Annotated in this window: 121 protein-coding genes and 1 pseudogene (1 of these 122 running past the window's edge); 81 read left to right on the top strand and 41 right to left on the bottom strand. The window is 39.9% G+C overall.

Annotated features, from left to right (window positions below):
• Nucleotides 1-457, bottom strand: partial view of a GPO family capsid scaffolding protein gene (locus Q1K78_RS01740; RefSeq protein WP_300173773.1) — the 5' portion only. The gene continues 410 nt to the left of window position 1, outside the view; the window shows 457 of its 867 coding nt (coding positions 1-457); the start codon lies at nt 455-457; its stop codon lies off the left edge, out of view.
• A 159-nt stretch (nt 458-616) separates the two neighbouring features.
• Here Q1K78_RS01740 and Q1K78_RS01735 point away from each other — a divergent pair, with 159 nt between their 5' ends.
• Both Q1K78_RS01735 and Q1K78_RS01730 read left to right on the top strand, forming a co-directional pair.
• Entirely contained in the window at nt 617-2,383 is a 1,767-nt protein-coding gene (locus Q1K78_RS01735) for a terminase family protein (RefSeq protein ID WP_300173771.1), read from the top strand.
• Nucleotides 2,384-2,423: 40 nt separating this feature from the next.
• Nucleotides 2,424-3,362 (top strand): phage portal protein, encoded by a 939-nt coding sequence (locus Q1K78_RS01730; RefSeq protein ID WP_300174011.1) that lies wholly within the window; start codon nt 2,424-2,426, stop codon nt 3,360-3,362.
• Nucleotides 3,363-3,508: 146 nt separating this feature from the next.
• On the opposite strand, the gene Q1K78_RS01725 is transcribed toward Q1K78_RS01730, so the two are convergent.
• The 28 genes from Q1K78_RS01725 to Q1K78_RS01590 form a co-directional block, all read right to left on the bottom strand.
• A complete protein-coding gene (locus tag Q1K78_RS01725) occupies nt 3,509-3,907 on the bottom strand; it encodes a hypothetical protein (protein WP_300173769.1) in 399 nt (132 codons plus the stop codon).
• Entirely contained in the window at nt 3,897-4,115 is a 219-nt protein-coding gene (locus tag Q1K78_RS01720) for a hypothetical protein (protein ID WP_300173767.1), read from the bottom strand. The genes Q1K78_RS01725 and Q1K78_RS01720 overlap by 11 nt, the downstream gene beginning before the upstream one ends.
• The gene (locus tag Q1K78_RS01715; RefSeq protein ID WP_300173765.1) at nt 4,102-4,500 is read right to left on the bottom strand and encodes a M15 family peptidase; all 399 of its coding nucleotides are present in this window, start codon (nt 4,498-4,500) and stop codon (nt 4,102-4,104) included. Before Q1K78_RS01715 ends, Q1K78_RS01720 begins: the two co-directional genes overlap by 14 nt.
• Entirely contained in the window at nt 4,497-4,787 is a 291-nt protein-coding gene (locus Q1K78_RS01710; RefSeq protein ID WP_300173763.1) for a hypothetical protein, read from the bottom strand. Before Q1K78_RS01710 ends, Q1K78_RS01715 begins: the two co-directional genes overlap by 4 nt.
• A gap of 88 nt (nt 4,788-4,875) precedes the next feature.
• Nucleotides 4,876-5,754 carry a hypothetical protein gene (locus tag Q1K78_RS01705; protein ID WP_300173761.1) on the bottom strand — a complete coding sequence of 293 codons (879 nt, stop codon included), beginning with the start codon at nt 5,752-5,754 and terminating at the stop codon, nt 4,876-4,878.
• Entirely contained in the window at nt 5,754-6,824 is a 1,071-nt protein-coding gene (locus tag Q1K78_RS01700) for a phage tail protein (RefSeq protein ID WP_300173759.1), read from the bottom strand. The genes Q1K78_RS01705 and Q1K78_RS01700 overlap by 1 nt, the downstream gene beginning before the upstream one ends.
• On the bottom strand, nt 6,821-7,288 hold the full coding sequence (locus Q1K78_RS01695) for a hypothetical protein (protein ID WP_300173757.1): 468 nt from the start codon (nt 7,286-7,288) through the stop codon (nt 6,821-6,823). The genes Q1K78_RS01700 and Q1K78_RS01695 overlap by 4 nt, the downstream gene beginning before the upstream one ends.
• On the bottom strand, nt 7,270-8,322 hold the full coding sequence (locus Q1K78_RS01690; RefSeq protein WP_300173755.1) for a baseplate J/gp47 family protein: 1,053 nt from the start codon (nt 8,320-8,322) through the stop codon (nt 7,270-7,272). The genes Q1K78_RS01695 and Q1K78_RS01690 overlap by 19 nt, the downstream gene beginning before the upstream one ends.
• Nucleotides 8,319-8,705 (bottom strand): phage GP46 family protein, encoded by a 387-nt coding sequence (locus Q1K78_RS01685; protein WP_300173753.1) that lies wholly within the window; start codon nt 8,703-8,705, stop codon nt 8,319-8,321. The genes Q1K78_RS01690 and Q1K78_RS01685 overlap by 4 nt, the downstream gene beginning before the upstream one ends.
• Complete coding sequence (locus tag Q1K78_RS01680) at nt 8,702-8,899, bottom strand: hypothetical protein (RefSeq protein WP_300173751.1); 198 nt, start codon at nt 8,897-8,899, stop codon at nt 8,702-8,704. Before Q1K78_RS01680 ends, Q1K78_RS01685 begins: the two co-directional genes overlap by 4 nt.
• Complete coding sequence (locus tag Q1K78_RS01675) at nt 8,899-9,411, bottom strand: phage baseplate assembly protein V (RefSeq protein WP_300173749.1); 513 nt, start codon at nt 9,409-9,411, stop codon at nt 8,899-8,901. The genes Q1K78_RS01680 and Q1K78_RS01675 overlap by 1 nt, the downstream gene beginning before the upstream one ends.
• Nucleotides 9,404-10,348 carry a phage tail protein gene (locus Q1K78_RS01670; RefSeq protein ID WP_300173747.1) on the bottom strand — a complete coding sequence of 315 codons (945 nt, stop codon included), beginning with the start codon at nt 10,346-10,348 and terminating at the stop codon, nt 9,404-9,406. Before Q1K78_RS01670 ends, Q1K78_RS01675 begins: the two co-directional genes overlap by 8 nt.
• On the bottom strand, nt 10,345-11,580 hold the full coding sequence (locus Q1K78_RS01665) for a DNA circularization N-terminal domain-containing protein (protein ID WP_300173746.1): 1,236 nt from the start codon (nt 11,578-11,580) through the stop codon (nt 10,345-10,347). Before Q1K78_RS01665 ends, Q1K78_RS01670 begins: the two co-directional genes overlap by 4 nt.
• Nucleotides 11,581-11,879: 299 nt before the next feature.
• Nucleotides 11,880-12,224, bottom strand: a complete 345-nt coding sequence (locus tag Q1K78_RS01660) for a hypothetical protein (protein ID WP_300173744.1) — start codon at nt 12,222-12,224, stop codon at nt 11,880-11,882.
• Nucleotide 12,225: 1 nt separating this feature from the next.
• A complete protein-coding gene (locus Q1K78_RS01655) occupies nt 12,226-12,477 on the bottom strand; it encodes an ogr/Delta-like zinc finger family protein (protein ID WP_300173742.1) in 252 nt (83 codons plus the stop codon).
• A 220-nt stretch (nt 12,478-12,697) separates the two neighbouring features.
• On the bottom strand, nt 12,698-12,919 hold the full coding sequence (locus Q1K78_RS01650) for a hypothetical protein (protein WP_300173740.1): 222 nt from the start codon (nt 12,917-12,919) through the stop codon (nt 12,698-12,700).
• A 390-nt stretch (nt 12,920-13,309) separates the two neighbouring features.
• On the bottom strand, nt 13,310-13,720 hold the full coding sequence (locus tag Q1K78_RS01645; protein ID WP_300173738.1) for a hypothetical protein: 411 nt from the start codon (nt 13,718-13,720) through the stop codon (nt 13,310-13,312).
• A gap of 653 nt (nt 13,721-14,373) precedes the next feature.
• A complete protein-coding gene (locus tag Q1K78_RS01640) occupies nt 14,374-15,357 on the bottom strand; it encodes a replication initiation protein (RefSeq protein ID WP_300173736.1) in 984 nt (327 codons plus the stop codon).
• Between the two features lie 55 nt (nt 15,358-15,412).
• Nucleotides 15,413-15,682, bottom strand: a complete 270-nt coding sequence (locus tag Q1K78_RS01635) for a hypothetical protein (protein WP_300173734.1) — start codon at nt 15,680-15,682, stop codon at nt 15,413-15,415.
• Nucleotides 15,683-15,690: 8 nt separating this feature from the next.
• Nucleotides 15,691-15,957 (bottom strand): hypothetical protein, encoded by a 267-nt coding sequence (locus tag Q1K78_RS01630; RefSeq protein ID WP_300173733.1) that lies wholly within the window; start codon nt 15,955-15,957, stop codon nt 15,691-15,693.
• Nucleotides 15,954-16,337 (bottom strand): hypothetical protein, encoded by a 384-nt coding sequence (locus tag Q1K78_RS01625; protein WP_300173731.1) that lies wholly within the window; start codon nt 16,335-16,337, stop codon nt 15,954-15,956. Before Q1K78_RS01625 ends, Q1K78_RS01630 begins: the two co-directional genes overlap by 4 nt.
• Nucleotides 16,334-16,537: a hypothetical protein gene (locus tag Q1K78_RS01620; protein WP_300173729.1), complete on the bottom strand. Its 204-nt coding sequence runs from the start codon at nt 16,535-16,537 to the stop codon at nt 16,334-16,336. The genes Q1K78_RS01625 and Q1K78_RS01620 overlap by 4 nt, the downstream gene beginning before the upstream one ends.
• A 24-nt stretch (nt 16,538-16,561) precedes the next feature.
• Entirely contained in the window at nt 16,562-16,816 is a 255-nt protein-coding gene (locus tag Q1K78_RS01615; protein WP_300173727.1) for a hypothetical protein, read from the bottom strand.
• Nucleotides 16,817-17,027: 211 nt separating this feature from the next.
• Nucleotides 17,028-17,159 (bottom strand): hypothetical protein, encoded by a 132-nt coding sequence (locus Q1K78_RS01610; protein WP_300173725.1) that lies wholly within the window; start codon nt 17,157-17,159, stop codon nt 17,028-17,030.
• Nucleotides 17,156-17,287 (bottom strand): hypothetical protein, encoded by a 132-nt coding sequence (locus Q1K78_RS01605; RefSeq protein WP_300173723.1) that lies wholly within the window; start codon nt 17,285-17,287, stop codon nt 17,156-17,158. The genes Q1K78_RS01610 and Q1K78_RS01605 overlap by 4 nt, the downstream gene beginning before the upstream one ends.
• On the bottom strand, nt 17,287-18,210 hold the full coding sequence (locus Q1K78_RS01600) for a hypothetical protein (RefSeq protein WP_300173721.1): 924 nt from the start codon (nt 18,208-18,210) through the stop codon (nt 17,287-17,289). The genes Q1K78_RS01605 and Q1K78_RS01600 overlap by 1 nt, the downstream gene beginning before the upstream one ends.
• A gap of 14 nt (nt 18,211-18,224) precedes the next feature.
• Entirely contained in the window at nt 18,225-18,485 is a 261-nt protein-coding gene (locus Q1K78_RS01595; RefSeq protein WP_300173719.1) for a hypothetical protein, read from the bottom strand.
• Between the two features lie 216 nt (nt 18,486-18,701).
• Nucleotides 18,702-18,953: a hypothetical protein gene (locus tag Q1K78_RS01590; RefSeq protein WP_300173717.1), complete on the bottom strand. Its 252-nt coding sequence runs from the start codon at nt 18,951-18,953 to the stop codon at nt 18,702-18,704.
• A 101-nt stretch (nt 18,954-19,054) separates the two neighbouring features.
• Here Q1K78_RS01590 and Q1K78_RS01585 point away from each other — a divergent pair, with 101 nt between their 5' ends.
• The 8 genes from Q1K78_RS01585 (at nt 19,055) to gltX (ending at nt 28,774) form a co-directional block, all read left to right on the top strand.
• Nucleotides 19,055-19,351, top strand: coding sequence for a helix-turn-helix transcriptional regulator (locus tag Q1K78_RS01585; protein ID WP_300173715.1), 297 nt, complete (start codon nt 19,055-19,057; stop codon nt 19,349-19,351).
• A 42-nt stretch (nt 19,352-19,393) separates the two neighbouring features.
• Entirely contained in the window at nt 19,394-20,362 is a 969-nt protein-coding gene (locus tag Q1K78_RS01580) for a tyrosine-type recombinase/integrase (protein WP_300173713.1), read from the top strand.
• 153 nt (nt 20,363-20,515) lie between these two features.
• Nucleotides 20,516-22,522 carry an NAD-dependent DNA ligase LigA gene (gene ligA, locus Q1K78_RS01575; RefSeq protein ID WP_300173711.1) on the top strand — a complete coding sequence of 669 codons (2,007 nt, stop codon included), beginning with the start codon at nt 20,516-20,518 and terminating at the stop codon, nt 22,520-22,522.
• 526 nt (nt 22,523-23,048) lie between these two features.
• Entirely contained in the window at nt 23,049-24,203 is a 1,155-nt protein-coding gene (locus tag Q1K78_RS01570) for a porin (protein WP_300173709.1), read from the top strand.
• A 94-nt stretch (nt 24,204-24,297) separates the two neighbouring features.
• Complete coding sequence (locus Q1K78_RS01565) at nt 24,298-25,095, top strand: hypothetical protein (RefSeq protein ID WP_300173707.1); 798 nt, start codon at nt 24,298-24,300, stop codon at nt 25,093-25,095.
• A gap of 404 nt (nt 25,096-25,499) precedes the next feature.
• A complete protein-coding gene (locus Q1K78_RS01560) occupies nt 25,500-26,579 on the top strand; it encodes a porin (RefSeq protein ID WP_366899315.1) in 1,080 nt (359 codons plus the stop codon).
• Nucleotides 26,580-26,658: 79 nt separating this feature from the next.
• Nucleotides 26,659-27,231 carry a DUF2057 family protein gene (locus Q1K78_RS01555; RefSeq protein WP_300173705.1) on the top strand — a complete coding sequence of 191 codons (573 nt, stop codon included), beginning with the start codon at nt 26,659-26,661 and terminating at the stop codon, nt 27,229-27,231.
• 115 nt (nt 27,232-27,346) lie between these two features.
• Nucleotides 27,347-28,774 carry a glutamate--tRNA ligase gene (gene gltX, locus Q1K78_RS01550; RefSeq protein ID WP_300173703.1) on the top strand — a complete coding sequence of 476 codons (1,428 nt, stop codon included), beginning with the start codon at nt 27,347-27,349 and terminating at the stop codon, nt 28,772-28,774.
• A 77-nt stretch (nt 28,775-28,851) separates the two neighbouring features.
• Here gltX and Q1K78_RS01545 read toward each other — a convergent pair whose 3' ends face one another.
• Nucleotides 28,852-30,327, bottom strand: a complete 1,476-nt coding sequence (locus tag Q1K78_RS01545; RefSeq protein ID WP_300173701.1) for a tetratricopeptide repeat protein — start codon at nt 30,325-30,327, stop codon at nt 28,852-28,854.
• Between the two features lie 135 nt (nt 30,328-30,462).
• A complete protein-coding gene (locus Q1K78_RS01540; RefSeq protein ID WP_300173699.1) occupies nt 30,463-31,599 on the bottom strand; it encodes a flagellar assembly protein FlgT in 1,137 nt (378 codons plus the stop codon).
• Between the two features lie 166 nt (nt 31,600-31,765).
• Between Q1K78_RS01540 and Q1K78_RS01535 the strand changes: the two genes are divergently transcribed.
• Both Q1K78_RS01535 and Q1K78_RS01530 read left to right on the top strand, forming a co-directional pair.
• Nucleotides 31,766-32,401, top strand: a complete 636-nt coding sequence (locus Q1K78_RS01535; protein WP_300173697.1) for a FlgO family outer membrane protein — start codon at nt 31,766-31,768, stop codon at nt 32,399-32,401.
• Nucleotides 32,402-32,409: 8 nt separating this feature from the next.
• Complete coding sequence (locus Q1K78_RS01530) at nt 32,410-32,844, top strand: LPP20 family lipoprotein (protein WP_300173695.1); 435 nt, start codon at nt 32,410-32,412, stop codon at nt 32,842-32,844.
• A gap of 206 nt (nt 32,845-33,050) precedes the next feature.
• Here the strand turns inward: Q1K78_RS01530 and flgN are convergent, their stop codons facing one another.
• The 3 genes from flgN to flgA form a co-directional block, all read right to left on the bottom strand.
• Nucleotides 33,051-33,479: a flagellar export chaperone FlgN gene (gene flgN, locus Q1K78_RS01525; protein ID WP_300173693.1), complete on the bottom strand. Its 429-nt coding sequence runs from the start codon at nt 33,477-33,479 to the stop codon at nt 33,051-33,053.
• Nucleotides 33,480-33,527: 48 nt separating this feature from the next.
• Nucleotides 33,528-33,839, bottom strand: coding sequence for a flagellar biosynthesis anti-sigma factor FlgM (gene flgM, locus Q1K78_RS01520; RefSeq protein ID WP_300173691.1), 312 nt, complete (start codon nt 33,837-33,839; stop codon nt 33,528-33,530).
• A 218-nt stretch (nt 33,840-34,057) separates the two neighbouring features.
• The gene (flgA, locus tag Q1K78_RS01515; protein ID WP_300173689.1) at nt 34,058-34,699 is read right to left on the bottom strand and encodes a flagellar basal body P-ring formation chaperone FlgA; all 642 of its coding nucleotides are present in this window, start codon (nt 34,697-34,699) and stop codon (nt 34,058-34,060) included.
• A gap of 178 nt (nt 34,700-34,877) precedes the next feature.
• Here flgA and Q1K78_RS01510 point away from each other — a divergent pair, with 178 nt between their 5' ends.
• The 40 genes from Q1K78_RS01510 to flhB all read left to right on the top strand — a co-directional run bounded on the left by Q1K78_RS01510 (nt 34,878) and on the right by flhB (nt 76,325).
• Nucleotides 34,878-35,798 carry a chemotaxis protein CheV gene (locus Q1K78_RS01510; protein ID WP_300173687.1) on the top strand — a complete coding sequence of 307 codons (921 nt, stop codon included), beginning with the start codon at nt 34,878-34,880 and terminating at the stop codon, nt 35,796-35,798.
• A gap of 88 nt (nt 35,799-35,886) precedes the next feature.
• Nucleotides 35,887-36,714, top strand: a complete 828-nt coding sequence (locus Q1K78_RS01505) for a protein-glutamate O-methyltransferase CheR (RefSeq protein ID WP_300174007.1) — start codon at nt 35,887-35,889, stop codon at nt 36,712-36,714.
• Nucleotides 36,715-36,907: 193 nt separating this feature from the next.
• Nucleotides 36,908-37,303 carry a flagellar basal body rod protein FlgB gene (gene flgB, locus Q1K78_RS01500; RefSeq protein WP_300173685.1) on the top strand — a complete coding sequence of 132 codons (396 nt, stop codon included), beginning with the start codon at nt 36,908-36,910 and terminating at the stop codon, nt 37,301-37,303.
• Between the two features lie 2 nt (nt 37,304-37,305).
• On the top strand, nt 37,306-37,722 hold the full coding sequence (flgC, locus tag Q1K78_RS01495; RefSeq protein ID WP_005420405.1) for a flagellar basal body rod protein FlgC: 417 nt from the start codon (nt 37,306-37,308) through the stop codon (nt 37,720-37,722).
• 15 nt (nt 37,723-37,737) lie between these two features.
• Nucleotides 37,738-38,448, top strand: coding sequence for a flagellar hook assembly protein FlgD (flgD, locus tag Q1K78_RS01490; RefSeq protein WP_300173680.1), 711 nt, complete (start codon nt 37,738-37,740; stop codon nt 38,446-38,448).
• 165 nt (nt 38,449-38,613) lie between these two features.
• Nucleotides 38,614-39,912, top strand: a complete 1,299-nt coding sequence (gene flgE, locus Q1K78_RS01485) for a flagellar hook protein FlgE (RefSeq protein WP_300173678.1) — start codon at nt 38,614-38,616, stop codon at nt 39,910-39,912.
• A gap of 201 nt (nt 39,913-40,113) precedes the next feature.
• Nucleotides 40,114-40,863 (top strand): flagellar basal body rod protein FlgF, encoded by a 750-nt coding sequence (locus Q1K78_RS01480; protein WP_300173676.1) that lies wholly within the window; start codon nt 40,114-40,116, stop codon nt 40,861-40,863.
• A gap of 54 nt (nt 40,864-40,917) precedes the next feature.
• Nucleotides 40,918-41,706 carry a flagellar basal-body rod protein FlgG gene (gene flgG, locus Q1K78_RS01475; RefSeq protein ID WP_300173674.1) on the top strand — a complete coding sequence of 263 codons (789 nt, stop codon included), beginning with the start codon at nt 40,918-40,920 and terminating at the stop codon, nt 41,704-41,706.
• 12 nt (nt 41,707-41,718) lie between these two features.
• Nucleotides 41,719-42,510: a flagellar basal body L-ring protein FlgH gene (flgH, locus tag Q1K78_RS01470; RefSeq protein ID WP_300173672.1), complete on the top strand. Its 792-nt coding sequence runs from the start codon at nt 41,719-41,721 to the stop codon at nt 42,508-42,510.
• 2 nt (nt 42,511-42,512) lie between these two features.
• Nucleotides 42,513-43,634, top strand: coding sequence for a flagellar basal body P-ring protein FlgI (locus tag Q1K78_RS01465; RefSeq protein WP_300173670.1), 1,122 nt, complete (start codon nt 42,513-42,515; stop codon nt 43,632-43,634).
• A 143-nt stretch (nt 43,635-43,777) separates the two neighbouring features.
• Nucleotides 43,778-44,785, top strand: coding sequence for a flagellar assembly peptidoglycan hydrolase FlgJ (gene flgJ / locus Q1K78_RS01460; protein ID WP_300173667.1), 1,008 nt, complete (start codon nt 43,778-43,780; stop codon nt 44,783-44,785).
• A gap of 262 nt (nt 44,786-45,047) precedes the next feature.
• Nucleotides 45,048-46,928, top strand: a complete 1,881-nt coding sequence (gene flgK, locus Q1K78_RS01455; RefSeq protein WP_300173666.1) for a flagellar hook-associated protein FlgK — start codon at nt 45,048-45,050, stop codon at nt 46,926-46,928.
• Between the two features lie 16 nt (nt 46,929-46,944).
• Nucleotides 46,945-48,138, top strand: a complete 1,194-nt coding sequence (flgL, locus tag Q1K78_RS01450) for a flagellar hook-associated protein FlgL (RefSeq protein ID WP_300173664.1) — start codon at nt 46,945-46,947, stop codon at nt 48,136-48,138.
• A gap of 691 nt (nt 48,139-48,829) precedes the next feature.
• Nucleotides 48,830-49,969 (top strand): flagellin, encoded by a 1,140-nt coding sequence (locus tag Q1K78_RS01445; RefSeq protein ID WP_300173662.1) that lies wholly within the window; start codon nt 48,830-48,832, stop codon nt 49,967-49,969.
• A gap of 302 nt (nt 49,970-50,271) precedes the next feature.
• Nucleotides 50,272-51,405 carry a flagellin gene (locus Q1K78_RS01440; RefSeq protein ID WP_300173660.1) on the top strand — a complete coding sequence of 378 codons (1,134 nt, stop codon included), beginning with the start codon at nt 50,272-50,274 and terminating at the stop codon, nt 51,403-51,405.
• A 392-nt stretch (nt 51,406-51,797) separates the two neighbouring features.
• The gene (locus Q1K78_RS01435) at nt 51,798-52,931 is read left to right on the top strand and encodes a flagellin (protein ID WP_300173658.1); all 1,134 of its coding nucleotides are present in this window, start codon (nt 51,798-51,800) and stop codon (nt 52,929-52,931) included.
• A 449-nt stretch (nt 52,932-53,380) separates the two neighbouring features.
• Nucleotides 53,381-54,508 (top strand): flagellin, encoded by a 1,128-nt coding sequence (locus tag Q1K78_RS01430; RefSeq protein ID WP_300173656.1) that lies wholly within the window; start codon nt 53,381-53,383, stop codon nt 54,506-54,508.
• 247 nt (nt 54,509-54,755) lie between these two features.
• A complete protein-coding gene (locus Q1K78_RS01425; RefSeq protein WP_300173654.1) occupies nt 54,756-55,892 on the top strand; it encodes a flagellin in 1,137 nt (378 codons plus the stop codon).
• Between the two features lie 124 nt (nt 55,893-56,016).
• Complete coding sequence (locus tag Q1K78_RS01420; protein ID WP_300173652.1) at nt 56,017-56,436, top strand: flagellar protein FlaG; 420 nt, start codon at nt 56,017-56,019, stop codon at nt 56,434-56,436.
• 24 nt (nt 56,437-56,460) lie between these two features.
• Nucleotides 56,461-58,428: a flagellar filament capping protein FliD gene (gene fliD, locus Q1K78_RS01415; protein ID WP_300173650.1), complete on the top strand. Its 1,968-nt coding sequence runs from the start codon at nt 56,461-56,463 to the stop codon at nt 58,426-58,428.
• Nucleotides 58,429-58,460: 32 nt separating this feature from the next.
• Nucleotides 58,461-58,748, top strand: a complete 288-nt coding sequence (locus Q1K78_RS01410; protein WP_300173648.1) for a hypothetical protein — start codon at nt 58,461-58,463, stop codon at nt 58,746-58,748.
• A 15-nt stretch (nt 58,749-58,763) separates the two neighbouring features.
• Nucleotides 58,764-59,174 (top strand): flagellar export chaperone FliS, encoded by a 411-nt coding sequence (gene fliS / locus Q1K78_RS01405; protein ID WP_300173646.1) that lies wholly within the window; start codon nt 58,764-58,766, stop codon nt 59,172-59,174.
• A gap of 190 nt (nt 59,175-59,364) precedes the next feature.
• The gene (locus Q1K78_RS01400; protein WP_300173644.1) at nt 59,365-60,846 is read left to right on the top strand and encodes a sigma-54 dependent transcriptional regulator; all 1,482 of its coding nucleotides are present in this window, start codon (nt 59,365-59,367) and stop codon (nt 60,844-60,846) included.
• A 130-nt stretch (nt 60,847-60,976) separates the two neighbouring features.
• Nucleotides 60,977-62,038, top strand: a complete 1,062-nt coding sequence (locus tag Q1K78_RS01395; protein WP_300173642.1) for an ATP-binding protein — start codon at nt 60,977-60,979, stop codon at nt 62,036-62,038.
• A gap of 2 nt (nt 62,039-62,040) precedes the next feature.
• On the top strand, nt 62,041-63,474 hold the full coding sequence (locus Q1K78_RS01390) for a sigma-54 dependent transcriptional regulator (RefSeq protein WP_300173640.1): 1,434 nt from the start codon (nt 62,041-62,043) through the stop codon (nt 63,472-63,474).
• Nucleotides 63,475-63,574: 100 nt separating this feature from the next.
• Nucleotides 63,575-63,886 carry a flagellar hook-basal body complex protein FliE gene (fliE, locus tag Q1K78_RS01385; RefSeq protein WP_060991566.1) on the top strand — a complete coding sequence of 104 codons (312 nt, stop codon included), beginning with the start codon at nt 63,575-63,577 and terminating at the stop codon, nt 63,884-63,886.
• Between the two features lie 17 nt (nt 63,887-63,903).
• Nucleotides 63,904-65,637, top strand: coding sequence for a flagellar basal-body MS-ring/collar protein FliF (fliF, locus tag Q1K78_RS01380; RefSeq protein WP_300173632.1), 1,734 nt, complete (start codon nt 63,904-63,906; stop codon nt 65,635-65,637).
• The gene (gene fliG / locus Q1K78_RS01375; protein WP_300173630.1) at nt 65,630-66,682 is read left to right on the top strand and encodes a flagellar motor switch protein FliG; all 1,053 of its coding nucleotides are present in this window, start codon (nt 65,630-65,632) and stop codon (nt 66,680-66,682) included. The genes fliF and fliG overlap by 8 nt, the downstream gene beginning before the upstream one ends.
• A gap of 120 nt (nt 66,683-66,802) precedes the next feature.
• Nucleotides 66,803-67,600, top strand: coding sequence for a flagellar assembly protein FliH (fliH, locus tag Q1K78_RS01370; RefSeq protein ID WP_300173628.1), 798 nt, complete (start codon nt 66,803-66,805; stop codon nt 67,598-67,600).
• Nucleotides 67,601-68,920, top strand: a complete 1,320-nt coding sequence (gene fliI, locus Q1K78_RS01365; RefSeq protein WP_300173626.1) for a flagellar protein export ATPase FliI — start codon at nt 67,601-67,603, stop codon at nt 68,918-68,920.
• A gap of 28 nt (nt 68,921-68,948) precedes the next feature.
• A complete protein-coding gene (gene fliJ, locus Q1K78_RS01360; RefSeq protein WP_300173624.1) occupies nt 68,949-69,389 on the top strand; it encodes a flagellar export protein FliJ in 441 nt (146 codons plus the stop codon).
• Nucleotides 69,390-69,533: 144 nt separating this feature from the next.
• The gene (locus Q1K78_RS01355; RefSeq protein ID WP_300173622.1) at nt 69,534-70,760 is read left to right on the top strand and encodes a flagellar hook-length control protein FliK; all 1,227 of its coding nucleotides are present in this window, start codon (nt 69,534-69,536) and stop codon (nt 70,758-70,760) included.
• A 63-nt stretch (nt 70,761-70,823) separates the two neighbouring features.
• Entirely contained in the window at nt 70,824-71,309 is a 486-nt protein-coding gene (gene fliL / locus Q1K78_RS01350; protein ID WP_300173620.1) for a flagellar basal body-associated protein FliL, read from the top strand.
• A gap of 7 nt (nt 71,310-71,316) precedes the next feature.
• On the top strand, nt 71,317-72,348 hold the full coding sequence (fliM, locus tag Q1K78_RS01345) for a flagellar motor switch protein FliM (protein ID WP_300173618.1): 1,032 nt from the start codon (nt 71,317-71,319) through the stop codon (nt 72,346-72,348).
• Nucleotides 72,349-72,367: 19 nt separating this feature from the next.
• Nucleotides 72,368-72,754 (top strand): flagellar motor switch protein FliN, encoded by a 387-nt coding sequence (gene fliN, locus Q1K78_RS01340; RefSeq protein WP_300174005.1) that lies wholly within the window; start codon nt 72,368-72,370, stop codon nt 72,752-72,754.
• Between the two features lie 18 nt (nt 72,755-72,772).
• Nucleotides 72,773-73,159 carry a flagellar biosynthetic protein FliO gene (gene fliO, locus Q1K78_RS01335; protein ID WP_300173616.1) on the top strand — a complete coding sequence of 129 codons (387 nt, stop codon included), beginning with the start codon at nt 72,773-72,775 and terminating at the stop codon, nt 73,157-73,159.
• Nucleotides 73,146-74,015, top strand: a complete 870-nt coding sequence (gene fliP, locus Q1K78_RS01330; RefSeq protein WP_300173614.1) for a flagellar type III secretion system pore protein FliP — start codon at nt 73,146-73,148, stop codon at nt 74,013-74,015. Before fliO ends, fliP begins: the two co-directional genes overlap by 14 nt.
• 9 nt (nt 74,016-74,024) lie before the next feature.
• Nucleotides 74,025-74,294, top strand: coding sequence for a flagellar biosynthesis protein FliQ (gene fliQ / locus Q1K78_RS01325; RefSeq protein WP_300173612.1), 270 nt, complete (start codon nt 74,025-74,027; stop codon nt 74,292-74,294).
• Between the two features lie 87 nt (nt 74,295-74,381).
• Nucleotides 74,382-75,164: a flagellar biosynthetic protein FliR gene (gene fliR / locus Q1K78_RS01320; RefSeq protein ID WP_300173610.1), complete on the top strand. Its 783-nt coding sequence runs from the start codon at nt 74,382-74,384 to the stop codon at nt 75,162-75,164.
• 30 nt (nt 75,165-75,194) lie between these two features.
• Entirely contained in the window at nt 75,195-76,325 is a 1,131-nt protein-coding gene (flhB, locus tag Q1K78_RS01315; protein ID WP_300173608.1) for a flagellar biosynthesis protein FlhB, read from the top strand.
• Nucleotides 76,326-76,361: 36 nt separating this feature from the next.
• Here the strand turns inward: flhB and Q1K78_RS01310 are convergent, their stop codons facing one another.
• Nucleotides 76,362-77,036 (bottom strand): flagellar brake protein, encoded by a 675-nt coding sequence (locus Q1K78_RS01310; RefSeq protein WP_300173606.1) that lies wholly within the window; start codon nt 77,034-77,036, stop codon nt 76,362-76,364.
• Nucleotides 77,037-77,299: 263 nt separating this feature from the next.
• Between Q1K78_RS01310 and flhA the strand changes: the two genes are divergently transcribed.
• The 22 genes from flhA to Q1K78_RS01200 all read left to right on the top strand — a co-directional run bounded on the left by flhA (nt 77,300) and on the right by Q1K78_RS01200 (nt 97,954).
• Nucleotides 77,300-79,393 carry a flagellar biosynthesis protein FlhA gene (gene flhA / locus Q1K78_RS01305; RefSeq protein WP_300173604.1) on the top strand — a complete coding sequence of 698 codons (2,094 nt, stop codon included), beginning with the start codon at nt 77,300-77,302 and terminating at the stop codon, nt 79,391-79,393.
• 33 nt (nt 79,394-79,426) lie between these two features.
• Nucleotides 79,427-80,905 carry a flagellar biosynthesis protein FlhF gene (gene flhF / locus Q1K78_RS01300; protein ID WP_300173602.1) on the top strand — a complete coding sequence of 493 codons (1,479 nt, stop codon included), beginning with the start codon at nt 79,427-79,429 and terminating at the stop codon, nt 80,903-80,905.
• On the top strand, nt 80,902-81,792 hold the full coding sequence (locus Q1K78_RS01295; protein WP_300173600.1) for a MinD/ParA family protein: 891 nt from the start codon (nt 80,902-80,904) through the stop codon (nt 81,790-81,792). Before flhF ends, Q1K78_RS01295 begins: the two co-directional genes overlap by 4 nt.
• Complete coding sequence (locus tag Q1K78_RS01290; protein ID WP_300173598.1) at nt 81,785-82,516, top strand: RNA polymerase sigma factor FliA; 732 nt, start codon at nt 81,785-81,787, stop codon at nt 82,514-82,516. The genes Q1K78_RS01295 and Q1K78_RS01290 overlap by 8 nt, the downstream gene beginning before the upstream one ends.
• A 36-nt stretch (nt 82,517-82,552) precedes the next feature.
• Nucleotides 82,553-82,933, top strand: coding sequence for a chemotaxis response regulator CheY (cheY, locus tag Q1K78_RS01285; protein WP_300173596.1), 381 nt, complete (start codon nt 82,553-82,555; stop codon nt 82,931-82,933).
• Nucleotides 82,934-82,965: 32 nt separating this feature from the next.
• The gene (locus Q1K78_RS01280; protein WP_300173594.1) at nt 82,966-83,679 is read left to right on the top strand and encodes a protein phosphatase CheZ; all 714 of its coding nucleotides are present in this window, start codon (nt 82,966-82,968) and stop codon (nt 83,677-83,679) included.
• Between the two features lie 9 nt (nt 83,680-83,688).
• Nucleotides 83,689-85,827 (top strand): chemotaxis protein CheA, encoded by a 2,139-nt coding sequence (locus Q1K78_RS01275; RefSeq protein WP_300173592.1) that lies wholly within the window; start codon nt 83,689-83,691, stop codon nt 85,825-85,827.
• Nucleotides 85,828-85,842: 15 nt separating this feature from the next.
• On the top strand, nt 85,843-86,970 hold the full coding sequence (locus Q1K78_RS01270; protein WP_300173590.1) for a chemotaxis response regulator protein-glutamate methylesterase: 1,128 nt from the start codon (nt 85,843-85,845) through the stop codon (nt 86,968-86,970).
• Nucleotides 86,971-86,980: 10 nt separating this feature from the next.
• Entirely contained in the window at nt 86,981-87,748 is a 768-nt protein-coding gene (locus tag Q1K78_RS01265) for a ParA family protein (RefSeq protein WP_300173588.1), read from the top strand.
• Entirely contained in the window at nt 87,748-88,794 is a 1,047-nt protein-coding gene (locus tag Q1K78_RS01260) for a chemotaxis protein CheW (RefSeq protein ID WP_300173586.1), read from the top strand. Before Q1K78_RS01265 ends, Q1K78_RS01260 begins: the two co-directional genes overlap by 1 nt.
• Nucleotides 88,795-88,822: 28 nt before the next feature.
• On the top strand, nt 88,823-89,317 hold the full coding sequence (locus Q1K78_RS01255; protein ID WP_300173584.1) for a chemotaxis protein CheW: 495 nt from the start codon (nt 88,823-88,825) through the stop codon (nt 89,315-89,317).
• Entirely contained in the window at nt 89,317-89,778 is a 462-nt protein-coding gene (locus Q1K78_RS01250; protein WP_300173582.1) for a DUF2802 domain-containing protein, read from the top strand. Before Q1K78_RS01255 ends, Q1K78_RS01250 begins: the two co-directional genes overlap by 1 nt.
• A gap of 286 nt (nt 89,779-90,064) precedes the next feature.
• Entirely contained in the window at nt 90,065-90,679 is a 615-nt protein-coding gene (ccmA, locus tag Q1K78_RS01245; RefSeq protein WP_300173580.1) for a cytochrome c biogenesis heme-transporting ATPase CcmA, read from the top strand.
• Nucleotides 90,680-91,348 carry a heme exporter protein CcmB gene (gene ccmB / locus Q1K78_RS01240; RefSeq protein ID WP_300173578.1) on the top strand — a complete coding sequence of 223 codons (669 nt, stop codon included), beginning with the start codon at nt 90,680-90,682 and terminating at the stop codon, nt 91,346-91,348.
• Nucleotides 91,349-91,390: 42 nt separating this feature from the next.
• The gene (locus Q1K78_RS01235) at nt 91,391-92,137 is read left to right on the top strand and encodes a heme ABC transporter permease (RefSeq protein ID WP_300173576.1); all 747 of its coding nucleotides are present in this window, start codon (nt 91,391-91,393) and stop codon (nt 92,135-92,137) included.
• Nucleotides 92,137-92,343: a heme exporter protein CcmD gene (gene ccmD, locus Q1K78_RS01230; RefSeq protein WP_300173574.1), complete on the top strand. Its 207-nt coding sequence runs from the start codon at nt 92,137-92,139 to the stop codon at nt 92,341-92,343. Before Q1K78_RS01235 ends, ccmD begins: the two co-directional genes overlap by 1 nt.
• Nucleotides 92,340-92,825: a cytochrome c maturation protein CcmE gene (ccmE, locus tag Q1K78_RS01225; RefSeq protein ID WP_300173572.1), complete on the top strand. Its 486-nt coding sequence runs from the start codon at nt 92,340-92,342 to the stop codon at nt 92,823-92,825. The genes ccmD and ccmE overlap by 4 nt, the downstream gene beginning before the upstream one ends.
• Nucleotides 92,822-94,780, top strand: a complete 1,959-nt coding sequence (locus Q1K78_RS01220; protein ID WP_300173569.1) for a heme lyase CcmF/NrfE family subunit — start codon at nt 92,822-92,824, stop codon at nt 94,778-94,780. The genes ccmE and Q1K78_RS01220 overlap by 4 nt, the downstream gene beginning before the upstream one ends.
• A gap of 3 nt (nt 94,781-94,783) precedes the next feature.
• On the top strand, nt 94,784-95,335 hold the full coding sequence (locus Q1K78_RS01215) for a DsbE family thiol:disulfide interchange protein (RefSeq protein ID WP_300173567.1): 552 nt from the start codon (nt 94,784-94,786) through the stop codon (nt 95,333-95,335).
• A complete protein-coding gene (locus Q1K78_RS01210; protein WP_300173565.1) occupies nt 95,335-95,850 on the top strand; it encodes a cytochrome c-type biogenesis protein in 516 nt (171 codons plus the stop codon). Before Q1K78_RS01215 ends, Q1K78_RS01210 begins: the two co-directional genes overlap by 1 nt.
• Complete coding sequence (gene ccmI / locus Q1K78_RS01205) at nt 95,847-97,061, top strand: c-type cytochrome biogenesis protein CcmI (protein ID WP_300173563.1); 1,215 nt, start codon at nt 95,847-95,849, stop codon at nt 97,059-97,061. The genes Q1K78_RS01210 and ccmI overlap by 4 nt, the downstream gene beginning before the upstream one ends.
• 107 nt (nt 97,062-97,168) lie before the next feature.
• Nucleotides 97,169-97,954 (top strand): MlaA family lipoprotein, encoded by a 786-nt coding sequence (locus Q1K78_RS01200; protein WP_300173561.1) that lies wholly within the window; start codon nt 97,169-97,171, stop codon nt 97,952-97,954.
• An 80-nt stretch (nt 97,955-98,034) separates the two neighbouring features.
• Here the strand turns inward: Q1K78_RS01200 and Q1K78_RS01195 are convergent, their stop codons facing one another.
• Entirely contained in the window at nt 98,035-99,339 is a 1,305-nt protein-coding gene (locus Q1K78_RS01195) for an outer membrane protein transport protein (protein ID WP_300173559.1), read from the bottom strand.
• Nucleotides 99,340-99,802: 463 nt separating this feature from the next.
• Nucleotides 99,803-101,056 carry an outer membrane protein transport protein gene (locus Q1K78_RS01190; RefSeq protein WP_300173557.1) on the bottom strand — a complete coding sequence of 418 codons (1,254 nt, stop codon included), beginning with the start codon at nt 101,054-101,056 and terminating at the stop codon, nt 99,803-99,805.
• An 857-nt stretch (nt 101,057-101,913) separates the two neighbouring features.
• Here Q1K78_RS01190 and fadI point away from each other — a divergent pair.
• Both fadI and fadJ read left to right on the top strand, forming a co-directional pair.
• Complete coding sequence (fadI, locus tag Q1K78_RS01185; protein WP_300173555.1) at nt 101,914-103,242, top strand: acetyl-CoA C-acyltransferase FadI; 1,329 nt, start codon at nt 101,914-101,916, stop codon at nt 103,240-103,242.
• Nucleotides 103,242-105,341 (top strand): fatty acid oxidation complex subunit alpha FadJ, encoded by a 2,100-nt coding sequence (gene fadJ / locus Q1K78_RS01180; protein ID WP_300173553.1) that lies wholly within the window; start codon nt 103,242-103,244, stop codon nt 105,339-105,341. Before fadI ends, fadJ begins: the two co-directional genes overlap by 1 nt.
• A gap of 86 nt (nt 105,342-105,427) precedes the next feature.
• On the opposite strand, the gene Q1K78_RS01175 is transcribed toward fadJ, so the two are convergent.
• Nucleotides 105,428-108,205: an insulinase family protein gene (locus tag Q1K78_RS01175; protein ID WP_300173551.1), complete on the bottom strand. Its 2,778-nt coding sequence runs from the start codon at nt 108,203-108,205 to the stop codon at nt 105,428-105,430.
• A 165-nt stretch (nt 108,206-108,370) separates the two neighbouring features.
• Here Q1K78_RS01175 and sixA point away from each other — a divergent pair, with 165 nt between their 5' ends.
• Nucleotides 108,371-108,841 (top strand): phosphohistidine phosphatase SixA, encoded by a 471-nt coding sequence (gene sixA, locus Q1K78_RS01170; protein ID WP_300173549.1) that lies wholly within the window; start codon nt 108,371-108,373, stop codon nt 108,839-108,841.
• Between the two features lie 75 nt (nt 108,842-108,916).
• Here the strand turns inward: sixA and smrB are convergent, their stop codons facing one another.
• Nucleotides 108,917-109,450 carry an endonuclease SmrB gene (smrB, locus tag Q1K78_RS01165; protein WP_300173547.1) on the bottom strand — a complete coding sequence of 178 codons (534 nt, stop codon included), beginning with the start codon at nt 109,448-109,450 and terminating at the stop codon, nt 108,917-108,919.
• Between the two features lie 164 nt (nt 109,451-109,614).
• On the opposite strand from smrB, the pseudogene Q1K78_RS01160 reads away from it, so the two are divergent.
• Both Q1K78_RS01160 and aroC read left to right on the top strand, forming a co-directional pair.
• Nucleotides 109,615-109,800: pseudogene (locus Q1K78_RS01160) on the top strand (50S ribosomal protein L3 N(5)-glutamine methyltransferase); the annotation flags it as partial.
• A 616-nt stretch (nt 109,801-110,416) separates the two neighbouring features.
• On the top strand, nt 110,417-111,502 hold the full coding sequence (gene aroC, locus Q1K78_RS01155) for a chorismate synthase (protein WP_300173545.1): 1,086 nt from the start codon (nt 110,417-110,419) through the stop codon (nt 111,500-111,502).
• A gap of 116 nt (nt 111,503-111,618) precedes the next feature.
• On the opposite strand, the gene Q1K78_RS01150 is transcribed toward aroC, so the two are convergent.
• Nucleotides 111,619-112,260, bottom strand: a complete 642-nt coding sequence (locus Q1K78_RS01150) for a trimeric intracellular cation channel family protein (RefSeq protein ID WP_300173543.1) — start codon at nt 112,258-112,260, stop codon at nt 111,619-111,621.
• Nucleotides 112,261-112,468: 208 nt separating this feature from the next.
• Between Q1K78_RS01150 and Q1K78_RS01145 the strand changes: the two genes are divergently transcribed.
• Nucleotides 112,469-112,999 carry an elongation factor P hydroxylase gene (locus Q1K78_RS01145; protein WP_300173541.1) on the top strand — a complete coding sequence of 177 codons (531 nt, stop codon included), beginning with the start codon at nt 112,469-112,471 and terminating at the stop codon, nt 112,997-112,999.
• A gap of 7 nt (nt 113,000-113,006) precedes the next feature.
• On the top strand, nt 113,007-113,267 hold the full coding sequence (locus tag Q1K78_RS01140) for a YfcL family protein (protein WP_300173519.1): 261 nt from the start codon (nt 113,007-113,009) through the stop codon (nt 113,265-113,267).
• 85 nt (nt 113,268-113,352) lie between these two features.
• Here the strand turns inward: Q1K78_RS01140 and Q1K78_RS01135 are convergent, their stop codons facing one another.
• The gene (locus Q1K78_RS01135; protein WP_300173517.1) at nt 113,353-115,236 is read right to left on the bottom strand and encodes a methyl-accepting chemotaxis protein; all 1,884 of its coding nucleotides are present in this window, start codon (nt 115,234-115,236) and stop codon (nt 113,353-113,355) included.
• Between the last annotated feature and the right edge of the window lie 107 nt (nt 115,237-115,343).

The raw sequence follows: 115,343 nt of genomic DNA, 5'->3' as shown, positions 1-115,343 counted from the left end.
GATTGCTATGTTCTTTACCCGAAAGCAACTCAAGACTAACCGTGGCACCGCTTGATACACTTTCTTGACCCTTGTTCTTATCGCTAGAAAGATGCACTTGCGTCGTACCAAGTGAGGCGGGATCGTCCGTCATGGCCAAGCCTGTTAAATACGCTTTGCCTGTTTTTGCAAAATCAGCGATGTATTCACATGATGTATGTAGAAATTGATCGCGTTCAACATTACCCAGCAACCGTGAGTTGGGTTTAATTACTGCCCATAATTCATCACCACGCTTTTCTACTGACAATACAGAGCCTAATTTTTCACCCCATTGCCAGTGATCTTCATTGATGCGTGCCGTGTAGAGTTTTGGGTTGTAGGTATCAGCAATGTCGTCAATGACTTGTTGGTCAGTATGACGACCATCAATGGTCGGCCCTGCTTTTAAAATACAAATTGGCTCTGACTGAAACATGCACATTCTCTCCTGTGTTTTCTCATTTTAATTTAGCGAATGGACTCTCTTTTTAAAAGCACCTGTTTTTCTATATTCAGTAATAGAGAAAAACCGATTACTGAGTAATTGATTTATTTGTAGCACACTGCTTTTAGTGATGATTAACAGTGAAAATCCATGAGCGAGAAAACCAAAAAACTGGATGAAACTCCCATTTATAACCAAGAGCAAACTCATGCCCTTGGTTTGTATTTACGCCAGTACGAAACCAAAGAAATTGCTGACGAGCTGGGCGTTAATCCACGAACGGTTCAGCAATGGATATCTAAGTTTGGTTGGAAGAAGATGCGCGATGATTCGCCGGTTGAGCTAATGCTTCGTCAGCGCATTGCTTATTTACTGTGGATTGACAGAAAGCACGCTTCGCAATTAACTGAACTTGAGATGCTGCTTGAGCAAAAATACAAACGAGATAAAGCCGCTGAGCGCAAAAAAAAGAAAACCTGCCAGGGCGACAGTGGTAATGGTGTGCCTCGCGGTCGCCCGAACAACAAAGTTAAAAATGACATTTCAGGTATCACTGCCGAGATGCTTGCTGAGTTTCGTGAGAAAACCTTCTTTAAATACCAGAAGGACATACGCGATCATAAATGCAATGACGACATTAACGAGTTTCGCTTTTACTTAAAATCTCGCCAGATAGGGCTTACGTATTACTTTGCGTTTGAAGCTTTTGAGGATGCGGTTTTAAATGGTGATAACCAAGTATTCTTATCTGCCTCTCGTAAGCAGAGTGAGATATTTAAGAACTACATTCGCCGTTTTGCGTTAGAGATTGGAGATGTTGAACTCAAAGGCAAGGATGAGTTATGGCTCAGTAATGGCGCGTGCTTAAACTTCTTATCGACGAACTCGCGCACCAGCCAAGGCTTTAATGGTCACTTATATTTTGATGAAGTGTTCTGGATCCCAAAATTCCAAGAGTTAGATGATCTTGCTGGAGGGATGTCAATTCATGCGAAATATCGAACGACCTACCTGTCTACACCATCAACGACAGCGCACGAAGCGTATCCAAAATGGTCTGGGCCTAAAGAGCTCGGTATTGATATTAGCCACAAAGCACTGAGAAATGGCGCGATGGGGGCGGATGGCATTTTCCGTCAAATGATCACGGTTGATGATGCCATCAAGGGGGGCGCAAACTTCTTCAATATGGACAAGTTACGCCGAAAATACCCAATTAAAAGCATTTTTGACAACTTACTTCGCTGTGTGTTTTTGGATGATTCAGAGTCCTTTTTTAACATCACGGCATTACTTGCTTGTAAAACAAATACCTTGCAATGGAAAGATATTCACCTTGAGCGTGAGCGCCCTGCAGGGGATGCTGAAGCATTGGTTGGATACGATCCTCGAGGCGGTGGTCAAGGCGAGGGGGCAGATGATGCAGGTCTTGTTGTTAGCCTGAAACCGAAAAAGAAAGGTGGCGTATTTAGATTCTTAGAGCGCATTCGCTTAAAGGGATCGAGCTATGAAGAGCAAGCCCGCGCCATTAAAAAAATCACTGAGAAATACAACGTTGTGCATTTGGAAATGGATGTGGGCGGCGTAGGCTCGGCGGTGGCTGAATTGGTACGTAAGTTCTACCCAAGTTTGAAAGAGGTAGATTACAGCCCCGAAGTGAAGCGCATGATGGCGTATAAGGCACGAGAGATCATAAACGCAGGCCGCCTTCAGTTTGGTGATGATTGGGATGATGTGGTTCATTCCTTTTTAATGATACGACAGCACACTACCAAGGCAAGCAATCAGATCACAATGGTATCCAATCGAACCAAAAAAGGATCGCACGCCGATTTAGCGTGGGCCGCAATGCATGTTCTGCATTGGGAGCCGATTGATATTTTAAACGACAACACAACCACAATTTCATTCTCATAAGGAGCGTATTTTGATCACCTTTGATATACCAGAAAGCGTCATGAGCAGTGACATACTCAGCTATATGGAAGTAGCGCTTGTTAATGGCTTATATGAAACACCCATTCCACTTGATACGCTCGCAAAAGCGGTGCGAGCCAATCCCATGCATGGCTCTGCACTGTACGTAAAAGGTAATATGGCAAGTAGTTCAGTTACGCTACACCCATTACTTAAGAAGCGTGATTTTAAGCGGTTTGTGGCGGACTTCTTAACCTTTGGTAATGGTTACCTTCAGGTGGTTCGCAATGGGTTTCGTGAGATTGTTGCTATTAAGCATTTGCCTGCATTATTCATGCGTCGCAAAGAAAAGATAGACGAGTATTGTTATAAGCCTAAAGAGTTTAGTGATGAAGGGCAAATTGACTACCGTGTCGGTCAGATATTTCACTTAACTGAATACGATGTATCTCAAGAGCTGTATGGTTTACCGCAATACATCGGCGCATTAAGCTCTATTTGGTTAAATGAAGATGCAACCTTGTTCCGTCGTAAGTATTACATTAACGGCTCGCATGCAGGGTATATTCTTTATATGAATGACCCGAATCTTACTGGCGACCAAGAGAACGAAATCAAACAAAAACTCTCAAAGGGCGGAGCATTTAAAAACATCTACGTTAACGCAAAAGGCAAAGATGGCAAAAAGCCAGAACTAACCCCGATCGGTCAAGTAGAAGCAAAGGATGCCTTTAAAGATATTAAGAGCATGACGACCAATGACGTTCTGGCCAGTCATCGTATCCCGTTAGAGTTGATGAGCATTGTTCGAGAGGGATTTAGTTCAAGCAGTGATTTAAACAAAGTAGATCGTGTATTTCATAAAAACGAGCTAGTACCGTTATTGGAGTCAGTGTGTGAGCTGAATGATTTTGTTGGGATGGATATTATTACGATTAAAGAATATGAAGGGTTAGATAACCCCTCTAAGGCTGCATAGTTTCAAGGATCGCTCGATGCTTTGCGCGGCATTCCTGGTATAAAATAATGACCGCCTTCTTCCATTGAAAGTGGGCGGTTTTATCCACACTGTCAGGCATTGGAAGCTCTGCGCAGGGCAGAGATAATGCACTGTCAATTCGTCTATTAATGGGCGTTAGCGGCTCTTGTGAGACGCTGTAGCTCGTACAACTCGTCATCATCAATACCAACAATCCGCACAGCATTATTTGTTTCATGGTTGCTTTCTTCCTTAACAACAACCGCCACTGCTTTATGTGGTTTTTTATTAACTTTATCCTGAACACTCACAACCTCAACACTCTTGATAAATTCAGCTTGCGTGGTAATGAATTTATCAATGACTTTCTCATCATTCATCACCATGCCATTGGCCTTTTTAATCACCGTATCCACATGCTTTGCATTTTGGGTTTGTATTTGGCCTATAGCAGTCGTAAAGCCGTTGTCGTAACCTTCACGATAAACAAAAAACAAAGCCCCAAACAAACAGACCAGGATAAGTAGGATTATTTTAATCTGCATTGAGTCGTTTTCCTGTATCCATGTAGAACTTACAAAAGCCAATAAATACACCGGTGATTGCTGCATACTGAACGAGCGCAAACTCACTGTGTTCATTGATAGGGATGGAGAAAAAATAGTTATTAAACTCCACCCACATATAACCCACAAAGAGACTCATCAACCGCGGCCATGCACGCCATGCATCAAATTTCTTAGGCGTTATCATCAATGAGTTCAAAGTGCATTAAATCATCAAAGTTATTGTCTTTAAGATCAAAATCGCTATCCCAATCCCCGCCCCAACGAATAGCCACACCCATTGAAATACCAACTCCAATCACTACACCTGCAAAATAACTAAAGCGCTCACGATCCTTTTCGTCATAAGGATATGGAGTTGCATCAACAGCCTTGCTTGGTAATGAATTATGCTTGCTGTTTGGGTAGCGAACTTGGGTGTTGTTGCTTGGTAACGCATTTTGCTCTTTCTCTGTTCTGTGACCACAGAGAATGGAGCAGTCACAAACCTCAAGAACGCGAGTAAATACCTTTATTAAATCAGAGTGGCAAGTTGCCAATCGTGCTGCACTTGTTTTACTAAATCTATTCATTGCGTCACCTTAATTGCAGTAATAGTCGCAGCAATAAATGCAGCGAAGATTAATCGTACTAACCATGATTTATCAGACTCTAATTTCCCAATACGCTCGGAATGAGAGTCCAGCTGAGTACAAACGGCTGCCACTGTAGTTCGAGTATCAGTAAGAGTTTCAAGCATCTTGTGCAGAGTAATATTCTGCTCTTTTGTTAATTCCACCAAGTGCTTCATAGTAGTATCAATACGAGCGATATCTTTTTCAGACATAACAATCTCAAGTAATAAATTTACCTTGAGCATATCCCACGCGCGAAGTGAAATGAATGAGCGGTTTTTCTATATATGTCAATAAAGAAAAACCCAATCAAAGGATTGGGTTTTGGTGGCATTAAATTAACGGTTCAGGCCAAGGATGATCTGTTTGAATGCGCGTCCTTGCTGCTAATGTTTGAGTTTCCATATCAATAGCTTCTTGCTCACGTCCTTGCAACCGCTTGATATTCGCTTCTGCAATGAGCGGATCACAAGCGCGAGCATATAAGCCTCGACGAGTCTCATCTACTTGATTAAAATCCGCAATGTATTTATTGCTTTGATTAGTTACCCAAACGCCGTCAATCCACTCGTCATAGAAAGTACCTGGTTCATCACAAGTAAATCCCTGCTTGATACAGCCTATACTTTCCACAACTTCTGATTGAGTGCAATCATTACACTCATAAATGACCTTATCACGATGATCTTCAATCTGCTTCCACTTGTCATCAACTAAACGAACTACAAAGCCTTTTTCTGCCTTTGGTGGTTTAATGAAGCTGTGTTTCTCAGGTAGCGTGAAATTGTAATCAGAAATAATAAATTCGTTTGTTTCTCTATCCCAATACGATTTACCCAATTCAATCGCAAAAACTTTCCACGCATCATCTTTAAAAAGGACGGTTTGTGTTTCTTTATCATACTCTGGTGGTTCTTCTTTTATCACCCCTTCCGGATAATCCCCATCAGGCTCTCCAATAACAAACTCACGGCCATAAACATCAAAGAACAACTTCCATGTCATATCTTCAATTTCACCTAGCCACTGACTTAATCCTCGGTCATAACGAGCAATCATTCCATCCCTTGATGGAGTGTAGATATTTTGTGTAAAGTCAGAACCAAGAGCTGTTCCTTTAGCGACATGCTCAGTGCAGTTTCCTAGCCACCAACCCTCAAGAGAAAGTCGAGATACACTGACGCTTTGAGACATCTTAAAAAATTCATTCATTAGGCCATTCTCACTATCCAGTTAACTTTACGGTGGTCAATGGTGTTTTTTAACGCACCAAATAGAGCAATCATGACGGCGTGGGCATGAGAGCCAATTAGCACTGAATGCGCATGATTACCAGACGCTCCTGTTGTTGCTCCAACATTAATCGCATGTCTATTTACTCCGTTCCCTCCACCCGATACGCCAGATGATGTGTAAGGGTGGGTATGATTACCTGTTGTATTCGTTGTTTTTGTTCCTAAATCTATAGAACCTACCATTGAATCAGGGTGCCCATGCTCTTTAATTTGCCCTTCTTGAAATACCCCAACCGCTTCTCCATCTTCTTTACCAATAACACCACAACCTCGCATATCAGGGATAATGCCATTAGGCCAGATTTTGGCTAATTCAGGATTAGCCACTAAATCAAAGGCTTGGTTTTTCATAATACAAAACCCATCAGGAGCAATATCAGTGAACCAAGGAATGGCAGCGCCCACAGGAAAGATTTTCGCCGCGAGTTTCAACCATAGATTATTCACCAATTTATTAATTAGATAAGGTGCATCAAAAGCTCGTATTATCTTTTTAATGGTTAAAAATGCACTGTCATCTATTCCCGCATCCACCTGTTCATTAGTGATGATTTTGGCTATTCCGGCTATGCGCTCAGTGGCATTTGCAGCACCAATGATTTCAACGGTAATTGTGTCGATTTCAGTTCCAGAAAGAGTTAAATCAAATATCTCAGTAATGACCGTATCCGATCTTTTTATTGAGATAATGTCACCATCGCGACTATCAACCGCAAACAACGTCCCATCCTCTAGAAAATAGCCTATTTCACGCGCTTCATATTCGATATCACCATCAAATAACACTTCAAAGTGCAGTTGACCTAGCCCAGGCACAGAGCCTTGCGTGATAGGTCGACGCGCAGTTTCATCGCGCAGCGAGGTTTGATTATGGGTTGGTGTATATCCGGATGCACCCATTGCAATTTGAGTGATTTTGTAGCTCACACCAAGATTAGATGCTTGAATGGATGCAGCAATACCTGCATCGGTAATTAATAAACTCATAAAGTCGCCTTATGCGTATGGGAATTTCTAATGTATCGAGCATTACCAAGCTGCAGGTGCAGCTTGGTTGATGTGCTATATATCCACTGAATAGCCGTGTGGGGCAGGCGAACTTGCTCAAAATCATGCCATGCTTTTTCACTGCGCTCGTTTGATGCGAGCGAAACAAAAATCAGGTTAGGTTGATGAACGTCATCGTAAACAGCACCTTCAAGATTGCTTTGGATAAGCAAAGCTTGGTAGTCACTTAATTTCCAACCAAACAACGCACCATCAAACTCCGTAAGCAAAGCAAGCTGAACCTCGTCGTGAGTGACTTTAAATTCAGCACCCATACCTGAAATTAAGTTGATAAGCTCTGCATTGTCAGTATCTTGCCAGTACCTTCCTTTGGGTAAGAGTTGACGAATAGCGTGAGCAAAATCATCATCAGTGTATTTACTAATTAGATCAGAGGTGTCCATATGATCTCTCCAAGTGTATGTATTTCACTACTGGTAATAAACTGCTCTTCTGTTGGTTGTTTCACGATGTAATTGTTGGTAATAGGCGCGATGGCAAGCACGATCTCAGTAGGCGATATAGATACGGGTTTGGGTGGTATCACCGACTCATCACGCTTACCCATTTTATTTTTAAATAACTCTTCTAGAGCAAGGAGAATACTTGCTTGAATGTTTTCATCTTGTACGTTTTGAATTTCAACATTAATGGGTTTTGGTGTTGGTAAGCCAACGATAGGGTGACACCCTGCAAGGCGAACACTTTCAATGTACACTTGCACAGTATCGATCACACCCTGAGGTAGAGTCGGGTTATTTTCTCTTGCCCCGATAAACACTTGAACCATGCCGCGCTCAGGAGTGTTATCCAACGCCCAGGCATAATCCACATCAGCATGAGCAGATACAGCCCAGGCTTCATAATCTTCTCTACGGCCAACTAATACACCCTTGTTAAATGCAGTACAGACACGCTGACGCCAATGTTCAACGCTTTCAATGTCAGCACCACCATTAATCCCGAGGCATTGTACTTTGCTTGGGTTGATGCCGCTTATTGCCTTAGGTAATGTAAGGACGATCCCTTTATTAAGGTTACTTGATATACCTGAGTTTAATGCCATTACTGGTACGTCAGTATCACTATAACGCGCTTCGAGAGTAATAAATTCGAGCTTGAGATCGCTAACAACCAGAGTACTTTTCGGAATAAGAACAACGCCATCGAGTGATTCAAATCGCACAAAACCGCGCGCAAAACTTGGCAATAGCCGATCAACGTTGTAACGCTTGGCATGAAGATACAACCACGACTCTGAGGCGGTTTCTGGGGATAGCTCTCGAAAGAGCTGGTCTTGATACCCATATTGACCATAACTCACGCCCGCAATCGCACAGGCAATGGCGTCTATCGCAGGGTTGTTTTGGCCTGTTTTAGCAACAAGCGTAGACTTTGCTCGCTCAACTAAAGAAGAAAGACTGCGTTGCGCGCTCATAATGGAACCTCTAGTGACTCATTTTCATTAGTGATGATAATGACCTTTCGGCCTATGGTAGTACTTGTGAGCGTAACCGCATCTACATGCACAGATCGGACACAGCCCTCATCAACCAACCATGCCAGTGCGTCTTCATAAAATTGCCGCGTTCGGATAAGGGTTTGAGGGGTATTCTTTTCACGAGCAAGTGTCCAGTCACGCGAACCCATTGCACGTACATGAGCCTCATTCCAGCACCCCCCACGCTCATCACTTCCCATGCGTGCACGGTCATTCTGCGTTGACGCTGAATGATTCAACACACTTTGTAATACCGCATGAGTTAATCCATCCACACTGGTTAGCGGGGCAGTTAATGCGTTCAAATTAAAATAGCTCATGAGACTTTATAACTCCCCGCAGAGCTGCCCTTATCTATAACGACCATTGCATTTATCATGATCTCATCCACAACGGCATTGGCAATGGCTTCAGCTAAATCAGCGGCCTTGGCAAATTCCCCTTCGGTTACAATGCCTTTGCTGTTCATCTCTTTGGTGATTCTGGCCTTAAGCGAACTCTTATCTAATGGCATTAGACTTTCCCCGCAAAGACGACACTTGAGCCATCTGCATGAGGACCGCCCGTGAAATGACAAGTGCTTTCACAGGTAATAACACCGGTACCATCATTCAGTTTAATGTTCTTACCTTTAGCAATAATGTCACCGCCTGCGGTAACGCCAACGTCTTTCTTTGCATTCACTTCGACTTTCTCACTGGTGGTAATGACGATCCCATTCTTGGTGAAATGCACCAGATTGCCTTTATCATCAAGCATGGCTACTTCGCCTTTTTCTAATTCCATTTCATGGCGTTCGTCTTCAACACAGAACGATACGCCGCGACTGCGAACACCACCCAGAAATAATAAATATGAACGCGCGCCCACGTTAGGGCGACTCATGAAACCGTAGTTATGCAATCGCTTAATGCGATCATTCGTTCGACCTGTTGAGGTCTTTATCTGCAACACTTTAGTTTCAACGCCGGTCACTTCACCAATAGCAAAAAGGTTCTTAATGCGATTCATCACACGATTAAACATCGGCTTTCTCCTCGAATGGTCTAAACAGTTCAATCTTAGTTTCAGAGCTTGAGTCATTGACTGACAGTGTTAATGACTTGATGAGCATCTGCTCATTAAATTTTTGATGTGCATCAATCACGGGAATAATGCGATTAATCGCATCGCCAGTAAGCTCATTAAACAAATCCGGTATCGAGGTGGATACCGTTAGACCTTGAGCGATGGCTAAGTCACGCTCGTACTCTGCACGCGCTTTGCAAGAAGCTGCACTTTGCAATTGGTCGGATATAATCACCATTTTACGTTGCGTATTCGCCGGTGCATAAGTGACTACTGCATGCGCATCATTCCATTGCCCTTGCACTTCGATGTGATAGAACTGCTTGGTGAAGTTGCGATCGATGGTGATTGATTTAATGTTTTTTCCAACCTCAAGTCGCACACCCTGAAGGGCGGCGTGCGCAGGGTTTTCTATGGTTAGGGCACCGTTGCGCTCAATCAGTATTACCCCTTGCTCTTTAGCCAGTTGCGAAAAGTTATCGACAGGTGATTCTGCATTAATTTGAAACTCTTCAATCACGCCAAGCACAGAGGTATCGACAAGTGAAGTCACGGTTAAACCAAAATCACTAGCAACACTACTAACCAATGCGTCCAACGTTTGATCATAAACCGCATCCATTGTGATCTTAGAATCAATCATATTGGCACTCAAAGAGCGACCTGAAAGGCTCATAGCAAACTCGCTGCTTGCGGTGTTTGAGCTTGCAGTATCAATAGAGCCAATGAAGATGCGTTTATCATTGAGCTTAAACTCAACCGGTAAGGGTTTTATGATCACCATAGGCGCAATACTGCAGGTAAAGGTATGCGCGAGCTGTTCAATAGAAAAGCTAACATCCGCACTCAGAAAAGGAATACGTTGCCCATTAATAAACAAGGTCAAGCGGCTCATGACGCCACCTCTATCGCAACGACATCACGTAAGAACAGCGGATGTTGAGTTGGATTTAATGCCGCGACTAACTCTGCATTAGAGCGATGCTGGTACGAAAGCGCGAGTGCTGGCACTGGTCGTGGTAATGTTTTGTGTCGAGTTGGTACACTTCCTTTGGTTACTTTACCAATTTGCGTGTTAATACCATCTTTTAGTACCACTAGTGCATTGAATAACTCAAGGCTCTCGAGAGTAGATACCCGTGTTGCATCTTCTATGCGCACTTCCATTTCGGTAGTGATGCGCTTTAAATCATTGAGTATGAATAGGGGTTGCGTACTTGACTGCACGACATCAAAACTATCACGCTGCGTCAGCTCCGCGATATCCTTACTCATTAGTACAGCCGCAACCACTATCTGTACATTAAGGTGTGCACTAGGAGCGCTGAGATCGATTAACTCAAGCATGGATATTTGTGCCATGCGTGAATTGTCTACCGCATCACTAGCAAGCGGACTGCTTGAGCTTACTAATACGCTCGCAACCTTACCCTCTGAGCGCACCGCCTTAGCCACGCTTTTCACTGTCTTACTGAGTTGCTCCGCGAACTGTCCAGGTGCATTGGCAATACTTGAGATAGCAACAAGCGCACTGTTTAGTTCTTGGTTTAACTGCGAGAGCATTTGACTTGGGATAGATAGTCGACTGGCAATGCCTTGTAGATCCGTCACAAGACCAGTAAATCGAGTGCGTAACGTATCAATATCAGAAATGCTTGCCATATCAATATCAGTAACGAACGTAGCAGATGAGACAGCCATCACTTCATCAGATTGTACAGTAGCATCGAATGCAGCATCAGAAGCAACAATCAAACTCAGTGGCGGTAATTTACCGTCACGCACAAAAGAGAGAGATAGCGTGACTAAACCAAGCTTAGTATCAATCTTTTGGGAATAGGTTTTAAAGACGAGAGGAAGCTCACCAAGCCAGGGATGCTCAAGCTCACCCTTGGGTGTTTTATCTAGGTTAGCAAGCAGGGCATTAGCATCGGCCAAGGAGTTGCGACCAACCAAAACCACATCAATCGAAAGGTTACTGGCTGCGCTGCCCATGACTTTAATGGTTGGTAGATCAGCGTAAGGGATCTCGCTGACATGCAGCCGCTTACCGCCATCGATGGCGGTGGCCAGTATGTTGAGCATAAGACCATTCCATCGCCCTTGTTCGTACTTTCTTTCCCACATTGCGCGCTAATTCTCCGATCGTATGCATGGTTGCGCATAGTTATGACGAGGGGAGCGCGCACAGGCGTTGCGTCGGCACTCCCCCCCCTCCACACCAAAATTCAGCGCGGTTAAAAAACGAAAAATAGGAGCTGCATGAATATGCAAAAGAAATTCGCATAACATATTGATAAGAAAAGAAAAACTTTGCCATTATCGCAGTTATTGCGCAGACCTTCAAGATCGCAATCGTTCGTTTTTGGGTTTATTTAATTCTATTTAATTGTGAAATATCAGGTTATTTAATTTCACTGGTATTTTTACTCTTCCGAGTAAAAAACAACGCGATATTTTTTATGTAACGCCCATGAGTGCGCTATACCACTAATGTCAGTGAAATTCGCCTCATTAAAGCAGTTAATCACATAAACATTACCGCAATGCCCGGCTGTTACGCGGTTACTTGCAAGCAAGAAAGATAACGTAGCGCCGTTAGGTAATGCGATAGGGTTTTCTTCTTTAAACACAAAACCCTCTCTTTTGGCCAGACGAGCGACGCATGCGTTAATCGCTTCACTTTCTGCTACTGAGACGGACAGAAATATCTGGTTTTTACCTGTTCGTATTGCATCATTTAGCGCCTTCTTCCCAAAATGGAAGATCATGTCATTCTTCTTCATCAAACATATCCACTTGTTTATCGTTATTGCACAGCTCTGGTTGTAATTCAGGATCTGGTTTTCCGCCGTGACACTTTGGGTAGTGAGAGAACGCCAAGTGCAAAACAAACACTTTGGCACAATTCAAGTTCGCGCATTGGCAATACAACTCGCGCAACTCACTACTTACTCGCTTTGATGTGATCACGTTACCTTTTGTTTGACAGTGCGGGCATTCAACCAAAAGAAGGCGAGCCATATTTACGTTACCTAATCACTTATTGTTAATGCACATGAGCACAGTCTGGTTTCCCGAAGATCATCAATCTCGACATAGAGCCAAGTTTAGTGCCACCTTATTTACCTTAATTAATAGAGATGAACTCACATTAAAAATACAGCTTATTTCTAATGCAAATCAAGGTCTTATTATAACATTTGCGATCTATTAATGCTGCTATTTTCAGCAGGAAATAGCATTATTTTCTATTGTTTTTCCCTATTAATTTTCGCAAGAAAGCCAATGCGCTATCGCCAGCCGTAGTGCCATAAACAGCAAGTGCAATAAGCTCACTTTTCTTAGGTGCGTATCTTCCGTTCCGTCTGTCCTGGACTGATGCCTCACTGATACCAAGATACTCAGCGCAGGCGAAGTTGGAGAGCGAGGTGGACTTCTGTAATTCAATGAATATGTCTTTCATTTATATTTCCTTAAAATTTCTGGGGATTCCCCAGAAATATAGCGTAATTTACAATCAAGAGATAACATTTGTTTTTACCACCAAAGCCCACAGTGCGCACGTGACGCTCTTATTGCTCTAACCTCTAAACCTATTACGCTTTGTTACAGTAAAACCCCACTGTAAGCCGCAGGGCTTCAAATAACCCATCAATCTAGATCTTGTCTTTCTTTTAATGCTAGAACCATCGCGTAGCGATAAGAACTATCAATTAATATTCAGAGTGTGGCTAACCCTCTTGCCGAATAGCAACGAGACCTCCCCGCGCAGCAACCAAGAGACATGTCATATTCCAGACATAAAAAAAGACCGCATAAGCGATCTTTTCTCAAAAAATTAAAGTGTTCCGATTTATTTTACTACGTTCTGACCTAACCAGAAGCCAAGCGCAACAATACTAGCGGTACTAGCAAGGAGGAATCCAAGAATAAGGTTAAACTTCTTATCGATCTTATCATCCAATCGGTCAAACTTAGCGTCAAATTTTTTATCTAGTTGGTCAAACTTAGTGTCAATTTTTTTATCTAGTTGGTCAAACTTAGCATCAAATTTTTTATCTATCTGATCAAACTTAGCGTCAAATTTAGCATCGAGCTTATCAAATTTGATATCGAATTTTGTATCTTGGTTATCCATTTTTTCACCAAGTTCACGACGCGCACTATCAAGTTGCTCTTGTGTTACACCGTGACCAACAAGAGAGATGACTTGCTCTGCTGTTAGAGTGATAGGTGCTACTGATTTTGATTCATTGTCAGACATAATTCCCCCTTGAGTATTGGTGATTGCAGTGTTGTTTTTCTTTAAATCTATTGCATAGTACTGCACTAGACTGCATGTGTTTTCAATTCTACCACAGCCTTTTCAAAAGATATCAATATATCTTATCCGGTATGTGTTAATTGTCGGGTATGTAAATTCGCATTTACTTTCATGCTAGAACCATCGCGTAGCGATAAGAACTACCACTTAATATTCAGAGTGTGGACAACCTTCCTGTCGAATGACAAAAAGCACTTTCAGCGCAGCCAACGAACACAGATAAGCCTGTGTTCTTGTGCGGTGGTAAACGTTGGCTGTGGGGCCCGTTAATTTTTACCACTGTGGTTTCTATTTTCGTATGAACGTAATAAAAATTAATGGGAGGTATTTTTAACAACAGGGACTGTTGGAGTAAGATATTTTTGATACACATAACAAAAGAATATTAGCAGGACTAGCAAAGGGGCAAAACCTATCTAGAAAGGGGGCTATTCCGACATCTGTGTATAAGTAATAGAACACGATCTAAAAAGGATCTCGATATAGCCAAAATGGATCGCGTTACTGCTGCCTATCGCTTACTTTTTATACAGCAATAAACAACAGGCATAACAATGCCCACTCAGCTAAGAGCGTGACAAGGTAACTACAGATTAGGGTGTTGAGGGTGAGAGCTCGCTCTGCTTAACAGAGAGCCCCATGCGGCTTAGTAGATTGTTGGCCATCTTAGTGATGTTAGGTATGTCTGTGCTGACCGCCCAGCCTTTGGCTTTGATGCGTTCAACTAGCTTGCGTGAGATATAGGTAAGACGATCCACTGGCTTCATGTCTGCCAGTTTGATGGTGTAGCTAGAAGTTGCTTGTGCGTGCCTGTACTCCCATACGCGCAGGATATTGCTCTGGCAGTATGTCTTTAAGGCGATGTCCGCGTCGTATTGCTCGTAGCGTTTTTCGGCTTCTATTTTGCGGCGTTGGATCTCGATTGAACGTAGGCGTTCAAGCTCTTCATTCTTAACACCGAGTAGCTCGTAATAGAGTGGCGTTGTACATAGCGTTCTTGGCAGGCGTCCATCGTGCATTATGTCCTGGATAGATTGCCCACTATGTTCTGGCTCGTACAAGATCCCCATAATAACTAGCTCTTTCATGATCCATGAGATAGTAGAGCTTGATACATTAATCTCTTTACCTATCTCAATGCATAAGCGAGTTACGTTGATGCAACCTGTTACTGCGTCTGAGTTGTAAGAAATCCAACGCAGAGTATTCTCGATGTTTTGTTTATGATCAGATCTAAATGATAGATTACGTTTACGCATACCTACTTCAATTAGCTTATGCACCAAACATGGCCATAACGCACTAACCCATGCGCCGTGCTTTTCGATAGTGTTGAACGCTTTACGATTCAGTGTCGGTATGTGTTTCTTCTTACGCTTCGCATAAGGAATAACTTCGAGTTCAGCATTAAGAGATTCTTGCGGATGCCAAACAGGAGCTATTGCCCACTTGCGAGAGTGATTTGTTCTTAACTCAAGAGGTGCCGTGTCGTTACTTTCCGAGCGCATACGACTAAGCGCAGCGAGCGGTTGCTCACTGTGCTTGTTTTCGTCGTTAATGTGCTTGGTTGTATTCACTAATGTATCTCTTAAATTATTAAATAAAGGTAATGCTGTTGTTCATGTTGATTATTTAACTACAGGGACTCCGTAGCCATTGGCCAGTGTGCTTTTCAAATTTGTAGTGACGTAGCCTTTCTTCTAAATTAAACTTAATTGTGACGATGTTTTCATTACGCATACGATCTATGCAGCCTACGATTTTACGTGAGGTAAAACGGTCGCTTTTCTTTTCAGCTTCATCGACAGCAAGCAATAACTCAAGCAATCCGCCACCTCGATTAGCCGAGTAAATATCCTTGTAGAGCTGTTTAGTTGTTACTGACTTATTTGCTGTTTTCATATCAACACCTAACAACCTAAAGCTTCATCTAATCGCTGTCTTCTGAGCTTATATTGCTTGTACTGAATTAATCGCTCAGATAATGATTTATGGCGTCTTATTTCAGTTTCTCTATGAAAAACAATGTGTGCCTTTTCTGATAAATCACACGCAATCATAACGCCGTGTTTTGTGCGAGTTTTATCAAGAACTGCAATAAGACCAAGAGCTCCTTCTGTGCGAACTGCCGCATAGAGCTCTTTGTAACTTGCTTTTATTAATGAGTTGTTTTTCATGGTTTCTTCCTTGCTAATCCGTGAGCTATATACCTAGTGATTAAGTTGATAGCTGACGACACATAAGTTAGTTGCAATACAACAAGAGCAGCATAAGCAACCATTAATGGCTCATATCCAGACAACGTAAAAGCGGTAGAAATAATTAACATTGCAGGAATGGATATTAGAAGCCCCGCAAACAAGAAGCGCGCAAAAGCTGAGATGCAATACTTCCAACCTTTAGTCACATTAAGCGCATTAGATTGCGAAAGATGCTTGTCATACATAGCTCCCCACACATCAAAGCGCTCATCACAGGGCTCGTTATACGCATGTTGAGCCATGTATCTTTTGGCCATGAAAAGCAAAAACTCTTGTTTACTTGTAATTGGTTTCATTCTGATAACTCCAGATGGTCAATACTCAAACCACCAACAGTGCCTGAGACTTTAAGTACAACTTCCCCACAAACAATCCAAGGCTCACTAGTAACAGTCCCTTCAAGGAAATTCTTTTTATTTGCTATTAACGGGTAGTACTTAACTTTTGCACCGACAGGAAATTCCTTTGTAGCTTCTGGTATTGTCCAAACTGTCATATTTAATCACCTTGATGGTTTACTTTATGGATACTCATTGCCGCAGAAAGGGCAGTAACTCATAGCTAAATTAGTACCGCCGTTTGTTTTGTTTTTGGCGCGAGTTTCGTCTTTTTTAATTTTGTAATAATCAAAAGAAACCCTAATCATCACGTTGTTTTCTTTACCGTCAACCCTAATAAATCGATTTTGATACTCGACGTTAAATGTCGATTTATCTGCGTCATTAGGTAGGTCACTTGCTATCTTTTCGGTTATTTCAGCTAGTGTTTCACTCAAGCAATTACACATTATTACGATCCTTTTTAGAGTTGGCTCTTGCCATGAAAAACCCAGTCCCAATCAATTAACTTAATATCACTGCGTGTATGTTCAACAGCTCTTGCGGAGCAGTCTTTACATGATCGATAGGTGATAGAGCTATATGAGCCTTCTATTTTCCATCTGTGCCACAATAGACATCTCTTACCGCGCGTTGAGATAGCCCTCATTAACAAGAAACTCTAGATATGACATGCCACAAACTTGCCCAATCTTCTAAGTGAGCAACCGATGGCGCATGGCCATTTTGCTGCATATATGCAATCGACATTTTTGCGATAAATTCTTGTTGCTGCATCATAATGCTGCACCTAGGTAGTTTTTATATAACTCAGTCCAACCCGCCAGCTGCGAATCAACAGGAGCGCGATCATGATTCTGCATGTAAGCAATAACCATCTTTACTAAGAAAGCTTCCAAACTCAGCATCACGTAACCCTCAGTCGGTAGCCACCGTTATTCCACGGCTCTAAAATTGATTGTTGGAGCAGTAGATTTAATATCTGCTTGCTTTGTTCTTGTGGCATCCCAAAGGCTGCTTTTAACCCTCGATAACTAGGCTTTACAGCACCGCTTAAAATAGCTTCCTTCGCTTCATTAAGAACACTTGCAGCAAAGTGCATCTCAAGTGTTTTGTCTGTACTTACACTTGGCAATACACTTTGAATTTGCTGACTTACACTTGGCGGTGTAACCGTTGTATTTTCTGGGCTTGATACACTTCTTACACTTGCTTCAAGTGTGTTTAATGAATGTAAAGTGAGAGCCATGACGACAGAAACCACCTCGATAGATACCGCTATAAACAAGGTGATTTTTGAGTCGTACTGGCTCAAAATTGAAGAGTCTTTTGTGTTTGATTGCGCGTGATAAAGCGCATTCAACTCGTCAGTGACACGAGAAATTTTGATTGCTGTTCCATCTGCTTTTGATGGTTGGTTAGCACCTAGCTGCGATCTAGAAAGTAACTGTAAATTTTCCAACTCCAGTTTCTTATTGTTGATTTGTTCGGTTATGGCCACGTTCTGCTTAGTGACTACCGTCATTTGATTTGCACCTTTCTCGATAGCTGAGATAGAAGCGATGGTACTTATCACCATAAGTGAGCCTGTTAGAGCAACAAGAAGTAGGGCAATAAATGAATTCTGTTTAGCGACAGTGGGTATAAAAGTAGGTGAAATGGTTTTCACCAAATCAAGAGTGATCCCAATAATCGCAAATATAGCCGCCACACCAATGGCAGAGCCTAATTCGTACATGAATGAATACGTTAGATATGCAGATGTAATCGCACACGAAAGCAATACAAGCATGCAAAATGCTTTAGCTAGTGAAGCTAAGGAAATATTCATAATACAGCCCTGAATTAAAGAGGCATTGGTGGAGTGGCGTCAGAGCCAAACTCTGTTGCTACCGATAAAAGCGTTGAAGCTAGATCATGATCACCAAGATCGTAGGCCATCTGCGACAGAGAGCCGATTTGATTAGTTAGGCTTTCACGCATTTTTTCAGAGCGGAAATGAAAAGAGGTATCAGGTGTGCTGTTTTCTTTCATAGCTTCCATTTGGAATTGATAACCTTGAAGTAATCCGTTGTATACAACAGTAAGTGCGCTAGTGCTTGTCATGATCCGTATTCTCTCGAATAACAACCTGTCGGTCGTTGTTTAACGTAATAATGGCTATTTTTTCATGGGGAAATATGAGCATTTCCTCAGCGAATTTATTGTGTTTTATTTCCATTTCAACAATGGCGCGGTAGAAGTTCGACGAATATTCACAATCAGGAATAACGCTGATTAATTGGTGCTTTGTTACTGAGAATATTTGTACTGAAACCATGCTTATGCCACGTAACTATCTTTAGGGATTTTCACATCCCAACCCGCCGCCTCTAATGAAGCCATAACCATTTGCGCTTGATTTACATAAATGGTTGAGCATTTACCTATCTGAAGGGTTGGAATTTGATGTCTATGAGCCATAGATCGCACTGCTTCAAGTGTTAATCCGTGCTTTTGGGCGTACTCCCTTAAAGGAATAGGGGCCATATCTGGCTGGATGATTATTACTGGACGCTGACTATTTTCATTCATTTGCTGTATCCTCTAAAAGTTTTACTGGTGCAGTCTGGTGCAATAGCCTGCAATACCACCCATATGTCTGGATTATTCCAGACAAACGTCAGGAGGTCAACATGTCTTTTGAAAAAAAATTAAAAGCTATAATTAAGGAAGAAGGTTATTCGCAAGCAGGTTTTGCTAGTGAGATAGGGATATCAACGTCAACAGTGGAAAAGTATATTTCTGGAAAGCAAGATCCAGCAGGAGGAGTTATGCTAAGAATCGTAAATCATGAGCAATTTAAAAAGTACACACTGTGGCTAATGACTGGTGATGTTAAACCAGATGCCGGACAAGTTTGCCCGGCCTTCTCAACTCAAGAGAAGTGCGGATTAATTACTGGAGAAGTCGATTCTCAGAAAATGGCTTAACGGTATTAGCCATTACTTTTTATCGTTGGGGAGGGCATGTCAATGTCTATTAAATCCATTCCTAACGGTTATGAGGTCGATTGTCGTCCGCAAGGTCGAAGCGGTACACGATATAGAAAAAGATTTAGAACTAAAGCAGAAGCAGTTCAGTATGAACGATGGCTTATTGCAACGAAAAATCAGAAGGGCTGGATAGAAACCGAAAAAGATAAAAGGCCTTTATCTGAATTGATTCACCTATGGCACAAGCATCATGGGCAGCAGCTAAAAAGCGGAGACAAGGACGTGATGCACTTATTGAAATTAAATCAGGAGCTAGGTGAACCGAAGGTTTATCAAGTAACAAAAAATTTATTTTCAGATTATCGTGCAAATATGTTAACGAAAGGAAACTCGGCTTCTACAATAAACAGAAATCACACTAGATTAAGTGGAGTATTTACTGTTCTCATTGGATTGGGAGAGATTAATGGCGAGCACCCATTAAAAGGAATTACTCGCTTAAAAGTAGCGTCGACTGAAATGGGATTTTTGAGTATTGATGAAATTCGGCAATTGTTAGCGCACCTAGAAGGGGACGCGTTAAAAATAGCAAAGCTTAGTCTAGCAACTGGGTGTCGCTGGGGTGAAGTTATTAACCTGAAAAGCACGAATCTAGTTGCAGGAAAGGTTATTTTTGTAGATACCAAAAATGGAAAAAACAGGACAGTGCCTATAACTCAGTCATTATTTGATGAGGTATATACAGGGAGGAGTGGGTTGTTATTTAAGTTGCAATATAAAGACTTTTATCAAACCTTTAAAAGTCTTGGCTTTGAGCTCCCAAAAGGACAGGCCATCCATGTATTGAGGCATACATTTGCAAGTCATTTTATTATGAATGGAGGGAATATTTTGACGTTACAAAAAATTCTAGGACATTCATCTGTGCTGCAAACTATGACTTATGCACACCTTGCTCCTGACTACTTAAGTGAGGCGATGGAGTTAAATCCCTTGTCCACATTATGACCCAACAGATGCAGTAACATGCAATAGTCTGCCACAGTTATAACTTGTAACTGATTGATTGATAATGTAAGTTATTGATTATTACCGCAAGAAAGAGGCTCCTTGTGAGCCTTTTTTTTATTTTAACAAAAAGAATAAAGAAGTTGATGAATCATGAGTATTGAACAGACATTAGAAGAGTTGAGACAACAGCTGAACTACCACGCGTATCGATATTATGTTGAAGATAGCCCAGAGCTACCTGATGCAGAATACGATCGCATGATGCAACAATTACTTTCTATTGAATCTGAACACCCAGAACTCGTGACTCTTGATTCTCCAAGTCAACGAGTGGGTGGAGAAGCGTTAGATGGCTTTACTCAAGTTCAGCATGAGATCCCAATGCTTTCTTTGGATAATGCGTTTAACGATGCAGAGTTAGAGGCGTTTGAGAAGAAAATGAATGTCCGTCTTATCTCAACGTCAGTGCCATTATTTTGCTGTGAGCCTAAATTAGATGGCCTTGCGGTGAGTCTTTTGTATGTTAATGGCAAGTTGGTTCAGGCGGGGACTCGTGGTGATGGGTCAACGGGTGAGAATATCACAGAGAATGTAAGAACGATCCGCTGTATTCCATTAACGCTACAAGGTGAAGGCTGGCCAACTCGTTTAGAGGTTCGTGGTGAAGTCTTTATGCCAAAAGCAGGTTTTGATGCGTTAAATGAACGAGCGTTAAAACGTGGAGAAAAACCGTTTGCCAATCCACGTAATGCCGCAGCAGGTAGTTTGCGTCAATTAGATTCAAAGATCACCGCGACTCGTCCATTAAGTTTTTATGCGTACAGTGTTGGCGTGATTGGTGGTGGTGAATTAGAAGCAAGTCATTACCAACGCTTTGTCCAATTAAAAGGATGGGGGCTTCCTATGTGTGAAGAGACAAAACAATGTCATTCACTCAATGAAGTTAAAGCGTATTACAAAGACATTCTTGAGCGTCGTGATGCACTGAAATATGAAATCGACGGCGTGGTAATTAAAGTGGATGATATTGCGCTGCAAGAGCAGTTAGGTTTCGTTGCAAGAGCGCCACGCTGGGCAATTGCCTATAAATTTCCAGCACAAGAAGAGCTAACAGTACTTAATGATGTTGAATTCCAAGTGGGACGCACTGGAGCAATTACGCCAGTTGCAAAACTTGAACCTGTTTTTGTTGGTGGGGTAACCGTAAGTAATGCCACGCTACACAATGCTGATGAAATTGCTCGTTTAGGCGTTCATATTGGAGATACAGTGATCATTCGTCGTGCAGGTGATGTGATCCCACAAATTGTCTCTGTTGTCGAGGCTCGTCGCCCAGAAGGCAGTAAGGCCATTGTTTATCCAACAACGTGTCCTGTATGTGAGTCTTTATTGGAAAGAGTTGAAGGCGAAGTCGTAACACGTTGTGGTGCAGGTTTAGTCTGCCCAGCACAACGTAAAGAAGCACTAAAGCATTTTGTGTCACGCAAAGCGTTAGATGTCGATGGCTTAGGTGACAAAGTGGTTGAGCAATTAGTCGATAAAGAGATGGTAGAAACACCAGCTGACTTATTTAAGCTATCCGCAGGCATTATAACGGTATTAGAGCGAATGGGACCTAAGTCGGCTCAAAATGTGGTGGATGCATTAAATAAAGCTAAAACAACCACATTACCTCGATTCTTATATTCATTAGGTATACGTGAAGTCGGTGAAGCAACGGCTGCCAACTTAGCAATACATTTCTCTACTTTAGAGGCAGTTCAAGCGGCAACGTTTGAGCAGCTTATAGAAGTGAGCGATGTTGGTGATATCGTTGCTAAGCACGTCTTACACTTCTTTTCTGAGCCGCATAACAAATCCGTTATAGAAGATCTGCAAGCGATGGGCGTTCATTGGCCTGAAATAAAAGCACTTGATGAATCTGTACCACAACCATTAGCGGGTAAAGTCGTGGTTCTTACTGGAACACTGCATAAATTAAATCGTAATGAAGCTAAAGCTGCACTGCAAGAGTTGGGTGCAAAAGTGACAGGCAGTGTCTCTAAAAAGACGGATATTCTTTTTGCTGGAGAAGCTGCGGGGTCTAAATTAACCAAAGCTGAAGAGTTAGGTATTGAAATTATGAATGAAGAGCAGTTAATTGAGTTGTTAAATTAACAATAAAAAACCGATTACTTAAAACGAAAAGGAGCCTAGTGCTCCTTTTTTTATATCTGAAATCAATCGTGTTTATTATTAATAACGGCCAAAAAGGACATAGTTGACGTTTATTCACGATAGGTTTGTGTGTTGCCTTGTTTTTATAAAATAGAGTGATATGCGTCGCATTGAGTCTTTTTTTATATTTGTAACCTGCTGTTTTAGCTTTGAAAGATGTTTTTTGATAATTATTGATCTGTTTAATTTGATCTTAATCACTAATGCGAAAGAAGTTTGCGCTCGCTCATATTTTTTTTATTGAAAATTAAGTTTTTGTTTTATGTTTTTTTTGAAGGGTTTAGTATTTATCTCATGGATGCACGGAGTGTATGCAGGAAAAAATATAAGGTAATTACAATTTTTAAATTTCCTTTTCTTATTTAAAAATTGTGTGAATTAGGAGAGTTATTTACAGTTTTCGGCGGCCAACTTAAAGCTTGTAAATAACGAACACAGCTATATCCATTTTTAGGAGTTTTATTCCATGGAAAACAAATTTTTTAAAACGACATTATTAGGTGCAGCCGTTGCTTTAGCATCATCAGGTGTAACTGCAAAAGAAGTCGGTATTAACTCTGACTTTAACGTAGAAGTGTACGGTGTTGCTGCTATCTCACTAGTTAACTATAACACTACTGATAATAACGATAAAAGTTCAGGTTACGCTGTAGAGAATGAATCCCGAATTGGTTTTCGTGCGCATAAAGAAATGTTTGAAAATGTCTTAATTACGATGCAAATCGAATCTGGTTATGTTGATAGTACGGATTGGTCTCACGGTGGTGTTTCTGGTGGTGTGTTAGGTTTTCGTGATACTTTTGTTGGGGCTTCTGGTGATTGGGGTAATGTACGTGTTGGTCGTATTCTTACGCCATTATATGAAATTGTTGACTGGCCTTTCTCTAACCCAGGTTTAGGTTCTGTATTCGATTGGGGCGGAATTAATGGCCACTACGATCGTCAATCAAACCAAGTGCGTTATGATTCTCCTAAGTTTGGTGGCTTCTCATTTGCCGCTTCAGTTGGTCGTGATGATAATGACAATGGTGGTGGTGCTGCAACTCGTGATGCTAATTTTATTGGTGCTAATGCAAAATATAGCTTCGAAAAAATTACATTTATGGGTGGTGTTGAATCGGGTACTCGTGTAGTTGCTGAAACCGGTGATGAATGGGCAATTGGTACAGCTGCTGACGTAACTAATAAAGTAAAAGATGCGGATAAAGTATTAGTTACTGAAGGTGACAATTATCTTAAATCTAAAGGTGCTGCAGGATACGACAGTGATACGTTCGCATATATTGTAGGTTTTGAAGCTAGTCTTCCTGCTGGCTTTGGGATTGCTGCTGCTTATAAAGGCGAAGAGGTCGATGGTGGTGGTGAGAAAGTAACTCAAGATTCTTACTCTATTATTGGTCAATACTGGAATGGTCCTGTAGGTTTCAAGCTAGGCTATGCTGCTAACTTAGACTCAGAAACTAATGGTAAAACAGATAAAGATAGTGACAGTAATACTATTTCTGGTCAGTTAATGGCAGTACATAACGGTTTTGTTCCTTACCTTCGTGTAGCTGGTCGTACTGTGGGTGCCGCAGATACTGATATCGTAACTCGCGTTGGTTTAGAGTACGGTTTCTAAGGCAATTATTACTTAGTTAATCTTCAAAAAACGCTGGCAATTTTTGTCGGCGTTTTTTACTTTAGGGCATTTAAAATTTAAGGTGTAAATTAATATGTATAAAATAATTTTAGGACTAAGCGCGATATTACTTAGTGGGTGCTCTACATTATCTAGTGATGATGATTTTTCTAATGCCATTAATGAAGTGGAGAGGAAAGCTAGTTATATTTCTATAGAAGCGAAGAATATAAATCCAATAGAAAATAAAGGCGTTGGAGCTAATGCATTAAGAAACACATCTCAATTAACCGCAAATTATTCAACAGCATCTAAAGCCGTTCCTGAATCATATATGACCGTTGAATTAAGTTATTTTAAGTCAAATTATGAATATGGTTTCGTTTCGTTTCGAGGAATTGAGGAGAAAATAACGGCTTATTCTCCATCAACAGAATCTTGCTCTGAGCACTGTACTGCGACACAGTATTTCACCTTCCCAATAGATAATAAAGAAATTGAATTATCAGCAAAAGATGGTTTAACTTACGTAGTTAAAACAAAAAATGAACAGTCTAAATTATCGTTCACTATTCCTGCTGGTTATTTTCAAGCGATTTTAGAGGAGAAGGCGCTTCAGTTACAAAATATTCCAGTTGTTGCTATGAAGCAGCAGGCTGTTGAAGTGAAAATAGTAGAAACAAAACCGGTAGAGATGACTAAATATTGGTTTGGTGACGCAACAGCTTCAGAGCAAGAGCAATTCAGCGAATGGGCTTTTGCAAATAGAAAGTCAATCAGTTCTCCATTAAAATCAGAATCTAAATCGGTAGAGATGTTAAGCTATTGGTATGAGAAAACGTCGGTTGAAGAGAAAGCTAGTATTTTGACGTGGTTATTGAATCAATCGTAATGCTTGGAAATTAATTAATTTTTAAAGAATATCAAGTGCGACCTAGTCCGCACTTTTTTTTTATTTTAAATAAATACTTCTAATTTAAAGTGAAATTAGAGTGATTTAGATCTGTGTTTTCAATCGATATGTGTATGTTTTTTGAGATTCCAGTCTCTTTTGTTTTATTTTTAATCATTACGGTTTCTTTTATGTTTTTGTTATCTTGTTGATTTTTATTGATTATATTTTTTTATAAATTATTGAGTTTGAACTTTGTCACTCAAAAAACAGAACTATATTTTCTTTGTGAAAAAACATTGGCATAATCCGCTTCAGACAATAAATCTAGTGCGTGGTTCATTTCGGCGACCGACTTAAATATCCATGCATTACTACATAAGTTAAATGAAGGAATTATGACTATGTTTAATAAAACTCTTTTAGGTTCAGCAGTACTTGCTGCAATGATGGCTACTTCTGCAAATGCTGCGATTCCACTGGCTGGTGATGCAGTACAAGTATATGGGCAAGCAACCGGTGCCATTATGGTGGATTCACACAAAACTAAAGATTCAGCAATGAATGTTGATGTTGAATCGCGCATTGGTTTTAGAGGTGTAGTTGAATTTGATTCGCTTTCCCCAAATCTTGTATGGCAAATTGAAGGTGGGAATGCAAATGGTGCTGCGGGTGCTTTTGGTGTTCGTGATACTTTTGTAGGTTTAGATTTTGAAAGCGTTGGTTCAATCAAATGGGGTCGTCAATTAGTTGCTGCTTATAATTATGTTGATTGGCCTCACTCAAACCCAGGTTTAGGTAATGTTTTTGATTGGAATAATGACTTAGGAGTTGCTTATCAAGATCGTGCATCAAATACGATCCGTTTTGATTCGGTATCGATGGGAGGATTAGGAATTCAAGCAACTATCGGTGGTATGGAAAATACGACTGATTCACTAGTTGCAAGTATTGCAGCAAACTATAATGGTGATGGGTATAGTGTACACGGTGGTTATTATTCTCGTGGAGAGTACACTGTAAAAGGTACTGTAGATAAACCTTTAATCGCAGATCCAACGGATCCAACTAGTCTAATACCAAATCCTGATTATGGGAAAGACACTACAACACCATATTATGCTAGTTCTTATGCAATTATTGGTGGTAATGTTGCTTTAGGTGATGTCACATTAACGGCTGCTTATAAGCATATGATGGCTGATACCCAAACTGGTGATTCAACGCAAGGTGCTTTTTCTGCTACGGCACAATATGTAAATAATGGGACTTGGTTGTATAAAGCAGGTTTCGCAATGACAACAGATGCTGAAATTGATGGTAAAGATAAAAAAGAAAGTGGTGATATGGCTTTAACTGCTCGTGTTGGGTACTTACTACCAAGTGCAATTATCTATTCAGATATCCGTCATTATGACATGAATGGTAATTTAGAAGGTGACGACATGACGCGCTTTATGTTAGGTATCGAATACTACTTCTAATCCTAACCAGACATTAAATAAAGAAGAAAAGGTGAATAGTATTTATTCACCTTTTTTATTTAAATTTAGAGGGTATAAAATGAAAAAAATACTAATGCTTTTAGTTATGTTGGTTGCATTACCTTCATTTGCTAATGTAAATGTAAAATTCAGCCATGACATTGAATTACTAGCAATTAATGGTTCTGAAGATATTGGAGACTCATGGTTTGCAAGTGTTAAGGAAGCTGAATTAAAAAATGGACATAATCAATTATTGGTCCGAATAGCTAAATTAATACCTCAAGCAGGAGAGTGGGAAAAGTTTAATTCGAAACCTGTGATAGTTGAGTTTATGGCTAATAATGCGGAAATCACTATTTCTCCAAAAATTAAAATAGATAGTAAACAAAAAGCTGACGTATTTAATCAATCACCAAGTTTTGAACTGCTAAGCGTCGATGGTATTACAATTGAATCTAGTGTTTTAATTCTTCCGGGTAAAGTATCTACATTAATTGGTTATGAAAAACCATTACTAGAGTTTAATGAAAAAAGAATGAATAGAGATAATATTGGTCAGGATAGGATACTTAATGAGATTAAATCTAAATATATTTTATTAAATGAATCGGATAGGAAAAGTTTTTTACAATGGGCTATTAGCCAATAAAATGATCAGAACATCAGATACTACCATTGTAGATTTACCTTATGGTGCTAAAATAGCGCACAAATTATGTGATGCTGAACAAATTCAGCTCAACCTCTTCAAAAAGGTAATTACAATGACGGTTAAAACGCGTTTTGCTCCAAGCCCAACAGGCTACCTTCACGTTGGTGGTGCACGTACTGCACTTTACTCATGGCTTTTTGCTAAAAACCAAGGTGGCGAATTTGTTCTTCGTATTGAAGATACTGACCTTGAGCGTAACTCTCAAGAAGCGGTAGACGCGATCATTGAAGGTATGCACTGGATGGGAATGGAATGGGATGAAGGTCCTTATTACCAATCTAAGCGTTTTGACCGTTATAATGAAGTAGTTGACCAACTACTTGCAGAAGACAAAGCTTACAAATGTTATGCATCAAAAGAATTGCTAGATGAGATTCGTGCAGAGCAAGAAGAAAACAAAGAAATGGCTCGCTATGATGCAAACCACCCTAAAATTGTTGCTGCTAATGCTGCAGCAAAAGAAGGCGATGCTTCTGTTATTCGTTTCCGTAACCCTAAAGAAGGCTCGGTAGTATTTGAAGACCAAATTCGTGGTCGTATCGAGATTTCAAACAGCCAATTAGATGACTTAATCATTCGTCGTACCGATGGCGCACCGACTTACAACTTCGTAGTGGTTGTTGATGACTGGGATATGGGCATTACTCAAGTTATCCGTGGTGAAGACCATATCAATAACACTCCTCGTCAAATCAATATCTATGAAGCATTAGGTGTTCCTGTGCCTAAATTTGCACACTGTGCAATGATCCTTGGTGATGATGGTGCAAAACTGTCTAAGCGTCATGGCGCAGTATCAGTAATGCAATACCGTGACGAAGGTTACCTACCAAATGCACTAAACAACTATTTAGTACGTTTAGGTTGGTCTCATGGTGATCAAGAGATCTTCTCTCAAGAAGAAATGATTAGCCTATTTAGCCTAAATGCGGTGAGTAAATCAGCATCAGCTTTCAATACAGATAAACTGTTATGGTTAAACAACCATTACATTAAAACGTCTGAGCCAGAGTATGTTGCTAAATACCTACAATGGCACTTAGATCAAAAAGAGATCTCTCTAGAAAACGGTCCAGCAGTTACTGAAGTTATTACTCTAGTTGGTGAGCGTTGTAATACGCTTATCGAATTAGCAGATCAATCTCGCTACTTCTACCAAGATTTTGAAGAGTTCGAAGCGGGTGCTGCGAAGAAACATCTACGCGGTGTTGCTAAAGAGCCTTTAGAGTTAGCATTAACTAAAGTTAAAGCATTAGAAGAGTGGACGACTGAAAGCCTTCATAACCTAATCGCTGAAGTGTGTGCAGAGCTAGAAATTGGCATGGGCAAAATTGGTATGCCATTACGTGTAGCGGTAACTGGTGGCGGTCAATCTCCATCAGTAGATGCGGTAATGCAATTGATTGGTAAAGAGCGTGTAGTTGCTCGTATCAACATGGCATTAGCGTTCATTGCAGAGCGTGAAGCTAACGCACAGTAATACGAAGTAATAGATACAACAAAGCCGCTGAATAAAATTAATTGTTCAGCGGCTTTTTTATTTTCGCTTTTCTTCTATTACGTTATTTTATCTTCTAATGCATTGACGATGCAGTTTTTACCATTTAGCTTATGGCGTGAACGAAGTATAAGAATCAATACAATGACAAGAATAATAATTAAGACTTGAAAGAACAAGCGTTTGCTTTGAGATACACTCAGCTCTTGTTGTTGTTTCTGTTTTTGCAAAGTGTTAATCAATACTCTTTCGGTTTCAATTACGGTATTTCGTAACTCAAGTGCTTCATAAGCTTTCTGTGAATTATTTATGTGTATTGTATTTAATGTTTCGCGATGTTTTTTTTGTGCTTCTAAAGCGGCTTTATAGTTATGAGCAAACTCAAGTATCTGTGATTTTAGTAAATAGGATTCAGATAACTCTAATTTATTTTGTGCCGCCATTGATTTTTCAATTGCTATGTTAATGTATTTTAAGGATTTATTAGGGTTTTCATAGTTTAAATATATTTGACTTAATGATTGATTGATATTAACAGTCAAGGTTGAATTGGTGTTTTGTTCTTGTGTATTTAATGCCAATAGCAAGTATTCAATTCCTTCGTCATTAAGACCTTTCTTATAAAGAATTTTGCCAAGAGTATAGTAGGCGAGTACCTGAGTTCGTATAGTGCTAGTTTCTTTTAAGTCATTTAGTGCTGAGTATGAAAGCGCTTCAGCTTTATCGTATTTATTTAAAGCTAAATTAATTTTGGCTAATTGAATTTTTGATTGAGCTATTTTTTGTGGGATATTTCGATCTATACGGATCTCTAAGGCTTTTTCAGCATATTCTTGAGCTCTGTTTAAGTGTTTCATCTTTAATAATAAAGTTGCAATATTCGTATAGGCAGTATCATTAATATCGTGAGACTTACTAAAACTCAGCGCTTTTTCATTTGCAAGTAGAGCAGCGTCTAGATTACTCGTACCTTGGTAGCTTAAAGCAAGTAGACGATAGGCCCATTTTATATCAATGAAATGGCTTGATGTTTTCTCTAGGTGTTTAATGGCCGATTGGCAATAAAACTCAGCAATAAAATAGTTACCAAGGCTAAGGTTTGAGCGGCATAGTTTTAATGCTAATAAAGAATCTAAATCAGGATCGTTAAGAGAATGTGTAATGATTTGAGCTGATTTTATCTGCTCTAATGCTTTTTTTTCTTTTCCCTCATCACTCAGATCCATAGAAGTTAATAGTAAAAACTCTGCTTTTTCATAAGGATGTTGGCTTTTTTCGACAGTTTTATGCTGGTAAGTGTGCCCTCGGCGAGTCACAAAGCCATGTATACGGGTGGCAACGTAGATACGTTCTGTGCTCGGTTCTATCGTGGAATAAACCTCTTCAAGCATCGCTAACGCAGTGTCTGGGGATTCAATTCTGTTGTGGTGATAACGTTTCTGCCACTCGTTATCCTCCATCTGTGTGTTAGCGGATAAAGAAAAGCTTATTAGTAAGAAGAATGCACCAATAAGAGAGCCAAATTGTCCTAGCATAATATTTAATTAGTATTTTGTTCTGATTGTATGGAGGGTATCGTAAGCAGAGAGAAAAAACGAGAGGTATGGGACGCAAAAATGAAAGAAACCACAAATAGTGTGGTTTCTTTAAAATTCAGAGAGGTGTTCGCTTTATTGAACGTCTGATTTGTGCATGACATCGCCAATTTGAATGCTATTAAGCAGTTGTGGTTGGTTAATCGTTAATTCAGCATTTTGCTCATAAACTCGAGAGACCGTTAATGTAATTTCGGTTTTAGAGACTTTATTACGTGGTAAACCACTTTGGTCAATAAATGAACCAGTGTGCCAAAGATCTAATTTATCACCTTTTTTAACGCCGTGAATACGACCAAGATCCATCGTTATACGATTATTGTTAATGCTTACTATCTGTGGAAGTGTCATCTTACAAGCAAACTGGTTTTCTAAATCAAGCATAATATCTCGATTTATTCTCAGTACCATCTCACCGTAAGCTGATGTCCAAAAACGAGCACTTTGAGTATCGACTTCACTGGTTTTTGGAAAATCCCATAAAGCAACGTCGCGATAATTATTGTTATAAATTGTTTGTCCTGTTTTACCATCCAAGACTGCAACTTCAAGAGCAAATTGTCGATTGATGGTGTCTTTTTTCAATAGGTTTTGATCGATTGTCGCACTTAAATCGGTGATCTTTCCTGAGAAAATATATTGTGCGCCGTGATCCTCTGCGATCATTTTTGCTACTTCAGGTTGACGTTTATCAATGCGGATATGTTCACTGCCAACAGAAATAAAGCTCTGAGATTCTTTGTCTAGTTGACGAGAGAAAATAGTACTAAGATCTTCGCCCAGCTGATAAACCTTACCCATTACCGCTTGTTGAGGTGAATCAATGGTGACTTCACTGGTCATTATTGTCTTCTTATACTGACCAATATGGCAACTATTTGCCGAAGGGTAGATATCGATACGGGTAGTAATATACAATTTTCCGTTTTTCTTTTTCTCTTTTACTATTTCAATGCTGCGAATTTCACTGCCACTAAATTGATAGCGCTTTTCATTAGACTCTAAAAAGACTTTGAGATCCTTCAGGCGGCTAATGTCCGCCCCTGAAAATAGCATTGCTTGATAAGCGGCATCTTCTAGTGCATGTGTTCTTGCCGCATTTTTATTGGTTAATACACTTGCTGAACCGGTTACTTCAAACCATTCAGCATGCGCTGGTAATGTGTAACTCATTGTTAATACTGAAATAACTAAAAATAATATTCTTTTCATTACTGATGTCTGCCAAATGGGTATGAAATTTGCTAACTAATATTTGTTGATTGATAAAAGTACTTACAAATTACGTTTCCTAAACTACTGCAATTTTTGTTCCTAGTTTAAATTTGACGCTTATTATTAGAGTAAGTATATAAAAACATTATCTGGAGATAATAGAATGAGAGTATTAGTTGTAATTTTTCTGTCCATGGTGATAAGTGCTTGTGCATATTCACCTATTTATAATGGTAAAGAACCGTATAATGGCAGTCCATTTATGTTGGCAGACACGCCACGACATACAATGGATTATTTTGTTGAAAGTTTAACTGAACAATTGGTTACATCGAATACGACGTTGTCGGCTCGCTCTCCAATTGCAATTACTTCTTTTGTTGATTTACAGCAGATGGATCAAACCAACTGGCTAGGTAATTCAGTCACTGAAGGCTTCATGTTCCAATTACAGCGTCGTGGCTTTAAAGTTATTGATTATAAAACAACAGGTAATATCCGAGTAACTCAACAAGGTGATTTTGCTTTCAGTCGTGATTGGAAAGAGTTGGTACAAGAACAACAAGTTGATTATGTACTGACTGGTACTATGCTTCGTCAAGATGGCGGTGTATTAATTAATGCTCGTGTGATTGGCATGCAAACACGTATCGTTGTTGCCTCGGCACAAGGTTTCCTTCCTGCAGACCGAATTGGTCGTGATTTAGATACTTTAAATACCATGCGTATGGAAGATGGTGTTCTTATTCGTTCTGATGTGAAAAAAGCAGAACGAAATACAATTATCTTACGCCCATAGGGGATCTAATGATGAAGCATTGGTTTTTATTAGCATTATTAGTCCTCGTTGGTTGCCAGCCCCTTGGTGCCATGCGTGAAAGTGATCATTTAAATGCTGTTGGATATGCAAGTATTAGCGAGCAAGCGGGTAAGAATATTGATGAGAAACGTATTCGTGCGATGCGTGCATCAAAAGTTGATGCGTATCGTGAGCTTGCTGAGCAAGTGTATGGTATGCGTATAAGCGGTAAGGTAGAAATGAACGATCAGCAGCTGGGTGAAGAAACAACCAGCGCGGGTGTTGATGGTATTATCCGTGGCGCAGAAGTAGTACGTACTTATCCTGTTGGTGACAGTTATGTTACTGAATTAAAGTTAGATTTGAAAAAGATGGAACGCATGAAAAACCAAGGCCAGGTTTATGATGTACCTTCAACGCAAAGAAAAACAATATTATTTTAATTAATACTCTCATTCTACATATTTGCCCTTGGTGCTTTTTAGTCCCAAGGGCTTTTTTATTAGGGAGATACAAGGACTAGATTTTAGGGATTAGTAAAAGATAGAAAGAGCAGGGACTATGTCTGAGAAGGTAAAAATGCAGATGGCATTATGCTGTATATCGAGGATTATATTATCGATATCTGAGGTTTGGAAAGGGGATGTAATCAGGCTTTTACGTTGGTGCCTAATGTCGTGATATTACGAGTTTGACCTGCAGCAGTATACGTCATGCCATTTTTGCCACGACTTTGTTGCATTAAGTTATTTAGTTTGTTGAAGCTGAGTTGAGCTCGCTGAAGCGCTTCACCGTTAACTACATTCTCTTCTTTACAGTCATGAATGATAGATTTAATTGCGGTCACTTTTTCTGTTAGTACATTGTCTTCAGAAAGAAGTTGTCTTTCGGCATGGCTACCTAGCAGCTGGTCATATTGGCGCAGTTGGTTTAGTAAGCTCAGTTTGTCATGAGCAATACTTTCCATTTCTGTCGGTTTTCTACTAGCGATAGCAACCTTCTCTCGACTAAGGACGGTCGAAAGAGAAAGGGCAACGCTACGTTGTAGATCCAGTAATTCAGTTAAGGTTTGCGCCATATTGTCTCTATATTAAGTACGTTCTGAAAAGAAAATAACCAGCCTAGGTTACAGGCCGGCTAATTCATCTTCAAATTTAATCATGTTGTCTGCTAGACGCTCAGGATCAACAGAGTAAGAGCCATTTGCAATAGCCGCTTTAATAGCAGCAACTTTATCTTCATTAAAAGAAGGCTCTGTTGCTAATTGTTGGTGCATTTGGCCAATTTCTTTCCCTTGATTACTCAAAGAAACAGCATCCATTTTTACAGACATCGCTGGTGTTGAATTCACCGGTGATTTTTCACCAGAATCAACACGAGTTTGATTGCGTAATGTTGCCATCGTTTGGCTAGCGCGTAGTTGGTCAATACTTGTCATATATTCAAGCCTTTTAGCCGAGTTAATACATTCTCATAATCTATTTATCGGCTGTCAAAAAAATAACTTAAGCAAATAATGAAGTTTTTTGACGCTTTTTTCATTATTTTTTAACTGTAGTAAAAGTAAGCATAAATAGTGCCACAATAAACATATCGGCACTGAGTGAGGAAAGTTTAGAAAAATATCTGATTACTTCATTATTGTTAACACTTGTATTAGAAGCGAACACTAATTTCACCCACCGCGGTAACGGTGCCACTCACAATGCGTTTTGATTTATCATTTTTCACATTTACTTTATCGCCAAGGGCTCCATCTCCTAATGCCGTACCTTTAGTGAGGATGCTTAATTCTCCTTTGACAGCTTTAATTATAACACTGTCATTACGACACACCATACAGATGTCATTTTTTTCGATAATTTCACCAGCTCTTACACTACGTTTAATGCGAGAACCAATTAGATCGTTTATATTAACATAGCCACCGCGGCGATAGACCCGGCTGTTAACCAGTGTTAAGGCTAAATCTTGAGTTAATATCATACGTCCTCTTGATAAAGAGGTTACCGCAGTGACTAAAGGCATCATTAATTCTGATTTAACAGGAACATAGACTTTCCAGTTGTCTGGTACACATTCAACAAGGACTGAGGTATTGCCACTGGCATTGAGTTTTCCTGGTAGGGAGGCACTGAGTGGTGTTGGACAATCGGTAGCATGGATACGGTTGTCTATACGTGCTGCTTCTATTTGTAATGTGCCGTTTTTAGGTGTATCTATTTTTGCTTCAATAAAGGTTTCTGCTGCCTGTTTAATTTCCTTTAGTTGTACATCTGTGGCAGCATGAGCACTCAAGCTAAAGAAACTTATAAATATGCCGATAAGGCCTATAAGTCGATAAAAAGTGATATTGTTGTCACGTATTTTTATTATCATCATGTTTTTTTTATAAAATGCCATATGGTATGTCGTGTTCTTCATGGGTTTATGTTAGGCTCACGGTAATTAATAATGGCACAAGATGGAGTCATATATGACAGGTATACTGGATTCGGTGAATCAGCGCACACAACTTGTTGGACAAAACCGTTTAGAACTACTTACTTTTCGCCTTATGGGGCGTCAACGTTATGGTATTAACGTTTTTAAAGTAAAAGAAGTATTACAGTGTCCGAAGTTGACTTCAATGCCTAATTTAAATCCGCTAGTGAAAGGGATTGCTCATATTCGTGGGCAAACTATTTCAGTGATTGATTTAAGCCTTGCTACAGGTGGTCGTCCAACTACTGAAATTGATAAATGTTTTATTATTATTTCTGAGTTTAACCGTACCATACAGGGCTTTTTAGTTAAATCGGTTGAGCGCATTGTAAACATGCATTGGGAAGCTATTCTACCACCACCGCAAGGCACAGGACGAGCAAACTACTTAACTGCTGTAACAAACATTGATGATGAATTAGTTGAAATCTTAGATGTAGAAAAGATCTTATCTGAAATCGCACCTATTGATGAAACCATGAACGAAGAGTTGGTTGAAGAAATGGCGCAGATCAGCCCTGAAGTGGTTCGAAAAGTATTAATCGCTGATGATTCAAGTGTTGCTCGAAAACAAGTGCAGCGTGCCGTTCAATCTATTGGTTTTGAAACCATTATGGTTAAAGATGGTAAAGAAGCGTTGAATAAACTAGTTGAAATGGCGAATGCAGGTAGTGTATATGAGCAAATTGGTTTAGTTATTTCAGATGTTGAAATGCCAGAAATGGATGGTTACACACTAACGGCAGAAATTCGTCGTGAACCAGCACTAAAAGATCTTCACGTTATTTTACATACATCATTAAGTGGCGTATTTAACCAAGCCATGGTTGAGCGTGTAGGTGCAAACCAATTTATCGCAAAATTTAATCCAGACGAACTGGGTGCAGCAGTAAAAAGAGCCGTTGAAAAATAATCTCTGTTTCTGTACTTATTAGTAAATCCTATTGTCATGTTAAGAATTAAGCATGGCAATTCATCTTTATTTGGAAGTAAAAGCGTTAATGACAACTATAACTATCAACGAACAAGAGTATCGTGACTTTAGCCGTTTTCTTGAATCTCAATGTGGCATTGTCCTTGGTGACAGTAAGCAATATTTAGTAAGAAGTCGATTAAGTCCTTTAGTTGCTAAGTTTTCATTAGCTTCATTGTCAGATCTATTAAAACAAGTGATTTCTGGTCGTAATCGTGAATTACGTGTTGCTGCTGTTGATGCAATGACAACCAATGAAACCTTATGGTTTAGAGACGGCTACCCATTTACAGTATTGTCTGAGAAATTACTGCCAGAATTAGCGGCAAACCGTCGCCCATTGAAAATTTGGTCAGCGGCAAGTTCGTCAGGCCAAGAAGCGTATTCAATGGGGATGATTATTTCTGAGATCCAAGCTCGTAAACCGGGTTTTCTTCCAAACATCAGTATTACTGCAACTGATATTTCACCATCAATGTTAGAAACCTGTAAAGCGGGTATTTATGACAACCTAGCATTAAGCCGTGGATTATCGCCTGAACGTCGTCGTGCATTTTTTGAAGACGCGGGTGATACTAAGATGAAAATTAACGATAAAATTAAAGGTATGGTTAACTTTAGGCCACAAAACCTAATGGACAGCTATAGCTTGTTAGGCAAGTTTGATATTATTTTTTGCCGTAATGTACTTATTTATTTCGCACCAGAGATGAAAGCAAAAGTATTAAACCAGATGGCGGCAAGTCTTAACCCTGGCGGATACTTATTGCTTGGTGCTTCTGAGTCATTAACAGGTTTAACTGATAAATTTGAGATGGTTCGTTGTAATCCAGGGATCATTTATAAGTTAAAATAATTACATTTGATTATTTAACGAACAAAAAGCGGCTTAGGTCGCTTTTTTTGTGCCTGTTATTTAGAGTCGGCATAGAAATTGCTAAAAATTATGCAGTAGTATTGTCAATCTCGTCTGTAAATTGAAAAGTTGGCATAGAGGTTGCTTTATATAAATATATATACTGCTAGTCAGTTCTTGTGGAGGGTTTGAAATGGCAATTTCTTTTGATAACGCATTAGGTATTCACCAGCATACAGTTGGCGTTCGTTCAGAGCGTGCTGAAATGTTAGCGACAAACATCGCGCAGGCAAATACACCAGGCTATAAAGCAAAAGGAATGGATTTTCAAAAAGCATTGCAGTCGGCAGCATCTAAGGCAAGTATGGGTCTTAATCGTACAGATGGTCGGCACATCAATGCCTCAACACGAGTGGCAGGGGAAATTCAATACCGCGTTCCAACTCAACCTGATACAGGGGATGGCAACACGGTAGATGTGGATTTGGAACGTAATTTATTTATGCAAAACCAACTTCGTCATCAAGCATCATTAGAGTTTTTAGGTAGCAAATTCAAGAACCTAACCAAAGCAATTAAAGGGGAATAGAGATGAGCTTATTTAATGTTTTTAACGTTACAGGTTCTGCGATGAGTGCAGAGTCAGTTCGTCTTAACACCACTTCAAGTAATATGGCAAATGCTGATAGCGTGAGTAGCTCTGCTGCTGAAACGTATAAAGCTCGCCAAGCTGTTTTTGGTGCGGAATTGAGTAAAGCGAAATACAAACAAGATCATACAGTTCCTGTAAAAGTTCTTGGTATTGTTGAAAGCCAAAAGCCTCTGCGTGCGGAATATAACCCAGACCACCCTATGGCAAACGACGATGGCTATATTTTTAAGCCAAATGTTAATGTGATGGAAGAAATGGCAAATATGATTTCTGCTTCTCGTTCATACCAAACGAATGTTCAAGTGGCAGATGCAAGTAAACAAATGTTGCAGAGTACTCTGCGAATGGGTCAATAAGGATAGGAGGTAGCTATGACTGGAATCAATAATGTTGGTCAAAACGGCTTGTCCTACATCGACCAGCTTAAGAGTCTTCAAGAGGCAAACAAGCCTGAAAAGACCACTGGTGGTAAAAATGAACTGAAGCAAGAAGACTTCCTTTCATTATTAACCAAACAGTTGTCTCAACAAGACCCGTTTAAGCCGGTTGAGAACGATCAAATGATTGCGCAAATGGCATCATTTGCAACCGTTGATGGTATTGGTAAGATGAATACACAGTTTGATAGCTTGAATTCATCAATGACATCTAACCAAGCTTTACAAGCGTCTTCGCTTGTTGGTCGTGATGTGTTAGTACCTGGTGCTAAAGGTTTAAAAGAAGCTGATAAGAGTATGGCGGCAATGGTTAAGTTGCCACAAGCAATTAATAACCTAATGGTTCGTGTTGAAAATGAACAAGGCCAATTAATTCGTACTTTAGATGTGGGCGCTAAACCTGCTGGGGACTCTCGCGTTGAGTGGGACGGCAAAGATGATAAAGGCAATGCAATGCCTGCTGGTCGCTACAGTATAAAAGCGGCGGGTGTGCTTGATGGAGAAAATCAAGAATTTGGTGTATCAACGTACGCTAACGTCAACAGTGTTCTTCTAGGCAAAGGCGATGGCAATGTTTTACTAAATCTTGCTGGATTTACCTCACCGATGAAATTGGCAGAAGTGCTAGAAGTCGGTAAGGCGTAAAAAGATGAATATTCAGTGCAGCCATTGTTGCTGCCTGAATACCTCTAATTTACATAATCATATTATTCATATAATTAGAGCTATGCCAATTCCTTTAGCATTCCCAATTGACCGTGATCGTTAATGGAATTGGAAAAATCAGCGTAGCTAGATAGGAGATATAAAATGTCATACGTAGCATTAAGTGGTCTAGCCGCTGCTCAAAAAGATCTAAACGCAACATCAAATAACCTTGCCAATGCCAATACGTTTGGTTTTAAAGAGTCTCGTGCAGAATTTGGTGATGTATATTCAACATCGTTGTTTTCAAATGCAAAAACTACAACAGGTGGTGGTGCGCAGACAACTAAAATCGCTCAGCAATTCCACGAAGGTTCTAGTGTTTATACTAATAACCCAATGGATTTACGTATTTCTGGTCAAGGTTTTTTTGCAGTAGCAAAAGATCGCATGCAACCAGGTACAAATGAATTAACTCGTAATGGTGCGTTTCATTTAGATAAAGATAACTTTATTACGAACTCAAATGATGAGTTTCTACTTGGTTATAATGTCGATGAAGAAAGTGGAGCAGTTTCATCTTATGAAGCAAAGCCACTGAGCATTCCAGATCAGTTTGGTACACCTAAACGCAGTGATAATATTGAAATTGGTATGAACTTACCATCAGGTGCACCATCAAAAGATGTGGCCTTATTTGATATGAATGATCCAGATACGTATAATAAATCAACGTCATCAACGATTTATGATTCGCTAGGTCAATCATATAAGTTAACCTCGTATTATGTTAAAGATGCAGCTCAGCCAAACCGTTGGAATGTATTTTATTCTGCAACTGATGCTACGGGTGAAAAAGCAATTAATATCAATGGTGGCGATACTGTTAATGCGACAGGACATGCTGGCCATTCAGTAGTATTTAATAATGATGGTACACCACAAAGTATTAATGGTGGCGTGCCTATTCAAACGACAACGTTTGGTGAAAATGGAATGGACCTAAATGGTTCAGATCCAACACAATCATTAGTGATCAATTTTGATGAACCGACACAATTTTCAGCACCATTTGAAATGCGTCGTTTCAGTGAAGATGGCGCAACAACTGGTTACCTAGCAAAAGTAGATATTGATGCCAAAGGTAATATCATTGGTTCATATTCAAATGGTAAAGACGTAACACTTGGCCGTGTTGCTATGGGTCGAGTAACGAATCAGCAAGGTCTAGCTCAAAACGGCGGAACGCAATGGTCAACAACGCAATCATCAGGTGGCGTTGTTTGGGGCGAAGCAAACCAAGGTTCATTTGGTGATATTAAAAGTGGTACGCTTGAGCAATCTAACGTAGATATGACTCAAGAGCTGGTTGATTTGATTTCTGCACAGCGTAACTTCCAAGCGAACTCGCGTTCACTGGACGTGCATAACCAACTGCAACAAAATATTCTACAAATTCGTTAATCTAAACGATAACCTCTTTATTAAATTGCCGTTAATAGTAACGGCAATTTCTTACCCAGTTCGCTTGCCTCTCTTTGAAATATATTTCCTCTTCACAATGAAAAACCCATACCTGATATTGTAATTAATTGATAAATAAGCAAAATAAAAGTTGGCACGCTCGTTGCTATTGTAACTTCAGATAGATTATTGGAGTTCATTATGGACCGCGCATTATTTTTAGCCATGAGTGGCGCAAAGCAAAACATGCAAGCTATGCAGATTAGTTCAAACAACCTTGCTAACGTAAGCACAACTGGTTTTCGTGCCGATTTAGAGCAAGCGCGTTCAATGCAAGCGTATGGTGAGGGTTTGCCTACTCGTGTATTTAGTATGACTGAGCGTCCAGGCAGCAGCTTTTCTCAAGGCTCAGTGATTACCACGGGTCGTGATTTAGATTTAACTATCGAAGGTGATGGTTGGATCTCTGTTATGGATAACACAGGTACTGAAGGCTTAACTCGTGCCGGTAATCTAAAAATTGATGAAACAGGTTTATTAATGAATGGCAGTGGTCACTTAGTGTTAGGTGATAATGATGCGCCAATTACCTTACCACTTCCAATTTCAAAAATTCAAATCGCAAAGGATGGCACTATCTCTGTTCTTGAGCAAGGTGCACCAGCAGAGGCGATGGCTGAAGTTGGCCGCATTAAATTAGTTCGTACCGATAATCGCGATTTATTTAAAGATACGAATGGCTTGTTCCGTTCAAAAAATCCTAATAATGCATTTCAAGCCGATGCGGGAGTTACCGTACTTAAAGGTGCATTAGAAGGCAGTAATGTAAATGCCGTAGGTGAAATGACCAATTTAATTGACTTGCAGCGTCAGTTTGAAATGCAAGTCAAGATGATGAGTACCGCTGAAGAGATGGATAAAGCTTCAGACTCATTATTACGTATGGGTTAATTAAACAATTAACTTGATTAACTTAATACATTAAAGAATTTAGAGGAATACAAAATGAATCCAGCATTATGGGTAAGTAAAACAGGCTTAGATGCACAGCAAACGAATATTGCAACTATTTCAAACAACTTGGCGAATGCCTCAACGGTTGGTTTTAAAAAGAGCCGCGCCGTATTTGAAGATCTGTTTTACCAAAACGTAAACCAAGCCGGTGCTCAATCTACTCAAAATACCGAGTTACCAACTGGTTTAATGCTAGGTTCTGGTTCTAAAGTTGTAGCAACACAAAAAGTATTTACTAACGGTAACGCACAAACCACATCGAACGGCATGGATATGATGATCGAAGGTAAAGGTTTTTTCCAAGTAACGATGCCAGATGGTAATATTGGTTACTCTCGTAACGGTCAATTTACGTTAAATGATGAAGGTGCAATTGTAACGACGGGTGCTGGTTACCGTCTAGAGCCTGAAATTATTGTGCCTGAAGATGCAATCAACGTTACTGTTGGTACTGATGGTGAAGTATCAGTTCGTCTACGTGGACAACAAGATAACCAAGTGATTGGTCAAATTACGACAGTTGATTTCATTAACCCAGGTGGTTTAGAGCCAGTTGGTCAAAACCTTTATTTACCAACGGGTGCAAGTGGTGATCCACAAGAAGGTACTCCAGGTTTAGAAGGATTAGGTTCAATTCGTCAATCAATGCTTGAAGCATCAAACGTAAACGTAACTGAAGAGTTGGTAAATATGATTGAAGCACAACGTGTTTATGAAATGAACTCTAAAGTAATCTCTGCTGTTGATAAGATGGCAAGCTTTATTAACCAACAACTGTAATTGGTGATTAGGATGAAACGTCTTCTTTGTTTATTAATGCTAACAGCCTTAACTGGGTGTGAATCATTATTAGTTCAAAACCCGAACTTACAAGATAGTGAAGTGACTTCTGCTACAACGAATGTTGATGCCGTGGAAGGTGACAAAGCAAAAGAAGAAAGTGGTGGGATTATCGATACCCTTCGTGGTCGTGATGATCCAATTTCAGGCGATCCAGCTTGGGCGCCTATTCATCCGAAAGAAAAGCCAGAGCATTATGCCGCGGCAACAGGTTCATTATTTAATATTGACCATGCGCAAGATATGTACGATGACACCAAACCTCGTGGCTTAGGTGATATTGTGACGGTAACGCTAGCTGAAAATACCAAAGCGGCAAAAAGTGCCGATGCGGAATTATCAAAATCAAACGCGTCAAGCATGGATCCCCTACAAGTAGGTGGCCAAGAATTGGAAATGGGTGGTCAATACAATTTTTCTTATGAGTTAGCGAATGATAATAACTTTACAGGAAATACATCAGCCAACCAAAGTAACAGCTTGAGTGGTTCAATTACGGTTGAAGTGATTGAAGTGCTATCAAATGGAAATTTATTGATCCGTGGTGAGAAGTGGCTAACACTAAACACGGGTGATGAATACATCCGTTTAAGTGGTACTATCCGCCCGGAAGACATTGCGTTTGATAACACCATTGCCTCGACTCGTATTTCAAATGCGCGAATTCAATATTCAGGCACGGGTGATCAACAAGATATGCAAGAACCAGGATTCTTGGCACGATTCTTTAATGTCGCACTATAATAATGATGAATCGTTGGAGTTTTGACGTGAATAAAAACCTAGTTACCTTAATATTTACTTGGTTATGCCTAAGTATCTCCACAGCACAAGCTGCACGTATTAAAGACGTAGCAGAAGTTGCAGGAGTTCGTAGTAACCAATTAATCGGTTATGGCCTAGTTTCTGGTTTACCGGGAACAGGGGAATCGACGCCATTTACCGATCAAAGCTTTAATGCCATGTTGCAAAATTTTGGTATTCAGTTACCACCAGGTACAAAACCAAAAACTAAAAATGTAGCTGCGGTAATGGTAACCGCGACATTACCTGCCTTCTCAAAGCAAGGCCAAATGGTTGATGTGACTATTTCATCGGTAGGCTCTGCAAAAAGCTTACGTGGTGGTACGTTATTACAAACATTTCTAAAAGGTTTGGATGGCAAAACTTACGCCATTGCACAAGGTAATTTAATAGTAAGTGGTTTTAGTGCAGAAGGGGCTGATGGTTCAAAATTAGTCGGTAATAATCCTGTTGTTGGGCGTATCTCAGGTGGCGCAATGGTTGAACGTGAAATACCGTCGCCATTTGGTCGTGGTGATTTTATTACTTTTAACTTATTCGAGTCTGATTTTACTACTTCTCAGCGTATGGCTGATGCGGTAAACAATTTCTTAGGTCCAAACATGGCCTCTGCAATCGATGCTACGTCAGTTCGAGTTCGTGCGCCGCGCGATATTAGCCAGCGTGTCGCTTTCTTATCAGCAGTAGAGAATGTCGATTTTGACCCAGCAGATGGTTCTGCAAAAATCATTGTTAACTCTCGTACCGGCACTATTGTTGTTGGTAAACACGTGAAATTGAAAGCAGCAGCAGTGACTCACGGTGGCATGACGGTTGCGATTAAAGAAAATTTACAAGTGAGTCAGCCGGGTCCATTTAGTGATGGTCAAACGGTTGTAACACCAGACTCTGATATTGAAGTAACTGAAGAGCAAGGTAAAATGTTTAAGTTTGAACCGGGTTTAACGTTAGATGATTTGGTTCGAGCGGTGAATGAAGTTGGCGCTGCCCCATCAGATTTAATGGCAATTCTTCAGGCATTGAAACAAGCGGGTGCGATTGAAGGTCAATTGATCATTATTTAATGATACTCTTTCGATAACAAAATATATAACGCATCTCTTAAGAGGTGCGTTTTTTTATGCCTGTGTTTTATCGGTATAATATAAGTGACTTGGCATTAAACTTGCTGTAATTATTATAATGTTAATTGATGCAAAGTGTGAAGATGAATAATTCAGTAAATATGACAGACGTTGGCTTTATCCATGATGTGGGTGGCCTAGACAAATTACGTAAAGGTGCAGTCAGTGGTGATCAAGATAGCCAAGACAAGGCATTGCGTGCTGCTGCGGAACAATTTGAATCAATCTTCACACAAATGCTTTTTAAATCAATGCGTAATGCTAATGATTCATTCAAGTCTGACATGATGAGTAGTGATAATCAGCAGTTCTTTGAACAAATGCGTGATGATCAAATGTCGACTGAATTGTCGAAAAAAGGATCGCTTGGTTTGGCTGATATGATAGTTGCTCAGCTTGGTGCTTCAATGAATCAAGAACCACCAGTACACAGCGGCAATAATTTAGAACAAAATGCGCGAGTGGCGATGCGTAAAGCGGCAACGGATGAAACCTTACGTTTGCCAGTCGATTATCAAGCCCTAAGTCAGTCTGAAGCAAAACAAGCATCACAAGCAGAATCACCAAACATCGCGCAATTAGAAAAAGCCTTAGCAGCAAAACCAGTGCAACAGCTACAGAAATTTGATTCACCTCAGCAGTTTGTTGACACAATGAAGCCATATGCTGAAAAAGCAGCGAAAGCATTAGGTATCGATTCTAATGTTCTTATTGCTCAAGCAGCGTTAGAGACTGGCTGGGGCAAGAAAGTGATTAATAATTCGGTGGATTCAAGCCATAACTTATTCAACATTAAAGCGGATAGAAGTTGGCAAGGCGATAAGATCGCAAAGAATACATTGGAATATCATGATAATGTTGCAGTGACAGAAAATGCAGCTTTCCGTTCATACGATAATTATGAAGAGAGCTTCAGTGATTTCGTACGTTTCCTGAATCAAAATCCACGTTATGAACGCGCATTACAGCAGACAGAAAGTTCAGAAAGCTTTATTAAAGGCATTCACAGTGCGGGTTATGCAACGGATCCAAAGTATGCCGATAAAGTCATGAGTGTAATGAAAACGGTAGAAAGCTTAACTAAGCAATAGCAAATAATGAGTTACCGATATATTTTAAATCCTGTCGCTATAATAAAGCGGCAGGATTTTTTGTTTTTGCCGCTTAAATAGAAAGAAAGAGGCAAAAGGAGGCAATAAAATAGAGTTGGAGAGGCAATAACAGGTAGTTATAGTGATATTGTATCGTGTCTACTTGATATTTAAAGGAATAAAAGTTGGCACACTGATTGCTTTATTAGATTCGTTAGGAAATATTAATCGCATCTTTTATAGAGTTTTTTTTGGAGGCAACATGGGACTTGATCTGCTAAATCTAGGTACACAAGGTGTGCTTACGGCGCAGCGTCAACTGAATACGACCAGTCACAATATTAACAACGTTAATACTGAAGGCTTTAGTCGTCAATCGGTTGTTCAAGAAACAAATATGCCTCATTGGGTGTCTGGCTCAAAATTCGGCGCAGGCGTGCATGTTGCCGCTGTGCGACGTTCGTTTGATCAGTTCGCAATTAATGAACTGAACCTGTCGACAACCAACCTAAACTACTCTATGGATACAGAAGCTAATTTAGATGTATTAACGAATATGATGTCGTCTATTGGCGCTAAACGTATTCCTGAAAACATCAATGATTGGTTTGATGCAGTAAAAACGCTATCTGATAGCCCTAACGAAATCGGTGCGCGTAAAGTAGTTCTTGAAAAATCTCGTCTTGTATCACAAAGCTTAAATGACTTTTATGAAAACGTGCGTCAGCAAAATTCAGACGTAAATAGAAAGATGGATCTTACTATAGAGCGTATGAATGGTATTGCTTTAGAGTTAAAAGAAATTAACCAAATGATGGTCAAAACCCCAGGTCCGCACAATGACCTAATGGATCGTCATGAAAAGTTAATTAAAGAGCTGTCTCAATATACAAAAGTAACTATTACTAAGCGTGATAACGAGAATTCATTTAATGTCTTAATTGGTGGTGGACACATGCTTGTGTCTGGTACTCATTCAAGCGAATTGAAGATGATTCAAGGAACTCCAGACCCATTACAGCGTCGACTTGCTATGGTTGAAGGTAAGGGAATGAAAGCGATTCAGCATGACAGCATTGGCGGTAAATTATCGTCATTGTTTGAATTGCGTGATAGCACAATCCCAACCATTATGGATGAATTAGGCCGCGTAGCTGTTGGCTTCAGCAGTGAAGTAAACCGCTTACAGAGTCAAGCGATTGATCTACGTGGACAAATTGGTGCAAATATTTTCTCTGGTGTGAACTCAGAGCAAGCAGTACGTAGTCGTGCTATCGTAGAAGGTGGTTCATCTGCACAAGTAGGCGTATTTATTGATGATATTAGCCAACTAAAAGCGGGTGATTACGCACTGAAATACGATGGTAGCCAATATACCGTGACCCGACCTACAGGTGAAGTACAACGCTTAGACCCAACTGGCGATCCATCGACCTTTTTCCTAGACGGTATGCGAGTTGAAATTCGTGAACCACTAGGTGCCGGTGAGCGTGTCTTACTTCGCCCAACGCGTATTGCGGCTGGCGAAATCAAGCTTGAAATGAATGAAGCAGAAAAAATTGCTGCTCAAAGTTACGCAAGTTCAGCAACCTTTGCGACAGGTAATGCTAAGTTTAAAGTGTTACAAGCTGGCCCATTAAAAGAGTTTCAAGTTGTTATTTCACCTGCGGCAAATCAGTTTGCAGTATTAGACATGAAAGGCAAGATGTTACTTGAGCCACAAACGTACCCACCAAAAGGCCCTGTAAGTGTTGGTGGAACTACGTTTGAACTGACTGGTGGTGCTGCTGCAAATGATAAGTTTGCTGCAAACCTAGTTCCATCAGAAGGTGATAATGGTAACTTGCTACTGATGCAAGGCTTGCAAACTCGTAAAGTTATGGATGAAGGCCGTTCTACGGTGATTGATTTGTACGAGAATGTAAATACTGAGATTGGCTTGAAAAAAGCCACAGCATCTCGCTTATCTGAAGTCTCTCGTGTAGAAAATGAAGCAGCTCAAAGTCGTGTCGCTTCGGTTTCTGGCGTGAACTTAGATGAAGAAGCGGCAAACATGATGAAGTTTCAACAAGCGTACATGGCTTCTTCTCGAATCATGAAAGCGGCTGATGAAACGTTTAACTCAATTCTGCAACTGTCGTAATTAAGGGGCATTCAATATGTTAACTCGTATTTCAAGCTTTCATAATTATCAATCAGTACAGAATGATATCTCTCGCCAAGAAGCGAAAGTGCATCATACCAGTGCTCAATTAGCGTCAGGTAAAAAGCTATTAACCGCAGGAGACGACCCCGTTGCTGCGCTATATGCCCAAAACTTAACGCAAAAGAAAGAAGAGCTACGCCAATACAGCGATACTATTGTATTAGCGCGTAACCGCTTAGAGCGTCATGAAGTGGCAATTGCGAATGCTGAGCAATTTGCTGATGATGCTAAACGCAGTGTGATGGAAATGATTAACGGTTCTCTTGCACCAGAAGACCGTTATGCTCATGCTCAAGATATAAAAGGCATTGCTGATAACTTTTTAAATCTAACCAATATGTTAGATGAATCAGGTAACTACTTATTCTCTGGTACCAAACCAAAAACACAGCCATTTTTCCGCTCAAATGACGGAACGGTTGCTTATGCGGGTGATGAATATCAAAGAAAATTAAAAGTGTCTGGTTCCATTGAAGTGGCAGTAAATGACTCCGGTAGCGCATTATTTACTGAGATAAAAAACCCATTTGGCGATTATGATCCACAATACGCATTGCAAGATGGCTCTGAGTTGTTGCTTTCTAAAGCGACAAACTCAAATTACACCGATCCCGCGACCTATGAAATCAGCTTTACTGCAGGAGCTGATGGTAAATACAATTACCAATTATCAAAAGACGGTAGTGCAATAAAAAATGCACAATTTGATCCTGCTGAAGGGATTAAACATGAAGGTGTTAATATTCAAATTCGCGGTCAATTGAAAGCGGGTGATACCATAACGTTAGAACCAAAGAAAACAATCAGTGTTTTTGATGCGTTCAAAAAAGCACAAGAACTGGCATTAAATGATGTATCTGATGCGTCAAGTACTGCTGAATTACATCAAGTGACTGATGAATTCCATGCTGCATTTATTCACTTAAGCCAAGCACAGGCTGAAGTGGGAACAAGACAAAATACGCTTGATCAACAAGAAATGCAGCACCAAGATTTTGATTTAACCATATCTAAATCGTTGAGCTCAATCGAAGACTTGGATTACGCCCAAGCGGTTATTGAATTTAGCGAGAATACACGAGCTCTTCAGGCCTCCCAGCAAGCCTTTGGTAAAGTAAAAGACATTACTTTATTTAATTACGTGTAACTAACCTTGTAATATAATGAGTTATCAATAGCCCAGTAGAAATACTGGGTTTTTTTATGTCTTTTATTTAACGTTATGAATTATAAGTTTTTTATATAGGAATAGCTTTGCCGTTTGGTTTTTTTGGTAATCATTTTTTGCCGCTTTAGATTGAAAATAACCATTTTTCTACTATTTTTTCATGATTACATTTATCGTTGTTGTTCTCGAATTTATAGAGGTAGCAAAGGTTACTTGGCTCGTAGGGGCATTTTAATAGAGGCAACGCGGCAATGTTTATAAAAAGCGGCAAGGAAGTAAGAGCAATACGTTATTTATCTTTGGTTTTACAAAATAAAATAACAGATAAGATGTTGATATTTAAAGTTTATATTGAATATTTATTAATTTCGCTATAAATTTAATAAAACTGGCACACCTTATGCTAACTATATAACTATGACTGAGACGCTCACAGTTTGCCAATGGTAAATAGTGGCATAGCAGTAGCAAGGTGGATGATCTATTTTGCTTTTGTATGTCAGTCATTAATTCACTTGCTTTTCTCATCTTGGCATGAGAATTGATATGTAAATTACATGACATTGAAAAACATTGGCCAATTGTGGCTGATATTTAACTATGAATTTTAAATATTTCTGAATAGAGCAGAAAATAGTTTTCGTGAAAACGAAGCTAAAGGAGAGCAACGATGGCTGTAAATGTAAATACTAACGTATCAGCGATGACCGCGCAGCGTTACCTAAATAACGCAACAAACGATCTAAACAACTCAATGGAGCGTTTGTCTTCAGGTACTAAAATCAACAGCGCAAAAGATGACGCTGCTGGTCTACAAATTTCTAACCGCTTAACAGCTCAGACTCGTGGTCTTGATGTTGCTATGCGTAATGCGAACGATGGTATTTCTATCGCTCAAACGGCTGAAGGTGCGATGGGTGAATCGACAAACATTCTTCAACGTATGCGTGATTTATCACTACAAGCGGCAAACGGTTCAAACACAGATCAAGATCGCTCTTCAATCCAAGAAGAAGTACATGCGCTTTCTGATGAACTAAATCGTATTGCAGAAACAACCTCTTTCGGTGGCCGTCGTTTACTTAACGGCACGTTCGGTGAATCTGCATTCCAAATCGGCGCAAACGCTGGTGAAGCGATTCTTATCGAATTAACGTCTGTACGTGCTGATGATAGCCGTATGGGTGGTCAACGTTTTGTTTCTGAAATTGGTAAAAGCGCTGATTGGGGTGTTTCTGCTGGTAAAAGTGACATGAAACTAGAGTTCACTACTCAAAAAGGTGAAATGGTTTCTATCAATATCAATGCAAAAACTGGTGACGATATTGAAGAGTTAGCAACGTACATCAACGGTCAATCAGATAAAATTTCTGCTTCTGTTGGTGACGAAGGTAAGCTTCAACTGTTTGTTGCTGAACCATCAATTCAAGGTGAATTAACTGTGTCTGGTAACCTTGCTTCTGAGTTAGGTTTAGCTGGCGGCGTTGGTACTAAAGCAACTGTTGATAAACTGGACGTAACGTCTGTTGGTGATGCACAAGTGTCTATCGGTGTTATCGATTCAGCGCTTGCTTACATCGACCGTGAACGTGCTGATTTAGGTGCGAAACAAAACCGTCTAGGTCACAGCATCAACAACTTGTCTAACATTCAAGAGAATGTGTCTGCTTCTAACAGCCGAATCAAAGATACTGATTTTGCTAAAGAAACAACAAACATGACAAAAGCACAAATTCTTCAGCAGTCTAGTACGTCTATTCTTGCTCAAGCGAAACAGTTACCAAACGCTGCACTAACTTTACTGCAGTAATTGAGTAACTAACAACAGTCATCTGAGTGAACAAGAGGTGCTCTCATCTCTCATAATCCTCTTGTTCATTTGATTGTTGTGCAAGCTTCAGGTAACTGGTTTTTTGTGTTCTTCTCACAGATCTCCTCATAAAAAACCAGCCTAGCTTTATGCCCCTTAAGTGGGGCTACCCTTTCAATGTATCTCTTTCTTTACTTATCTTTTTTACTTTCACCTCTTAAGTTTACTTTCTCTGCGCCGATAAAATATTATGAGCGTCTGTTTCGTGGACTGCGAACATCTAATTTTGATAAGAGGTCATTATGACAGTGACAGTAAACACCAATGTGTCTGCCATGACGGCACAGCGTTATTTGAATCAAGCGACAGATCAATTAAACCAGTCGATGGAGCGTCTTTCTTCAGGTAAGCGTATTAATAGCGCGAAAGATGATGCTGCAGGTTTGCAGATATCTAATCGATTACAAGCTCAAATGAGTGGCTTAGATGTCGCCGTTCGTAACGCTAATGGTGGGATCTCGATTGCACAAACGGCGGAAGGAGCGATGAATGAAAGCACCAACATCCTTCAGCGTATGCGTGATTTAGCCTTGCAGTCATCTAATGGTTCAAACTCTTCACAAGACAGACAAGCGATTCAAGAAGAAGCCAATGCTCTAAATGATGAATTAAATCGCATTGCAGAAACAACCTCTTTCGGTGGTCGCCGTTTATTGAATGGTCAATTTGGTACTTCTACGTTTCAAATCGGTGCCAATGCCGGTGAAGCCGTGCAATTAACTCTGGGCAGTATGCGTTCTGATACGTTAGCGATGGGTGGTTTTCACTACACTTCGAAAAATCAGCTGAATAAAGGCTGGACTGTGCCAGAAGGCGGGCAAACGCTTACCATGTCATTTACTGATGAAAAAGGTAAAGAGCAAGGCATTATCATAGAAGCAAAAGCTGGTGATGATATTGAAGAATTGGCCACTTACATCAATGGGCAGAATGATACCGTTCAAGCATCCGTTGATGAAAAAGGCCAATTGCAATTATTTACGGCGGGTGATTTGGTCTCAAGTGCAGTGACATTTGGTGGTTCACTTTCTGCTGAATTGGCGATTGGTGGTGCGGTGTTTGATACCGTGAATGATTTGGATTTAACCAGTGTTGGTGGTTCACAAAAAGCGATATCGACCTTAGATGCAGCATTAGGCTTTGTCGATAAAGAGCGGGCGACCTTAGGGGCTTTCCAGAACCGTTTTGATCATGCGATCAATAATTTAAATAATATTAATGAGAACATCTCAGCATCGAATAGCCGAATTGAAGATACCGATTTCGCCAAAGAAACTGTTGAAATGATGAAAGCACAGATTTTACAGCAAGTGAGCTCTACTATATTAGCGCAAGCCAAACAGGCGCCAGATGTAGCTTTGAAATTATTGGGCTAATTATTTATTATAAGATTTTTTATAAATATCAGAGATTCCCTTTTTATAGCATGAACTCTTTTTTATAGAGAAAAACCAGCAGCGGCCTACCGTTGCTGGTTTTTTTTGTCTGAAAGAAAGTGGAATGGTGACATTATTTATCAGTGGTTTGATTGCGGCTTGGTCAGTTTGTTTAAAACTTTAGCGATTTCTCTGTCAAATTTTTTAAACTTTGAACCATCTTCATAGTTCATAAAGTAATCGATGATTTTATAAGTAAATGGATAAAGGTTTATTTTTAACCGTCGTTACATTAATTATCAGGCACTAATAGTAATAAATTTAGTGTTGAATTATGAAGCTCAGTTTTCCGAAAACGGAAAACAATCGGAAAACTAAACGGAGATACCACTATGTCAATTACAGTAAATACTAACGTATCGGCAATGACAGCTCAGCGTTACCTGAACAGTGCAACGGATGGCGTAAATCAATCAATGGAACGCTTATCTTCTGGCTTTAAAATTAACAGCGCGAAAGACGATGCGGCTGGTTTGCAAATTTCAAACCGCTTAACCTCGCAGTCTCGCGGCTTAGATGTTGCTGTTCGTAATGCTAACGATGGTATTTCTATTGTACAAACCGCAGAAGGGGCAATGAATGAATCAACTAACATCCTTCAACGTATGCGCGATTTATCACTTCAATCATCAAATGGCTCTAACACAACAGCAGATCGTGAAGCGATTCAGCAAGAAGTTGGCGCATTAAATGATGAATTAAACCGAATAGCAGAAACAACCTCTTTTGGTGGTTCACGTCTTTTGAATGGTCAATTTGGTACAAAGTCGTTCCAGATTGGTGCTGATTCAGGTGAGGCAGTTATGCTTAACTTAAACAACATGCGTTCAGATGCGGCATCAATGGGGGGGACAAGTTATAAAGCAGAAACACAACTTGATGCAGGTTGGGCTGTTAATGCAGAAAATTCAGAATTAACGGTATCGTTTTTAAATAAAACGGGTGAAGAGAAAGAGCTAACAATTAATGCGAAAGCGGGCGATGACATTGAACAAGTAGCTACGTACATTAATGGTCAGACTGATTCAATTAATGCATCGGTATCAGAGAAGGGCGAACTTCAAATTGTGACCTCTAATGATAAAGTTCAAGGTGAAGTTAGCTTTGGTGGTTCTTTGGCTGGCGAACTGAAGATGGGCCAAGCTCAAGAAGAGACGGTAAAAAGTATTGATGTAACGACGGTAGGGGGCTCACAGAAAGCGGTTGCAATTCTTGATGCAGCAATGCAGTTTGTTGATTCTAACCGTGCTGATCTTGGGGCGTTCCAAAATCGTTTTAATCATGCTATCTCTAACTTAGATAATATTAATGAAAATGTATCAGCATCAAACAGCCGCATTAAAGATGTCGATTTCGCTAAAGAAACCACGGAGATGACAAAAGCTCAGATCCTTCAACAAGCAAGTTCGTCTATTTTGGCTCAAGCTAAGCAAGCACCTAATGCTGCTCTTGGTCTGTTACGATAATTAGTGTTTTAAGAATAGTTATTTATTTCTAAGGTAATAGTGCCCTTGCACTATGCGAAAGCCGGGCTTAGCCTCGGCTTTTTTTATGCATTAAATAAAGATGAGTGTCGGTATACTGGCTTGTTAATTATCTTCCTGTACGTTAATTAAACGAAAAGTTACCATTTACCTCTATTTATAGTGATCTGAATCACGCTTTGTGTTTGATTTAAATTAATTTCGTTTTTTTTGTCTTTTTTCCTAAAGGATTTCCATTTGCGAGCGATAACTTAATTACAAGACACAACGACTGAGTATTTTAAAAGTACTTAAAAAAGAAAAACTTAAAAAACAAAAAGTTTTTCTAAAGTAATTTAAAAGCAGGTCGTTAAGTTAAGTATCAAACGATGATTAATACGGTTTCCGGTCCAGGAGCGGAGTGATTCGGAACCAAAGTGGAGAAATAAAATATGTCTATCAATGTAAACACCAACGTATCAGCAATGACAGCACAGCGTTACTTAAACAGCGCAACTAGCGACCTAAACAGCTCAATGGAGCGTTTGTCTTCAGGTCTTAAAATTAACAGTGCAAAAGATGATGCGGCAGGTCTACAAATTTCAAACCGTTTAACATCTCAAACTCGTGGTTTGGATGTAGCAGTTCGAAATGCAAATGATGGTATCTCAATGGCGCAAACCGCTGAAGGTGCGATGAACGAAACAACGAACATCCTTCAACGTATGCGTGATTTATCACTTCAATCTTCTAACGGTTCAAATACATCAGCTGACCGTGGTGCAATTCAAGAAGAAGTGGTTGCTTTGAATGACGAATTAAACCGTATTGCAGAAACAACATCATTTGGTGGTTCTCGTTTACTAAATGGTCAGTTTGGCACTAAATCTTTCCAAATCGGTGCAGATTCAGGTGAAGCAGTAATGTTAACACTGAACAATATGCGCTCAGATACAACAGCGATGGGGGGTCACACTTACTCAGCGACTGAAGGTAAAGATGCAAACTGGAATGTTAACGCAGAAAACACAGAATTAAGCATGAACTTTGTCAACAAAGAAGGCAAAGAGCAAAATATCACCATTAATGCAAAAGCAGGTGATGATATTGAAGAAGTAGCGACTTATATTAACGGTCAAAGCGCAGAAATAAATGCGTCTGTTACTGAAGATGGCAAACTGCAAGTATTTGCAGCAGCCGAAGCAACAGATATTGCGTTTAGTGGTTCATTAAGCAATGAATTAGGTATGGGTAACAAGGTTACTGATACCGTTAAAAGCATTGATGTAACGACTGTTGGTGGTTCACAAAAAGCGGTAGCAATTCTTGATTCTGCTATGCAATATGTAGATTCAAATCGTGCTGATTTAGGTGCTTTCCAAAATCGCTTTGGCCACGCTATCAATAACTTAGAAAATATTAACGAGAATACGAGTGCAGCAAATAGCCAAATCAAAGATGTTGATTTTGCTAAAGAAACAACTGCAATGACGAAATCTCAAATCCTGCAACAAGCGAGCTCGTCTATTCTTGCTCAAGCTAAGCAGGCACCAAATGCAGCATTAGGCCTGTTGGGCTAATCAGCATAGTAAATACTTGTGAGAATGGGCGTTTATGCGACACGCTGGATACCTTCCCAACAGGTCACGAGTAAGTCTGACTTACTTTTTTAAATTAAACTTAAGTTATCTCGTGGTGTATTTTGTAGATGTGAGAGTCTACAAAGTGCATTGAGATACGCTTTATTAAATATATGTGAGAATCAATGGCTGGTTTGGAGGATGAGACTAAACCACCATTGAACAATTTTCCTTAGGAGATCTATTTATGTCTATTACAGTAAACACTAACGTATCAGCAATGACAGCACAGCGTTACCTAAACAGCGCAACATCTGACGTGAACCAATCAATGGAACGTCTATCTTCAGGCAATAAAATTAACAGTGCTAAAGATGATGCAGCTGGCCTACAGATCTCTAACCGTCTAAACACGCAAACTCGCGGCCTAGACGTAGCGGTTCGTAACGCAAACGACGGTATCTCTATGATGCAAACTGCTGAAGGCGCAATGAAAGAGACTTCAAACATCCTTTCTCGTGTACGTGACCTAGCACTGCAATCGTCAAATGGTTCAAACACTGATGCTGACCGTGGCGCAATCCAACAAGAAGTTACAGCTCTTTCTGATGAAATGAACCGTATCGCTGAAACAACTTCTTTTGGTGGCACTCGTCTACTTAATGGTAACTTCGGTACTAAATCTTTCCAAGTAGGTGCTGATTCTGGTGAAGCTGTAATGCTTACTTTGAATAACCTACGTGCTGATGAAGCTAACATGGGTGGTCAATCTTTCACTGCGAAAGAAGGTGTTGCTGCGGGTTGGACTGCTGGTAAAGACGCAAACATGACTATCTCTTTCACAGACAAGTCTGGCGAAGAGCAATCAGTTTCAATCAACGCTAAAGCGGGTGATGATATTGAAGAAGTAGCAACTTACATCAACGGCCAAACTGATAAAGTTGCGGCATCTGTTGGTGAAGATGGCAAGCTACAAGTATTCGCAGCTAAAGGTACAATTGAAGGTGAAATATCATTCTCTGGTGCTCTAGCTAATGAAACTGGTATGTCTGATGCTGTTCAAGCTCAAAAAACTGTAGGTAACATCGATGTTACTTCAGTAGCTGGTTCTCAAGACGCTATTGCAGTTGTTGATGCAGCAATGAAATTTGTTGATAGCCACCGTTCTGAGCTAGGTGCTGCTCAAAACCGTATGGGTCACACAATCAACAACTTAGACAACATTAACGAAAACGTTTCTGCTGCTAAGAGTCAAATCAAAGACGTTGATTTCGCGAAAGAAACAACTGAAATGACTAAAGCACAAATCCTACAGCAAGCAAGCTCTTCTATCTTAGCTCAAGCTAAGCAAGCGCCAAACGCTGCTCTAGGTCTATTACGTTAATCCACTTGATTAATCGATAATACTAAAATAGGTAGGTGGGCGGCTTCATCGTCAACCCACTTACTGAAATATGACAGCCGGGCCGCTCTCCTGCTGTCTTTTTTCGTATCAGGAGGAAAGTACTATGACCCCCTCATTTGTATCTTCACCAATCCTTCCTTCCATACCTTCCAATAGTGGCGCGAAATTTGCTTATTCTAATGTGCAGCCAACATCATCTGTGAATACTATAAATAAAATAGCGACAAGCGAATCGTCTGAAACATTAACGCCAAGCCAAACTATTATAGTAGAAGCAGAGCAACAGCTTGAAACGAAAAAGAAAGAAGAACTTCATAAAGCAGTAAAAGAGCTAAATGAATACGTTAAAAGCATGGATCGAGGGTTATCATTTCGCCTAGATGAAGAATCAGGGCGGCAGGTTATTACCGTTATTGAGGTAAGCTCTGGTGATATTATTCGCCAAATCCCCGATGAAAAAATGTTGGAAGTTGCTAGAGAATTAGCTGCCAGTGCTTCTGGATTGATAGCTGAGAGGATATAACACGTTAATTGAGGAAAAAGCTTCATGAGTATGAGCCCTATGGGGATGGGTGGTGGCCTAGATATTAATTCTATGGTGGGTAAAATAGTTGAAAGCGAGCGCTTACCAAAGCAGCAGCGCATCGACCGTGAACGCTCAGATATAGATATGAATATCAGTGGTTATGGCCGTCTGCAAGAATCGTTAGATACCATGAAGAATCTCATGTCGACATTTCGTCAAGAGGACACGTTTGCCTCGCGTACTATTTCAAGTAGTGATGATGAGGTAGTGAGTGCAACCGCGACGCCTGAAGCCTTGGCTGGTCGATATACGATTGACGTTTTACAATTAGCTCAAGCACAAAAATTAGCGTCATCACCAATTCGTGACGATGCTAAATTCGGCCCAGGCAAAATCGAGATCTCGTTAGGTGATAAAGACTTTACGGTCGAGGTTATTGGTGACAATAATAAAATTACCGATCTATTAAAGCAAATCAATGGTGCGCCATCAAATCCAGGTGTACAAGCCTCTATCGTAAAAGACGATGGTGGCTCACGTCTTATTTTAGCTTCAGATAAACCAGGTGAAAACAATAAAGTTAAAATTGAAATCGATGCTGAATATAATAATCAGTTGCATCGTTTTGCTTTTAATCCTAATTTTGATCCTGTGGTATCGACAAAGTTTGATATCCCCACACTTCTTGAGTATCAACAAGTTCCTGAAATTGCCGCTCAGCAAATGCGTGAGCCAATAACAGCACAAGAAGTTCCTGAATTAAGTGATGAAGAGAAATTTTCCTACTTCAAGCCTCTTATCGATTATGCAAATCGTGAATTAGCGCGTGAAGAAAAAGCGGCGAAAGAAATAGTGCTTCAACAAGAAGCAACCGTGGCATTAGCAACGTTAGAAGACCCAACAGATCCCACTTCAGGGATGTCTGGGTGGAGTGAACGTACCGCCGGAACTCTTCAAGCTGCATTGCCAAGTGAAGATGAAAAAATTGAGTTAGCTAAAGCGGCGAAACAAGGTGATCAAGACGCAGCAGAAGCGTTAGCGGAAATAGGACAGACACCGGATGTTGTGTTCCAAGCCGCAGGTATTACCTATGAGGCCCCCCAAGAAGCACCGAAGAAGGAGCTTGTTGAATTAGCAAAAGAAAAAATTGAACAATTACCGCCAACAATAAAAGAAATAGCGAAAGAAAAGCTAGAACCAATAGAGAAAATCGTTGAGGCAATCAAACCTGAAGGTCCAAGAAAGCCGCTTTATTCAGGTCTACAAGAAGTACAAACTGCCAGCAGCGCTAAAGTTGTTCTTGATGGTATTGCAAGGATAAGTAGTGATACGAATGTAATCCAAGATGCGGTTCATGGCGTTGATATTACCCTAAAAGGGACGACTGCCGAGGCTAGTAAACGCATTGATTTAGATGTTAAGTTTGATAGAGACGGAGTTAAAGCCGCTATTGAACAATTTGTGTCTACTTATAATCAGTTTTATGAAACGACACAAGCATTGAGCGGCTTTGATCCGGCAACAGGGCAAAGTGGTCCATTAGCGGGAGACAGTGTGGTTCGTTCGGCAGAATCACGGTTAAAGTCGGTTTTTGTTTCACAAGTTGAATCAGCACCTAAAGATATTAAAACGTTAATAGAGCTTGGTATATCTACCACTCGACAAGGCACGTTAGAAATTAATCATACGATGCTTGATCGCCAATTAAATGAAAATTTTGGACAATTACACACCTTCTTTGGTGGTTCAAAAGGTTTTGCTAAAAAAGTAGAAGACGTCATCCAGAGCATGACGGGTGTTACGGGACCAATTCGTACCAGAATGAATACCATGCGAGATCAAAATTATCGTTTGAATGATCAGCAAATGGATTTAGATCGTCGAATGGACAGCATGCAAGAACGTACTCGTAATAAGTTTGCCAATATGCAAGATGTGACTGGGAAAATGAAAGCTCAGTTGTCAGGTATGATGAATGCGCTAGGTTAGCCACAAATAGTATAATTAGGGGGTTTTCGATAATGTTATTACAACAATTAGAAACGTTGGATCAAGAGTTACAATATTTATATCAAGAAAAAGATATTAATTTTGAACAGTTGACGGTTTTTTTATCAAATCGGGAACAACTTTTGCATCAGTGTATGCAAGTGTCAGAAATAGTGCATTCCACTGAATGGCAAACCGCAATTGCGAGAACTGAATTGATCGTTGATGAAATGAATCAGTTAGGGCAGCAATTTGCTTTAGATTATCAAAAGTTGAATCATGCGAAGAAATCGGTTCAGCTTTATAGAAAATTTCAATAATACAGAGGAAATACAATGAGAGGTTCACTACAAGCATATAAGAAGGTATCAATTGATAGCCAATTAAGTGCTGCATCACCTCATAAGGTAATTCAAATGCTAATGGCTGGCGCAATTGAGCGTTTAATCCAAGGTAAGGCAGCTATGCAGCAAGGAAATACTGCTGTAAAAGGTGAGCGTCTTGGTAAAGCGTTAGATATCGTGATTAGTTTACGCACTTGCCTTTCAATGGATGATGGTGGTGATATCGCAAGTAATCTTGATTCTTTGTATGATTTTATGATCCGTCAAATTTCACAGGCAAATCAAAATAATGAATCTCAGCCGATTGATGATGTGGTTGAAATGTTGCGTGAAATTAAATCAGCATGGGATCAAATTCCGGCTGAGTTTCACAACCTTACTGCTGATCAAGTTGGTATCTAGAATGGAATAATTTAATAAATCAAATTTATATTTGATTTATTATACTAATATCTCATTTACGGTATGACTGTCTATTTATTGACAGTCATGGTTGCCTTATTTTTCTTATGCTATAAAATGGTTTAATAATTTCGTTGCTGCGCAATGAATAAGCCAATTAAATCAAAGAATTAAGGCACATAACACATCTATGCAGGGTTTAGCTAAGACACTAATTATTGAAGATGATGAGCAAAATCGACATAACCTTAAGATTATTCTTGAGTTTATCGGTGAGCATTGTCATGCCATTTCAGCTTCAGAGCTATCTACTTTTGAGTGGAGCGATCCTTGGAGTGCTTGTTTTTTAGGCGCTATTTCTGATGATTTACAAAAAGAATCCATTCAAAAATCACTTATTAAACATAATCATATTCCAGTTATTATGCTTGCGGAGGCAAAGTACGATCTAGAGAATTTGACCAATTATGTTGGTGAGTTAAATCAGCCAGTTAATTATCCTCAATTAACTGATGCCTTACGTCATTGTCAAGAATTTATGGGCCGTCGTGGCTTAGGTATTCCCCAACTGGGTCGAAAAAATACTTTATTTCGTAGTATGGTTGGGAAAAGTGCAGCGATTAGTTCGGTTCGTCATTTAATTGAGCAGGTATCCGGTACTGAAGCAAGCGTACTTGTTTTAGGTGAATCAGGTACGGGTAAAGAAGTCGTCGCTCGAAATCTTCACTATCATTCACCTCGTCGTAAAGGTCCATTTGTTCCCGTTAACTGTGGGGCTATTCCAGCAGATTTGTTAGAAAGTGAACTGTTTGGTCATGAAAAAGGGGCATTTACAGGTGCAATTACTGCACGTAAAGGTCGTTTTGAATTAGCTCAAGGTGGTACGCTTTTCTTAGATGAAATCGGTGATATGCCAATGCCAATGCAGGTTAAATTACTGCGAGTTCTTCAGGAGCGTTGCTTCGAGCGCGTTGGTGGTAATCAAAGTATTAAAGCTGATGTTCGTATTGTGGCGGCAACCCATCGTAATCTAGATGAAATGATTGAGAAGAATATATTCCGTGAAGATTTATATTATCGTCTAAATGTCTTCCCAATCGAAATGCCTGCATTACGTGATCGTAAGCAAGATATTCCGCTATTACTGCAAGAGTTATTAGCAAGAATGGAAGCGGAAGGCAGTGCACGTGTGCGTTTAACCCCTCGTGCTGTGAACTCATTAATGGAGCATCACTGGCCAGGAAATGTACGCGAATTAGCAAATCTAATTGAACGCTTAATGATTTTATTCCCTGGCGAATCTGTGGATGTTAATCACTTACCAACGAAATATCGTTATAGTGACATTCCAGAGTTTCAACCAGAGAATAACAACCAACAAAGCATTGAAGAGCAAGAACAAGCGGCATTAGCGGATATGTTTGCTAACTTCAATGATGGTGGTATTCCTCAGCAAGCGATTCAAAATTTTGGTCCTGCATCAAATGATTTGCCTGAAGATGGCCTAAACCTAAAAGAAATGTTGGCTGATGTGGAAGTGAATATGATATGCCAAGCACTTGAAGCGCAAGGTGGCGTAGTTGCTCGTGCTGCTGATATGCTTGGAATGCGAAGAACGACATTAGTAGAAAAAATGCGTAAATATAATCTGAATAAAGATGATATGCGTTAATTCATTAATAATGACAAATAATTGACTCGTCAAGCTTGTGTTTTTAATGTAAGTTATTGATAGGTAAAGATAAAGAGGGCTGGCATGTAAAATGCATCAGCCCTTTTGTTGTTTTGGCGGGAATGAAGTTATGCAAGGTAATTCTGATAGTGAGATCAATTCACTACTTGGCACAGTAGAAGAACAAAATACACGTTATAAACAAGTACTCGATGTTATGCCTGCGGGGGTAATATTACTTGATACTCAGGGTGTTGTATGTGAAGTAAACCCAGAGGCGATTAAGCTTCTTGGTCCTCCTCTACTAGGTGAGCGTTGGTTTGAAGTGATTCAACGGTCATTTGATCCAAGAGAAGACGATGGTCATGAGATTTCATTGCGTAGTGGACGTAAAGTTCGTTTAGCTATCTCAGCGTCAGAGACAGGGCAACTTATTTTGATTACCGATCTAACTGAAACTCGCTTATTACAATCACGTGTCAGTGGTTTACAACGCCTTTCATCGTTAGGGAAAATGGTGGCTTCACTTGCTCATCAGGTAAGAACTCCGTTATCAAGTGCGATGTTATATGCATCAAACTTAGGCTCGCCAAACTTACCAGCCGCAACGCATAAACGTTTTCAAACTAAATTGGTTGACCGCTTGCATGATCTTGAAAAGCAAGTGAATGATATGCTGCTTTTTGCAAAAGGTGGTGATAATAAAGTAGTGAAATCTTTTACTATTGAGGAATTGGTTGCAGAATACCAACCAATGGTCGAAACCGCATTACAATCGAATCAGGTCGATTATCATTTGGAAGTAGAAGACCAAGAGACGCCATTAATGGGGAATGCAAACGCCATAGCCAGTGCGATCAGTAATTTGATTATGAATGCTATTCAAGCAATTGGTAAAGAGTGTCAAATTGATGTTTTTTTCAGGTCAGTAAACGGGTATTTGAAAATATCAGTACAAGATAATGGGCCTGGTATCCCATTGGAACTGCAAGATAAAATTATGGAACCTTTTTTCACTACGCGATCTCAAGGCACTGGTCTGGGATTAGCTGTGGTTCAAATGGTTTGTCGAGCACATAAAGGGCAACTTGAATTGTATTCAGAGCCGGATGATGGTGCGTGCTTCACCATGTCGATCCCGTTAACAGCAACATACACTGAATCCGCAACTCAAACAGAATCTGGAGAATAACCATGGCGCAAAGTAAAGTACTGATCGTAGAAGATGATGAAGGCCTACGCGAAGCGTTGATCGACACCTTAGAATTAGCAGGCTATGAGTGGGTTGAGGCAGACAGTGCTGAAACGGCACTCTTAATCTTGAAAAAAGAAGCGGTTGATATTGTTGTTTCAGATGTTCAGATGGCAGGAATGGGGGGATTGGCTCTATTACGAAGCATTAAACTAAATTGGCCTAATCTTCCAGTACTATTGATGACAGCGTATGCCAACATTGAAGATGCAGTATCTGCAATGAAAGAGGGCGCAATAGATTACATGACGAAACCTTTTGCGCCAGAAGTGCTTTTGAACATGGTCAGTCGTTATGCGCCAGTAAAAAATGAGCAAACCGGTGATGCGATTGTTGCGGATGAGAAAAGCCTTAAATTACTTAAATTAGCAGATAAAGTAGCAAGAACAGACGCTAATGTGATGGTACTTGGTCCTAGTGGCTCAGGTAAAGAAGTCATGTCGCGTTATATTCATAACAATTCACAACGCAGTGAAGGGCCATTTGTTGCAATTAACTGTGCTGCAATTCCTGACAATATGCTAGAAGCTACTCTGTTTGGTTATGAGAAAGGTGCTTTTACTGGTGCAGTTCAAGCCTGTCCGGGTAAATTTGAACAAGCCCAAGGTGGCACCATTTTACTGGATGAGATCAGCGAAATGGATCTTAACCTACAAGCCAAATTACTGCGTGTACTCCAAGAGCGTGAAGTTGAACGTTTAGGCGGGCGTAAAAGCATTAAGCTTGATGTCCGAATTTTGGCGACCAGTAACCGTGATTTAAAAAGATACGTAGAAGAAGGCAATTTTAGAGAAGATCTATATTACCGTTTAAACGTATTCCCAATTACATGGCCAGCTCTGAAAGAGCGTAAAGGTGATATTGCTCCAATTGCGAAACACCTTCTTGAACGTCATTGTCAAAAACAAGGGCTACCAGTACCGCGGTTGACTCAAGAAGCGACTACAAAGTTAGAAAGCTACCCGTGGCCGGGGAACGTACGTGAATTAGATAATGTGATTCAACGAGCATTGATTTTGGCGGAAGAGCATAATATTACGGCTGAAGATATTTTATTAGAAGGGGTTGATTGGTCTGATGCGAGTGGATTACAAGACGTAGTCAGTGGTAAAGCGCCAACAATTAAGCCAGAACAGCAAGTGGCGTCAATAAATGAGCCACAAGAGCTGCCCATTTCTCAAGATAATGAGACCTCAAGCACTTCAAGTGGATTAGGTGGTGAATTACGTGAGCAAGAATACATTATTATTCTAGAAACTATCAAAGCGTGTGATGGGAAGCGTAAAGATGTAGCAGAAAAATTAGGGATCAGCCCGAGAACGCTAAGATATAAATTAGCTAAAATGCGTGATGCTGGAATCGATATCTCAAGTTAAAACAGTAACTTACAGTTATTGATATTTTGGTATGTAAATTGCTTTATTTACTTCGGGTCGTAACATTAAGTCAATTAGTTGACTGGGTCGGAGAATAGAAATGAAAATTGGTGGTTTACAAGACGAAATGCAAGCAATGATGCTTGACGCGTCAAATACAACGCGTCCAGCAACAGGTAAAGAAGTCGGTGCGGACTTCAGTGCAATGTTTGCAAAAGCAGTAAATAATGTAAATGGCTTACAGCAAGCATCAAGTGATTTAGCTGTGCGTTTTGATCGAGGTGATGAAGGGGTTTCATTATCCGATGTAATGATTGCACGTAATAAATCAAGCGTTGCATTTGATGCCACTATTCAAGTGCGTAATAAGCTCGTTGATGCTTATAAAGCACTGATGAATATGCCAGTATAATTTCTAGGAATTAAAGCGTGTCAGAAGAAAACAAAAACACAGATTTATCGATATCTGATGGAATGTCAACAGGCGGTGCAATGGCACTGGATAGTTCTGTTGATGCACAAAACCTAGATGCAGATGAACAAAGCTCTTCAAAGTTAGATTCAGCGCTTGGTAATCTTGATTTACTACGTCAAGTTATCCTCGTGTTATCTGTTTCTATCTGTGTGGCATTAATTGTCATGCTTTTCTTTTGGATTCAAGAGCCTGAAATGCGCCCTCTTGGTGCGTATGAGACAGATGAATTAATCCAAGTTCTTGATCACCTAGATGCGCAAAAAGCAGAATATAAATTGGATGGTAATACCATTCTTGTTTCTGCTTCTGAGTACAGTAAAATGAAATTGGATCTTTCTCGTGCGGGCTTAAACCGTCAAGTAGGGGAAGGTGATGACATTTTATTGCAAGACATGGGCTTTGGTGTTTCTCAACGTTTGGAGCAAGAACGTCTAAAGTTGAGTCGTGAACGTCAATTAGCCAGTACGTTTGAGCAAATGCGTCCAATTCGTAAAGCTCAAGTGTTGTTAGCTATGCCAAAACAAAGTGTATTTGTACGTCATAACCAAGAAGCGTCGGCAACGGTATTCTTAACCATGCGTATGGGTGCAAATCTAAAGCAAGAAGAAGTTGATTCAATTGTTGATATGGTAGCAAGTGCGGTTCCAGGAATGAAGCCAACACGAGTAACCGTTACTGATCAACATGGTCGTCTATTGAGTTCTGGTACTCAAGATCCAATGGCAACTGCTCATCGTAAAGAGCAAGAATTAGAGCGTAAACAAGAGCAATCTTTACGTGATAAAATTGATGCTATTTTGATCCCAATTTTAGGGTTAGGTAATTATACCGCTCAAGTTGATGTATCAATGGACTTTAGTGCGGTTGAGCAAACACGTAAAAAGTTTGATCCACAAACGGCATCAACACGAAGCGAATACACATTAGAAGATTACAATAACGGTAATGTTATTGCTGGTGTTCCTGGTGCGTTAAGTAACCAACCTCCTGTTGATTCTGCTATTCCTCAAGACATTGCTGAATTGAAAGATGGCTCCGTATTAGGTCAAGGTGCGGTTCATAAAGAAGCGACACGTAACTTTGAACTAGATACCACAATTAGTCATGAGCGTAAGCAAAGTGGCACTGTGGCTCGTCAAACCGTCTCTGTTGCGGTTAAAGAGCGTCAAAATGTCAATCCAGAAACAGGTGAGGTGACTTATACACCAGTACCTGTAGATCAAATTGAAAAAATCCGTCAAATTATCATTGGTACTGTTGGTTTAAATGAACAACGTGGTGATTTACTTAATGTATTAAGTGTGAAATTTGCCATTGAAGAGCAGCCTATTACAATTGATGTGCCGATTTGGGAACATCCAAGCTTTAATGAGTGGATAAAGTGGTTAGCTGGCGCATTAGTGATTATTGCAGTTCTTCTTATCCTTGTTCGTCCTGCGATGAATAAATTACTATTCCCTAATCAAGTGGAAGATAACGTTAATGGTAATGGCAAAGGCGGAAGCGATGGTGATATGGGTCTAATTGGCAGTGATTTGGATAGTGATGGCTTTGAATTTGGTTCAGGTATAGATCTTCCAAATCTACATAAAGATGAAGATTTATTGAAAGCGGTTCGTGCTCTTGTAGCGAATGAACCAGAATTAGCAGCACAAGTAGTTAAAAATTGGGTATCTGAAAATGGCTAATGACATTATTGAAGCAGGAAAGAAAGATGAAGAGTCGACTGAATTTGATCTTTCTTCATTATCGGGCTCAGAGCGTGCAGCGATCTTATTACTTAGTTTAAGTGAAGATGACGCGGCAAGCATCATTCGTCATTTAGAGCCTAAACAGGTTCAGAAAGTGGGCGCGGCAATGGCAACTGTATCTGATTTAAATCAGACTAAAGTGTCAGCGATTCACCGTGCTTTCTTAGAAGATATTCAAAAATACACAACCATTGGTATGGGCAGTGAGGACTTTATGCGTAATGCATTAGTGGCTGCACTTGGTGAGGATAAAGCCAATAACTTAGTTGATCAGATTCTACTAGGTAGTGGTTCACAAGGATTAGATTCATTGAAATGGATGGATCCTCGTCAAGTGGCAAGCATCATTATGAATGAGCATCCACAGATCCAAACTATCGTATTGTCGTATTTAGATCCAGATCAATCAGCAGAGATTTTATCTCAATTCCCTGAGCGTAGCCGCTTGGATTTGATGATGCGAATTGCTCATCTTGAAGAAGTTCAACCTTCAGCACTGGCTGAATTGAATGAAATCATGGAGAAACAATTTGCAGGTCAATCTGGTGCGCAAGCCGCTAAAATTGGCGGCTTGAAAGCAGCAGCAGAAATCATGAACTATCTTGATAACAGTATTGAAGGTATGTTGATGGATCAAATTCGCGACCAAGACGAAGAGACAGCAACGCAGATCCAAGATCTAATGTTCGTGTTTGAAAACCTTATTGATGTTCAAGATACCGGTATTCAAATGCTGTTACGTGATGTGCCACAAGAAGTGTTGCAAAAAGCACTTAAAGGTGCAGATGATGCACTTAAAGAGAAAATGTTTAAGTGTATGTCAAAACGTGCAGCAGAGCTTATGCGTGATGATCTTGACGCAATGGGACCAGTCCGTGTTGCTGATGTAGAGGCCGCACAGAAAGAAATATTGGCGGTGGCTCGTCGAATGGCAGACTCTGGTGACCTCATGTTAACTGGCGGCGCAGACGAATTCGTATAATACGTTTTTAGCTCTTTAAGTTATAATAAGACGGCTATTTCGGTTTGATATCAATTTTGATTGGTATTATTGGAATAGCCGTTATGCTTTCTAATCGTTTTCTTTTTACAGGTTGTCATTATGAGTATCAGCAAAAAACGTGGCTTTATTCGCATTACCGATGAGAGTGAACTGCAAAAAACCAATATTTGGGAATCTCCAGATTATACTGATCCTGATAGGCCAGCTCGTGAAACCGCATTAAATTATGATCCTAGTTGGACGCCTTCAGCTCCGAAAGAAGAAGAGCCTGAAGAATTTGTACTTACCGATGAGATTATTGAGCAAATTAAACAAGGTGCTTATAACGAAGGGTTAACGCAAGGCCAAGAATGTGGCTATAAAGAAGGTTTAGAGAAAGGCCAATCAGAAGGATTTGAAGCCGGGAAACCAGAAGGTTACCAAGTCGGCTATGATGACGGCATTGCTGCAGGGCAGACTGAGATCGAAGAACGAATTAAACAATTAATAGAAATGGCAGATAAATTTTCCGCACCGTTAGAGTTAATTGACTCTCAAGTTGAAAAGCAGCTGGTAGATATGGTGCTTGCCCTGACAAAAGAAGTGATTCATGTTGAGGTGAAAACGAACCCACAAATACTTCTTGATACTGTACGTGAAGCCGTCGAGACGTTACCGGTTACTGAGCGAAAAATCACGATTTCATTTAATCCAGAAGATCGTCAGCGTGTTATTGATGCTTATGGTGAAGAAGCTTTAGAGCAAAAACAGTGGATTCTTATTTCAGAGCCCTCTATGAATGTGGGGGATATTAATATCCAAGCCTCTGATTCTAAAGTGAGCTACTTATTAGAAGAGCGCATTAAAAGTGTGCTAGCTAAATTTTGTGGAGTAAATCGTCACCAAGGAAATCAGTAAATGTTGCCGTTGTCTGAACGACTTTTCCAATATAAAACGACAGGGCTAACAACTCGCGCTATTGCGTCTGGTAAGTTGGTACGCGTTGTTGGTTTAACATTAGAAGCGACAGGTTGTCGTGCGCCTATTGGTAGCTCTTGCCTCGTTGAAACCATTCACGGTGAAATAGAAGCAGAAGTCGTTGGGTTTTCTGGTGAAAATCTATTTCTAATGCCAAATGAACAAGTATCAGGGGTGCTTCCTGGTGCCAAAGTTACCCCTATTGTTGGGGGAAGTGGTATTCCTGTTGGTATGGAATTACTTGGTCGTGTGGTTGATGGCGTGGGTAATCCGATTGACGGGCTTGGTGAAATATATACTGAGCAAACCGCTTCATTTACTTCAGAGCCTATTAATCCATTATCGAGAAAGCCAATTACAGAGCCTCTAGATGTAGGTCTAAAAGCGATTAACGGGTTACTAACCGTCGGTAAAGGACAACGTTTAGGTCTATTTGCAGGTTCTGGTGTGGGTAAATCAGTTACGCTAGGCATGATGACGCGTGGTACAACAGCACAAGTGGTTGTGGTTGGTCTGATTGGTGAGCGTGGACGAGAAGTTAAAGAATTCATTGAAGAAATTTTAGGTCCAGAAGGGCGTAAACGTTCAGTGGTCGTTGCCGCTCCTGCCGATTCATCAGCTCTAATGCGCTTAAAAGGTTGCCAAACTGCGCTAACCATTGCGGAATATTTTCGTGATCAAGGGCTAGATGTCCTGCTTTTAATGGATTCATTGACACGTTTTGCTCAAGCACAACGTGAAATAGCACTTTCTGTTGGTGAGCCGCCGGCAACCAAGGGTTATCCGCCATCAGTGTTTGCCAAACTTCCCGCATTGGTAGAACGAGCAGGTAATGGTAATGAAGATCAAGGCTCTATTACGGCATTCTTTACCGTATTAACCGAAGGAGATGATTTACAAGACCCTATTGCCGATGCCTCTCGTGCAATTTTGGATGGACACATTGTACTTTCGCGTGAAATGGCTGATGCCGGTCATTATCCAGCAATTGATGTCGAGAAATCAGTTAGTCGTGTTATGCCACAGATCACCGATGAAGAACATATGCTGATGTCGAAAGCTGTGCGACAAGTGTTGTCTATTTGCCGTAAAAACCAAGATTTGGTTTCGATTGGTGCCTATAAACCAGGTTCGAATTCAGCAATAGATCAAGCTTTTACCTTGAAACCTCGATTAGATGAATATTTACAACAGAAAATGAAAGAGACAGTTCCATTTGATATGTGTAAGAGCATGTTAAAGATGCTCTTAAGTGGCTAAATAAACAAGACGATGAAAGAGAAAGATCATGAGTAATACCTTTGATTTTTTATTAGAGCAATCTCAAGACAGAGAAAATCAGGCAGTAATGGCGTTAAATAAAGCTAAAGCTGAGCTTGATGATTTTTATGAGCAAGTAAAGCAGATTGAAAAGTATCGGCTTGATTATTGTAATCAACTATTACAACGTGGTCAGCAAGGTCTAACAGCAAGTCAATACAGCCACTTGAATAAGTTCTTAGTTCAGTTAGATGAAACACTAACCAAACAAAAGAGTGCTGAATCTCATTTCACCTTTCAAGTAGATAACTGTCAAACCTACTGGCAGGAGACGCGTAAACAGCGTCGTTCTTACGAATGGATGATTGATAAAAAGAAAACGGAACGTCAAAAAATGCTCGATAAACAAGAGCAGAACATGATGGATGAATTTTCTACGTTACAGTTTGCTCGTCGTCCTAAACCCTAGTGCTATAAATATAGTCCTCGCTAATTTTTTAGCCTTAATGGTTATTTTTATATAAAAAGTGGCTTAATATTTGCTTTAAAATATCAAACGCTGAGCCTCTGTCGCTCTTGTCAAAAAATCCACACTCAATGTCGAGAATATACTATGAGCAGTCATGATTTGTCCTTAAACAATATCAATAAAAATGTTGCGATAAAGCCTGATACCAAAACGGCTGCCGTAGAAAAAAATGAATCAGAAGGCTTTGTTGAAGAGCTTAAAGAGCTAATGGGCTTGAGTGAAAAGAAAGACGCCAAAAAAACAGCGCTAGAAGAAAAATCAGTAGTAGTAGAAACTGAAGTAGCAAAGAAAAAAGAACAAACAGAATCGACGGTAGAAAAAGAAGATACGATTGAAGATAAGGTAGGAGAAGGTTTTGAGTTACTATCTCGCCTTGACCAAGCTAATGGAACCTTAGTTGACTCTAAAGAAGAGGAAACTAAAGAGAAGCCTGAAACTGGTGAAAAGCAGCAAGAAGATCAGCAAGAAGAGACTGATATATTATTGACTCAAGCAAGCATAGCGGCGACACCAGGCAAAGAAAGCAGCAAAACGCTAGGTGATGAGAGCGATCCAGTCAAAGAGATCCAATGGGGACAGAAATCTAAAGCCGAAACGGGTGAAACGCAAACTAAAGGCGAAGCCTCAGGTAATAAAGAATCAACCAAGGAGTTGTTAACCTCAACGGCTCTTATTGGCAAAGCAGAATTAGAGTCCGGCAAGTTAGCTGAGACTCAAAAAGCGAAAATAGATATATCAGCATTAGGCATGGCTCAAGTAGTGAATGGTGAAACTGTTAATTTAACTGAATCAAAAACAACGGACTCGTTTGCACAGCAGCTTGCTGGCGTATCAGGAACGACTGCGACACAACAAGCAGCGACCGCTCAAAAAACAGATCCAGCAACAGCACCATTGAATATTCGTCAAGAGCAGGTTAGTGATGAAGTTGCTGAACGCATTAATATGATGATGGCGAAGAACTTAAAGTACGTTGATATTCGTTTAGATCCACCAGAAATGGGCCGTATGCATATTCGGTTGAATATGGGGTCTGATGGCGCTGCTGTTCAATTTACCGTTTCAAATCAACAGGCTCGTGATGCGATAGAGCAGAGTTTACCGCGTTTGCGTGAGATGTTTGCTCAACAAGGTATTCAATTGGCTGATACTTCAGTACAACAGCAAAGTTCTGGTGATTCATCACAATATGGGCATCAGCAGCAAAAGTCTTCTCATCAAGGTTCTGGGTTTAGTGAAGAGTCCTCTGAGACGCATGAAATCAATGTTCAAGTATCAAAACCCAAAGATGGCATTAGTTTTTACGCATAAGCATTTTTAGATAAACAAATGATGTTAAAAAAATAATTAACGATTTATTCAAGAGGAAAGGCAATGGCCGATCAAGGTGAGACACCAAAAAATAAAAAGAAACTGATCATTATCATCGCATTGATTGTATTATTACTTGGTGGTGGCGGCGCTGCCGCTTGGTTCTTTATGTTAGGCGATCCTGCTGCGGAGTCAACAGAACAAAATATCGCCGCATTAGAGGCTAAAATGCCAGTATTGTATTTAAACTTGCCTCAACCCTTTATTTTTAATGTGACCGGTGATAAACGTGATCGTTTAGTTCAATTAAAAGTGCAAATGGTGATGCGTGGAAGCGAAAATGAAGAAGTAGCAATGCAGCACACGCCTTTAATTGAAAGTGCTTTATTGTCAACTTTCGCTGCAGCTACCGTTGAGCAATTAAGAGAGCCTCGTGGTCGAATTGAGCTTCGAGAGCAGGCAACACGTGATATTCAAGATGCCTTTACTAAAATTACAGCGAAACCTGTAGTTGAAAAAGTATTATTTACTGACTTTGTAATGCAATAGGTTCAATGTGACAGATCTATTATCTCAAGATGAAATTGATGCTCTACTCCATGGTGTAGATGACGTAGAAGATGACGTCCCTGGTGGTGATGAAAATATAGGTTCAATGAAGGACTTTGATTTCTCATCCCAAGACAGGATCGTTCGTGGCCGAATGCCAACGCTGGAATTGATTAACGAACGTTTTGCGCGTCATATGCGTATTAGTTTATTCAATATGCTAAGAAAAACAGCTGAAGTTTCGATTAATGGTGTATCAATGGTGAAGTTTGGTGAATACCAAAATACATTGTATGTACCAACCAGTCTTAATATGGTGCGTTTTCGCCCATTAAAAGGCACTGCATTAATAACAATGGAAGCTCGTTTGGTTTTCATTTTGGTAGAAAACTTCTTTGGTGGTGATGGTCGATTCCACGCCAAGATTGAAGGTCGTGAATTTACACCAACGGAACGACGTATCATTCAATTATTGCTAAAAGTCATTTTTGAAGATTATAAAGAAGCTTGGTCTCCTGTTATGGGGGTTGAGTTTGAATATTTAGATTCAGAAGTAAACCCAACCATGGCAAACATTGTAAGCCCTACAGAAGTAATCGTGGTGAGTTCATTCCATATTGAAGTGGATGGCGGCGGCGGTGATTTCCATGTTGTATTCCCATACTCAATGGTTGAACCTATCCGTGAATTACTTGATGCGGGTGTTCAAAGTGACAAAATGGACACTGATGTCCGTTGGAGTAAAGCGCTTCGTGATGAAATCATGGATGTGCCTGTGGAAATGAAAGTAAATCTGTTAGAGAGTAAAATTTCATTACGCGATCTAATGGACCTAGAAGCGGGTGATATTATCCCGGTTGAAATGCCAGAAGCTGCTACCGTATTTGTAGAAGAATTACCAACTTACCGTGGTAAAGTAGGTAAATCTGGTGACAAATTAGCAGTACAGATCACAGAGAAAATCAAACGCCCAGACATGGTTAAGACGGATCTAGCCTTTTTAGGCAAAGACGTATTGTTTGATCTAGATGACGAATAAGAAATAGAGAAGGTAATGGATCATGGATTCAAATGAACAACAGATGGCTGACGAATGGGCAGCAGCGTTAAGTGAAAGTACGGAAGCAATAGCGGCACCTTTAGATGATTTAGAAGAGAAAGCACCTGCGTTCAATGAAGATGAGCGTCGAAAGCTTGATACAATTCTAGATATTCCGGTAACTATTTCAATGGAAGTAGGTCGCTCGCATATTAGTATTCGTAACTTATTGCAACTTAACCAAGGTTCTGTCGTTGAGCTTGACCGTATCGCTGGTGAGTCACTGGACGTTATGGTTAATGGTACGCTTATCGCTCACGGTGAAGTCGTTGTCGTGAATGACAAGTTTGGTATTCGTTTAACTGACGTTATCAGCCAAACTGAACGTATTAAGAAACTGCGTTAATTAGATGAAGGGAAGGGTATGAAACAGCTATGGTTATTGGCTTTGATGCCTTTTCCTTTATTTGCCGCAGAGGCAGCTAATGTCGATTTAGCGGCGACATTAGGCTCTCTTATTTTTGTTATTGTGCTTATTCTATTTTTTGCCTGGTTATTAAAGAGAATGCGTTTCCCCGGAATAACAGGGGCCCCAGGTACGACAATGAGTATTGTTAAGCAGTTACCAGTAGGAACAAAAGAGAGAGTTGCTGTAATTCAAGTAGGAGAAGAGCAGTTCTTAATTGGAATTACTTCTCAAAATATCAATATGCTGAGTAAGCTTGAAAAGCCGTTAGAGGTAAATGAATCTACATTAACGCCATTTTCAACTCAATTAAGCCAAATGATGAAGAAAAATGCTAAAAACTAATTTAATTGCCGCCACTTTGGCGGTTTTTTCACTCTTATTCATCGCCTCTTCTGCATGGGCGGTGGATGATCTCGCGAGTACAATTCCTGCTACAGCAGCCACTGCCGAAGGTATGACTGTTACGGCAATGGAAAAGGACAATGGGGCTGGAAAAACAATAGCTCAAGGCAGTAGTTCTGGGGCGGGAGTTCCCGCTTTTACCATGACAACTAATGCTAATGGGGGAGAAGATTACTCGGTTAACCTGCAAATTTTAGGATTAATGACCATGCTGGGCTTTTTGCCTGCGATGGTTATCTTGATGACGTCGTTTACCCGTATTGTAGTTGTAATGTCGATACTTCGACAAGCTATGGGCTTGCAACAGACACCGTCAAACCAAGTGATCATTGGTATTGCTATGTTCTTAACCTTTTTTATCATGGCCCCCGTGTTTGATAAAATGAATGACACTGCTATTCAGCCTTACATTAACGAAGAAATTAATGCGCGCGAAGCCTTTGATATTGTTCAAGTGCCGATGAAAGAATTTATGCTGGCGCAAACGCGAATAAAAGATTTAGAAACCTTTGTTAATATGTCCGGTGTCGAAGTAGATAATCCTGAAGACGTTCCAATTACAGTAATCATTCCTGCGTTTATTACGTCGGAATTAAAGACGGCCTTTCAAATTGGTTTTATGCTTTTCTTACCATTTTTAATCATCGATTTGGTGGTGGCATCGGTTCTGATGGCGATGGGTATGATGATGCTTTCTCCTATGATTGTGTCATTACCATTTAAACTTATGTTGTTTGTTCTGGTCGATGGGTGGAACTTAATTCTATCAACTCTCGCCGGAAGCTTTAGTACATAAGGAGCAAAAATGACACCTGAAATGGCTATTGATCTATTTCGTGGCGCGCTATACATGGTGCTTATCATGGTGTGTGCCATCATCATACCTAGCCTGCTTATTGGTCTAGTGGTAGCTGTTTTTCAAGCGGCCACCTCAATTAATGAGCAGACTTTGAGTTTCTTACCGCGTTTGATTATTACGCTGTTAGCATTAATGATGTTTGGTCACTGGATGACACGAATGTTGATGGAATACTTTTACGAATTGATCGCACGAATGCCGACAATACTTTTTTAGCTATAAGTCTTTATTAATGACGAACCTTTATCAACAATAAATTTTTATTAATGGCAAATTTTTCTTGATGACAAACTAGTTGAATTTATGGAATACCCAACTCAAATAGTATTAGATTTTATCGCAACTTATTTTTGGCCTTATACCCGCATATCTGCCATGTTAATGGTGATGTCAGTATTCGGGGCTCGATTTGTGTCGCCTAGAATTCGACTCTATTTGGGACTAAGCATTACTTTTGCAGTGATGCCAGCAATTCCTGCAATGTCATCAGAAATACAATTGGTTTCTTTTCAAGGGTTTATGACCACTGCGGAGCAAATAATTATTGGTGTTTCGATGGGGATGGTGACGGTATTTGTTACACAAACTTTTGTGTTGCTAGGGCAGATCCTCGGTATGCAGTCGAGTCTAGGTTTCGCTTCAATGGTTGATCCTGCGAATGGACAAAATACCCCGTTACTTGGCCAATTATTCATGTTTTTATCGATCTTATTTTTCTTAGGGACTGATGGGCATTTAAAAATGATTAACTTCGTAGTAATGAGTTTCAGTACGTTACCGGTTGGTGTTGGGAAATTGACAAGTGTCGATTATCAATCCATGGCAGGCTGGCTTGGAATTATGATGAAAGCAGGGTTGAGTATGTCACTTTCTGGGATCATTGCGTTATTAACTGTAAACTTATCGTTTGGCGTAATGACGCGTGCCGCACCACAACTAAACATTTTCTCTCTTGGCTTTGCTTTTGCCTTATTGGTGGGTTTATTATTGACCTCTTATATTATATTAGGGTTATTTACTCATTATGATCTGCATTGGGGACGTGCCGAGGCACAGATATGTAGCTTGATAAGGCTAGACTGCTAATGGTTGATATACATATCATGGAGGTCATTTATGGCGGACAGTGACGGTCAAGAACGCACCGAAGACGCTACAGCCAAACGCTTGCAACAGGCCAAAGACAAAGGGCAGGTTGCAAGGTCAAAAGAATTAGCTTCAGTTTCTGTATTGGTTTGTGGTTCAGTTGCGTTAATGTGGTTTGGTGAAGGCGTAGCTAAAGCGTTACTTTCTGTCATGGGGCGTTTTTTTTCTATTTCTAGAGAAGAGATCTATGATACAAATAAATTGCTTGAGATCGTTGGTGGCGGCTTAACGGAATTAATATTTCCCGTATTATTGATATTGGTGACTTTGTTTGTTGCTGCCTTAATTGGAGCCGCTGGTCTAGGTGGGGTTAGTTTTTCAGCAGAAGCTGCAATGCCAAAGCCTTCTAAAATGAACCCAATGTCAGGCATTAAACGTATGTTTGGCATGCAGAGTTGGGTTGAGCTTTTAAAATCAATATTAAAAGTATCCTTAGTTGGGGGTACTGCTTTTTACTTGATAAATAAGAGTAAAGCGGAACTATTTCAACTCAGTTTAGATACTTATCCAGTCAATATTTTTCACTCGTTGGATATCTTATTAAATTTCATTCTGTTGATCAGTTGTACTTTATTGATTGTTGTTGCCATTGATATTCCGTTTCAAATCTGGCAACACGCGAATCAATTAAAGATGACTAAACAAGAAATTAAAGACGAATATAAAGAAACAGAAGGTAAGCCTGAAGTCAAAGGGCGGATCAGAATGCTGCAACGAGAAATGACACAACGTAGAATGATGTCAGATGTTCCGTCAGCAGACGTTATTATCACCAATCCAGAGCATTATTCGGTCGCATTACGTTACGATCAAAGTAAAGATGCGGCACCGATAGTGGTTGCCAAAGGGGTTGATCACATAGCAATGAAAATTCGAGAAATTGCTCGTGAACATAATATTGATATCCTGCCTGCACCACCACTGGCGCGAGCGTTATATCATTCAACAGAGCTAGAGCAGCAAATTCCTGATGGACTATTTGCAGCGGTAGCTCAGATTTTAGCGTATATTTTTCAGATGAAACAATATAAGAAGAAAGGGGGCACGAAGCCTGAACTTGATGAAAATACGTTAACTATCCCAGATGAATTAAGAAAATAGGAATAACCTAGATGATATCTATTTATTAATATATCTTTATACACTCCAACCTTTAAGGATGCATTGGTGATGAAGAGTTTGTAACTGTGATTCACTTAAACTATCTGATTCGAACATTACCCCAAATTTCGATTGCTTTTCTTTTGCCTCAATATTCTTAATCTCACCAGATACAGAGATTGGTTCAATGGCATCTAACTCAATCATAATGGTAACTTTTTGGTTAATAAAATTGTCAGGATTTAGTTTTGCTGGTAATGAAATAGCACAACCACCTGCTGAAAAATCAGTCATGACTCCTGTTAAATTATGGCTTCCTACCGCTAAATTACATGCAAATTTAGTATCAATACGCTGATGAGTGCGGATTTGTCGCATTGAAATACTTTTAGGCGCATGAAGGCAAATCATCTCCATAGGGCGATAAATAACAGAGTGGATCTGTGTTCTAAAAGCGATAACGTCACGATGAGTTGTATTGGTAATTGAGCGGAAAGTAACGTCAGCTCCCTCTAAATAGATTTTATTGAACTCTAAAGGAGGGGATTGAGGGTACTCAATAAAAACATAATGCCCTTTTTTAAAGCCAATTAATTTCGAGTTTGCTTGAGCCGATTGTCCATTTGGGCAAGTGACTTCAATAATGACTCTGCCACCAATATCCATTTTATTGAGTACGTTTTGATCCGTACTAAGAGATACATCAGCCATATAACTACCAAGTGAAATAAGATGTGGTAATTATACAAAGGAAGAAATAACTTGCAATGAAGATTGATATTTTTCCTTAACAATTAAGTGGTTAATTCATAGTGACTGTTTTTAATAATGTCTGTCAGAAAAATGAAGATACAAAGCCAAAAAACTGACATCAACCTGGCTCGAAACTTGCTTTATTGGAGGCGTCATCATGTTATCAGTTAGTTGTTATTGATAATCTTCAATAATAACATCGAGTATAAGAAGCAGAAGTAATGAAATTTCAAATGCCCTTTCCAAATAAGCTATCTGCCTTAAAAGGTAAAAATATGCCGTCAATAGGTGCACCTATATTGGTGCTATCTTCTTTGGCGATGGTGATATTACCAATACCTGCGTTTTTACTCGACCTCATGTTTACTTTTAATATTGCCTTGGCAATGGTCGTGTTATTGGTCACCATCTATTCACGTAGGCCTCTTGATTTTGCAGCTTTTCCTACCATTCTTTTGGTATCTACATTACTCCGTTTAGCCCTAAACGTTGCTTCTACACGAGTGGTATTACTGCATGGTCATGAAGGTCCAGGAGCTGCGGGTAACGTTATCGATGCGTTTGGTAATGTTGTTATCGGTGGTAACTATGCGGTGGGTTTAATCGTATTTATTATCTTGATGATCATTAACTTTATGGTTGTAACTAAAGGTGCTGGACGTATTGCTGAGGTAAGTGCGCGTTTTACCTTGGATGCTTTACCTGGTAAACAGATGGCAATTGATGCCGATTTGAACGCTGGGTTGATTGATCAAGAACAAGCACGTACACGCCGTTTTGAAGTGACAAAAGAAGCCGATTTTTACGGTTCAATGGATGGTGCATCTAAGTTCGTTAAAGGGGATGCGATTGCCGGTATTCTTATTCTGTTTATTAACATCATTGGTGGTCTTGCCATTGGTATGAGTCAATTCGGTCTCGGTTTTGGTGACGCGATCCAAATTTATACATTGTTGACCATTGGTGATGGTCTAGTTGCTCAGATCCCCTCGTTACTATTGTCTATTGGTGCTGCGATCATGGTGACACGCCAAAATACAGATGAAGATATGGGGGAGCAATTAGTATTCCAACTGGTTGATAATCCGAAAGCATTAATGGTGACGGCAGGCATTATGTTTGTTATGGGTATTGTACCTGGAATGCCTCATTTCCCATTTATCCTACTTGCGCTTCTTGCTGGTGGTTGGGCGTACTATCTAACCAAGAAAATAGATCAAGAAGGTGGCGATAAAAAAGCGGCCCCACCGATGGAAATATCATCATCACAACCCAAAGAACTTTCGTGGGATGATGTACAACCAGTTGATGTTATCGGGCTTGAAGTTGGCTACCGTTTGATCCCTATGGTAGATAAAGAACAAGGCGGTGAGTTACTTGACCGTGTTAAAGGTGTCCGTAAAAAGCTATCACAAGATTTTGGTTTCTTAGTGCCAGCCGTACATATTCGAGATAACTTAGAACTGCCACCAAACGTATACCGAATTACCTTAATGGGTGTTGCGGGTGGTGAAGCTGAGATCCGCCCAGATAAAGAACTCGCGATTAATCCAGGACAAGTTTATGGTTCTATTGAAGGCGAACCAACCTTTGATCCTGCTTTTGGTTTAGAAGCGGTTTGGATTAATGGCGAGCAAAGAGAGCACGCGCAAGCACTAGGCTATACTGTAGTTGATGCCGCTACTGTATTGGCAACCCATTTAAGCCAATTGTTAACTAATAATGCGGCGCAATTATTAGGTCATGAAGAAGTTCAGAACTTATTAGAGTTACTTTCACAAAGCTCACCTAAACTGGTTGAAGGATTAGTTCCTGATCAGTTACCGTTAGGGGCGGTAGTAAAAGTACTTCAGAATTTATTAAATGAAGCAATTCCCGTTCGTGATATTCGAACCATCGTTCAAACTTTGTCAGAATATGCGCCAAAAAGTCAAGAACCTGACATTTTGACGGCAGCTGTTCGAATCTCATTAAAACGATTAATTGTACAAGAAATCAATGGGATAGAAGCTGAAATGCCTGTCATTACTTTGATTCCTGAGTTGGAACAAATATTGCATCAAACAATGCAGGCATCGGGTGGCGAGACAACAGGTATTGAACCAGGACTAGCTGAACGTTTACAGGCCTCATTAACTCAAGCGACTCAAGAGCAAGAGTTAAAAGGGGAAGCTGCGGTCTTATTGACTTCAGGGGTATTACGTTCAACTCTAGCGAAGTTTGTTAAGAATACGATTCCTAACTTACGAGTGCTTTCTTATCAAGAAATTCCTGATGAGAAACAAATTAGAATTGTTCAAGCTGTTGGTAACTAATCGCATCGACTTATTTAGCGCAGGAATACGATATTGAAAATTAAACGATTTTTTGCAAAAGACATGCGTTCTGCTCTAGTTCAAGTAAAAGAAGAACTAGGCGTAGATGCTGTCATTATGTCAAATAAAAAAGTAACTGGCGGTATTGAGATCGTAGCGGCGATTGATCCTGGTGTGTCATCAAATTCAGCGCCAACACCTGTAAGTCGTCAAATTTCAGAAGACAAAGTGAGCGTGGGTAAAGGGTCGATGACACGACGTTTTGCTAACATGATCAAACAATATGGTTCAAATAGTGCAGAGTCTGAGCCTGTAAAAGAAAGCAGAGAAGAAGACAGTTTAGCGGCGCTATTGAAGCGTCAATCTAAATTTCAAGGTCAACCGTCAAGCTCGATCTCATATGCATCATTGAGTAAACCAGCAGCAAAGCTTGATACGTCAGAAATGACTCGGGCGATTCAAAATAATCCTAATTTAGCGCACCTTATTTTAGATAATCCGACGGGTCAGAAAGAAGAACGAGTACAACCAAGATTAGATCCTTCTCGCTATGAGAAAGGCCGCCGTTCTACGCAAGATTCTAATAAAGATTTAGAAAATATGCGTTCAGAAATGTCATCAATACGTCGTTTATTAGAGCATCAAGTTTCTGGTTTAATGTGGCAAGAAGTTGAACGACGTGAGCCATTACGTGCGATGTTGATTAAGCGCTTAGAAAAAATGGGTTTATCCGCAGAGCTTGCAGACCAATTAGCGTGCTATATTCCAGAAAATACACCACCAAAAGATGCGTGGTCAGCATTGTTAAAATTACTAGCAGAGCAGATCCCGACCGCCAAAGTCGACACATTATCTCGTGGTGGTATTGTTGCATTACTTGGGCCTACTGGTGTTGGTAAAACAACAACAATAGCTAAATTAGCAGCACGAGCAGCAATGGAATATGGACCAGATCAAGTTGCTTTAGTTACCACAGACACGTTCCGTATTGGTGCTCAAGAACAATTAGCGATCTATGGTCGTATTATGGGTTGTCCAGTACGTATCGCAAAAGACGCAGATGAGCTTGCTTCAGTGCTACATCAACTTCGTAATCGTCGCCTTATTCTTGTGGATACTGCGGGAATGGGACAGCGCGATGTAAGATTAACAGAACAACTTGATACATTGATGGAAAATAACGGCTCAGAAATCAGCAGTTATTTAGTGATGTCAGCAACGTCACAACGTCAAGTGTTACAAGAAACAATAGATCATTTTAAACGTATTCCATTATCAGGGTGCATTTTAAGTAAGATTGATGAATCATTAAGTTTAGGTGAGTTAATTAGTGTAACAATAGAAAATGGGTTACCAATAGCCTACATAGCAAATGGACAACGTGTACCAGAAGATATTGTTTTAGCTCAACCAAAATACTTAGTAGCAAAAGCAAACGAACTACTGGAAAAAACGACGGAAAAGGACCCTCATTTCTGGAATAGTGACATGCCAGAGGCAGACAACTTATGATTGATAATAATATATACGATCAGGCTAGTGGATTACGACGACTGACCAAGCCAACACTGACTAAAGTAGTTGCAGTGACGGGTGGTAAAGGCGGCGTAGGTAAAACAAACGTAACATTGAATCTAGCATTATCACTTGCTCAGCAAGGAAAGAAAGTAATGGTACTGGATGGCGATCTTGGCTTAGCCAATATTGATATTATGTTAGGAGTCCGTACTCATAAAAATTTAGGCCATGTTTTAGATGGTGAGTGTGAGCTTGCAGATATCATTGTTGAAGGCCCGTATGGCGTAAAATTGATACCAGCCACTTCAGGATCAAAATCGATGGCAGAGTTAAGTCCAGCACAGCATGCCGGTTTAATTCGAGCTTTTAGTAGCCTAGAAGAAGACATTGATATACTGCTAATCGATACCGCTGCTGGTATATCGGACATGGTCACTAGTTTCGCACGTGCAGCTCAAGATGTACTTGTAGTCGTGTGTGATGAACCAACCTCAATAACTGATGCGTATGCGTTGATTAAATTATTAAGCCGCGAGCATAATGTACAACGCTTTAAAATTGTAGCGAATATGGTAAGAAGTTATCGAGAAGGGCGTGAATTATTTGCTAAGTTAACATTAGTAACCGATCGTTTCTTATCTGCAAATATGGAATTGGTCGCTTGTATTCCATTGGATGAAAAAGTGCGCTTATCTGTTAGAAAGCAGAAAGTAGTTGTTGATGCGTATCCACGCTCTCCTGCGGCCTTAGCAATGAAGTCTTTAGCAAATAAAGTTGTGACTTGGCCTGTACCTAAAGCACCAAGTGGTCACTTAGAGTTCTTTGTAGAGAAATTACTTCGAACTGAGAAGACAAGTGAAGTTGAGGACGATTATGTCTGATGGCTTAACATACGATCATAAAGGTCACCTTAAGAGTCAGAAAGCATTTATAGAACGTTATTCTGATCTGGTTAAACGAATTGCTTACCACTTAATGGCAAGATTGCCAGCAAGCGTGCTAGTGGATGACCTTATTCAGGCAGGCATGATTGGCCTGTTAGAAGCACAGCAAAACTATGATGGTACTAAAGGCGCAAGCTTTGAAACTTACGCTGGTATACGAATTCGTGGCTCAATGTTGGATGAAATTCGACGTGGAGACTGGGTTCCTCGTTCTGTTCACAAGAACAGTCGTATGGTTAATTCTGCAATTAAAGTACTTGAGGCTAAACTTTCTCGTGATCCGACCGATAAAGAGATAGCAGAATACCTAGAATTACCGTTAGAACAGTATTATCAGATACTTAATGATGTAAATTGCGGTAAACTAGTCGGTATGGAAGATTTAGGCGTTTCTGATGATGTAATAACAACAGAAGAACATGCTGATGATAATATTCCATTTCAAGGTGTTGTCGACGAACACTTTAGAGTAGCTCTTGTGAAGGCAATAAAAACCCTTCCAGAAAGAGAGGCTCTGGTTTTATCTCTTTACTATGATGAAGAGCTAAATCTAAAAGAAATTGGTGCTGTTATAGGTGTTAGCGAATCTCGTGTCAGCCAGATACATAGCCAATCAATGCAACGACTACGGGCTAAGTTATCAACTTGGACAGTAGAATAATTAAATCCCGTTACTTTACCCTCACTGGAGGCACTTTTGAATAAAAACATTAAGATCCTTATTGTTGATGATTTCTCAACAATGCGCCGTATTGTAAAAAACTTATTACGTGACTTAGGTTTTAATAACACCCAAGAAGCAGATGATGGTTTAACAGCATTGCCACTGCTTAAAAAAGGTGGTTTCGAATTTGTAGTAACAGATTGGAACATGCCAGGGATGCAAGGGATCGACTTGCTAAAAACAATTCGTGCTGATAATGAGTTAAAACACTTACCAGTATTAATGATCACTGCTGAAGCAAAGCGTGAGCAGATTATTGAAGCAGCTCAAGCTGGCGTTAATGGTTACATTGTTAAGCCATTTACAGCCGCAACATTAAAAGAAAAATTAGACAAAATTTTTGAACGTTTATAAATAATGTTGTTCGGTAAGGATTAGCCAATAAAATGATTTCATTAACTGATGCTAAGGAACTTGTTGCTTTATTAGAAGCAGGCAAGCAAGAAGAAGCCGATCAATTCGTTGCTTCATTTTCTGTTTCTAGCGAACCTCCAATGTTACAAGAAATCGGCTCTTTAACTCGTGATCTTCATGAGTCATTAAAGAACTTTAAACTTGACCATCGAGTCGTTGCCATTGCAAATGATGAGATCCCTGATGCACGTGATCGTTTGCAATATGTGATTGATAAAACGGAAATGGCGGCAAATAAAACAATGGATGCCGTTGATCGTTCATTACCTATTGCTGACGAGTTGCATGAAGGCTTGTTACAGGTTCGTCCTCAATGGAACAGCTTGATGAAAGGTCGAATTGAACTCGCTCAATTTAAAACCTTATGCCATAACATTGATGGACTACTTACTCAAGTTGAAGGAAATAGCTCAGAATTACGCAATGAGCTAACTAACATCTTGATGGCGCAAGATTTCCAAGATCTTACCGGCCAAATAATTAAACGCGTAATTACGTTAGTTCAAGAAGTTGAAGACCGACTGGTTGATATTTTGACTTTGTTTAAAGTAGAAGAGCGACTTGGTAAAGAAGAAAAAATCAAACCTTCTGAAGCCGAAGGACCTATTTTAAACCCACATGAACGTGAAGATGCAGTTGCATCTCAAGATGATGTTGATGACCTATTAGCCAGTTTAGGATTTTAGAGGAATATTATGAGCTTTGAAATGGATGAAGACATCCTGCAAGATTTCTTAATTGAAGCAGGAGAGATTCTTGAGCTACTTTCTGAACAATTAGTTGAACTAGAACAGCGTCCCGATGACGGTGAACTATTAAATGCTATTTTCCGTGGTTTCCATACAGTAAAGGGTGGCGCAGGCTTTCTTTCATTAACTGAATTAGTTGATGCCTGTCATGGCGCTGAAAATGTGTTCGACATTCTTAGAACGGGTAAACGTAAAGTTACTTCTGAGTTGATGGATACTATTCTTGAAACTCTGGATAGTATAAACGTAATGTTTGTTGCGGTTCAAAATGGCGAAGCTTTAGAGCCTGCGGACAAACGTCTATTGGATTTGCTTCATACGTTAAGTAAGCCAGCATCAGTAGGTGAAGTGGCGGCTGCGGTTGAACAACCAGTAGTTGAAGCTCCTGTTGTCGCGCCAGTTGCTCAAAATAACATTCATGATTCAGTGGATGATATTACTGAAGATGAATTTGAAAAATTACTAGATGAATTGCATGGCAAGGGAACAGCACCCTCACAGTCAGCAGCGTTCCAAGCTCCTGTTATCTCGGTAGCAGATAGTGTGAGTGATGCTGATATTACGGATGATGAGTTCGAACGTTTGCTTGATGAACTTCATGGTTCAGGTCAGAGTCCAAGTAATTCAGTCGTTGCACCAATAGCCGATGTTAAGTCTGTTGATGAAGTATTGTCCGGCGATTCAGAATTAATGAGCGATGATGAGTTTGATAAGCTGTTAGATCAACTGCATGGTGCAGGCAAAGGTCCAACTGATGAAGAGCTAGCTCAAGCCGTTAAACCGGTAGCTGCTCCTACTCCAGTAGTCGAGCCAGTGCCAACGCGTACTACGGCACCCGTACCAACAAGAACTCAAGCTCCAGAAGTTAAGCCAGTAGTAAAAGCTCCTGTTAAGCAACAATCTAAATCACAAGCAGAAAGCACGGTACGTGTAGATACATCAACGCTTGATAACATCATGAATATGGTAGGTGAACTTGTATTAGTTCGTAACCGTTTAGTGAGTTTAGGTTTGAACAGCAATGACGAAGAAATGTCAAAAGCCGTTTCTAATCTTGATGTTGTTACTGCAGACATCCAAGGCGCAGTAATGAAAACTCGTATGCAACCGATCAAGAAAGTATTTGGTCGTTTCCCACGAGTTGTACGTGATTTAGCTCGTACGCTGAAAAAAGACATTGTGCTTGAAATGCGCGGTGAAGAAACAGATTTAGATAAAAACTTAGTTGAAGCACTTGCGGATCCCCTGATTCACTTGGTTCGTAACTCTGTAGATCATGGTATTGAAATGCCTGAAGCTCGTGAGGGAATGGGTAAAAACCGTACAGGTAAAGTTATTTTATCTGCTTCTCAAGAAGGTGACCATATCTTACTAAGCATCATCGATGATGGTGGTGGTATGGATGCCGATAAGCTTCGTGGTATTGCGGTAACTCGTGGCTTAATGGATACAGATGCAGCGTCTCGTTTGACCAATAAAGAGTGTTATAACTTAATTTTTGCACCAGGTTTCTCAACCAAAACTGAAATTTCAGACATTTCAGGTCGTGGTGTAGGTATGGACGTAGTAAAAACTGCGATCAACCAATTAAACGGTTCAATTGATATTGATTCAACCATGGGTGAAGGAACTAAGATTGTAATCAAAGTTCCATTGACGTTAGCGATTCTACCAACCTTGATGGTAGGTGTTGCTAATCAACCATTTGCCTTGCCACTAGCAAGTGTTAATGAGATCTTCCATCTTGATTTGTCTAAGACAAACATAGTTGATGGTCAATTGACAACGATAGTTCGTGAAAAATCAATCCCATTATTCTTCTTACAAGATTGGTTGGTTAAAGGTTCTAGTCAAACAGAACGTAAAGGGCTGGGCCATGTCGTTATTATTCAATTAGGTGCTCAACGTGTTGGTTTCGTTGTAGATACGTTAATTGGTCAAGAAGAAGTAGTGATTAAACCGCTTGATGAATTATTACAAGGCACACCAGGAATGGCAGGTGCAACTATTACTTCTGATGGTCATATTGCATTGATCCTTGATGTTCCAAATTTGCTTAAGCGTTACGCTGTTCGCACGCGTTAATGCACAAGGATAGACATGGCAATAAAAGTATTAGTTGTTGATGATTCAAGTTTTTTTCGTCGCAGAGTGAGTGAAATCATTAACTCTGACCCACGTTTAGAAGTTATTGACGTTGCAGTTAACGGTAAAGAAGCCGTAGAAAAAGCACTGTCATTAAAGCCAGATGTTATTACTATGGATATTGAAATGCCGGTTATGGATGGCATTTCAGCAGTAAGAGAAATTATGAAGGTTTGCCCAACGCCGACCTTAATGTTTTCTTCTCTTACTCATGATGGTGCAAAGGCAACGCTGGATGCATTGGATGCAGGTGCTTTAGATTTCTTACCAAAGAAATTTGAAGACATTGCTCGTAATAGAGATGAAGCCGTTAGTTTATTGCAAAAACGTATTGTTGAAATTTCACGTAAAAAATTGTTTATGCGTCGTCCATCACTGGTATCGCAAACAGCAACAGCAACGCGTCCAATAGCACGAACAGCGGCAACTACGACAGCAGTAACTACAACATCAGTAAAAAATGTATCAGTCGCACCAATAAGTCAACGTTTTAAAGCAACAGGTAAAAAATATCAATTAACTGCAATTGGGACTTCAACAGGAGGTCCTGTTGCACTACAAAAGATATTAACGGCAATTCCAGCTAATTACCCACATCCGATTATTTTAGTTCAGCATATGCCAGCAACCTTTACGGCAGCATTTGCAGCACGTTTAGATAATCTGTGCCAAATCCAAGTGAAAGAAGCACAAGATGGTGATGTGCTAAAACCAGGCTGTGCGTATCTTGCTCCTGGTGGTTTGCAAATGATGGTTGATGGTCGTCCTGGCTCTGCTCGTTTGAAGATATTGGATGGCGGTGAGCGTATGAACTATAAGCCTTGTGTTGATGTTACTTTTGGTTCAGCCGCTAAGGTGTATGGCGATAAGGTACTTTCAATGATCTTAACAGGTATGGGTGCAGACGGTCGTGAAGGCTGTCGCATGCTAAAAGCTGCAGGTGCGACAATTTGGTCTCAAGATGAGCAAAGCTGTGTTGTTTATGGTATGCCTCAAGCCATTGATAAAGCAGAACTATCATCAGAAAGTTTACCCCTTGATCGTGTAGCAGAACGAATTCTGATCGAAGTCGGATTAAAGTAGGAAAATACGAATGATTGTCTGGAGCATAGCGAACCAGAAAGGTGGCGTTGGTAAAACAACCACAACTATTACACTTGCTGGTTTACTAAATCAACGCGGTAAGCGTGTGTTAATGGTTGATACCGATCCTCATGGGTCGTTAACAACCTATATGGGCTATGACTCAGACAATTTGCCGAGCAGCTTATTTGAACTATTTCAGCTTCCTGCGCTAAGCAAAGCAGCGGTAACCCCGTTTATTTTAAAAAGTAACATTCCTGGGTTGGATCTTATTCCAGCGCATATGTCGCTTGCTACTCTTGATCGTGTCATGGGAAACCGTAATGGGATGGGGTTAGTATTAAAGCGAGCATTAAAAGCCTTAGAAGACGAATATGACTACGTATTAATTGATTGCCCTCCTATTTTAGGGGTTATGATGGTCAATGCATTAGCAGCAAGCACTCGTATACTTATTCCAGTACAAACTGAATTTTTAGCCATGAAAGGCCTAGAAAGAATGATGAGAACGTTAAATATAATGCAGAGAAATAAACCCTCTTTGTTTGATGTTACCATTATTCCAACGATGTATGACAAGCGAACCAATGCGTCATTACAAACATTAATGGAACTGAAATCAACCTATTCAGACCAAGTTTGGGCATCAGCAGTTCCTATTGATACAAAATTTAGAGACGCTAGTTTGAAAAGAATGCCGCCTTCATTTGTTTCCCCAAATAGCCGTGGTGTTTTTGCATATAAAACATTATTGAATTACTTAGAGAGATTAGCTTAATGGCTGATTTTAAAACATTTACCAGTGAAGAAGCCTTAGATGACTATTTTTCATCACTGTTAGATGAAGAGATTATTGAACCTGAACTAGAACTAGAACTTGAAGATAGCATTCTGCCAGAGCCTGAAATTACTTGGCATTCAGAATCGGTAACGCTGGATACACCAGAACCACAATATCAACCACAATTTTCAGCCAGTGTGGATGATGAGGATGATTACCCGTTTGAACTTCCTCAATTAGAAGATGTTCAACGTTTGTTAAGTCAGTTAGAAAGTTCACAGCTTGAAGCTCAAGCTGAAATTGATGCTCTTATTTTAGATGATATTAAATTTGAACAACCGGTTGTTAACATCAAAGAAACAGAAACTGAGTTAACAATAGACGCTGATACAGAAATTGAAGAGTCAGTCGAAGAATTAGATCTTTCGGCTTGGGATATTTCAGATAAAATAGCGCCCTCTTTAGGATCTCAACCTGTTGTCGATACCACTAATGATCTTGATGAAAATCAAGACATAGGGACAGATATTGAGTTAGAAACCCAAGTAGGAAAAGCGCCACCGCTAAGTGGTTTAGATTGGGAAAACGTTGAGCATGACAACGAATTTCAAGTACTCTTTTTTGAAGTGATGGGCGTGATGTTTGCGGTCCCATTAGCTCAATTAGGTGGAATACATCAGATTACAGAATTGAGCCACCTTATCGGCCGTCCAGATTGGTATCTTGGCTTACAAAACAGCCGAGAAAAGAAGATTGATGCTTTAGATACAGCAAAGTGGGTGATGCCACAAAGTATCAAAGATGACAGTTATAAAGAAGATTACCAGTACCTTGTTATGCTTGGTGAAAGCAAATGGGGTTTAGCGTGTAATGCGTTAGCTGGAACTGAAACCATCACCAGCGATAAAATTCGTTGGCGTAAAACCGCAGGAAAACGTCCGTGGTTGTCTGGTATGGTAAAAGAGAAGATGTGTGCCTTGATTCACGTTGAGGCAATGATTACGATGCTTAATGCCGGTCTCGACATTAAGGGAATAGAGTAAGATAGCTCTAAGAGGACGAGGAAATACAATGTCTCAGTATAATCAAGTAGAGATCCGTAAAGATCAAGTAAGCGATGAAGTACTACAGTGGGTGACTTTTCAATTAGAAGAAGAGACCTATGGTATTAACGTAATGCAAGTTCGTGAAGTATTACGTCATACAGAAATTGCACCAGTACCAGGTGCACCAGACTACGTTTTAGGTATTATCAACCTTCGTGGTAACGTAGTAACAGTTATTGATACTCGTTCACGTTTTGGCTTAATGCAAGGCGAGATTAGTGATAATACACGTATCATAGTGATTGAATCTGAGCGCCAAGTTATCGGTATCCTTGTTGATAGCGTAGCAGAAGTTGTATACTTACGCTCATCAGAAATTGACACTACGCCAAGTGTTGGCACGGAAGAAAGCGCTAAGTTCATCCAAGGCGTTAGCAACCGTGAGGACAAATTACTTATCTTGGTAGACCTTAACAAACTTTTGTCTGAAGACGAATGGGATGACATGGCAAGCCTATAATGGTTGATATATTAACTCAGCTCTCCGAGCTATTCGCAGCAACAGCAATGATCTTGGTTCTTGTGGTTTTTGTTATATTAAATCGCAAGAATAAGCAGTTAATGATGCAATTAGCTGATGCGCAAAAGCAAAATAAACAACATCAAGATGAACAACAAAAGCTTCAGAAGCAATTTGTTGAGTTTCGTACTGGTTCGATTAATTTAGGACAGCAAGTGGCGGAAATGACTCAATTAAGTCAACATTTTGATGATCGTTTAAATGAGCTAGAAAATACAGATGCTGATAGTCGTTTATATTCGAGAGCCAATAAATTGGTTCAGCTCGGCGCAGGCATTAATGAGCTAATGGAAGAGTGTGAACTGCCAAAAGCAGAAGCTGAGTTGATGATGTCTTTACAAGCAAAAATTGCAAAAGGTAAAGGATCAATCCCACCATTACTATTAGAAGACGAAGATTAACGTTTTTCTTATCCCGAAAAATAATTAAGCTCCTCAATTGAGGGGCTTTTTTTTTCCTAAATTATCGGTTTCTATATGGTAAAATTACGCAATAGTAACCATAAAGTGGTAAGTTGGTTTTGTGAGGCAAGTTCTTGATACCCTTATAAAATACAATGTATTAAGAAAGTGAAACGAAAGGACATACTTATTTACTTATCTATCTAAATAGATTTGTTTTATATCTAAGTTTCGCGGTTTTTGCTGTGCTAGAATGCCACTAATATTTTTTAACATATAGATAGCTATGCTAGAAATTCGCAATGTAACCTGTATTCGAGATGAACGTGTTTTATTTGAACAGTTAAGCTTTACTGTCTCTGATGGGGAGCTTATTCAAATAGAAGGGCAAAATGGCGCGGGTAAAACCACATTACTGCGAATTATTGCTGGGTTAGGTTATGCGGATGAAGGTGACATCTATTGGAAAGGCGAATTAACCAAGAAAAGTCGTGAAGAGTTTCATACCGACTTGCTTTTTCTTGGTCACCATACGGGGGTTAAGCGAGAGTTAACTGCGTTTGAGAATTTAGCGTTTTATCAATCAATGCATAACAATTACGATGATGCTGCGATTTGGGATGCTCTTGCTCGTGTTGGTTTAGTTGGTCGAGAAGATGTTGCAGCAGGACAATTGTCAGCAGGACAACAGCGCAGAGTTGCATTAGCTCGTCTTTGGTTAAGTAATCATAAATTATGGATTTTAGATGAACCTCTTACTGCTATTGATAAACAAGGGGTAAAAGTGCTTGAGCAGCTATTTATGGATCATGCGAAGCAAGGTGGTATTGTTTTATTAACTACGCATCAAGACTTATTTACAAACAGTAATGAATTGAAAAAAATCAGGTTAGGTGAATAGATGTTCGCTTCAATGACAACCATTATCCGACGTGAGTTATTAATCGCGTTTCGTCGTAAAGCCGATATTCTTAATCCGCTGTGGTTTTTTATTATTGTCATTACTTTATTTCCATTAAGTATCGGCCCTGAACCCGTTCTTTTAGCACGTATTGCCGCAGGGATTGTATGGGTTGCCGCACTTTTATCTGCATTGCTTTCTTTAGAGCGATTATTTAGAGATGATTTCTCGGATGGTTCATTAGAGCAGATGATGTTAATGCCAATGCCTTTATCAGTATTGGTATTAGCTAAAGTATTTGCTCACTGGGTATTAACAGGCTTGCCATTGATCATTATCAGCCCATTACTTGCTATTTTATTGTCTTTAGATTTTAATTCTTGGTTAGCTATCGTTTTAACGTTATTACTTGGAACTCCAACCTTGAGCTTTCTTGGTGCGGTTGGGGTAGCGTTAACGGTTGGTCTTCAAAAAGGAGGCGTGTTATTGAGTCTTCTTATTCTTCCGTTATATATTCCAGTTCTAATTTTTGCGACATCTGCAATTGATGCTGCAAGCTTAGGTATGGCTTATAATGGCCAATTAGCGATTTTAGGTGCTCTTTTAATGGGCTCCGCAACATTGACTCCATTTGCCATTAGTTCGGCACTGCGAGTGAGTGTTCAGTAAATATAATTATAATTTTAATATTTAAGTAAGTGAGATAAACCAATGTGGAAATGGCTACATCCTTACGCTAAACCAGAAAAAGCGTATCAATTAAGTACCACACTGTTACCGTGGTTTGCGGTGATTTCAATCATCAGTTTAACGGTGGGCACCATTTGGGGCTTGGCGTTTGCACCGTCTGATTATCAGCAAGGTGACAGTTTTAGAATCATCTATATTCATGTGCCGTCAGCCATTTTATCTATGGGTGCCTACATGTCGATGGCGATTGCTGCCTTTATCGGTTTGGTTTGGCAATTAAAACTGTCTGATCAGGCAGCAGCAGCAATGGCGCCCGTCGGTGCGGTATTTACCTTTATAGCTTTGCTAACTGGTGCCGTGTGGGGCAAACCAATGTGGGGGGCATGGTGGGTATGGGATGCTCGTTTAACCTCTGAACTTATTCTTCTTTTCTTGTACTTAGGTGTCATGGCGCTGTATAACGCATTTGATGATCAACGTACTGCGGCTCGCGCTGCTGGTATTCTTGCGATTGTTGGTGTTATTAATTTACCAATTATTCACTTTTCAGTGGAATGGTGGAATACGCTTCATCAAGGTGCGAGTATCACAAAGTTTGATAAACCGTCTATTTCTGCTGATATGTTGTGGCCTTTATTATTAAATATCATTGGCTTTGCAACTTTCTTTGGTTCTGTGACTCTTATTCGTTTTAGGAATGAAATTTTAGCAAAAGAAAGTCACCGTCCTTGGGTTAGAGCGTTAGTTGAGAAGAGGGGATTATTGTAATGCATTTTGATACATTCAGTGATTTTTTAGCCATGGGTGGTTATGCCATTTATGTTTGGGGTGCCTTTGGTGCGACTTTTCTTTCATTATTCTGGATTTTATTTTCTAGCTTAGGCAAACGCCGTCAATTGCTAAAAGAAATTGAACAGAAAATGGCACGAGAAGAACGAATTAAAAAAGCAAAAACTATGGAGAACACATTATGAATCCAAGACGTAAAAAACGCCTAGGATTGATCCTTGCTTTATTCTTTGGGGTCAGTGCAACCGTTGGTTTAATGATCTATGCATTGAATCAAAATATGGACCTATTCTATACCCCAACAGAACTTGTTAATGGTAAACCTGATGGCACTAAACCAGAAGTCGGTCAACGCCTTCGCATTGGTGGCATGGTTGTCGCTGGTACTGTTAAACGTGATAGTGAATCACTTGAAGTATCATTCAAAGTTGCAGATGTTGGCCCTGAAGTTACGGTTATTTTTGATGGGATTCTTCCTGATTTATTCCGTGAAGGTCAAGGTATTGTAGCGCAAGGTGTTCTTGTCGATGCAACCACAGTTAAGGCTCATGAAGTATTGGCTAAGCATGATGAAGAATACATGCCGCCTGAAGTTGCAGAAGCAATGAAGAAAACGCATGAGCCACTTCAATACACAGATCAACAAAAACAAGGAACAGGTCAATGATCGCAGAACTCGGTCATTTTGCCTTAATTGCTTCTTTAGGACTTTCTATTCTATTGAGTATATTGCCAATATACGGTGTAAGCCGTGGCAATAAAGCATTAATGCAAAGTGCAAGACCATTGTCGTGGGGTATGTTCTTACTCCTTGGCTTATCATTTGGGATCTTAATGTGGGCGTTCTACATTAATGATTTCACCCTGCAATACGTAGCAAGTAACTCAAACAGCTTACTTCCTTGGTACTACCGTTTAACGGCAGTTTGGGGTGCTCATGAAGGTTCATTATTGCTTTGGGTTCTTATCCAAGCGGGTTGGACTGTAGCCGTAGCAACATTCAGTCGTGGTATGCCACAAGAATCCGTTGCACGTGTATTAGCAGTAATGGGGTGGATTAACGTCGGTTTCTTACTGTTCATTATTCTTACATCAAACCCATTCTTACGTACTCTGCCATTTTTCCCAATTGACGGTCGTGACTTAAATCCGCTTCTACAAGATCCGGGTCTAATTATTCATCCACCGATGCTATACATGGGTTATGTTGGTTTCTCAGTTGCGTTCTCTTTTGCTATCGCGTCATTAATGGCCGGTCGTTTAGATACGGCTTGGGCTCGTTGGTCTCGTCCTTGGACAATCGCGGCATGGTCATTCCTAACAGTAGGTATCTCTCTAGGTTCATGGTGGGCATATTATGAACTTGGTTGGGGTGGCTGGTGGTTCTGGGATCCAGTAGAAAACGCATCATTTATGCCTTGGCTTGCTGGTACCGCATTAATGCACTCATTAGCAGTAACAGAGAAACGCGGCACGTTTAAAGCGTGGACAGTATTACTGGCAATTTTAGCTTTCTCATTAAGTCTATTAGGTACATTCCTAGTTCGTTCAGGTATCTTAGTATCGGTTCACGCCTTTGCTTCAGATCCAGCGCGAGGCATGTTTATTCTTGGTTTCCTAGTCATTGTGATCGGTGGTTCACTGCTATTGTTCGCATTGAGAGGAGCGTCAATACGAGCTCGTGGTAATTTCTCACTGTTCTCTCGTGAAAATGCGTTATTAGCAAACAATACATTATTGATGACCGCATTAGTTGTGGTTCTTGTTGGTACGTTATTACCGCTAGTACATAAACAACTTGGTTTAGGCTCTGTATCCATTGGCGCACCATTCTTTGATATGTTGTTTGCATGGTTAATGATCCCATTTGCTTTCTTAATGGGTACTGGTCCACTGATCCGCTGGAAACGTGACAATTTAGGCCATTTAGCAAAACGCATGGTAATTACAGGGGCTATCACGGTTCCTCTAGCTGCTGTCTTTATGGTTATCTTTGCAGATAGATTCCAATTCATGCCATACCTTGGTTGGATGATGTCTATTTGGATTGTGATCCTACACGGTTTTGAATTGCATGAACGTGCAACTCACCGTCATACCTTCTTTATTGGTTTAATGAAATTAGGTCGTAGTCACTGGGCAATGATGTTTGCACACATTGGTCTAGCTGTGAGTATTATCGGTATTGCCATGGTACAAAACTACAGCATCGAAAAAGATGTACGTTTAGCACCAGGTGAGCATATTGAAATGAACGGATACCAGTTCTACTTTGCCGGTGTGCGTGATACTGACGGTCCTAACTATGATGGTTATACCGCTGATTTTGATATCACTCTTGATGGTAAAGCGATTAATACTCTTCATGCTGAAAAACGTTTTTATGAAACCTCTGGTTCTATGATGACAGAGGCAGCGATTGATCGCGGCTTTACTCGTGACCTATACATCGCAATGGGCGAGCGTCTGGATGATAACCGTTCATGGGCGGTACGTATTTATTACAAACCATTCGTACGTTGGATCTGGGCTGGTACATTATTTATGGCGATTGGCGGCATATTAGCATTATCTGATAAGCGCTATCGTTTCCGTAAAACAGCAAAGAAACAGGAAGCTTAAATTATGAATAAGAATTTTTTATTTGCACCTTTAGCCCTGTTTTTAATTTTGGTTGCCGTGTTTGCTACTCAGTTAACACGTAACTCAAATGGCGATGACCCAACGAAACTCGAATCCGTTCTAGTGGGTAAGCCTGTACCTGAGTTTCGCTTAGAAGATTTAGCGGAAGAAGGTAAATTGTATGACCAAAATATCTTTAAAGGTGAGCCTTTACTATTAAACGTATGGGCGACGTGGTGTCCAACTTGTTATGCAGAACACCAATATCTGAATACCCTTGCGACTCAGGGCGTTAAGATCATCGGTATGAACTACAAAGATGAGAGAGCAGGTGCGGTTCAATGGTTGAGAGAACTTGGTAACCCTTACCTAATCACTTTATTTGATGGTGATGGCATGCTAGGTATGGATTTAGGTGTGTACGGCGCACCTGAAACCTTCTTAATCGACAGTAATGGTATTGTACGCTACCGTCATGTTGGTGATGTGAATGATCGTAATTGGAATGAAGTATTAAAACCAATGTATGATCAACTTGTTGCGGAGGCTAAATAATGAACAGTAGCTTACGTAAATGGGGCCTTCGTAGTTTTGCTGCTATTGCATTGAGCTTCTTTGCGGTGCAAGCAAGTTATGCAACGATTGACTTATATAAGTTTGATTCGCCAGAACAAGAACAGCAATTTAAAGAACTAGGACAAACACTGCGTTGTCCTAAGTGTCAGAACAATAACATTGCTGATTCAAGTGCTGAGCTTGCTCAAGACATGCGCCATAAAGTGTATGAAATGACGAAAGCTGGAAAAACAGACGAACAAATCGTTGCTTATATGATTGATCGTTACGGAAACTTCGTAACGTATGATCCGCCATTAACCGCAGGCACATTAATTTTATGGTTAGGTCCATTAGGTGTACTTGTGTTTGGTTTTGGTTTTATTGTCCTTCGTAGCCGAAAGAGTAAAACCATGGTAGAAGCGAATTCAGAAGAGTGGGATAACGAGCATGAAGAACGTTTGAACGCACTATTAGATGAGAATAACAATGAAGATGGGAAGGTAAACAAATGACTTTGTTTTGGATTTCAACCTTAGCCCTAATTTTTGTTGGTGTGATATTTATCGTTCTTCCTTTATGGAAAGCAAGAGAGCAAGATGATGAAGCCCGCCGAGATGAATTGAACAAAGCTTTCTATAAAGATCGCTTAGCTGAACTGAAAGAAGAAGATGCCGAAGGCCTAGTAAATAACCAAGATGAGTTAATTACAGAGCTAAAGCAATCATTGCTTGATGACATTCCAGCGAAAGAAAAAGCACAGCAAGATAACCTAAATGCACGATTGTTTATCCTGCCTTCGGTCATTATCTTTATTGTAATTACTTACGGTTTATACTTTAAGTTTGGCAATATCGATAAGATTGAAAAATGGCAAGAAGTAAGTGCACGCTTACCTGAACTGTCTAAGCAATTGATGGATCCTGAAGGCGTTTCACTTAGTGATTCTGAAATGACAAACCTAATACTGGCGTTACGCACTAAACTGCATAATGAACCAAAAGACGCGATGGGTTGGTTCCTATTAGGTCGTATTGGTATGTCAAATCAAGATATCGATACGTCAATCGGTGCGATGAAAAAAGCGTACGCACTAGAGCCAACTAACGTTGAGATTAAGCTAGGTTACGCTCAAGCGTTAATGCTTTCAGGCGATGATGCTAAAGCAGATCAGGCGAAGCGCATGCTTAAACAAGTACTTCGTGGTGATTCAACCAACCTACGTGCGTTATCGTTATTGGCATTTAGCTCGTTTGAGCGTCAGGATTATCAAGGTGCAGTATCAGCATGGAAAGCAATGCAAATGCTGATTGGTCCTGATGATTCTCGCTACGAAATGTTAACTCGTAGTATTGAACGTGCACAATCTAAGATTAACCCTGAAGCAAACTTAACGAAACAAGCACCTATTACGATTAATTTAGGCAGTAATGTTAAATTGCCTTCTCAAGGTGTGGTGATTGTATCGATTCATCCTGCTGATGGTTCTGCAATGCCTGTGGCTGCTGCACGAATTCCATTAAGTCGCTTCCCGCTTAAAATTATGATGTCAGATGACAACAATATGATTGAGCAGCGTAAACTGTCTGATATGCCTAACTTTATTGTTCGAGCTCGTATCGATCAAGATGGTAACGTATCAACAAAAGATGGCGATTGGTATGGTGAAAGCATAGTAAGTACACTAGGTAAAAATGTATCTGTTGAGATTGATAAGCAATATTAATATATCTTAACAAGTGGCATACTACGGCGGGTAGGAGCATTTAGCTTCTGCCCGTTTTTTTACATATAAACTATAATAATATTAATAAAAGCTAGGCAAGGTGTATTGTGCTTAAAAGAATATGGATATCTTGTTCATTATTGTTTTTTATTGCAGGGTGTTCTCAAACCCCAGAGCAAAGTGATGAAGGTCTAGAAACAACCGAAGTCGTAGAAGTTGAATATGATGATTCTCATAGTGGTGATCCTCTAGAGGGCTTCAACCGTGTTATGTGGGATCTGAACTACGATATTCTTGACCCTTATTTAGTGCGTCCTGTATCTGTCGGTTATGTTGAATACACTCCGACCCCAATTCGTATGGGCATAGCTAATTTTTTATCTAATCTAGATGAACCCTCAAGCATGATAAATAATCTGTTTATGGGTAATAGTGGGGTGGCAATGGTGCATTTTAATCGATTCTGGTTAAATACGACATTAGGTTTGGTTGGTTTAATTGATATTGCTAGCGCTGCTGAAATTAATAAGCCTGACAGTAAATCTTTTGGTGATGCTTTAGGCTATTACGGTGTAGGTAATGGCCCTTATTTCATGCTACCGGGTTATGGACCTTGGACATTACGTGAGGCGGGAGACTTCGTTGATGGCCTTTACATGCCGCTCTCTTATTTAAACTTCTGGCAAGGCCTTGGGAAGTGGGGTTTAGAAGGCATGGAGTCTCGTGTTCAGCTGATCTCTCAAGAACCGATGTTAGAAGCATCACCTGATCCATACGTATTAACGCGTGATGTTTATCTACAACGACAAGATTTTAAAGCAGAAGTTGTACCAGAAGTAGATTTAGAAGCTGAAGGTGATCTTGATGATTATCTCGATGAAATTGATGAGTAATCGGTACCTTAAAGCGGATCGAAAAAAAAGGCCTCAATAAAGAGGCCTAATGCAATTTCTATGTAGTCAGTCAGTACTGATTAGAAACGGTAGTTAGCTTGAACACCTAGTAGCCATACGCTACCAGTGGTTTCACCTTTAAATTTACCACCAAAACCTTGTGCTATATCATCTGAAGGATATCCACGAGATTCTGTGATAGGTGCATCTTTAGCAATGATATAAGTGAAACCAGCATCTAGCGATAGATTTTGTGACCATTCATAGCCTGCACCAATACTTAACCAAGTACGATCCGTCTCAGGTATTGTGATAGTGCGATTTTTATCGCTAACCGCTGAGGTATCGTACGCAATACCTGAACGTAAGGTGATTTTTTGATTTAGTTGGTAAGTACCGCCTAACGCGATGCGGTAGTTATCTTCCCAGTGTTCATCTTTGATATCTTGTACTGGTTTTTTTAGAGAAGGTATATTTGCTTCTAATTTTTCAAAGCTGCTCCAATCTGTCCAGTTAAGACTAGCATGAATAGCAATCGACTCGGTTAATTGATGGAAGCTCGCTAATTCAGCAGTAGCTGGCATAGCTAGAGCCATCGAACCTGCATAGGTATCACTTTTGTTATTTGCATATAGGTCAAAGCCTAAGCCTTTCGCGTGGCCTTCTAAATTTAATTTTACTTCTGATTTATAGGTAAAGCCAATGCGGTTTGCATCGTTGATTTGCCAAGCTGTCCCCACTTGCCAGCCAAACGCTTTATCTGTACCTTCCATGTATTTTAAAGTTTTTCCAGCAAGAAGAGGTCCCATTTGTTGAGGAATCGTTGCACCAAAGTGACCTTCACCCATCACATAACGAACACCACCACCAACGCTTAGTTGTGGCATCACTTGGTACGCAATGTTTAGGTTTAGTTCTTTAGTGATGATACTTGCCGTATTACCAAAGTGGCTTGCTGCAAAGTTGTCATCAAGATCGGTTTCCATGCCGTAGTTAGTACCAAGCGCTACACCTAGTGCTAATTTCTCGTTTACACGGTGAGAAACGTATAAGTTAGGAATAAAAGCATCGTGTGCAAAATCTTCTGACTTTGTATGGATAGTTTTACCTAAGAATTTGGATGAGCCCTCAACATCAACATTAGGATCAACATAAATACCACCCACGGAAATCTGAGTGCCTTCTAGGTAAGTCAGCATTGCCATGTTACGCCATTGTGCATCGGCACCGTCAGCCATTGCTGCTTCACCTGCGTACGCACGGCCAAGACCAGTCGCTGAATACTCTGCCAATTGGAAGCCTGCTGCCATAGAATTTGTGCTTGCTACTGAGCCTAGTAAACCTAATGCAACAGCAAGAGATAGGCGGTTTTTATTATTGTTCATTGATTTTTCCATAGCGGTACAAGTGTACGCTGAAAATAATGTAAGTAAGTTGACGTGGATAATACGTTTTAGATCAAAAACTTCAAACAAAAAATTGATTTATTCGTGTTTCAAAGGCTTTTTTTGGTAAAAATCGTTTAATTTAGCGATATTTTCTGTATTTATCTGGTCTGATGTGTTATCTGAGCGAACATGTGTAGGTTCGAATTATGGTTGAGGGTACGTTTGTACGCTGAAGTTTCAAGTAAGTTAGGGACTAGTTTTTAGGAACTAGGGGTTAGGAAGAGCAGGTTTCAGGGGGACAGCTTTGGGCTTTTAGCTTCTCCCCCTTGATTTATGAGCTACTGAGATAGATAAAGTAATATAGAAGGGGGTGTTTATATGGCATTGTTTTTGGATACGTGACGATCAAAAAAGGCCAGCATATGCTGACCTTTTGATTTTAAACTTTTAAGAGTAAATCTTAGAAGCTGTAGCTGTACTGAACACCTGCAAGAATTGCATTTGCTTGTGTTGTGGCTTTAAGAACTTGGTTATAATCGTCTGTTTCCGTTACTGAAACCTCAGAGCCCATTAGGTAAGTAAAGCCAAAATCAACCGTGTGTTTTTTCGCAAAATGGTAACTGGCACCCGCTGATAACCATTGGCGATCTGAGTCTGGTACAGAAATTGAAGTTAGCTCATCTTGTGCCGCTGTATCATACATATAACCCGCACGTAGTGTCCATGCATCGTTTAGGAAGTAAGTACCACCAATGGAGTAGTGCATGCCATTCTGCCATTCATAGGCATTAAGTCGTTCTCCACTTGATGTATTTAATTCATCAAATGAGCTCCAACCGATCCACTGTACTGAGTAGTGTACCGCAAATTTGGTGTCTTTTATTTCGTGGTAACCAGAGAATTCCGCCATGCTTGGCAGCGGCATTAACAGTTTGTCATTTGAAATATCAGCATTCACATAATACATATCGCCTTCAGCTTCAAGCTCTGGGCTATAGTGGTAAGCAAAGCCAAAGCGGTTGCGTTCATCTAGCTCATAAACCGCACCTAAGTTCCAACCTAGAGCGATACCGTCCGCTTCTATATCTAAACCAACGTCTTTTCCTGGGATCACTGAGCCAGAATTACGTTTTAATTTACCGCTGCCTTGTACGATATCTAGGCCGCCACCAATGCTCCATTGCTCATTAATGCGGTAAGAGGTGGTTAAGGCTAAATTAACACTTTTGATTTCAGTTATGCCACCAAATTGTTTAGCTGTAGGAAGAAATTTATCTTGACCACCAAAGCTGTCATCAAAATTATTTGTTGTGCCAAAGTTTGAATAAATACCTGCACCAAATGCCCATTGATCATTTAAACGGTGAACGTAGTAAATGTTTGGCACAGGGGTGCCGCTGCTGTTGTTTGTATCGTCTAGATGTTGAGTTGTGGTTGCTATTCCACCTGTATATTTAATATCAATCACATCAATATCTGTTTTGATGTAGTTAACGCCAGTCGAGAACTGTGATGAATCAAAAAGAGCCATCGCGGCAGCGTTACGTGACATTACCGATGCGTTATCAGCGATTACCGCATCACCAGCAAATGCACGGCCTAGGCCTGTTGCTGATTGTGCGTTTAGTTGGAAACCGGCAGCGGTAGCTTGTTGTGTTGCAAGAGTAATGGTAGCTGCTAGAAGTGTTTTCGAAAACAAGCGCTTCTTATTCATAATTATTAAATTCCATATTATTGTTATTTCCTTTCAATTCTTCGACTGAAAAGATTTATTTTAGTTGAGACTGAGATCTCGATGTCGAGATAATAACGATCAGATCATAGACCACAAATCCGACCACTTCTAAAAAAACGTTAAAATTCGTGATCTGGTCGTCATTTGTACTTAAATGTCGATCTGAGTAAATATTATAGAGTTAAAACTCTATTTTTTTGTCTAGTTATTGGTGATTTTAAGTTTAGTAACTGTTTGTTTTTATGTGTAAATATTATAAATTCATCATAACTTAGAGCTTTAGCTCTATATTTTAGTGGTAATGATTATAAATGGATGATTAATCGTAGTTTTTTTCTATGAAATTAGCTTGAATGTTAAGTTTAGGTGAAATTGATAGGCTTCGTGATTAACTTGGTATCGTCTTATAGATTTAATAAGAAAGTAATAAAAGAACATAAAATTGATCTATTTCAATAAATGAATTCTGAGACACGTTATAGTTGATCTCGTTATCTGGTTGAGTAATCAACCCGTTGAGCAAGATAACATTTCCTTTTGAAGGCTGACTTTACTTTCTCCTTATCAGGTGAAACTGATTTTACAATTGGCTATTTGTTAATTGTTTTTTATTCTGACCACATCGATTGATGTGGTTTTTTTTTATCAAAATTGTCAGTTGATGACATTTTTCTCTCTTTCTCGCGGCATCATACCAATCTTCCCAATCTATCTATTTTAGTGATTAATAATCCACCGCTCACATTTCTACTATAACGCACTTCCTATAATTAACAAGTTAGTTACAATTCAGGTCTGACCACTTACGGTGCTAGTGTTTTACGCAAGGAGATGCGATGTCAAACGCCAAATTTTCAAAGACCTATCAGCCACTAACGACACGACAAGGTGATCGTATTGCGGTTGTTTCAGGCATCCGAACCCCATTTGCTAAGCAATCAACGGCCTTTATCTCTACGCTTGCGGTAGATTTAGGTAAGCTTGCTGTAAAAACGTTAATGGATAAAACAGATATCGATCCTAAGTTGATTGATCAAGTTGTCTTTGGGCAAGTCGTACAAATGCCAGAAGCGCCGAACATTGCTCGTGAAATAGTCTTAGGCACAGGAATGAACATTGGTACGGACGCATATAGTGTGACTCGCGCCTGTGCAACCAGTTTTCAAACGACGGCTAATGTGGTTGAAAGTATTATGGCAGGAACGATAGATATCGGAATTGCCGGTGGTGCGGATTCTTCTTCTGTTCTTCCTATTGGTGTCTCAAAGAAAATGGCGGCAACGCTACTTGCGCTTAGTAAAACCAAAACAATGAGCCAAAAGTTATCTCTTCTTCGTACTTTATCGCTAAAAGACATCGCGCCAGTCCCACCTGCTGTAGCTGAATACTCAACGGGTATTTCAATGGGGCAAACCGCTGAACAAATGGCAAAAAGTCATGGCATTACGCGTGAAGAACAAGATGCATTAGCGCACCGTTCACACTCGTTAGCCGCTAAAGCGTGGCAAGACGGGCTGATACAAGATGAAGTGATGACCGCATTTCCAGAACCGTATAAAACGTGGATAGCGCAAGATAACAATATCCGTTATGACTCTGAGCTTGCTAGTTATGCCAAGCTTCGACCGGCGTTTGATCGTAAATATGGCTCAGTGACCGCAGCCAACAGTACCCCATTAACTGATGGTGGGGCGGCGATCTTATTAATGAGTGAAAAACGTGCCAAAGAATTAGGCTATGAACCACTAGGCTATATTCGTTCTTTTGCTTTTAGTGCAATAGATGTGCATCACGATATGCTGATGGGGCCGTCTTACGCAACACCAATGGCACTCGATAAAGCAGGTATTTCTCTATCAGATTTAACCTTAATTGATATGCATGAGGCTTTTGCTGCTCAAACGTTATCGAATGTAAAAATGTTCGCTTCAGATAAATTTGCCAAAGAATGTTTAGGGCGAGATAAAGCCATTGGCGAAATAGACATGGATAAATTCAATGTGCTTGGCGGCTCATTGGCTTATGGGCATCCATTTGCGGCAACGGGAGCAAGAATGATCATTCAAACGCTACGTGAACTAAAACGTCGCGGTGGTGGTTTTGGATTAAATACAGCATGTGCTGCGGGTGGTTTAGGTGCAGCAATGGTATTGGAGGCAGAATAATGACAGTAGAAAAAGAAAATAACTCGATTGAGCTTGTTGAAAATACCAGTGCGTTTGTTTGGCATAAAGATGAAAATAATATCGCTTGGCTCACCATTGATGTACTCAATGAAAAAATGAATACCTTGAAAGCGGAATTCGCAGAGCAAGTTTCACAGGTATTGAATGAAATTGAAGCGCAGCAAAAAGAGATCAAAGGCTTGGTTATTCAATCCGGTAAGCCTGATAACTTTATTGCCGGTGCTGATATCAGCATGATAGCCAATTGCCAAAGTGCAGCAGAAGCCCAAGCTTTGGCTGAAAAGGGTCAGCAGCTGTTTCAACGTATTGAAGATCTCCCATTCGCTACGGTTGCCGCTATTCATGGACCGTGTTTAGGTGGTGGACTTGAATTAGCATTGGCGTGTGATTATCGAGTATGTAGCGATGACAATAAAACTAAGCTAGGTTTACCTGAGGTTCAATTGGGTTTACTTCCGGGGTCTGGTGGTACGCAGCGATTACCGCGATTGATAGGACTTATGCCTAGTTTAGATATTATTCTTACTGGAAAGCAATTACGTCCTAAAAAAGCCGAGAAATTGGGGGTGGTAAACGCCTCGGTTCCGTTGTCTATTTTATCTCGTACTGCCGCTGAGTTTGCATTAAAGAAAAAATCAAAAACAAAATTAGCTGCGAAAGAGTGGGCGATATCAAGAAATCCTGTTGGCCGTAATGTGATTTTTTCTCAGGCTGAAAAACAAGCCCAGAAAAAAGCGCGTGGTAACTATCCGTCCATTGCCGCTATTTTAGATAGCATTGAATTTGGGTTAGATAAAGGCATTAAAAAAGGATTACAGCGAGAGGCTGAGCAATTTGGCAAGCTAGCCATGACTCCTGAATCTGCCGCGTTGCGTTCACTGTTTTTTGCAATGACAGAAATGAAGAAAGAAAAAGGCAGCGAGGCAGAGCCAAAACCGATCAGTCGAGTTGGTGTTCTGGGTGGTGGTTTAATGGGAGGCGGAATTGCCCATGTCTCTATTGCGAAAGCGAAGAAGAACGTCACCATTAAAGACATCAGCAATGATGGGCTATTAAACGCATACCAATATCACTATCAACGCTTAGAAAAATTAAGAAAACGCCGAATAATCAGTAAAGCTAAATTACAACAACAGATGCTGCAATTAACGGGCGTGACGGATTTTAGTGGATTTAAAAAATTAGATGTTGTGATTGAGGCGGTATTTGAAGATCTCGCTTTGAAGCAAGAGATGGTTAAAGCAGTACAAGATCAGGGTAAAGAGGGAGTCATTTTTGCAACCAACACCTCTTCGCTACCGATAGGCCAAATAGCCGAAGGGGCAGACAAACCAGAGAACATTGTTGGTTTACATTATTTTAGTCCGGTAGAAAAAATGCCTTTGGTAGAGGTTATTCCTCATGCAACTACCAGTGATGAAGCGATTTCGACGGTGGTTTCTTTAGCTAAGCAACAGGGTAAAACGCCAATCGTAGTGAAAGATTGTGCGGGGTTTTATGTAAACCGTATTTTAGCGCCCTACATGAATGAAGCCGCTCGATTACTACTTGCTGGTGAACCGATGGACGTTATTGATGAAGCGTTATTAGATTTCGGTTTCCCTGTTGGGCCAATTTCATTATTAGACGAAGTTGGTGTGGATATTGGTGCCAAGATCATGCCGATATTAGAAACTGAATTAGGCGATAGATTCCGTAGCCCTGATGTGTTCAAAACCTTAATTGACGATAAGCGATTAGGTAAGAAAACCAAACGCGGCTTTTATGTCTATAAAGGCAAGAAGAAAGAACCTGATCAAGAAGTCTACAGCTTACTTAATATCAAACCAGACTCTAAGTTAAGCAAAGATGACATAGCAATGCGCTGTGTTCTTCCAATGTTAGCGGAAGCTAAACGCTGTTTGGATGAAGGGATTATTCGTTCAGAAAGAGACGGTGATATAGGTGCTATTTTTGGTATTGGTTTCCCTCCATTCTTAGGTGGCCCATTTACTTATATGGCAACATTGGGCGAAGAGAAATTAGCAGTATTGATGAAGGCATATGCCGATAAATATGGCGATAGGTTCTCTCAGTAGAGATTAAGAGTTTAATAGCAGAAAGCCATCATGGTTGAAAGATCATGATGGCTTTTTATTTGAATTGAAGTTAGTGAATATGAGCGTTATCCAAGATTTATATCTTTTGCTCTAAGTTGAAATTCATCAATAGAGTCAATCTCTAAACCTACATCCAAACGATCATATTGCTGATGCTCGGTGCCTTGGCAATGCATGATCAATCGATTAGCTGTGCGTGGTTTTAATATCCCAACGACAAAGCGCAGCATTTCGGTACGAGTTAAGCTTTTTAGATCGTCAGTAACTCGTTCTTTGTGATTGAAATTCAAATCTTTATTACCAATACAGGCCCAAAGACGTTGTGATCGCCCACGCAGGTTTGTGTCTGGATCTGAGATTTGATCGATTAACCCCTGTTTGCTGCTTTGCCATTGGTCTTCATTTAATTCTAATAACACCATATAAAATGCATTTAGGAATTCATCAATAGAATCCAATAAAATGGCAGGTGGGGCCATTGGTGATTGGACATACAAGATCAATCCTGGGTGTTTATTTAATGGTAAATTACCTGTTCCCACCATATAGCCTAATTGCTGCTTGGTGCGTATTTCATGAAAGAAAGACGCTGACATTAAATGGTTGGCTAAAGTATAAAGCGCAAAACTACGAGGATCTTCTTGTGGTGATTGATAATAAACTAACAAGGCTGAATCTGAATGATCGCAAACCAATTCTCGTTGAAATGTCCCTGAATTTCCTAGCATGATCAGTGGGCGGAACGACTCTTCATAAGTTTGATTTTGCATGCGTAATGCATTTTTTAGAGAGCCTCCTAAATCAAGGGCTTGTTGTTGTGACCAGTCACCATATACAAACATTTCAACGTGTAATTCTGCAAACATGGCCTGAACAAAATTAGGAAGCTCATCAGCTTCAATGCTTTCTAATGCCTCTAGGAGTACAGGGTAAGGGGGATTGTTAGGCTGTAAAACCCCGGATAATGCATTAAATAGCTGTGAAATCGGTCGCTCTTTAGAGGCATTGCTCCAATGACGTGCTAATTGAGTTTTGATGAACTCAAAGCGTTCTACGCTGAATTCACGAGTCGTAAATCGCTGTAAAATAACATCCAATAGTAACGGTTGTTTTTGACTGAACCCAGATAAGGTTAGAGTCACACCACCTTGATGGCAATAGAGGTTATAACCCATACCTGCAATTTCAGCTTGGTATGTTTGTTCGCTGAGCGCATCCATTAGCATTTCAACGCACAAGCGGGTTTTCACAATCTTTCTAGGATCTGATATCGAATGAGGACTATCTATTGCGATGTAAATCATGCCTTTTGGGACACGGAATTCATCTTCTTGTTTATGCCATAATCGAAATCCCGGTAAGTCTTCAATTAAGACTGGATATTCGGTCACATCGCCTAATTCCTGAGGTTCCAGTTCGTAACAGATATACGGGTTTTTTTCTGGTAACAATAAGTCAGGATGCAGATCGTTAATATTCCAAGTGGTGATTTGTTCTTGGCTAAGAGGGCGGACGGAATAAGGGGTGTGATACCATTTATCTTCTCGATCATACTCTAAACCTTGTGCAACTAAGGTGACTCGCATTTTTTCTGGCGTTAGTAAGTTGAGTAGATCGACGATTTGATCTTCATGATAGCCTTCCATCATGTAGTCAGCGTACATCGCATCGTCATGGTGGTAACGTTGTAAATTCATTACCAAATGACTGACTAAATCAAGAGGCTTCGTTTTTTCTTGGAATCGAAAGGCTGATTCTAAAACCGCTTTTTTCTCACTGTAGCGCCATTCATCAAGCCCTTGTTGTTTAATTAATTCAATATATTGGAAGGTAAGGGTAATAATATCATTGGCTTTATTAAGGCCTTTCTCTGTCAGGTTATAAGACAGAGTGAATTCTCTAAAATTACTACCACTAACCCCACCGCCAGCGGTTAATGAATTAATGTAACCTAATTTTTTGAGGTGTAGCATTAGGCTTCCATCACCCTCATAACCTAACAAATGACCCAAATAGTTTAACGGTTTGGTTTTGTAAGAATGGTCTTGATTTGGTAAATGGAAAGCTAAGCTTAATTTACGAACTTCTTTCAATGGCTCTATATTGATCCAACAGCCTTGTTCTTTCTCTGTGACATAAGGAACATCAACAATTTTATGACCAAGATTTTGATTAGGGATTGAACCAAACGATTGGGTCGCCAATAGCTCTAATTCACATAGAGGGCGGTTTCCAAGTACGACAGCCGTCATTAAATCAGCGGAATAATGTTGTTGGTAAAACGCCAGCATTTCATCTCTAATTGATGAACCTTCGGTATCTGCTAAGGTATCAATACTACCGACTGAAAATTTGGAAAAAGGGTGCGCTTGATTAACGGTTTCTTTGTGTACTTGATAGATCCGGCGAACGTCGTCTTTCAGTTTTAATTTATATTCTGAATCGACGGCTTTTCTTTCTTTATCAACGGCTTCTTCATTAAACAGAGAGGCATAGAAAAACTGACCAAAACGGTCAAGACCTTCTTCAAAAGCATTGTGTGAAATTTCAAAAAAGAAAGTCGTATTTTCTGTGCCTGTCCACGCGTTATTTGATCCACCCTGTTGATTAATGAAAGAGTGAAACTCACCGACTTTAGGGTACTTTGTTGTCCCTAGAAATAGCATGTGTTCTAAAAAGTGGGCAAGTCCTGGACGATGCTCAGGATCGTCAAAGTGACCTACATTGACAGAAAGGGCAGCGGAAGAGCGAGGCGCTGCGTCATCTTGAATAAGCAATACCGGCAGTTTGTTATCGAGTTCAATGAAACGATAGTGTTTTTGATCATTAGGGCTGATATGCACAGGGGTGCTCCTGTTTTAAGGCATTGATGGACGTTTTAACGTCCTCATTTTTATATTTATTTTTTTAATTATGGCGCTGAACCCGCAGAGTAGCAAACTCTCTCTTTCCTCTTTTTGGTTTTGCTTGCTACTATTGTGAGGTTAGTAATGATTTGGAATGAATAAATGAAAGTATTCATAATGCGTCACGGTGAAGCAGAAGCGTACGCAGCTTCTGATGAAGAGCGTAATTTAACCTCACATGGCGAGAGTCAATCAGCAAAAATCGCGCAATGGTTGATGGCGGCTCATGATGTCAAGTTTGACTATGTTTTAGTGAGTCCGTATATCCGAGCTCAACAAACGTGGAGCACGATTAAACCGATATTGAATGTTGTGGATGCGAAAGTCGAAACGTCAGAAGAGATAACTCCATATGGTGATTCGGATGATGTGGTGGAATACGTAAAAGTATTAGGTAGCGTTGCAGATATTGAGAATATCTTAATTGTTTCTCATCTACCTCTTGTTGGATATTTAACGGCGGATTTTGTGCCTGGGATCATGCCACCAATGTTTCCAACATCAGCAATATCTTGTGTAGAGTATTCCCACTCGACAGGGAAAAGTGAACTGTTGTGGTTACAACAACCATAAGAAAATAGCTAAACACTCTAAAAAAGATCCCTTTGCATCGGTTATTTTGATGCTGTTTGGGATCTTTTTTTGTGTCTATCTTTCCGGGATTGAAAGCAAAACTAAAATTGCACCAGCACCACCAAATTCTAATGGGGCTTGATGAAAAGCCATCACATCAGGATGTTGAGCGAGCCAAAGAGGTACTTTCTTTTTTAGGATGTGCTTACCAATGCCATGCATCACACTGGCACAAGAGATATTCTCTTTTAGGCAGTAAGCGAGCATCGATCCTAGCTCACGCTTTGCTTCATCTTGCTTCATACCATGCATATCTAAAAAAACATCAGGGACATACACACCACGTCTTAGGCGTTTTACTTCGTATTTTGATACGCCATCGCGGGCATAACGAACTGGGCCGTCTTCATCCAAAAGAGGCACAAATTCATCAGAAAAGAAAAACTCTTCATTTTTCCCTTCTTTTAATGATTTTCTTTGTTTTTGTTGTTCGCTAAAATTCTTACTCGGTTGATGGATTATGGTATCTTGTTGTAACTTTTTAGAGCCCTGTACTGCTTCACGGAACAGAGAAAGATCGTCATCTAATAGGTGGTCGTTTTTACTCATTTTTAAATTCCAATAATTAACAGCAGTATTGTACTTGTTTTGGGGGCAATTTTGGATAAGATTTTTGTAGAAGAGGCGTTTTTTTAGCTCATACATTACAAGATATGTTGCGTTGGACAGTAAGTCGCTTTAACGTGACTGGCCTTTTTTATGGTCACGGTACAGATTACTTAACAGATGACGGTTTATTGATTTGTGAAGTGGGTAACTCAATGGTTCATATGATGGAGCAGTACCCAGAAATTCCATTTATGTGGATTGAGTTTGCTGAGGGTGGACATGGTGTATTTATGTTAACTAAGCAGCAGTTACTTGATTGTTCTGATGAGTTTGCATTATACCGTGATTAAACGACGAGTTTTAATAAAGCAAACCGTATTAATAAGATAAGAGAGAAAGCCTGATTATTATAATCGGGCTTTTTTATAAGCCTTTACTTTGTGACATAGCGAAATCAAGGCGGTCACGCAGTTTTTGTTGTTTTTGAATAGCGTGATTTTTATTGAATGCTTTTTTTACTAATTTAATAAATTTCATAATCAAGGCTCTACTATAATTGTGTTAGTGATTATTTATAAGCAATAACAATGCCATCTTTATATTATGGTACGCTTGTATCATATTCGATAATCCTACCATCTATATCGGACACTTTGCACTAATCTTGAATTATTTGATGACAAATAATTCAATTGGTTGTTCTTTTGTTGTGTAATTGAGGTGTTAGTTGTTTTTATTTGGTTGTGTTTTTGTTGTTTGTTAATGAGTGATTGGGAAGAGGTTCACATGTTGTCGTGAATGACGGCAATAAATAGACTTGTTTTGCCGCTGTTAAGAGAGTGTTTTTGTTTAATTAAGAACACCAAGGCTTTACACTTATTCAGATTCAAGCCAATATGGTTTTATGAATAATTAATTGTTAGTCAATATATTAATGGCTAATAAATAAGAATTACAGAGGACGTAATGGCTGGAAACTCTATTGGGCAACATTTTCGAGTAACAACATTTGGTGAAAGCCATGGATTAGCATTGGGCTGTATTGTCGATGGTTGTCCTCCTGGTTTGGCACTGACAGAAGCAGATTTACAAGTTGATCTCGACCGCCGTAAACCGGGTACATCAAAATACACAACTCAACGTCGCGAAGCCGATGAAGTGAAAATTTTATCAGGTGTATTTGAAGGAAAAACGACAGGTACATCAATTGGTCTGTTGATTGAAAATACAGATCAACGCTCTAAAGATTATTCTGAAATTAAAGATAAATTCCGTCCGGGACATGCCGATTATACGTATCACCAAAAGTATGGACAACGTGATTACCGTGGTGGCGGTCGTTCGTCCGCTCGTGAAACTGCGATGCGTGTAGCGGCTGGTGCGGTAGCAAAGAAGTATTTGAAACAAGAATTTGGTATTGAGATCCGTGCTTATTTATCTCAAATGGGTGATGTAGCAATTGATTCTGTTGATTGGAACGAAATTGAAAATAATGCTTTTTTCTGTCCTGATGCAAGTAAAGTCGATGCATTTGATGAGCTTATTCGTAAGCTGAAAAAAGAAGGCGATTCAATTGGTGCTAAAATCACAGTGGTTGCTCAAGGCGTACCTGTTGGTTTAGGTGAGCCTGTATTTGATCGTTTAGATGCCGATGTCGCTCACGCTCTGATGGGAATCAATGCAGTTAAAGGTGTTGAGATTGGTGATGGTTTTGAAGTGGTGCAACAGCGCGGTTCAGAACATCGTGATCCATTAACGCCTGAAGGGTTTAGCTCAAATCATGCCGGCGGTATTTTAGGTGGAATTTCATCAGGCCAAGATATTGTCGCGCATATTGCATTGAAACCAACCTCAAGCATAACGGTTCCGGGTCAAACTATTACTCGTAGCGGGGAGAAAACAGAACTGATCACGAAAGGTCGTCATGATCCTTGTGTTGGCATTCGCGCTGTCCCTATTGCTGAGGCAATGCTTGCGATTGTTGTCATGGATCATTTAGTTCGTCACCGTGGTCAAAACTTTGGTGTACAAACGGAAACACCGAAGATTTAGGTGAGAATGACCTGTAATCTTATCTAAAGCTAGAAATAAAAAGAGCCAGATTGAAGTGATATTCGATCTGGCTCTTTCTGATCTTACTCGTCTTTAAAATCTAGTCCCTTTACAATTTATCTTTTTTCAATCGTTTCTGGTTGATCTTCTGCAATATCTAAATGAAATACAGGTAAGCACCAACCAAATTTTACAGCTGCCATACGAGCGGAGAAGCCAATAACAATGGTGATAACGGTGGTTATTAACTCATCAACCCCAAAGTGTAACAAACCTATGTATAACACAGCAGATAGGAGTGAAATTGACGCGTATAATTCTTTATGCAATACCATAGGCATTTGACGGCAGAAAAGATCACGTAGTAAACCACCAAATACACCAGTAACAATGGCAGAAACAACACAGATCAGTGGGTGTAGTCCCATATCTAATGCGACTTGAGAGCCGATAATACTAAATACAATTAAGCCGATAGCATCTAAAAATACAAAGAATCGATGGTTTTTAGCAACCCATGGGCCAATCCATGTCGTCAATACCCCAGCAATACAAGTAATAACAAGGAATTGTGGGTTTTTCACCCAACCAATAGGGTAGTGACCTAATAAAATATCACGTACCGTACCACCACCAATAGCTGTCGCACTAGCTACTAGCATGACACCAAACCAATCCATTCTTTTCTTACCTGCCGCTAATGCACCTGTCATCGCTTCAGCAGTGATCCCAATAATGTAAAGAGTTGTTAATAACATTTTCTAATACCACAATATGTTATATAGATGAAAAATAGGAATGGATTTTATGAGATATTAATCAATTTTACGAATGAAAAAAACTATTCTGATAACTTTCGCATTAGATATACTTATTCGATATTGGTTGTGTTTGAAGTTAAAGACAAAGTCATGATCACAAGGTAAAATGTTAGTCTATTTTTTAAGGTTATACGGCACAGCGTCTATGTCTCATCAGTATCAAGATTTAATTTCTGTCTTTAATTCAACTTTTTTCGATTCATTTAATACTAAGCTCGTATTGGGTGGCGATGAACCTATTTATTTACCTGTTGATAACGAATTTGATTATCATCGAATTATCTTTGCTCGTGGGTTTTATCAATCAGGAATGCATGAAATTGCACATTGGTGTGTTGCTGGGCCTGAACGTCGATTATTAGAAGACTTTGGCTATTGGTATGAACCTGATGGTCGAACAGAGCAAGTTCAATCTGAATTTGAGAAGGTTGAGATCCGTCCTCAAGCGTATGAATGGATTTTGTCATTAAGTGCTGGATTAAAATTTAATGTCAGTTGTGATAACTTAAATGGTGATTTTGAACCAGATCGTTTAGCATTCATGGCTAAAGTACATAAAGAAGTGATGGGTATTTTTGATAGTGGCCTTCCTCCTCGCGTAAAAATGCTATCAAATGCATTACGTGAGTTTTATCAAATAGCCCCTCTAACTAAAGAACAATTTATTGTCCAATAGGAAAAAGATGATCATTGAATTTGAAGAAAAAATGCTTGAACTGATCGATACTCGAATTGAAACAGCATCGGATGATGAGTTATTTGCTGGTGGTTACTTACGTGGACATATTTCGTTATCAGTTGCTAAGTGTGAAGAGCAAGATGTTGCTGATGTTGAAATACTAAAGTCACATATCAATGAAAGCCTTGACGATGCTAAATCAGAATTATCTCCTGCGGACCGCATTATTGTGGCTGACCTGTGGGATGAGCTTCAAGGTGCTTAATTTATTGTTATAAAAAATGGCTCACGATGACGTGGGCCATTTTATTTATTATTGTTTTCTGATTTGTTAAATAGTGATAGAGCGACTATTTATTTATTGAAAAGAACGATAGCTCGCTTTTTTGCGATGCAGCTAATTGAGATAGCTCTTTTGCCGCTTGTTGAGTCTGATTTATGGCCGATACGTTTTGGTGCACTAAATCAAACGTCGCTGTTGTATTTTGGGCAATATCTTCCGTTACGGCTAATTGTTCTTGTGATGCGGTTGCAACCAGTGCATTGACATCGGATATAGACTGAACACAAAGTACAATGTTATCAAATGAGCCTTTTACATTTTCAGATAGGTTAATGTAGTCTTGAATGGCACTTACGTTTGCCGCCATATTATTATTTGCCACTTCAGATTGTTCTTGCAGCTTAACAATGATTTCTTGAATGTTCTTAGTTGACTCTTGAGTTTTCGCCGCTAAGTTTCGTACCTCATCTGCAACAACAGCAAAGCCTCTACCTTGCTCTCCTGCACGAGCCGCTTCAATGGCTGCATTTAATGCAAGTAAATTGGTTTGCTCTGAAATCGAACTGATCACAGTAGTCACTTCACCAATATTAATCGAATTCGCTTTAAGTTCAGAGATCATATTTGCGGTTTGCTGCACTGAATCATTAATTTTTTCAGCTAGAGTAATGGAGGAATCAAGAATCTCTCTGCCTTGTGTTACACTTTGCATTGCTTTTTGCGTTTCATCTTCGGCGTGTAATGCGTTGGTGCTGACTTCTTTTGAGGTGCTAGACAGCTCATTAATTGCTGTTGAAATGCCTTCAATTTGCGAAAGTTCTTGATGGGAATTATTTGATGTTTCATTCATCACTGAGGTTAATTCCTCTGAGGATGAGGCAACGCTATCAGATAGGAGTAAGCTGTTTTTAATAATTTGTGCTAGCTTTTGGTTTAGTGCAATTGCTGATGCGTAGATCCCTGTTTCATTGCCTTGAATATCAAATTGTTCAGAGAGATCACCATTTGATATATTGAATAAAATGGCTGAGATATGATTAGGCTCTCCACCGATAGGTGCATAAATTAGTTTTATTAATAGAATGTAAATAAAAACAAGCGATAGGCTTAATACGATAACAAAAAGTATGATAGAATTGATTAACATTTCTTTGCTTGGCTGAGCAATAACCTCATCCCACTCATAGCTTACGACACTCCAATTGATAGATGGAATTGAACTTTTATAAGCGGAAATTGATTTATTATCAATTTGATAGTGTAATTTATTATTAGTGAAATTATTATATTCAGGCCGTTCAACAAACATGTTTTTGCCAATTAAATCATCTTTACGAGCTGATATAATATATCCATTATTGTCATAAACAAATACTTGATTTTGAGGCGTTAATTTACTGATAAATTGTTGAATGGTTTCGACTTCAATGGTCACAATGATTGCCGCGACAATGCTGTTGTTACTATAAAGAGGAGAGGCAAACGCAAATACATATCGATTACTTGCAGCGTCTTTATACGTTTGAGTGATAACTTTGGTTTCTCCGTTAAATACACGTTGATACCACTCCCTATTCATTTCTTTGGCATTAAAATTAGGGATAAAAGCACCTTTTTCAAAAGTTAATCCATTTTTTAATCCGATAGAGACCAATGGTACATTCGTGCTTTTTTGTAATAAATCTAAGCTTGTTGTGGCTTGATTCAAATCTTTAATGTTTCCATTATTATCAAACTCTATGGAAACCGAGTTCATTGCGTTGAAGTAACTATTAATATTTTCTTCTAGTGAAATGGATAACAAGGCGCTGATGTCTTTTTTATGTTCCTCAACTGAATCAACGTTGAAATTTTTAAACGTAAAGTACCCATTCCCAGTTAAAATGATAGAAATGATTAATAACAGAGATATGGTTGATATTAAGACGGTATTTTTTAATGTTAAATTCATTGTATTGTTATCTTGTGTTGTGTTTCGTTAAATAAGTCAATTTTTTATGTAGTAAAGTTAGTAAAGTTAGTAAAGTTAGTAAAGTTAGTAAAGTTAGTAAAGTTAGT

It is taken from the genome of uncultured Aliivibrio sp., assembly GCF_946479765.1.
In the GTDB taxonomy this organism is placed as follows: Bacteria; Pseudomonadota; Gammaproteobacteria; order Enterobacterales; family Vibrionaceae; genus Aliivibrio.
This window is presented reverse-complemented; position numbering and strand designations above follow the sequence as displayed.

What these genes read in the sequence shown, in the direction of transcription:
- Q1K78_RS01510 (WP_300173687.1), top strand. Translation starts at nt 34,878, where the DNA reads ATGACAGGTATACTGGATTCGGTGAATCAGCGCACACAACTTGTTGGA.
- Q1K78_RS01660 (WP_300173744.1), bottom strand. Translation starts at nt 12,224, where the DNA reads ATGATCTTCCATTTTGGGAAGAAGGCGCTAAATGATGCAATACGAACA.
- Q1K78_RS01195 (WP_300173559.1), bottom strand. Translation starts at nt 99,339, where the DNA reads ATGAACAATAATAAAAACCGCCTATCTCTTGCTGTTGCATTAGGTTTA.
- Q1K78_RS01635 (WP_300173734.1), bottom strand. Translation starts at nt 15,682, where the DNA reads ATGAAAACAGCAAATAAGTCAGTAACAACTAAACAGCTCTACAAGGAT.
- Q1K78_RS01735 (WP_300173771.1), top strand. Translation starts at nt 617, where the DNA reads ATGAGCGAGAAAACCAAAAAACTGGATGAAACTCCCATTTATAACCAA.
- ligA (WP_300173711.1), top strand. Translation starts at nt 20,516, where the DNA reads ATGAGTATTGAACAGACATTAGAAGAGTTGAGACAACAGCTGAACTAC.
- fliL (WP_300173620.1), top strand. Translation starts at nt 70,824, where the DNA reads ATGGCCGATCAAGGTGAGACACCAAAAAATAAAAAGAAACTGATCATT.
- Q1K78_RS01610 (WP_300173725.1), bottom strand. Translation starts at nt 17,159, where the DNA reads ATGATGCAGCAACAAGAATTTATCGCAAAAATGTCGATTGCATATATG.
- Q1K78_RS01695 (WP_300173757.1), bottom strand. Translation starts at nt 7,288, where the DNA reads ATGGACACCTCTGATCTAATTAGTAAATACACTGATGATGATTTTGCT.
- Q1K78_RS01480 (WP_300173676.1), top strand. Translation starts at nt 40,114, where the DNA reads ATGGACCGCGCATTATTTTTAGCCATGAGTGGCGCAAAGCAAAACATG.
- flgH (WP_300173672.1), top strand. Translation starts at nt 41,719, where the DNA reads ATGAAACGTCTTCTTTGTTTATTAATGCTAACAGCCTTAACTGGGTGT.
- ccmE (WP_300173572.1), top strand. Translation starts at nt 92,340, where the DNA reads ATGAATCCAAGACGTAAAAAACGCCTAGGATTGATCCTTGCTTTATTC.
- flgD (WP_300173680.1), top strand. Translation starts at nt 37,738, where the DNA reads ATGACTGGAATCAATAATGTTGGTCAAAACGGCTTGTCCTACATCGAC.
- Q1K78_RS01235 (WP_300173576.1), top strand. Translation starts at nt 91,391, where the DNA reads ATGTGGAAATGGCTACATCCTTACGCTAAACCAGAAAAAGCGTATCAA.
- Q1K78_RS01560 (WP_366899315.1), top strand. Translation starts at nt 25,500, where the DNA reads ATGTTTAATAAAACTCTTTTAGGTTCAGCAGTACTTGCTGCAATGATG.
- smrB (WP_300173547.1), bottom strand. Translation starts at nt 109,450, where the DNA reads ATGAGTAAAAACGACCACCTATTAGATGACGATCTTTCTCTGTTCCGT.
- Q1K78_RS01295 (WP_300173600.1), top strand. Translation starts at nt 80,902, where the DNA reads ATGATTGATAATAATATATACGATCAGGCTAGTGGATTACGACGACTG.
- flgJ (WP_300173667.1), top strand. Translation starts at nt 43,778, where the DNA reads ATGAATAATTCAGTAAATATGACAGACGTTGGCTTTATCCATGATGTG.
- Q1K78_RS01395 (WP_300173642.1), top strand. Translation starts at nt 60,977, where the DNA reads ATGCAAGGTAATTCTGATAGTGAGATCAATTCACTACTTGGCACAGTA.
- Q1K78_RS01275 (WP_300173592.1), top strand. Translation starts at nt 83,689, where the DNA reads ATGAGCTTTGAAATGGATGAAGACATCCTGCAAGATTTCTTAATTGAA.
- Q1K78_RS01400 (WP_300173644.1), top strand. Translation starts at nt 59,365, where the DNA reads ATGCAGGGTTTAGCTAAGACACTAATTATTGAAGATGATGAGCAAAAT.
- Q1K78_RS01580 (WP_300173713.1), top strand. Translation starts at nt 19,394, where the DNA reads ATGTCTATTAAATCCATTCCTAACGGTTATGAGGTCGATTGTCGTCCG.
- Q1K78_RS01260 (WP_300173586.1), top strand. Translation starts at nt 87,748, where the DNA reads ATGGCTGATTTTAAAACATTTACCAGTGAAGAAGCCTTAGATGACTAT.
- flgG (WP_300173674.1), top strand. Translation starts at nt 40,918, where the DNA reads ATGAATCCAGCATTATGGGTAAGTAAAACAGGCTTAGATGCACAGCAA.
- Q1K78_RS01390 (WP_300173640.1), top strand. Translation starts at nt 62,041, where the DNA reads ATGGCGCAAAGTAAAGTACTGATCGTAGAAGATGATGAAGGCCTACGC.
- fliP (WP_300173614.1), top strand. Translation starts at nt 73,146, where the DNA reads ATGCTAAAAACTAATTTAATTGCCGCCACTTTGGCGGTTTTTTCACTC.
- fadJ (WP_300173553.1), top strand. Translation starts at nt 103,242, where the DNA reads ATGACAGTAGAAAAAGAAAATAACTCGATTGAGCTTGTTGAAAATACC.
- Q1K78_RS01440 (WP_300173660.1), top strand. Translation starts at nt 50,272, where the DNA reads ATGACAGTGACAGTAAACACCAATGTGTCTGCCATGACGGCACAGCGT.
- Q1K78_RS01290 (WP_300173598.1), top strand. Translation starts at nt 81,785, where the DNA reads ATGTCTGATGGCTTAACATACGATCATAAAGGTCACCTTAAGAGTCAG.
- ccmA (WP_300173580.1), top strand. Translation starts at nt 90,065, where the DNA reads ATGCTAGAAATTCGCAATGTAACCTGTATTCGAGATGAACGTGTTTTA.
- fliQ (WP_300173612.1), top strand. Translation starts at nt 74,025, where the DNA reads ATGACACCTGAAATGGCTATTGATCTATTTCGTGGCGCGCTATACATG.
- Q1K78_RS01310 (WP_300173606.1), bottom strand. Translation starts at nt 77,036, where the DNA reads ATGGCTGATGTATCTCTTAGTACGGATCAAAACGTACTCAATAAAATG.
- fadI (WP_300173555.1), top strand. Translation starts at nt 101,914, where the DNA reads ATGTCAAACGCCAAATTTTCAAAGACCTATCAGCCACTAACGACACGA.
- flgK (WP_300173666.1), top strand. Translation starts at nt 45,048, where the DNA reads ATGGGACTTGATCTGCTAAATCTAGGTACACAAGGTGTGCTTACGGCG.
- Q1K78_RS01545 (WP_300173701.1), bottom strand. Translation starts at nt 30,327, where the DNA reads ATGCTAGGACAATTTGGCTCTCTTATTGGTGCATTCTTCTTACTAATA.
- Q1K78_RS01270 (WP_300173590.1), top strand. Translation starts at nt 85,843, where the DNA reads ATGGCAATAAAAGTATTAGTTGTTGATGATTCAAGTTTTTTTCGTCGC.
- Q1K78_RS01665 (WP_300173746.1), bottom strand. Translation starts at nt 11,580, where the DNA reads ATGTGGGAAAGAAAGTACGAACAAGGGCGATGGAATGGTCTTATGCTC.
- Q1K78_RS01190 (WP_300173557.1), bottom strand. Translation starts at nt 101,056, where the DNA reads ATGAATAAGAAGCGCTTGTTTTCGAAAACACTTCTAGCAGCTACCATT.
- Q1K78_RS01255 (WP_300173584.1), top strand. Translation starts at nt 88,823, where the DNA reads ATGTCTCAGTATAATCAAGTAGAGATCCGTAAAGATCAAGTAAGCGAT.
- ccmB (WP_300173578.1), top strand. Translation starts at nt 90,680, where the DNA reads ATGTTCGCTTCAATGACAACCATTATCCGACGTGAGTTATTAATCGCG.
- Q1K78_RS01445 (WP_300173662.1), top strand. Translation starts at nt 48,830, where the DNA reads ATGGCTGTAAATGTAAATACTAACGTATCAGCGATGACCGCGCAGCGT.
- fliH (WP_300173628.1), top strand. Translation starts at nt 66,803, where the DNA reads ATGAGTATCAGCAAAAAACGTGGCTTTATTCGCATTACCGATGAGAGT.
- gltX (WP_300173703.1), top strand. Translation starts at nt 27,347, where the DNA reads ATGACGGTTAAAACGCGTTTTGCTCCAAGCCCAACAGGCTACCTTCAC.
- Q1K78_RS01555 (WP_300173705.1), top strand. Translation starts at nt 26,659, where the DNA reads ATGAAAAAAATACTAATGCTTTTAGTTATGTTGGTTGCATTACCTTCA.
- Q1K78_RS01625 (WP_300173731.1), bottom strand. Translation starts at nt 16,337, where the DNA reads ATGAAACCAATTACAAGTAAACAAGAGTTTTTGCTTTTCATGGCCAAA.
- Q1K78_RS01685 (WP_300173753.1), bottom strand. Translation starts at nt 8,705, where the DNA reads ATGAGCTATTTTAATTTGAACGCATTAACTGCCCCGCTAACCAGTGTG.
- flgB (WP_300173685.1), top strand. Translation starts at nt 36,908, where the DNA reads ATGGCAATTTCTTTTGATAACGCATTAGGTATTCACCAGCATACAGTT.
- Q1K78_RS01410 (WP_300173648.1), top strand. Translation starts at nt 58,461, where the DNA reads ATGTTATTACAACAATTAGAAACGTTGGATCAAGAGTTACAATATTTA.
- Q1K78_RS01590 (WP_300173717.1), bottom strand. Translation starts at nt 18,953, where the DNA reads ATGAATGAAAATAGTCAGCGTCCAGTAATAATCATCCAGCCAGATATG.
- Q1K78_RS01710 (WP_300173763.1), bottom strand. Translation starts at nt 4,787, where the DNA reads ATGCTCAAGGTAAATTTATTACTTGAGATTGTTATGTCTGAAAAAGAT.
- Q1K78_RS01430 (WP_300173656.1), top strand. Translation starts at nt 53,381, where the DNA reads ATGTCTATCAATGTAAACACCAACGTATCAGCAATGACAGCACAGCGT.
- Q1K78_RS01530 (WP_300173695.1), top strand. Translation starts at nt 32,410, where the DNA reads ATGATGAAGCATTGGTTTTTATTAGCATTATTAGTCCTCGTTGGTTGC.
- fliJ (WP_300173624.1), top strand. Translation starts at nt 68,949, where the DNA reads ATGAGTAATACCTTTGATTTTTTATTAGAGCAATCTCAAGACAGAGAA.
- Q1K78_RS01630 (WP_300173733.1), bottom strand. Translation starts at nt 15,957, where the DNA reads ATGAAAAACAACTCATTAATAAAAGCAAGTTACAAAGAGCTCTATGCG.
- Q1K78_RS01600 (WP_300173721.1), bottom strand. Translation starts at nt 18,210, where the DNA reads ATGAATATTTCCTTAGCTTCACTAGCTAAAGCATTTTGCATGCTTGTA.
- ccmD (WP_300173574.1), top strand. Translation starts at nt 92,137, where the DNA reads ATGCATTTTGATACATTCAGTGATTTTTTAGCCATGGGTGGTTATGCC.
- Q1K78_RS01250 (WP_300173582.1), top strand. Translation starts at nt 89,317, where the DNA reads ATGGTTGATATATTAACTCAGCTCTCCGAGCTATTCGCAGCAACAGCA.
- Q1K78_RS01655 (WP_300173742.1), bottom strand. Translation starts at nt 12,477, where the DNA reads ATGGCTCGCCTTCTTTTGGTTGAATGCCCGCACTGTCAAACAAAAGGT.
- Q1K78_RS01465 (WP_300173670.1), top strand. Translation starts at nt 42,513, where the DNA reads ATGATGAATCGTTGGAGTTTTGACGTGAATAAAAACCTAGTTACCTTA.
- fliO (WP_300173616.1), top strand. Translation starts at nt 72,773, where the DNA reads ATGAAACAGCTATGGTTATTGGCTTTGATGCCTTTTCCTTTATTTGCC.
- sixA (WP_300173549.1), top strand. Translation starts at nt 108,371, where the DNA reads ATGAAAGTATTCATAATGCGTCACGGTGAAGCAGAAGCGTACGCAGCT.
- Q1K78_RS01435 (WP_300173658.1), top strand. Translation starts at nt 51,798, where the DNA reads ATGTCAATTACAGTAAATACTAACGTATCGGCAATGACAGCTCAGCGT.
- Q1K78_RS01700 (WP_300173759.1), bottom strand. Translation starts at nt 6,824, where the DNA reads ATGAGTTTATTAATTACCGATGCAGGTATTGCTGCATCCATTCAAGCA.
- flgM (WP_300173691.1), bottom strand. Translation starts at nt 33,839, where the DNA reads ATGACAAGTATTGACCAACTACGCGCTAGCCAAACGATGGCAACATTA.
- ccmI (WP_300173563.1), top strand. Translation starts at nt 95,847, where the DNA reads ATGACTTTGTTTTGGATTTCAACCTTAGCCCTAATTTTTGTTGGTGTG.
- Q1K78_RS01620 (WP_300173729.1), bottom strand. Translation starts at nt 16,537, where the DNA reads ATGACAGTTTGGACAATACCAGAAGCTACAAAGGAATTTCCTGTCGGT.
- flgL (WP_300173664.1), top strand. Translation starts at nt 46,945, where the DNA reads ATGTTAACTCGTATTTCAAGCTTTCATAATTATCAATCAGTACAGAAT.
- fliI (WP_300173626.1), top strand. Translation starts at nt 67,601, where the DNA reads ATGTTGCCGTTGTCTGAACGACTTTTCCAATATAAAACGACAGGGCTA.
- Q1K78_RS01570 (WP_300173709.1), top strand. Translation starts at nt 23,049, where the DNA reads ATGGAAAACAAATTTTTTAAAACGACATTATTAGGTGCAGCCGTTGCT.
- Q1K78_RS01145 (WP_300173541.1), top strand. Translation starts at nt 112,469, where the DNA reads ATGTCTCATCAGTATCAAGATTTAATTTCTGTCTTTAATTCAACTTTT.
- fliE (WP_060991566.1), top strand. Translation starts at nt 63,575, where the DNA reads ATGAAAATTGGTGGTTTACAAGACGAAATGCAAGCAATGATGCTTGAC.
- Q1K78_RS01135 (WP_300173517.1), bottom strand. Translation starts at nt 115,236, where the DNA reads ATGAATTTAACATTAAAAAATACCGTCTTAATATCAACCATATCTCTG.
- Q1K78_RS01605 (WP_300173723.1), bottom strand. Translation starts at nt 17,287, where the DNA reads ATGCTGAGTTTGGAAGCTTTCTTAGTAAAGATGGTTATTGCTTACATG.
- fliD (WP_300173650.1), top strand. Translation starts at nt 56,461, where the DNA reads ATGAGTATGAGCCCTATGGGGATGGGTGGTGGCCTAGATATTAATTCT.
- Q1K78_RS01690 (WP_300173755.1), bottom strand. Translation starts at nt 8,322, where the DNA reads ATGAGCGCGCAACGCAGTCTTTCTTCTTTAGTTGAGCGAGCAAAGTCT.
- Q1K78_RS01140 (WP_300173519.1), top strand. Translation starts at nt 113,007, where the DNA reads ATGATCATTGAATTTGAAGAAAAAATGCTTGAACTGATCGATACTCGA.
- fliG (WP_300173630.1), top strand. Translation starts at nt 65,630, where the DNA reads ATGGCTAATGACATTATTGAAGCAGGAAAGAAAGATGAAGAGTCGACT.
- flgC (WP_005420405.1), top strand. Translation starts at nt 37,306, where the DNA reads ATGAGCTTATTTAATGTTTTTAACGTTACAGGTTCTGCGATGAGTGCA.
- flgN (WP_300173693.1), bottom strand. Translation starts at nt 33,479, where the DNA reads ATGGCGCAAACCTTAACTGAATTACTGGATCTACAACGTAGCGTTGCC.
- flhA (WP_300173604.1), top strand. Translation starts at nt 77,300, where the DNA reads ATGAAATTTCAAATGCCCTTTCCAAATAAGCTATCTGCCTTAAAAGGT.
- Q1K78_RS01670 (WP_300173747.1), bottom strand. Translation starts at nt 10,348, where the DNA reads ATGAGCCGCTTGACCTTGTTTATTAATGGGCAACGTATTCCTTTTCTG.
- Q1K78_RS01730 (WP_300174011.1), top strand. Translation starts at nt 2,424, where the DNA reads ATGAGCAGTGACATACTCAGCTATATGGAAGTAGCGCTTGTTAATGGC.
- Q1K78_RS01220 (WP_300173569.1), top strand. Translation starts at nt 92,822, where the DNA reads ATGATCGCAGAACTCGGTCATTTTGCCTTAATTGCTTCTTTAGGACTT.
- Q1K78_RS01650 (WP_300173740.1), bottom strand. Translation starts at nt 12,919, where the DNA reads ATGAAAGACATATTCATTGAATTACAGAAGTCCACCTCGCTCTCCAAC.
- Q1K78_RS01725 (WP_300173769.1), bottom strand. Translation starts at nt 3,907, where the DNA reads ATGCAGATTAAAATAATCCTACTTATCCTGGTCTGTTTGTTTGGGGCT.
- Q1K78_RS01565 (WP_300173707.1), top strand. Translation starts at nt 24,298, where the DNA reads ATGTATAAAATAATTTTAGGACTAAGCGCGATATTACTTAGTGGGTGC.
- Q1K78_RS01675 (WP_300173749.1), bottom strand. Translation starts at nt 9,411, where the DNA reads ATGTTTAATCGTGTGATGAATCGCATTAAGAACCTTTTTGCTATTGGT.
- aroC (WP_300173545.1), top strand. Translation starts at nt 110,417, where the DNA reads ATGGCTGGAAACTCTATTGGGCAACATTTTCGAGTAACAACATTTGGT.
- Q1K78_RS01585 (WP_300173715.1), top strand. Translation starts at nt 19,055, where the DNA reads ATGTCTTTTGAAAAAAAATTAAAAGCTATAATTAAGGAAGAAGGTTAT.
- Q1K78_RS01425 (WP_300173654.1), top strand. Translation starts at nt 54,756, where the DNA reads ATGTCTATTACAGTAAACACTAACGTATCAGCAATGACAGCACAGCGT.
- Q1K78_RS01355 (WP_300173622.1), top strand. Translation starts at nt 69,534, where the DNA reads ATGAGCAGTCATGATTTGTCCTTAAACAATATCAATAAAAATGTTGCG.
- Q1K78_RS01210 (WP_300173565.1), top strand. Translation starts at nt 95,335, where the DNA reads ATGAACAGTAGCTTACGTAAATGGGGCCTTCGTAGTTTTGCTGCTATT.
- Q1K78_RS01535 (WP_300173697.1), top strand. Translation starts at nt 31,766, where the DNA reads ATGAGAGTATTAGTTGTAATTTTTCTGTCCATGGTGATAAGTGCTTGT.
- Q1K78_RS01215 (WP_300173567.1), top strand. Translation starts at nt 94,784, where the DNA reads ATGAATAAGAATTTTTTATTTGCACCTTTAGCCCTGTTTTTAATTTTG.
- Q1K78_RS01705 (WP_300173761.1), bottom strand. Translation starts at nt 5,754, where the DNA reads ATGAATGAATTTTTTAAGATGTCTCAAAGCGTCAGTGTATCTCGACTT.
- Q1K78_RS01720 (WP_300173767.1), bottom strand. Translation starts at nt 4,115, where the DNA reads ATGATAACGCCTAAGAAATTTGATGCATGGCGTGCATGGCCGCGGTTG.
- Q1K78_RS01540 (WP_300173699.1), bottom strand. Translation starts at nt 31,599, where the DNA reads ATGAAAAGAATATTATTTTTAGTTATTTCAGTATTAACAATGAGTTAC.
- Q1K78_RS01595 (WP_300173719.1), bottom strand. Translation starts at nt 18,485, where the DNA reads ATGACAAGCACTAGCGCACTTACTGTTGTATACAACGGATTACTTCAA.
- Q1K78_RS01420 (WP_300173652.1), top strand. Translation starts at nt 56,017, where the DNA reads ATGACCCCCTCATTTGTATCTTCACCAATCCTTCCTTCCATACCTTCC.
- Q1K78_RS01150 (WP_300173543.1), bottom strand. Translation starts at nt 112,260, where the DNA reads ATGTTATTAACAACTCTTTACATTATTGGGATCACTGCTGAAGCGATG.
- Q1K78_RS01715 (WP_300173765.1), bottom strand. Translation starts at nt 4,500, where the DNA reads ATGAATAGATTTAGTAAAACAAGTGCAGCACGATTGGCAACTTGCCAC.
- fliS (WP_300173646.1), top strand. Translation starts at nt 58,764, where the DNA reads ATGAGAGGTTCACTACAAGCATATAAGAAGGTATCAATTGATAGCCAA.
- flgE (WP_300173678.1), top strand. Translation starts at nt 38,614, where the DNA reads ATGTCATACGTAGCATTAAGTGGTCTAGCCGCTGCTCAAAAAGATCTA.
- Q1K78_RS01645 (WP_300173738.1), bottom strand. Translation starts at nt 13,720, where the DNA reads ATGTCTGACAATGAATCAAAATCAGTAGCACCTATCACTCTAACAGCA.
- Q1K78_RS01265 (WP_300173588.1), top strand. Translation starts at nt 86,981, where the DNA reads ATGATTGTCTGGAGCATAGCGAACCAGAAAGGTGGCGTTGGTAAAACA.
- flhB (WP_300173608.1), top strand. Translation starts at nt 75,195, where the DNA reads ATGGCGGACAGTGACGGTCAAGAACGCACCGAAGACGCTACAGCCAAA.
- fliR (WP_300173610.1), top strand. Translation starts at nt 74,382, where the DNA reads ATGGAATACCCAACTCAAATAGTATTAGATTTTATCGCAACTTATTTT.
- Q1K78_RS01680 (WP_300173751.1), bottom strand. Translation starts at nt 8,899, where the DNA reads ATGCCATTAGATAAGAGTTCGCTTAAGGCCAGAATCACCAAAGAGATG.
- Q1K78_RS01280 (WP_300173594.1), top strand. Translation starts at nt 82,966, where the DNA reads ATGATTTCATTAACTGATGCTAAGGAACTTGTTGCTTTATTAGAAGCA.
- Q1K78_RS01505 (WP_300174007.1), top strand. Translation starts at nt 35,887, where the DNA reads ATGACAACTATAACTATCAACGAACAAGAGTATCGTGACTTTAGCCGT.